Here is a 115,343-nt window from a genome sequence, read left to right as displayed (position 1 = left end):
TTTTTAGAGGTGATTGAAGGTGAAAAACTAGTGTTCACCGATACCTATACGGAAGATTGGAAACCTGCTGAAAATCCATTTATGACTGCAATTCTGTTGCTTGAAGATGCAGGTAGCGGAGCAACCAGATATACCGCAATTGCCAGACACCGTAGTGCTGAAACCCGCCAACAACACGAAGACATGGGTTTCTTTGAAGGTTGGGGAACCGTGATTGATCAACTGGTTGAGTATGCTAAAGGACTAAAAGCCTAATCTATTATTTACACATCAAAAACACCTCAAAGCCCAATCATTTACGCGCTTTGAGGTATTTTTTATTGCTCCAATCAAATTCGCCCAACTTCTAAATACGGAATCAAGTTCTTATCAAAGTTGGGACGTGGATCACCCAGAAAACTAATAAACCCATGCATGCCTGTTAATCGTTCACCCTTATAAAACTGATTCAGCTGAAAACGTGGATCTTGATGCGATAAGGTAAAGCTGACAATTCCTACACCTCGTTGCTTAGAGAGTTTCTGCGCATCTTCAAGCATTAAATGATGCAGTGCCAACTGCTGTGGATGGCACAACAAGCTGTGTAACACATGATATTTTAAGGAATCACCAAGTTTAGGTAATGGCATGCCTTTAGTGACTTTGGTCAGTAAATTATAGATCGGGCGCAGTACACCTATTACTGAACTATAATGCAAAATTTTAGTTTGTTTAAGCGCATGCTGATCCCATAATCCAAACATGCCAACCAATTTTCCATCTTGAAAATAAAGCTGAAAGTCCGAGAGTTGTAGACCTGTAAAATAATGATGTCCTGCCAACAATTCTTCAAAATTATAGGCAGGGATAAAATTATAATGCTGCGACATTTCAGCAATAAATCGGGTCATTACCTTAATATGTTCAGCGCGCGCCACACAGGACTTAATCTCGCTAATCTCTGTTTTAGCTTGAATTCTTTGGGTTAAAAAAGCCTTAATTTTTCTTTTAGCCCCCAAATGTGTCAGGGTCAAGGTTTCAATTAATCCCTCATCATAATAATCAGGAATGCCTGTTTTACCCGTTTGTATTGCTGCTCGTGCGGCATGATTATCATCAAAGATGATCATTTGGCTAAAATTAGGATCATGCATGGTTTGTTTGACATGGACACCTAAAGCCTTGACCAAAGATTTGCCGCGATAGTTTGGATCGACACGTAAATCACTGGCATAACGCACATTCTGTATTGTTTTATCGACATAACACGGGCGATGGCCATTGCTATAACAAGCCACATTTTTTTGACTTTCAGTATCTTCAATCACTACATGTAGCTTATGTCGATACAAAATATCTGAAGCTTTAAAATAACTCGGTTCACGCTGAAAGCTGATTTTCACCCCTTTGGTGGTCATTGGTACCGCAATCAATTCACGTAAGGCTTGATCATCAGTTAAGGTTGCTTCACGGGTAAGCAACGGATTGCTTTGAGTATTTGGTGGATTTGTTTTCATTAATTATTCACCTGTTGCATATTTTGTGTGGACACCAAATCATTGAGGTGCCCCATTTGATCTAAAAGCTGATAAACAAACACGATTTCATCCTGCTCATTCACCGTTTTCTGAGTTTGCACATCTAATAGCTTTTGTTCTGTATTGAGCAAGTCAAAAGTTGTTTTGGTCCCCAATTCAAATTCTTTACGGGTATAGACAAAGGCAATCGATGCTGCATCAATTGCGTTTTGCAGTGCCTCTTTATTTTGGCGAATGGTTTGCAATTGAGCATAAGTCGTCCGTGCACGTTGATTCAGATCCAACTCAAGAGTACGAATCTTTTGATTAGCCAAATCAACATCTGCCTGTGCTTTTCGAATATTGGCGCGGTTTAAACCATCGTCATAGAGCGGCACATTCAGTTGAACCCCCACCATATAGTTGTTACTTTCTGAACCAATATAACTGGCCTCATGCTGAGCACCTGCACGACTGGTCAACATCACTGTGGGCCAAAGCTCTCGCTTGGTTAAAGCGTATTGTTTCTCAGAAGCTTGTTTCTCATATTTGGCACGCAGTAATGCCGGATGATTCTTGGTTTTGACCAAGATCTCATCAAGATTATTGGAAATCTCTGGTAGACGGTTAACAGCTGTTAGATTATCTGCGGTTAAACCCGTGATTTGAGAAAACTGAGCTTCGCTCACCGTAAGATTCGATTGCGCTTGCGTGATATCGGCCTGACCCTGAGCAACCTGAGCCAGCACTTGTGCCAAATCTGCGCGGGTAATCATCCCCACATCAAAACGTCGCTGCGACTCATACAAGGAACGTTGAAGATTGGACATGGTTTTCTTTCGGAGTTCTAAAATCGCTTTCTTCTTTAACACATCGGTATAGACCATCACCGTATTTAAAATTGTTTCCGAGCGTTGATCCGACAAGCCTTGCGACTGTGCAGAAAGCTGGTTCTTGGCGACATCGATTCCTAGGCGATGTCGCCCTGATGTATAGATAGGGTAATCCATTTGTAATTGCAAACTACGACCTTTTCGGTTTCCTTCAGTCGGAAACATAACATTGGTCGGTGTTTCAACTCTTTCATAATCAAGTTGTCCAACCAAGTTCACTTTGAGTCCGTCACGTTGTTTTGCCTGTTCCAGCATCGCTGTTGATTGATTCACACTTAAACGGCTCACCTCCAATTGGCTTTCATGCCTTAAACTTGCTGACAAAGCATCGTCTAAAGTCATGGCAGCAATTGTATTTGAAACCAATAACAATCCCGTACATAGTGCAATATGCGAGAGCTTAGAAACTCGATGGTTAAATTGCGTCATCCCTTTCTTCATAGTTGTTCCAAACTATTCAGGGTGATTTTCTTTAACGGCTCAGGCTTAATATTACCTTCGATAATGCCGTCAAACATCACCAACTTTTTATAAGCATTCCAACCGTTATTGGCTTGACGAATCTGAGGTTGATCCAATTGTCCAAGATTACGTGCCAGCTCATAATGAAAGTTTTGACGCAAAATTTGATCAATATAATCATCATTAATACTGTGATGAATCTCACCCTCAAACAAAACACAATAGAATGGCTTAACTTGTTGCTCAGTATCAATCGCCAACAACGAGATTGCTTTAGAGTCGGTTTCATTCAGTTGTGAAAGCAACTGTTGTGCCGTTTCTGGGGCAAGCTTCTCTCCGACTAAATCCACCCCAAAACGGCGGCCTTGAAACTCAAAACACGGTACTTGTTCCAGAAAACTGGTCACCCTTAAGCAGTCATCAAGGCAATAACGTAATAAACCATTGCCTGATGTGATAATTGGACTGACCACATCCCCAATCTTCAGCTTCCAAGATGGAATGATTTGTCCCGTTTTTTCACCTTCTAAATATTCAAATTCATAGAAATGACTTTGATAGGCCAATGGATAATAGTCATTATAAGGAATAGTGACTACGCCTTCGGTTGCCCATAAGCCTTTGCCTTCAAACTGTACTGATGGCAGACGTTGTTTTAGTTTTTCTGCCCAAGCTTTGGAACCTGCAGTATCCCAACTCGATACCAAACTTAATTTAGGCCATAAGGTGTTAAAATCGATGTGTTCGCCATTTGAGCTGTCAACCAAACACTTTGCACTTTCTGGACTGAATGGCACTTTGACTTCTTTTAATGAAGCTTGACGCGCTCCCCATCGACCTGTTTCTAAAACTTCAATGACTTCTTGTTGCATTGCCTCTAAACGATCTAAAAGTTGCAAAGCAAAGGTTGGACTCCATACTGAAATCATGGCCAGATTGCGGTTGGCAACCAGATAACAAATTGTCGCAAATAACGCATCATCGGCATTGGCAGCAAAAGCCACATTGCTCGGCACCGCTTGGGTAAATTTAGATAATATACGCTTACCAATACCCAGTAATGCACTGTCATCATTCAGATTTTTATCTTTGAGTACTTCACGCTGGCTTTCTGGTAACCATGAAACAGACCAATAATGAGTACCTGAACGTAGCTGTGGGCATTTACGATAGAGGCTCGCCATCCATGGTGCAATTGCGTGATCTAGTTCATCTAAAAACAGTTTGGTGTAAGGGATAAATTTGATTTGCTCACTTGAGCCACTGGTTGGCTGGAAACGAACTAGTTTACTGCTTGAGAGTTGTAATTCTTGGTTTCGATAACGCTGAATATTCTCACGCCATGCAGCGTAACGTGAAGCAGGAAACGCATTCACAAATTGTGCATAATCATGAACCCTCTGTTCTTTTGCAAAATGAGAGCTTTGCAAGATTGAACTCAGGATTTGACGTTGAGTTTCTTCTAGACGATTAGATTGCTTTTTAAAATCTCGGTCAGAGACATCACACCATTGTTTTAAAATCAGGTGTGATCCCGAGGTCAACCATTCATTATGTTTCATTGGAAGACCTCACGATGATTCACTGATTTTTTTAATACTGCTTCACAACGCCCCTTGCTGGCAGGCTTAGTCATTAATTTAACGGGGAACCGTGCAAGATCTTTCCAACCTAAACGGCCAATACAAGGTAGCTCTGTGCCGACAGTCCATGTTGGATTCTTTTGTTCAAAGAAATGAATATTCGGGTTTTTCTCTCTCATTTCCTCAGTAATCGGAGCCACTTCACCTTTGAGTGGTTGATAGTCATTTCCAAAATTTAATAAACCAGCTTCTTTATCATAATATTCACCAAAGAAGTTTTCACAGTAATGTTCAATCACACTAGAAAGGTGCTGGTTCTCGTCATTGATATTTGGGTAATACACATAATAGTTATTGGCGAGTAGTAAATAGGTTTTATAACCTTTGGAAATCAATAACCAATACAGTTCGTTAAAGGGGTATTTGACACGTAATTTAATCATCAGCTTGAGCATGGTACTTTGCAATGTACGTGTGCCCCAATATGCTCTAAGGATAACGGTGTCACCACTAAATAGAACCGTGTAGTCCTTACCATTCAGATAAAAATGCTGAACAACCACAGTGGAAAAACCAACAATTTCATCGGTTTCCGAGTTAAAGATTAAGATGGCACCACTTTTCTTTTTGAAATCATCCGCAAAGATGGAAAACTTGGTATTTTCATAATATTGCTCGTAAATCGAATACATGACTTTTAGCCGATCAATATCGATTTGTTCTTTCTCGACATATTGACCATAGGTAGATTCTTTATTGTTGAATCTTGAAATCAGTTTATATGTTGTATTAATCATCTGCTTCAACCTCTAAATTTGGATATACACGTTCCCCTATCTCATAAAGAAATATAAAAACTCATATCGCTGTTCTTTTTATGACGGGGTATGTTGTTGTATACGATGCCCCGATTATTTTTTCGTTATATGAAACAACCCTCTAGCATTAAATATCTACATATCCATTTTCTTCCCCCTATCCATAAAAATGGTTAAGAAAGCCGCCACAAACATGATGATGGCCAACATACGTAATAAATCATTGAAGCTTGACGTGAGTGCTTGGTAGTGAATATCACGGTAAATCACACTGAGCGCGATTTGTTGAGCATTACTCCCAACCTCTTGGTATTGCGCTGTTAATTGGTCTAATCTCTCAATGAAGATCCAGTTCTGTGGGTTCATATATTGATTCAATTGAGTTACGTGTATTGCAGTCAACCAATCTAGCGAGGAGTTGATCAATGCCAATCCAACAGCACCACCAATATTGCGCATCAGGTTATAAATACCACTGGCATCGGCAACTTTGGTTAATGGCAGCGTACTCATTGCCAAATGTGAGACCACGATCAAACAAATCATCAGACCAATGCCACGATAAATTTGTGGCCAGAACATAAAGTCATAATCACTGTGGATACTGAGATGTGAATTAAGCCAGACCCCAAAACCCGCCAAGATCATGCCAACAAATACGGTTTTTCGGGTATCAAAGTTTGGAATTAACCATGCAAGGAAAGGTGCAAAGCAGAACATCACAATCCCTGTCACCATCATGATATGTCCGATTTGACTGCTGTTCATTTCTCGGACTTGCCCAAGAAACACAGGAATCATATAGCCCAAGCCATATAAGGCCATACCAATCACAAACGTAATGATGCAGCTTAAAGTGAAGTTTTTGTTTTTAAATACACTCAAATCTAAGAGTGGTTTGGGTTGGGTAAAACTGCGTGAGAAGAAGATCATGCCACCAATCAGGCAAATGATAAAAGCAACACGGACACCTGTATCAGCGAGCCAATCATGTCGCGCTCCTTCATCCAAGAAATACTCCAAACCACCTAAGAACATGGCCATACCAATCAGGCTGAACCAGTCCATGCTTTTGATGAGTGAATAATTGGCGCGATCTATATTTGGACCAGAGTAAATAATCGTCGCAATCAAAATACCAGGGATGATGTTAATCAGGAACATCCAGTGCCATGAAAAGTTATTGGTCAACCATCCACCTATGGTTGGACCAATGGCAGGACCTAAGGTACTGATCATGCCAAACATCACCAATGGCAAAGCACGTTTTGCTTCAGGGAACAGCAGATATAATGCCGTCATTGAGGTAGGGATCATACCGCCACCCATAAAACCCTGAATTGCGCGGAAAACCAACAGACTTTCTAGATTCCATGCCAAAGCACACAGTAAAGAACTAATGGTGAATCCGATCGCACAAATGGTGTAATAAATTCGAGTCGAGAGCACCCGAGACACAATACTGGACATTGGAATGGCAATAATTTCAGCAATCAAATAAACCGTTTGCACCCATGTCACTTCATAACGGCTAGCACTCATGCCTGCCTGTACTTCATTCAAAGAACTTGCAACAATTTGAATATCCAGAATTGCCATGAAATTACCAAAAATCATGGCAGCAAAAATCAGCCAAGCTGTTTTTGGCGCAAACTTCCACTCATCTTGGTTCGGTTTATTCATTTTCTTATACCCAAAACTTTTCTGATTAAGTTCTTAAATCAACAGTCGCGCTGACGGACATTCCAGGTTTTATAAGATCAATATGTGGACTCGAATCAATTGCAATCCGCACAGGGATACGTTGCACCACTTTATTAAAATTCCCTGTCGCATTATCGGGTGGCATCAAGGAAAAAGTTGCACCAGATGCAGGAGAAAAGCTTTCAATTTTCCCTGTGTAGGTCAGACTTGGATAAGCATCTATTTTTAATTTAACTTCTTGTCCAATATGCATTTTTTCGATTTGGGTTTCTTTGAAGTTTGCTTGTATATACAAACTTTTCTCAGGAATAATCGCCATTAAACGTGTTTGCGGTGAAACACGTGAACCTTTCTGAATCGAAAGACTGCCGACTTTTCCTGTAACAGGACTAATCACTTTTGAGGACGAAAGATCAATTTGATACAGGTCTAAAGTCGCATTGGCATTCTGAATATCTGCCAGTAATTGCGCACGGCTGGCTTGTAAGCTACCCAATTGAGCTTCAGCAGCATTCACCGTTGCCTGTGCTTTACTCAGCTGTGCCTGAGCCGTTAAATATTGGGATTGTATGCCTTCAAAATTTTGTCGGGTAATCACCCCGTCTTTAAGCAAATCTTGATAACGATTGAAATCTTTTTTCAAGCGAGATAAATCTGCTTGGGCAGCAACCACACCACTATTAGCTTCACTAATCGATGATTTTGCGGACTTTTCATTCTGTTGCTGCACAGCAAGCGCAGCTTGTTTTAAGGTGACAACTGATTTCGCCTGATCATAACGTGCCTGATAATCACGATGATCTAAAATAGCCAAAGCCTCTCCTTTTTTCACAAACTGATTGTCATTAATAATCAATTCAACGACTTCACCTGAGATTTTTGGCATCACCCAAGTGACATCAGCTTGAACATAGGCATTATCGGTAGATTGATAGAATCTATAGACCAAAAAATAATACGCGATGCCTAAGATCAGAAATAAGATGAGTACACTAAACACAACCCAAGTTATTTTTTTTCGACTTTGGAAATTAGTATCAGTTTCGAGCTGAGCTACGTTATCCATATTTATTCCGCTATTTTGTAATATAGAGTTTTTATTTTGAGCCACGGTTAAATGGTCATCTTTTCACGTAACTTTTCACTTAATTATGTATAAATAAATAGTTACAATGTAATAATTGGCGCAAATTATCATTCTTAATGGAATAATATGTCATTGACCATTTATGCATATCATTTTTCTATTTCTGCCAATTGTTCGAATGGTATAAAGCTTTTATGAAAGATTTGTGAAATTCTAGCACAAGCACAAATGATTCGTGTTTTCATTTGTAAAAAAATAAACCTATGCTATTGTTTAATTTAAATAAATTATTAAATTCAGCTTCACTATTATTTTTACCATTGAGTTTAATTCTTTGGTCATTTTCATCACTACCTGAACATAAAAATGTGGTAATGCTAAAAACTCAAAGCGTTATAGAAATGTAATTTTTGCAAAAAAGTTATTTTTCTCCTATTAATTTTTATATTTTAATTCAATCAAATTGTGCGCTATCGCACAAATAGTTTTTGCAAAAGTGAATAAAGTATTTAAGCTAAAGAAATCATTAGAATTAATAACCTAAATGTGCTAATTCATTCTTTGCATCGTAAAAATTTAAAGTATTGCTAAATACTGCTGTTTATAGGTCTTGTTCAGATGTGAACTATATCAACTTAGATACCGATAAGTTGTAATCTGATCAGACAAAACAACCAGAAAATTGGAAAAATAATATTGATCTAAAAAAGAAGGACTGCTTATGGATTCTGGACTAATCACACTTTTTCTACCTATCGCTTTGGCGATTGTCATGGCTGGGCTAGGTTTGGAGCTCACACTCAAAGACTTTGCACGGGTGAGTAAACATCCCAAAGCGGTGATCATTGCTTTGTTTTGTCAGCTTATTTTATTGGTCGGCATTGCATTTTTAATTTGCAAAATATTGGCTTTACCGCCACTTCTGGCAGTCGGTTTGATGTTACTTGCAGCTTCTCCAGGTGGATCAACCGCAAATCTATTCAGCTATTTATATAAAGGTGATATCGCACTAAATATTACGTTAACCGCAATTAATGCCATTATTGCCGCCATTTTTTTACCGTTTATTGTCAATTTCTCGATCCTGCATTTTATGAATGAAGGCCAACAAGTCGGACTACAATTTGCAAAAGTCCTGCAAGTCTTTGCCATCATTCTGGTCCCTGTTTGTATTGGGATGTTGATCCGTCATTATGCGCCGCATACCGCAGAAAAACTGAACCGCCCTGTGCGTATTTTCGCTGTGGTTTTTCTTCTGATTATTATTTTGGGTGCAATTATCAAAGAACGAAATAATCTGATCGAATATATCGGGCAAATTGGCTTTGCAACTGCCTTATTTTGTGCAATTAGTCTATGTGTTGGTTATTTTGTACCACGACTGTTTGGGATCAGCTCTTATCAAGCTCGTGCATGCGCGTTTGAGATTGGTATTCATAATAGTACGCTGGCCATGACCATTGCACTCACCATTATGGCAAGCACGACCATTGCCATGCCTGCTGCAGTCTATTCAATCTTTATGTATATTTTCGCAACTATTTTTGGAACTTTGATTACGCGATTTGGCGCTCAGGAAACGATAAAAGCTTAACTTTTTCAAATCATCACAGCCATAGTATAAAAGAACATGCTATGGCTTTTTTTAAGCTCCAACTTTATTCACTGCTTCCAACTGATTTCTAAGTGCTTTGGCCGGCCATGCTTTTGGTGTGATTTCAGCTTGTTTAATTAACTCAATCAGCTTTTGATTGATTGGCGCTTTTAAATTTAGTTGCGTTGCTAAACGAACAACCTCTCCATTAATCCAGTCAATTTCCGTTGCTCTCTCCGCCATAAGATCATCTGCCATTGAAGATCGAGCCAGTGGATCAATTGCCAACATTTTCTTGCTCAGCAGATTGAAAATAGAATTTGGCAGTTTTAATACATATGGGACAAATTGTGCTGGTATCGCTGTCAGTTGAGCAGGTTGAATTTTAGCAATTTTAAGAAGACCTAAGGCTTCCATCTGTGCCATTGCCAAACATTGACGATAGGCTCGAATTGAAAGTTGTTGTTTAAGTGGAAACTGAGATAAAGCATTCACTGAGTTATTCAGATTTAGCAATAACTTTGCCCATTGAATCGCCTGCATATCATCTTCAAGTCTCAGTTCAAGCTGAGCACCATTAAATGCGGTAACAAGCTCATTCAAGCCAGCATGTTTTTTTACATACAAGGCCCCTTCTGTACCTTGATGAAAAATTCCATTTCCTAAAGCAGCGACATTAAAAGGGACCATACCTTCAAGAATTGTATGGCCAAACAACACTTGTTTTAGAATACCAACATTACTTAAACCATTCTGAAAACTAATGATGATGGGTTTTTTCTTTAGAATATCTTTTAACTCATGTGCAACTTGTTCGGTTGCGGCAGACTTTACACAGACACAAATGATATCAGCTTGAGCAGCAATGTTTGGATCAATGCTAAGTTGCAGCTTACTTGCTGGAACACTATTTTCTTCACCTAGATAGTCCGAAACAGTCAACCCATACTGTTGCAACTGTTGTTGTATTTTCGGGCGTACAATAAAATCAATATCATACCCTGTTGCTGCTAATCGTCCACCAAGATAACATCCAATATTTCCAGCCCCATAAATACATATTTTCATTGATTTTCCTCGCTGGATTCTATTTCTTAACAACATCACTTTAACCCGAAACATGAAGTTAAGTTGTCACTTGGCTGACAAATTTATTTCTAAGCAAAGAATTTAATATTGAGTCATGCTCATTCAAGAACATCTTCTTTTTCTTTACTTTTTAGTGCCCCATGCCATTCTGCCAATACGTAACCCATTCCGTAAATATTATGGATGAGTTTAGGAAGAAAATTACGGTCAATCTTATTTCTTAAACGACTAATCGCTACTTCAATCATTTTCGTGTCTGCATCGTGGGTTATATCCCATATCTGTGACGCGATTAATGCTCTAGGTAAGACCTCTCCACGTCTACTCATGAATAGCTCAATCAGAGCATATTCTTGAGCCGTAAGATTAATCCGCTGTCCCGCTCGGCTGACACTACGTTTCCATAAATCAAGTTCAAGGTCGGCAACACAAATTCGGTTGATTTCATGATTCCACTGCTCTCTACTCAATAGACCTTTGATCCGTGTGAGAAGCTCGACCAAGGTAAAAGAAAGGCCAAGCCCTTTCATTCGATCTTCTATTTGATCGCGTGCAATCAAAAACAAAATAGGCATAGTTTTTCCATTCTTTCCAACATCATGCAGAATGTTCCAGCCATTTAAACCAGCAAACATGACATCCAATACCACTAAATCATATTCGTTAAACAATACCGCGAGATGCTTACCTGTTATTTCATCTGTGACCCAGTCGATCATATAACCGGCTTCGGATAATGCTTGGTTAAGATAACTCCCTATTTTTTGCTCATCTTCGACTAGTAATATTTTCATCTTAAACCTGTTAAAGCACTGCTTAAGAAGATAATAACGTTGTACAACTTTAAATAGTTTTGAATGACATAAATGTAATTTTGGTGTCATTTCAATGTTCATTTCTGCAAATAACTCAATATGAAAATCCAGCTTTTGGAGCAAAACAGATCCGCAAAAAGATGTTTCAGAACGTTTCACTGAATTTATCAAAAATAAAAGCCCAGCAATTGAGCTAGGCTTTTAGGTATTGCAACAGCAAGATTTATTGAAGATCAGGATCTGCCAATAAAGTTGTCGCGGCGAGTTTTCCAAGATTATTCGAAGCCAGCGGACTATCACCTGTTAATAGTTTACGATCTTGATGAACCTGCCCTGTGATACCTTTATTCAAGATTTCGACCCCAAGTTTTTCAAGATTCTCACCCACCAACCAAGGCAATTGTCCTGGCATATAGCCGATATCAATATTTGCACCTTTGTCTAGGGAGTCAGGAAACACGCAAATCTGATAATCTTTAAAAATATAGTCCTGTGAAGTCTCATCTACAGCTGCTGCAAGCAATGAAGCTGGCCCATGACATAGCGTAATCACATATTTATCATTTTTAATGGCCCACTTTAATAGCTGTTTGACTTCTTTGCTTTCTGGAATCTTAGCAAGGACACCATGCCCACCTGGAATAAAGATACCTGCATAAGGCGAATCTGCACTTAAGGCTTGTTCCAAAATATCTGCCAACTTCAGCGGCGCTTTGAGTTGTTTTTCATATTTTTTAAAAGTATCTAAGACCACTTGTTCTTCATGTGGCATCGCCCACATTTCCAACTTAACTGGATTGCCCGAAAGTGTTGCCACATCAAAGGCAAAGCCCGCATTATCCAAGTGAAACATTGGCAATAACATTTCAACTGGATGATTGCCTGTAGAAAAGAATTTTTCGTTTTGCATCAAGATATAACGTTCATCTGTTGCAATCATTAAAATCTTTTTATCGCCTTTGTATGGGTTTGGATAAGTCGTGCCATCATAGTCAGTTTTTGCCGAGGTGTATTGGCTCAGCGAATATGGCGATGGGAAAAAAGCATTGTCTTCTGCATTGTCTGGACTTGGGTTGCGATCATCAGGATTTGTTGTCATTTTCAGATTCCTCTTCAGGTCGTTATGTTTATATGCATACTGCTTGAGTCACCTGCCACACTCAAGTTTTGAGTATGAACAGGCATGGATTGAACACAATTAGGCAAATTCAGATTTAATTTCGAGTACCACTTTGCCCGTATGTTGACTGCTCTCTAGGCATTGATGCGCCTGAGCCACGTCATCAAATGCAAAGGTTTTATAGATTATTGGCTTACATTGATCCGCTTCAATTAACGGCCAGACAAACTGCTCAAGTTCTTGGGTAATTTGAGCTTTTTCAGCATTGGTTCTGGCACGCATGGTCGAACCAGTCACTACCGCACGTTTTAACATCAATTCTTGTATATCAAAGCCATCGACTTTTCGCCCTCCCATAAAACCGATAATCACCAAACGTCCATCTCGCTTTAACAATCTCAGATTTTGATTAAAGTAAGCAGCGCCGATAATATCCAAAATTACATCTACACCTTGACCATCGGTTTGGGCCAAAACCTCTTTTTCAAAATCCTGTGTTTTGTAGTTAATCACTTGTGATATTGAAGCTAATTTTTCAACTTTGTCATCACTTCCAACCGTAGAGAAGTTTTTAATGCCCATTGCATGACACAAGCTGATTGCTGTGGACCCAATACCACTGGCCCCACCATGAATCAGTACGGTTTCATTCTTTTTCAACTGCCCAATCTGAAATAGATTGGCCCAAACGGTAAAATAGGTTTCAGGGATAGCAGCCGCTTCGATAAAACTCAGATTCTTTGGAATTTTTAAGGTTTGATTGGCAGGTACTGCACAGTATTCCGCATACCCACCACCATTGGTCAGTGCACAGACTTTATCACCGACTTTAAACTGTGTGACGTCATCACCCACTTGACTAATTATTCCTGAAACTTCCAGCCCAGGGATGGGTGTGACCCCTTTAGGCATTGGGTATAATCCTTGGCGCTGTAAAATGTCAGGTCGGTTGATTCCTGTTGCGTAAACTTCAATGAGCACTTCATCTGCTTTAATCTCTGGTCGAGACCCTTGTGTCACTTGTAATACTTCTGGACCACCCGCTTGTGTAATTTCGATATATTTCATTTGTTCTACGCTATTTTGATTCATTTAATCATGACTCCGTTTCAGTATTAAATTCAGCATGTTTGGGTGGAAAACCAAACTGCTTTTTAAATTCTCGGCTAAATTGAGAAGAGCTCTGATATCCAACAGCATAAGCCGCTTGAGCCACACTTTGGTCTGCGTTTTGCAACAATTGTTTTGCCTTATGCAACCGAACCACTTTTAAATATTGCAAAGGAGAATGTTGTGTGACTTGTTTAAAAGCTTTATGGAAGGCAGAAGTACTCATATTGGCTTGCTCTGCGAGCATCTCAACGGTTAATTTCTCGGTAAAATGATGTTGAATATATTCACAAATTTTATAAATCGGTCTGAGATTGCCCTGAGCGACCAGACCTTTTAAGGCATCAGCACCTGAATGTTGAATCACCCGATACAGCAACTCCCGTTTAATTTGATCTCCCAAGATCAATATATCTTGCTCGGAAGTTAGGGTATTTAATAAACGGATGAGGACATTCGATAGCGTTTGATCATACTGAATCACACTCATTCCTGTGGTCAGTGGCTTAAACTGGTAATTTTCAAAATAGGTTTTAGCCAATAGTTCATTCACCATATCCGCTTCCAATTTCATACTGATCGCAATCATCGGTGCTTCTGGACTGGCAATGGTGTCACAATCAAATGGCATTGAAACTGAGACGATCAGACATTCAGCTTGTTGAAAGGAATAGGTTTCCGTGCCGATATAGCCTCGCTTCTGACCTTGTAAAACAAACACCAAGGTTGGTTCTTGTAGTACTGCAATCGGTGGTGTGTTGTGATCAACACGCATCAGGGTAATGCCATCAATGGCTGTAGCAAAAAAGCCCTCTTTTGGGATGAGTTTTAGAAATAAGTTGATGAGTATCTGGTCATTCATCATATGTCATCTGATGATTAGAAATGTGATTTTTATTATTAAATAGCAATGAGATAAAAACTGTTAGTTTTATGCAGAATTAGGCATGGAAAAGAGAGTTTTGAGAAATTTTTTAGAATTACCCTCAAAAAAATCCTTTAATCTATCCTCAATATGTTCAGGTTCCCAAACAGCTGCTCTTTCTAAGCTTTTGCACTCGTCATAGCCTGCACTAATCTCAAGACTGGTTCTTGAATCATAGATAGTGAACTCCTTAGTAAACATATCTTGTTTAAAGAATAAAGGAAAACTTATATGATTCGAATCTAAGTTACGATTGCCTATAATTTCCCATCTACTAGATGTAATTGCATGTTTCATTACCCAAACTTTAAATAAAACATTTTTTCAATAATTTGATCAATATCTAATAAAGGCTGAGATGTATTTAAATTATAAAAAGCGAATAAAAGGTTAGCTAAAACTCGACCATAGCAAAAATAATTATTTGAAAGTTTTATGAGCAAAATATCTCCTTCCTTTCTTTTAATACGTTTATTTATTGCCATAAACTCTTACCTTACTAAGTTAAATAACATATTATTTTTTTATTTAAATCTAAACTAAAATTTATACTGTTAAATACTATCAATGACTATACCAAATATTTGGACTAATAAAACTGACTCGAATCCAGCATTTGTAAGGTAATCTTTTTTACTTCATCACGACTTTGCATAATATGCGCTTCGATTGCATTGATCGCTTGTTCAGTGTGCCGATCGAAAATAAAACCTAAGATTTTTTGATGTTCCTGATAAGTTGCCTCAACTCGATAATCTTTGGAAAAATCCAAACGGCGGATGATACGGATTCGCTCACTCAAATCCCGATGAATCCTCGCCATTTCATTATTGCCCGAAGCTCGGACCAAAGCACAATGAAAATCTTCATCTTGCTGAGAAAGTTGTTTAATGTCTTTTAAATACTCAGAAGGTTGCACTAACCACAGGTCTTTTAACACCGACAACTCAACCGAGTTATGATGATCGATTTGGCAAAGCTTTCGAATCGAATCTTTCTCCAAAACAATACGCACATCATAAAGCTCTTCATAGTAACGAAAATTGAGCGGACGAATCTGCCAACCGCTCCGAAAGCTCACATCAACATAGCCCTCTTGTTGCAAACGATATAAGGCTTGTCGGATGGGGGTACGACTCACATCATAGGCTTTAGCAACTTCAGACTCAGTAAAACGTTCACCTGGCATCAATTTGAAATCAAAGATGTCATTCTTGATGCGTTGGTAAACCAGCTCAGACAAATTGTCTGAGCCTTTGCTTGTGTTGTTTATGTTGATGTTCGCTTCTTTCATTCAAGCTTATTCCATATAGACCAATGGTTCACCACTGTGTACGGTTTGACCTGCTCGGCAAATAATAGCTTTGACGATACCATCTTCTTCCGCATAGACAGGCAACTCCATTTTCATCGCTTCAATAATAGCAACAGTTTCACCTTTTTTAATCTCTTGGCCATGTTCTACAAAGATCTTCCAGATATTTCCAGTCATTGAAGCATTTAAAGAAGAAAGATGGCTGTAATCAACATGATTGGCTTGCTCAACATGTTGTTCAGGTTGTGTAGCAAATTCCTCTTTCCAGCGACTCACCTCAGTGCTAAAAGCTTGTTGTTGCTTGTCTTTAAATGCGGCAATACTTTCCGCTTCATTGTCCAAAAACTGCACATAGTCGGCATAGTCAAACTCAGTTTCTTCAATCTGAATTTGAGCACGACCATTTTCAAAATCTGCACGCCATTCATTCAATTCAGCTTCAGTCACAGGGAAGTATTTAATCTGGTCAAAGAATTGCAAGAACCATTGCTTATCACCAAATTGCTTGTTCTTTTTAAACTTGTTCCAGATCGGCAGCGTTCGCCCAATCAACTGATAACCACCGGGTGAATCCATGCCATAAATACACATGTACATCCCACCAATACCGACAGTGCCTTCCGCTGTAAAGGTACGAGCAGGATTGTACTTAGAACTGAGTAAGCGGTGACGTGGGTCAATCGGTACCGCACATGGTGCTGTCAAATAGACATCGCCCAAACCTAGCACTAAATAGTTGGCATCAAAAATAATATCTTTGACTTCATCACGATGTGCCAGTCCATTAATCCGTTGGATAAAATCAACATTATTCGGTAACCACGGTGCTTTGGCACAGACACTTTCCTGATAACGCTCTACGGCACCTAAAGTGGCACTATCCTCAAAAGCCATTGGTAAATGCACAATACGTGATGGAATTTTCAGTTGGCTTAAATCCCCCATTTGCTCTTCAAGTTTCAGTAATTGATGAATGAGCTCAGTTTGAGGAATTACCAGACCATCATATTTAATTTGTAATGAGCGTACACCCGGCGACAACTCCAAAACACCAGCAAGATTGGCATCACGAATCATTTGAATCAGTTGATGTACACGTAAACGTAGCGCCAAATCTAAAACGTTTTCACCATATTCGAGCAAGATATAGCTATCACCCGCTTGGCGATACAGCGTTTTTGGTGATAGATCAGTTGGTTCACGTTGAGCCAAAATAGTGCTAAACACGTCTTGAGCTGGTTCAATCGTTTCAACAACTTTAGCCGCATCTGCAAAATTCTGGATATTGTCGATTTGCTTCCGTTCTAACGCATTGGCTTGTTCCGCCGTAATTGGATAAAAACGGATTTTATCATCAGCTTTCAATTGCCCAACTTTCCACAGTTCTGCTTTGGCAATCGTGACTGGACAAACAAAGCCACCTAAACTAGGACCATCTTTTGCCAAAATCACTGGGAAATCACCGGTAAAGTTGATTGCGCCAATTGCATATTCACAGTCATGCACATTGGATGGGTGTAGGCCTGCTTCACCACCATTCTCTCTAGCCCAGCTTGGTGTCGGACCTGAAAGTCTGACGCCTAAACGGTTTGAGTTAAAGTGAACCGTCCACTCAGAGGCAAAGAACTCTTCGACATATTCAGGTTTAAAGAAATCAGGCGCACCGTGTGGTCCATACAACACGGCGATTTCCCACTCATTGCTATATTCAGGAATTAAATCTTTCGATAGCGCTTGTGGTGTATCGGTTGCCAGCGGCAATTCTGGACTGGCAAGTTCTGCATCAACCATTTTGATCATGTCGCCAACACGTAAAGTACGTCCTGCATGACCACCAAAATTGCCCAATGCAAAGGTTGAACGGCTACCCAAATATAATGGAACATCCAGTCCATCACGTACGGCTAAGTAAGTACGGCAGCCTGAAGCTACTTGACCAATTTTCAGGGTTTGGCCTGCTTTGACCTTAATCGGTTGCCAAAAAGCAATGCGTTGATCATCTAACAAAGCAGTACAACTTGCACCTGTGAGTGCAATGGTAGTATCGGCATGAAACTTTAAGCTTGGCCCCACTAAAGTAAACTCAAAACCCGCTGCTTTAGCATCATTTCCAACAATTCGATTGGCCAATTGGAAGGCATAATCATCCATTGGACCCGAAGGCGGTACACCGATATCCCAATAGCCAGTACGTCCTGGATAGTCTTGAATTGAACTCAAGGTACCTGCTTGTACTACCTCAATCACTTTTGGTGAATAGCTGAAATCGTCAAGCATCCGAGTCCAAATTTGCATAGACTCAAAACGTTGGTCTGAGACAATGGCGCGGGCATAATCCAGGTTGGTGCTGATACCATTTAAACGCGTTTCCGCTAAAACCACTTTTAATTTTTCAATCGCAGTCGCTCGATCGTCAGCATGCACAATAATCTTGGCAATCATTGGATCAAAATACTGAGAAATTTCGGTGCCTGTTTTCACCCAAGTATCGACGCGAATACCTTCGGGAAAAGAGACTTCAGTGAGCACACCTGGGCTTGGTTGAAAATTTTTAACTGGGTCTTCTGCATAAACTCGGACTTCAATCGCAGCACCTTGCGGTTGGATATTACTGAGATAGTCCCAATCCAAGGCATCACCTGCCGCGACTTTGAGCATACACTCGATTAAGTCGAGACCTGTCACCATTTCCGTCACAGGATGCTCTACCTGTAAACGCGTATTCACCTCAAGGAAATAAAACTCATCTCTTTGCGCATCATAAATAAACTCAACCGTTCCTGCACTGCGATAATTCACAGAGCGCCCTAGTTCAACTGCCGCTTGATGTAGCTTTTTACGGGTTGCTTCAGGTAAGTTCGCCGCTGGCGTTTCTTCAACCACTTTTTGGTTTCGGCGTTGCAATGAACAATCACGCTCACCAAACGCGACCACTTGACCTTGACCATCACCAAAAATCTGTACTTCGACATGACGTGCTTTATCAATAAAGCATTCAATAAAGACCCCTGCATCTTTAAAGAACTGCTCACCGAGGCGTTTCACACTTTCATAGGCATCTGCCAGTGCTTGTGCGGTGTCACAACGGGTAAGGCCAATACCACCACCACCTGCGGTGCTTTTTAGCATGATTGGATAACCAATACGCTCAGCTGCAGCCAATGCTTCTTCTAGACTGTCCAGCAAGCCTGTGCCGGGTGTCATTGGAACATGAGCTGCTGCTGCGAGTTCACGTGCACGGTGCTTTAGACCAAATTCCAGAATCTGCTCTGCTGTTGGCCCCATAAAGGCAATATTATTTTCTTCACACGCACGGGAGAAATCGGCACTCTCAGACAGAAAACCATAGCCTGGAAAAATTGCTTCTGCCCCAGTCTGTTTAGCTGCTTGAATCAGTTTTTCGATACTCAAATACGTATCAGCTGGCTTTAAACCTTCCAGTGCTATTGCAATATCTGCATCCTGTACATGCTGAGCATAACGGTCGCTGTCCGAATAAACCGCGACACTGGTAATGCCTAATTTTTTCAGTGTTCGAATTGCTCTAACAGCAATTTCACCACGGTTTGCAATAAGTACGGTCTTAAACATGATGATGTCCCCCTAAAAATTAATTGGCTGCTTTGGCTGTTTGATTACGATGCTGGATATAGGCTCTCCAGCCGCCAAAATGGCTAATATTCTCCGCATCGCCTAAACCATAAGGTTCGCAAATAAAGCCTTTAACCCAGCGACCATCTTCCAATTCGACATTGCCCATGCCCAACGGCGTTGGGATTTCTGCTACGAACTCACCAAAGCGTGCTGTAGGCACATCCCAAAGCTCGACAATGATGCTTTGCCCTTCTTGCTGACGTGCCAAGCCAGGTTTTGGGGGAACTGTGCCATTCAAGGCATACAGCGCATAATCCTGAGAGGTTTTGGTGGTTTCGACATGCACTGCGCCACGCGTAGTGAGCTGAAAATTCAATGGCATGCCTGTTAAGTGTGCCCCGACAACCGCGACACGGATATGATGAGGAGATAGCAAAGTTGGTGCACTTATCGATGATGTTTTATCTAAAGCTCCGAGTTTTAGTGCTAAATAGTTCTGCCATGCTTTACCAAAATGTACCAAGGCTGCATCATGCCAAGCAGGTGCAATTAAGGTGATACCAAAAGGTAAGTTGTCAGCTCTAAAGCCTGCAGGTAATGCCAAGGCACTTAAATCTGCGAGATTAGTGAAATTGGTATACGTTCCGAAGTGTGCGTTATACTCAATCGGGTGCTGTTGCATTTGCTCAATGGTATAAATCGTCGGTGAAGTTGGCACGATCAAGGCATCAAATTCAGCTAGGCTGTCTTGAATTTTTCGGGTTAAATCCTGTTTTAAATATTCAGCATTGTAGGCATCGACAGCAGAATATTTTTCACCTTGTTGAATAATTTCTAGTACAGTCGGATCAAAATCATCAGCATTGCTTTTGAGTAGATCAGCCGCCGCAGCGGTACGCTCCGCAACCCAAGAGCCTTGATAAAGTTGTGCTGCAAGTTGCTCGAATGCAGAAAAATCAATCGGTGTAATTTCAGCATTTAAGCTTTCCAGTAATTGGATGGTGTGTTGAAACGCTTTTTCAGCCAATTCATCACCAAAGAAGTTCAATTTATTCGGAATAGCAAATTTCAATTTGCTGGAAAAGCGTGCAGGTACGTTTTTAGGATGCTGACGTGAATAGCTATCTAAAGCATCATAAGCTTCGACTTGAGTGGCAACCAACTCAGCGTCAGTCACTGTGAGAGCGAAGATAGAAATACAATCGATACTTTTTACTGCGGGTAATAGCCCACGATTGGAAAAACGTCCTTTGGTTGGTTTTAATCCCACAATATTATTGAAAGCGGCTGGAACACGCCCCGATCCTGCGGTATCAGTTCCGAGAGAAAATGGGACTAAGCCACGTGCCACTACACTGGCTGAACCCGAACTTGAACCACCACTGACATATTCAGGTTTAAAACTATTCGGTACTGCTCCAAATGGTGAACGTGTGCCAACCAAACCTGTGGCAAACTGATCAAGATTGGTTTTGCCAAGTACAATCGCGCCCGCTTGTTTAAGTAAACGAACCGTTTCAGCATCTTGTGCTGCAACACTATTCAGTGCCTTACATGCCGCTGTGGTGACAAAACCAGCCACATCAATATTGTCTTTGACTGCAAACGGCACACCATATAACGGAAATTGTTTTTGCAGGTTGTCGGTATTTTGAGTCAGTAGCTTTAAAGATTGGATCTGTTGTTCAAGCAAATCTGTACTGGCCAGCGAAATCCATGCAACATCGTTTGGATCAATCGCTGCAACCAGTTCTTTTAAAATATCCAGCTGAATCTCTTGTTTTGAATACGCTGTTTGCCACTCAGAAATTGTCCAGCCTAAAGTTTTTATTTCGCTCACTTTATGAATCCTATCTTGTATACAAGTTTGAATAGATAGAAGCAGAAAGCGTGCCAATAATACATTTAATATATAAATCAATAGCTTAATAAAAATAATAAAGTATAAGGCCGTTTGAATGGTTTATTTATAGTGCTAAAAAGATTCGACAAAAATACGTATGTGCTATAACTCAGCAAATTTTTATTGAGAGAGAAAGGATCAAAGCAAATGTGATGAAATACTGTTTAAGTTATTTATATTTATAAAGTTATTTATTTACTTTTAGATAGTTGGCTAGATCTTCAAACTCAGTTGTCACTGCCTGAATTGCTTGCCGTTCCATCGCTCTAAATTTCTTGAGCACCACTTGCCCCAATTCGGTTAGCATTGCACCACCACCATGCGTTCCGCCTGTCTGGGTGTCAACCAAATTAGAATGAAAGCATTGGTTCATGGTATCCACCAGTTGCCATGCACGGCGATAACTCATCTCCATAGACTTTGCTGCTTGGGAAATTGATCCTGTACGATGGATCGCTTCAAGTAGCTCAGCTTTACCTGGACCAAAAGCAATCTGCTCATTAGATAAGATTCGCACATGTAGCTTTAATTGTGCTTTTGACATTTTTTATTACTCAAGATTTGATGATGTATTTCACATCATCAAATCCTATCATTTTTAAATTAGAAATGAATCACGGTACGTATCGACTTACCTTCATGCATTAGGTCAAAGGCATGATTAATATCGTCCAATGGCATAGTATGTGTTACGAATGGTTCAAGTTGGATTTCACCTTTCATGGCATCTTCTACCATTTTAGGCAGTTGTGTACGTCCTTTTACCCCACCAAAGGCAGTTCCCATCCATTTGCGTCCTGTCACCAACTGGAATGGACGCGTTGAGATTTCCTGACCTGCACCTGCAACCCCAATAATCACGGATTGTCCCCAACCACGGTGTGCACATTCCAGCGCCGAACGCATGACATTGGTATTGCCAATACATTCAAAAGAATGGTCAACGCCCCAACCTGTCATTTCAACAATCACTTGTTGAATCGGCTGCTTATACTCTTTTGGATTTAAGAAATCAGTCGCACCGAACTGCTTCGCCAACTCAAATTTATCGGGATTAGTATCAATGACAATAATACGTCCTGCTTTGGCTTGACGAGCGCCTTGTACCACAGCAAGACCAATCCCACCAAGACCAAACACAGCAACGCTATCGCCTTCTTGCACCTTCGCCGTATTGTGTACTGCACCAATCCCAGTGGTCACACCGCAACCCAATAAACAGACTTGTTCATGATTGGCTTCAGGATTGATTTTCGCCAAAGATACTTCTGCAACCACGGTATATTCACTAAAAGTTGAACACCCCATATAGTGATAAATCGGTTGACCATTATAAGAGAAACGTGTTGTACCATCTGGCATCACGCCTTTGCCTTGTGTGGCACGAACTGCCACACATAAATTGGTTTTGCCAGATTTACAGAATAAACATTCCTTACATTCAGCGGTATACAGTGGAATAACATGGTCACCAACAGCAACACTGGTCACCCCCTCACCGACTTGCACCACAACCCCTGCACCTTCATGACCCAACACTGCTGGGAAAACACCTTCAGGATCATCACCCGATAAAGTGAAGGCATCGGTATGACACACACCTGTATGGGTAATTTTAATCAGGACTTCACCCGCTTTAGGTGGTTCAACATCAAGCTCTACGATTTGTAATGGTTCGCCTGCGGCAAAAGCAACGGCTGCACGAGATTTAATCACAATGATACTCCTGAATTTTACTTTAAATAAGATTTAAGAATTTTACTGACTTGAATGAGCTCTTGACTGCGTTGCAACTCAGACGACTCACCGACAACTAAGGTATCTTTAAGGTGAATTTCGAGAAGCTCCGTCATTAAACCATTTAATGCACCACGAACTGCACAGATTTGCTGCAAAATATCAGCACATTCAGTGTCGTTTTCCAAAGCCCGTTCCACACTCTGAACTTGACCTTGGATTCGTCTTACACGTATGAGAATCTTTTTTTTATCCTCTAATTGTTTAGGCATAATGTCGACCACATTAAATCTAAAAATATACTATACACCAGTATAGTAATTTTGCTCAATATTTATTGATCTAGATTCTATTAAGCTGTACTCATTGGAACTTGTTTACATAGAAAATTAAATTATCAAAATGATAACTTATTGATTATATTTACAATTACATTTCAACCTTGGAACGAAATAGAATTTAGATATATAAGAAAATCAATCACCTACTCATTACTGCTGGATCCACACGCTTGATCAATAAAATGATAAAAAATTCATACCATTTTAAGATAACGACACTTGTTATCATGTTAGGAATTGGTGGTTGTTCTTTGCCGCCCAATCAGAACCATGATCGGAGTAACTCCTTGCATACGAAAACAAAATGGATGAATGATCCACAAGCCGATCTTAATATTGAAAAAGGTTTAACTGCTTTTTTAGCTTTGGATGATGCTTTCTTAAGTATTGCCTCTCGTATTCATTTAATTCGAAATGCCAAGCATCAACTTGATTTACAATATTATATTTGGAATGACGATGCCATAGGCAACATGATGTTGCATGAGCTGTTAAAAGCAGCTGATCGCGGGGTAAAAGTCCGCCTATTGATTGATGATCAGAATGGCATAAAACTGGATAAAACCCTAAAAGCCCTCGCCCAGCATCCAAATTTTGAAATCCGTATTTTCAATCCATATAAGTTTAGACATTTACGCGTTATTGATTATGTATTTAGACTCAAACAAATTAATCATCGTATGCATAACAAACTTACTATTGCCGATCATTCGATTGCAGTAACAGGTGGCCGCAATATCAGCAGTGAATATTTTGAAGCCAGTGACCAGTTTCAGTTTAGCGACATGGACATTTTATTCTACGGAAAAGCCGTCGATCGAGCGAAGCAGGTTTTCGATGAGTTTTGGGCTGATAAACTCAGCTATTCAACTGAGCAGTTAATTGGCTCTGGCACACCTCAACAACTGGAAAGTTTAAGACATAGTTATAAAGCTTTAGATCAGGTTGATACACCCACCGAAGATAAACTTGAAGCTGCACAAGATTATTTAAAATTACGCCTACAAAACTACCCCATCCAATGGGCAAAGGCGCATTTTGTCGCTGATCATCCCAATAAAGCCTTAGGACAAGCCAAAGATCAGGAACTTTTATATGCTCAAGTTCTGGAAATTATGGGTAAACCTGAACAACATATGGAGTTGGTATCCGCCTATTTTGTTCCCACCAAGCGAGGCACAGCGTATTTAAACCAACTTTCTAAAGACGGTATTAAGGTTCGTGTACTGACCAATAGTTTGGTGGCCAATGACGTTGCTGTAGTGCATTCTTTTTATAGTCAATACCGAAAACCACTTTTACAAAGTGGTGTACAGCTATATGAATTTAAACCCAATATTGAACGCAAAAAACGGACTTGGTATGAAATTGCCACAGGTAGTGTGATTCCGGTTAAAGGTAAAAATCGTTCAAGTCTGCATGCTAAATTCTTTGATGTGGATGGAAAAGTTTTTATTGGTTCATTTAACTTCGACCCCCGCTCCGCGCATTTAAATACGGAAGTTGGCTTAGTAGTTGAATCTGATCATTTACAAGACCAAATTACTACCATGCTTGATCAGCATTTATTACAAGTGGCTTATCAGCTTAAATTAGATCAAGACGGTAATATTGTTTGGTATGAACATAAGGAAAATGGTGAAGTGGTTGAGCATCATCATGACCCTGAAAGTACCAAATTCCAGCGTTTTACCATGCACTTTGTGTCTTATTTTCCGGTTGAATGGATGATGTAAATCATCCATTCAATAAGATGTAATTTGCTGAATTGACATCTTTTTTTATGATAAAGAGCGATTCTCTTTTAACTGTCCTATGCTAAGTTATTCTTCTAAATAATAAAAAAGGATAAGCATATGATTTCAGAAAAAGATTGGAAGAATATTCAGCAGATATTTGCTGCTGCACAAAAGTCATCTTTGCATGCGTCTATTGCAACAGTAGACCCTTCAGGGCAGCCTACCATCACCCCTATAGGCACAATCTTTTTAAACGATAACCAGACTGCTTATTTCTTTGATACATACACAGAAAAGTTAAGTGAGAACCTTATTCAAAACACCAAAGCTTGTATTCAAGCGATTAATACCAATAGGTGGTTTTGGTTAAAATCCCTCATTAAAGGTCATTTTGATCATCATTTTGGCGTACGCTTATATGTCGAAATTGGTGATTTACGTCCAGCCACGGAACAAGAAAAGCGTGCAGTTGATCAGCGGACTAAACCGCTACAATGGACAAAAGGCAGTCAATTAATTTGGTCTGAATTTACTCACGTCAGAGAATTCAAAATCAATACGTTTAGATGGGTTAAATATCCTCGGATGATGGCGCATTTAACTTAATCTAAAGTCATTTCAAACAAACACAGCCCTTCGATCTCTAACGGCATCTTGATCTGTGTAAAAGATGCCTGTTCAAGTGCATCCAAATGCTCTTGGTTGGTCATATAAAGCTGATCATTTTGCATTGCATGTGCTGCACACAAATGATCACACACTAAATAATAGCCTTGGGGTTTTAATAAGGTTTTTACAGCTTTATGGAAATCGGTTGCATAGCATTTATGTCGAAGCTCATGTAATGCTTGGTGGATAATAATAAAATCATACTTCTGAGAGAATGCATTTTGCCAATCAGCGGCTTTAAAGCTTCCAACAATATAGGTAGCACGCGCTTTTTCAGCGGTATTGAGTTTTTCTTGTGCCAGCTGATGCATCGCTTCTGAAAAATCAAAAGCGGTATACTCAATGTTCGTAAGTTGCGAGAGCAAATGTTGAGCTAAAAAACCTGGTCCAGAACCAAGTTCCAATACATGACATTGCCCAGAAACCTGCTGTCGAATGAGATTGGCATAATATTCAAAGAAATCCTTGCGCCACGGCCTTTTCATATTCGCCGTTTCTTGCCATTCCAAAGCATCAGCGAAATTTCTTAAATCAATTGGGCTTGCAACATCCTGCATTTATTTCCCCTTCATTTATATTTATACCAAGCCAATTTGTTCAAAAAATTGCTTGTAGGCTTCAGCTTTCTTTTCCAGCGCTAAAGGATAGGCTCTCGATGATGACGGTAGTCGGTATAAATTCAGCTCTTGATCAGCAAAATTTACCTGTACTGATTGTCCAATCATAGGCTTAATGGCTTGCTCTGGAAAATGTAGCATCAGCGTATCTGTTGCTTTATCACCTGTGGTCATGATGGTATGGCACAATGGAATTTGTTCAAGTAATTTAGATAAATCTGTAGGCGTGACAATTTCTAAAAATTTATCAGAAGCATTACCTTGCAAACGTTTCACTTGATAGGCTGTGTCAAAGATTCCCACACCAATTTGAGTTAAGAATTCACGGATCAGTTGCTCTTTAAAGTTTTTATTGGGTAAATCTAAAAAATGATCTTTATCTTTAAAAAAGATCAGACCAAAGATCCGCCACATGTCATTTTGATAGTTAGGATAGTAAAAATCCATCTTCCAACGGCTTTGTGGCGGTGGAAAACTGCCCAGCATTAATAGCTTCGTACTGGAAGGTAAAAACGGTTGTAATGTATGTGTTTCTATTTCAATATCAGTCATTTATATAAAGAGCCAAATTTTAAATTGAGCGAAAAGTTTTGTTTATTTTATAGAATATTCCAGTGTTTTGCTTGAGTCTTTTTTGGTTAAAATTTCACCTTCACAAAATTTTCACAAAATATTCGCAATATCTTTTTTTTCTTTGAGCTTTGAGTTTGCAAATCTGACAAAAGCTAATTGATAGAAATAGCTGCTCCAAAGGCGTAAAAAAACCGCTTAAATAAGCGGTTTCAGTAAAAGTCATCAAGTTAAGAAGCCTTCTCTTCATCTAAGCTTTTATAGGAGTCCTCCTGCTCTTTACTGAAAGTCATGGAATCTTGAATCATGCTTTCAGTGATTCGAAAAAGCCTAATCATTTCTTTAAATACGGATTCAGGTACGTTGTAGACCTTGGCCAGATATTCAATGGTTCGCTCTTGCTTATACTGGATTGCATCCAGCATTGCTGCAATATCGGCGACTTGTTCATATGCCAGTGCAAAGCCTTCAGCAACATCACCTGCATCATAGACTTGATTTTGAGCTACTAACTGCGTCATACTGTTCATGTAGTTTATTGCTCCATGCGATGACAACACTAAGCCCTTTGTTTTCCGCCAAGAAATTCGCAAGGGCTTTTTTATTGCCTGAATTATGCATTGTGGTTTCCTAATAGCTTTGAAAGCTTGGTTAATCCTTTTGGTGTCACTCTCACCTGCTCTGTGATCTTTTCTGAGCCATCAGGACGAGTAATCACTTCGGTTTTATGTTCCAGATAATCTGCCTGTAGCTTATCGCTATAACCATGCCATGCGGCATTACCAGGGCGTTTGTAAATCCAGCCATTTAACTGGAGCCATTTGATTAGGTCACTTTGACGCATTTGTAAGTTATTTGCTGTGTCACGCAGGCAAAAGCTCCCATCCGCTTTAGCAATACGATCAAAGGCCTTAACAGTTGGCTGCATCACTTCTACTTGCTGTTCAAGCTCAATGACTTTTTCGGAATACGTGAGTAAGGCACTCCGTAAAGCATGCGGATCAGCAAAAAGCTTTGCAGGGTCTATCGGTTGAATTTGCCCTGTAGCTACAGCATCGAAAGTACGAATAACCTTTAAATTAAATGCCGCACTAATCCACATTGCATATGAATAAACCAATTCTTTTACTACATACGTCCCCTGCTCTAATCCACCACGAACTACACTAATTGGTTGATTTTGTTCCGATAGCGGATTTCCGCTATCGATCAATTCCTGTACAAGGTCTTGAGTCTGTCTATTTTCTAGAAAATATCGAGGTTGGTTTTTCTGCTCCCCGCCACTTGCGTGATGTAAATCATTTAGACAGAAACGACCTTGTGCATCGTTCCTAATTTTTATTCCATCAACTGCTATTGTGATAGGTCTTAATTTCATATTCATATTTTGAACTCTTTAGTTTGGTTAACCATTAACTCAACTGCTTTATTGATTAGATAATTCATTGAGCGTTCTTCTTGCTGAGATTTTTCTTTCAGCTTTTTATGTAATTCACCTTTTAGGCGAAACTTTACATACATAAATTCTTTTGGTTTCATACTTTCTCCACTATCCCCATTTTGGGGTGTTAAATTAATGTACCCATTTTGGGGTTATTGGTCAATCCCCAAAATGGGGTTAACATAAATTTTATTTTTAAAGCCTTTTGCTATGACTGAAGATGACAACAAAGTTGTGACCATGAAAGTACGTGTAACTCCTGAATTTAGAGAGAAACTTGTTACAACGGCAAAGGGAAATAACCGTTCCATGAATGCAGAGATTGTTGATAGGCTCGAAAAAAGTTTTGAAAATAACCAGTCTAGTTATATCGAAGCTTTTACAGCTTCGGGTGTAAAAATCCTTAGCCATGTCATGACATCGCTTAAAGAAAGTGGATTGAGCGATGATCAGATCAAAGAAATTTTTAGTGGCTTCAAACTTAATAAAAATGAATGAAACTGAATCAGCTCCATTTTTGGATAAATAATTTGAGTCCATAAAAAGCCTCATCGTGTTATTTCGATGAGGCTAGTATGGAATTGTTTTTAAATGCTTTGAAGGATATGAAATAGAACTTTAGCTTCCGAAACAGTCAATCTCCAAAATTTTCCGGAAAGTTTTCTATCATTATTTTTCCATTTTTCTAACATCTTCATAAGCTAAATAACTTAAAGCATCAGTAATACTCAGATTGGTAACATTATCAGCCCCATCAAACACAGTTTCTTCTAATATCCTTTTTCTAATAGGCTCTACACTCTTTCTTAAAGTATCCTCACCATACTCTCCTTTTTGATATAAAACTGAACAGATTACCGCATTCGTTATCTTAATATTTTCTGCAAGTTCAAGAATTTTTAAATCCATATATGGTAATAATTTGTATGATGCCCAATTCAACAAATCCTTCTTTGATAAAGACTTATTTATATCATTAAATCCAAGCTTCCCCCTAATAACAACCAATATTTTTTTAAATTCTTCTAAAATAACGTGATCAGGATAATAAGGATTTATTGTAATTGGATAATCATATTGACTGACATTGAATCCAAAATGAGAATTCAATAGATCTATTATTGGGTAAGTTGGTTTATCATCTCCTAAAGACTTTAATTTTACTCCGCTATGTTTAAGCATTCTTTGTATACTTTGAAACTCATCTTCATATAATTCATTAACGGGTAAATGCTTACTCATAAAACTGTAATGATCTGAACTAGATATTTCTATATTTATTTTTTCATTATTAGACTTTGTATAATCAACAAAAAGATCTAAACTTAATGGATTAGTTAAATGAGATGATATAGCTAGAGACATTACTTCTTGTTCTTCTACATCTGTTAATTTATCTGAACCAATAAAAAAAGATAAGCCATCTTCTAACAAGATATGTAATAAGAATCTAGATTGTATTAGGAAAAACCACTCAAAAGCAGATAATTTGTCCATGTCAGCATACTTAGTTATGTCGAATATAGGTGGTAAATTATCTGTAGTCTTTATCAGCTTTCTCAAAATTGCCCAGCTCAAGGTTTAGTGTAAATTTAAACTATACCTCAACTTGGGGGTGTTGTGGGGTATGAGAGAAAAGAAAAATTACCATCCTAGTCTTTTGAATGTACTAAATTTATAAGTCCACTTAACAACATCTAAGGAAAGAAGATGGCTCTTATAAACTGTATAGAATGCGGAAAGAAATTTAGTAATCTAGCTGTTGCCTGTCCTAAATGTGCAGCTCCAACAACCTACTCAACTAGTGTTTTGGATTTAAATGATGGTGATGCTGGACAACCACAAAATGAAATTTCTAAACTAAAAAGTAAGCACTCAGCTTTTGATTTATTAGAAGCTGATACTTGTAACAGGATAATGGACTATTACTGGAGTTTGCATCGTGAGATTGAACGGTTAGGGGGAAAACTTCCTGAATACCCCAAGTTTGATGAAGAAGAAATTACAAGGGCTGTAATTTCTAGAATCGTACACTTTAAAAGAATGTTTCTAACTATTAGTCCTGTCGATGGAAAACCTCATATCCAGTTTGTTCCTAGTAACTCTTGGATTATCAACAATGACAATATTGCAAAAATTATTGGTGATTGTGAGGGACCAAAGAAAAACCTTTTACCTGATATTATTCAGGCAGCTGTGAGTCGATTGGCTAAGTAACGTACTTATCTTAAAAAAAGCACCTTAAGGTGCTTTTTTATAATTCTTCACTTCAAATTAGTCTTTTAATAATCTATTTTTTATTTCTTTTATTTCCTCTAGAATACTGCGGCTTAACTCTCTAAATTCGTGCAAATCAAATGCGATACTTTCATTTTTAGTAGAATTAAAATAAGAAATCCAATCATTAATAGATTCGACTGGTATTTCACTTGATTTAACATCGAGTATATCAGAAGAAATTAAGGTGGCTGCCGTTGATAGCCTTTGTTTCAATATATTAAGTTGATGCTTATACAGTTCAAAACCATTTAAATCAGATTCACAATATACATATTTAAATCGACTAACAACAAAATCATTGTAATATTTTAAAGCAGAGCTTCTATTTTTAACCATAATTTCAATACAATTTAAATTAATCTCATAATTACTCTGTATGATTTCTGTTAAATAATTATTGCTAAAAAAAATACCTCTATACTCTGAATTACCAAGATAAAAATTATGATAATTCCTATTTCTTGAAAATTTAAAAACCTTATAATCCCAACTAACTTTCACATAATTATATAGCACGACGAAGCCATCTTCAATATTAACCAAATTTTCTTCTAAATCAGTTAACACCTTATACTTTTCACGATCTCTAAATTCGACTTTCCAATTACTAAATACCCATATTGCAACAATTGGTGCAATAAGGTAAGTTGCCCAAATAAATATATTAATTATATTAGCCGTGCTATCTTCATCCCACTTCCCTCCAGTAAAAGTATAAAATGAAAAGCCAATCAGACAGATAGAAATATAAACACACAACATCATTAAAATCATTTTATATTTATTTATACTATCTTGATCTTTACTTTTAAAATATTCTTTTAATTTTAAATCTATCTCTTTTGCAATATCCATATTTTTTCTAATTTTAACCCAAACTATTAAGAAAAATAAAATCCAAAGCTTATAAAAAGTATTAGCTTCAATTAAAATTTTAAAAAATATTTTTGATATATAAAAAATTATCAGTACCGAATAGCCTCCCACCAGCAAAAAAAGCCCTAAAACCATTATAAGAATAAATACATTAACGACAAAACCAACAATGTGTTTAATGCAATTACTTTTATCTAAAGCCAGTAATTTATATATATATTTCATAAAAATAATTATTTGCGCTTACATAAAAAATTAGCTAGATCGCTTTTACTTGAGCCTTGCACCAACTCAAACCATTTAGTTGGATTTGGTTTGATCGCTTTAACCGAAGTTTCGCTTCCACCGATTTCCCGCATTTTCATAGTAGAGCAATTTGTTTCAGTCTTAGTGTAGTAAGTGTCATATACACCTACACGCTTATGAATCGCAGTAATGACATTTCCATTCCGCTTAAACTCAAGCAAATAGTATTTTCCTTTGTCACCACTAACACTTCTTGGAATTAAGGTTTCTGCAACTGCTGAACCTGATATGAATGCAATGATGAATAACACGATTATTTTTTTCATGAGAATCTCAAAATCTACTAAGTGATCTGTATCAGCTGAAAACTATAAATAAAATGAAAAGAACAACAAAACAAATGATCACTAGATTGACAGCGCTGAAGCTTGTTTTCTCTTGTGATGATTGCTGACTTCCCGTGTTAGCGGCTTTCTTATTCCTTGGTGTATAACTTGAATAAGACAAACCACTGCCCGGTATACCAACTGTAGTTTTAGTTCCCTTCTTCCCCACGTTAACTCGTGTGCCATTCTTACCCACTGAAACACTACTAATGCCTTTTTTAGTAATGTTCAATTTAACCCCAGGCATGATCTTGACGCTTTTTCTGAAATTAAAACCCATAACCTCACCTAACAGCTACAAATTTTCTAGAATCACTAATGGATTCATATCCTTGAATATTAGTTACAAAAGTTAACACTTTATGATTGATAAATCCAGACTTTAAGCAGAATATTCTGTCTAGTGTAGTGTTATTGCTATGTTGATTTACCGATCTTCAATTAATCTGCGTAAATCAAAAACAGTCAGAACTCCATAAATTGCAAACAGTACTAAAAAATTAACAATCAAAAATAACGCCCCACATACATATAAAGCTACGTATGAGTCCATATGGAATACCCGAACAAAAGCATCAATGACTCCTTGATAAAATAGAATAAACAAAATGGCTATACCAGAGATAAAAACCAAACTTGAAATTGAGTTTGTTTTCTCAGCTCTATATTTCTTTTCTTCAATTTTTATAAGCTCTATTTTTCCTGAACTGTCATACTCTTTCACAATCGATTCATCCCAGAACGCAACAATTGGAACAATCACTTCAAAGTTACGAAACTTCTTATGGCGATAGTAGTACTCAACAAGCTCATAATCTACAAGACGGCTTCCACACACGATTTGGGCCAAACTGTTTCTTATCACTCTTTTTTCTTGCTCATCTAGATCATTATTATTTTCTAGCTTTTTGACCTCTTCAAAGAAAGTTAATCGACGCTTTAAACGCTCTTCTGCTTTTATAAACTTATCTTTGCGATTGAGATAAAGTTCAAAGGCCTTCCACAAATGTTCTATCAATTTTTCCCCCATTCACTTAAAAATTATTGATTATTGCTAAATAGCTGATTTGTCAACCAACTTTTATTGCTAAATTTAAATTTTGTCAACTAAATAAGAAAATAGAATGCTCTACCCGTGTTTATGCTGCGGCTACTTAACCAGAGACGAACCAACTAATAAAAATTGTGGTGATGCCAATGATTTTATTTATATTTCTTAATCGCGTAACTTATCTTGCTGAATAAATAGTTTCAGGAAAATACCTGTGTAGATGGCAACTGAAAGGCACCACAAGATGAGATAAAGATTATGATCAAACTTAACCGTATTAATAATAAGTTGGTTTAGAGGGTCACTATCGGTCATGAGTGCACTTAAAAACAAGAATACATAAGTGAAAAAACCAATTCTCAGAACATATGTAATATTCTTCACAAAATACATTATGGTTCCAAGAATAGCGCTTATGATACCGAAGAACCATAAGAGTACGCTTTCATCTTCATTTGATCCTTCCATTTCCCTCAAGTAAACAAACTCACCACCGCCATACGGTACGTAAGTGACAAAACCTTTTGTAAGAGACTCAAAGCAAATAGCCAGAATGCCTGAAATAACTAGAATAAGTGCCAAATAATGTTTTAATGTTAAATTTTTCATAGTCCTGAGTAGCCTTATCAGGTGTCCAATATTTATGTAATGTTTGTGGAATGGCAGTATAAGCAGATAAAAGAATAAAAATACAGGTGCTAATGATCAATGAAACCACTGAGCGCCTGCAGTGATAAATTACTTTTTTAAGAACAGCTCACGCTCTGCAGCACGGCGGCGAACAAGCCCACGTAATACTTTCCCACCACCTCTGTTCCACTTTGGGAACTGATAAGCAGCACCCATAAAATCACCAGCATTCAATTTTTTCAACAAAGTTGAATCCTTAAATGCTTGCTCCCCAATGTTGTAAGTTAGACTAACCAATGCATCAAACTGATTTTGATTGACCACAACTTTTACAGCTTGGTTTATAACAGCTTCAAAGCGCCTCAAATCATGTTGAAAAAAGGACATTGCCTGCGCTTTGGTACAGCTATCACCTCTTTTCACTCTTATTCCATTTGGATAAACCGTGGTACCGTAGCCGATTGTCCACACGCCCACGCCATCATCATATGCATCGAGTCGCAGATCTTCAAAGCTGGTGATTAAGTTGATACCAACTTGGCTGGTTTTCATACCACTGGATTGGTATTCACCCAAAATTTCACTGAATCGATCAACTTGATTTTGTGTAAGCTTGCCGCCTAATAGCTTACGAGCAATATCAAAGAATGGCTTTCTGTCCATTCCACTTTCCTTTAGACAATAAAAAAACCGACCCTTAATGGTCGGTTTCAAGTAGTTTTATTCAACGATTCACTCATCCAAGCAATTTCCAAATGAGTGCTGTAATCGCAGTAATTACTCCAGCAAGGCTACCTAGAACTAAGGAAATACTTTTCCCATAGGCCATAATGATCGCAACCTTCCCTGCATCTTTTGTGCTCATTTTACCCTCTATACGAATATTGGGTTTGGTGTTAACATCATTGTTAGGCAAATTCATTAATAGTTAATACTCCTTAACTGTTAATAAAAACCTCAGTGTTGGCGCACTGGGGTTTTTGCTTTTAAAGAGATATGCCATGTATCTCCTTGATTGGTTATTAATAAAGTTACTATACGAAGTAACGTCATTTCATATAAGGCGGAAAGACTTCCGTTTGTTTTTTCAATTCATTTGCTTAATTTAGGCGGTATGCCAGTTAAAAAGCTTTTAAACTAGTTTAAGAATTACCTTTTAGATCCAATTTCATAGGTAGAAACTTATAATTAGTTAAACCTGAAACGAATCAACTTGAAAAAATCAAGAGGAAACACTTCCACTTATTATTTTGAAGCTAGTAAATTCAGTACTCAATCGACCATATCCTGATTAAGCGTTAATCAGGATTGAATAAAAAACCGCCCGAAGGCGGTCACTTAGATTTAAAAAATTAATTACTGATTTGGGCTGTCTCTATCTTTTTTCTTTTCTTGCTCTGAACTACCGAAGTAGAAACCGCAAGCTGTTGTCATTGCCCCTGCAATAAAACCCAAAGCCGTGTTTATTAAGTTGCTGTTTTCTCGTGGCATATCGACAAAGAATAGAGCGATTACCAGGACAAACATCAATGCAACCAAGGCAAAGGCCAGATAAGCCCGAGTTTGTTCACTTGTCATCAAAATCTCCTTTTAACCGTTCTTTGGTTTGCTCATATTGCTTTTTACGTAATTCGTGGATCTCTTGAGCCCGCTTATCTTCACGGCGTTTGAAGTACAACGTCGTGAAAAAAGAGATCACACCAATAAAAACCGAAAACCAAACGGCCCAATCTACACTTACTGCATAAGCTGCCACTGATGCCCCCGCTGATATATAAGATACTTTTGGCGCTGTTGCTGCGGCTGTACTTGCAGCAGCTTCAACCGCATTTGCTGCTTGCTCTTGCATTTCCTGTCTCCAGAAATGAGAAAAGCCTCCGTAAATAGGAGGCTAATTAATTAGATTAAAATCTATGTTTATGCTTCAGATGTACTTTGAGTAATCTGATTCGAATAGTTCCAGATTGTTTCCTTCCACACGTCTCTCGCTGCAACACGGATATAATATGGCGTTGTTGCTTGTAACCCTCCTATGGTGGTGGTTAGTGCTGTTCCTGTCCAAGACGGCGCTGTTGTGGTTGGATCAAAATCAGCTGTAGCACTTAACCAAACCGCATAATCTTTAAGATCCGGCACATCACTTGGCACCCAATTGATCGTGATTGAATTAGCATTAGATGCTGTATAGATATTACTCAATACAGGTGGTACTGGATTGCTAATACTCAACTCAGCAAATGTACTTAAATTAGAACCTCTTTTACTGGCCACTCGAATTGTATATGCACGTTGAACACCGTCTACCTTAGCTTCTTCAATTGAATAACTGTAATCCGTGTTAGTGGTTTCAACCTCTCGCAACTTCACACCATTGGACCATATCTGAACAATATAACTATTTGCCCCAGCAGTACTCTGCCATTGGACTTTAAAAGAAGTACCCACAAATGGTGATTGAAGCGATAGGCCAATCACACCAGATGGCCGCCCACCGTTTAACGTGTAGCTATAAGCAGTGACTTCATCCAGCGTTTGTTCTTTCTGTTCAAGTCCATTAAAGCTGGTGTACTTCAAATAGATCTGTTTCCCAATAAGATTGGTATTAAAGCTATATTCAAAGATTGCCCTGTCCAGACGTATAAAGCTTTCCCCTGCGTTGTGATTTTGAGCATCATTAAAACGGCCACGCAATACATCACTTAATGTATACAGTCCAGATCCATTCAAAGTGGCTTCTTGATAGTTAAAGTATTCATCGCCCACTTTGCATATTGTTTGATCTGTTTGAGCATCAAGCAAGGTGCCACTGAATAACTGACTGGCTGTATTTAACTGAATCTGCATGGATGTGGCATTATTGGTTATTGGTGCAACCAACTGACCGTATCGAGCTGAACCATACACTGTTCCAATGAGTTCATAAGTGGTGTTATCAAGACTGGCCCATACATTGCAGCCACCCCAATTTAAGCCACCAGACACCGCCATCCATACTTCATTCTTACCATCAGTCATATCTAGTGGCGGTTCAAATATAGCCGGTGCATTTACATTACCTGGCTCTTCATTACCGCCTTGATAACCATTGGATGCCTGCAGATCATATTCAATTGCAGATCTGGAACCCTCTGCCACTTCCTCTGCAGTAATGGTTAACATCCCATCATCATCTTCTTCCACCCGAGTGATACGAACCGCAAACTGATCTAGACCTAATGAAACATCCGTGATAGTCACAATATCCATCGGCTCAAGCAGGCAGTACTTCCACCCCAGTTGAAACTCGTATTCATTACGAACATACAGCAAGCGTTGCAACCGTAGTTGAGCCACGTGTCTGGCAATCTTAGGCTCACAAAAAAACGTTAGCTTTTGTGGCTCTTCCGATCGCAAACCAAACATTTCAATATTGGCCTGATCTTTAGCTTCGACCGTTTCCGTGTTGTACTGGTTGTATCGATTGATGTACTCAATCTGGACGTGATTATAGGCATCTGTGTCACGACTACGGCGAACCTTGACGGGTTCATCTTCACCAAGAAAATCATCGTCTGTTAAATGGTAAACCGGCGTAAGATCTGGCGTGAATGTTACGCCGTGTCCAGTCAATGCGGCATCACCAAACGATTTGATTTTTAACCCATCAGGATTTGGTACCACAGCACAATTTACAGACTCAACGATCTCATTAATAATCTCATGCGCTTCTCGTTGCTCTGTAAATGCGGGTGAAATTAAAAGATTGGCTGCTCGGCAATAGGTCCTAAACTCATTCAAATTTGCGATATTTAAGCTTGGTGCAGCACCATAGCGCGGATTACTGATTAAATCCTCTATCACATCTGCTGGATTGGCATCATGAATAGCTGAAGATAGTGTAATTGTGCTAATCACTTCAAAATTATGATTTGACAGACTGGCACTACCACCCAAGTCATAGTTTGCTGCTGCCACATAACCAAGAAACGGATAATTCAAAGCCTGATTAGGATGAGCACTCGATATATACCCCCACATCGGATTGTTATTTCCATCAAATAACTCGAAACCGAGCTGATCTATAGGCTGTAAAGTTATCCCCTCGTCTTGCTTAGCTACAAGCTGATCTTTATCCACCCATATCATGCCAATATCTTGAATCTGATTTTCACACAGACCAAGCATCAATGAAGCACTATATGTATAGGTAGTATTCTTGGTTTTAGTCTTGCCGCCTTTACCACCAGATTTTGTCGTTGTGGTACGGGCGATTGCTTTAAAATCGCCATACCAGAACATATTCGCGGCCACACGAGTTTTTCCATAAACTAATGGCTGACACAGCCCATAAGCTGATTGTTGGATCCGCATTGAATTAATACGGGTATCTGACATGCTGATTGTGGTACTACCAAACACTCCACTCATTCTTTCAGCCTCTTCATACGAAAAAAGCCCGCACAACGGCGGGCTAAACTTCCTTTTGTGCCATCTTGGAGGATGACGCCTAAATGAATATAGGAGTGGATAATAGTGGGCCACTCCACAACAATTGCACCATGACTGATGCATTTGCCAAAATGATATAATACTAGATCACCCAGTTGAGGTTCTTCCACTTCATAACACACGCTTAAAACATGCTCTAAATAACGCTGTCCCATCTGATGCATGTGCCAATCTGGTGGGTAAGGGCGAGGATCTAAGTGATCCATCAGCCCTACTTTCTCATAAACCTCACAAATCAAAGTACCGCAATCAACACCAATACCTTTGACGCGGCCCTGATGATGATATGGCGTGCCGAGCCAGGTCATCGCTTCTTGAATGACTTTTTCCAATATCATTGATTAGCTTCCAAATATCCAATGATTGGATCTTCATCAATACCGCAGACAACCTCATACTCAGACTCTCCATCCGTGATGATGCATCTTTTTTGAAGTCGCCCTCCGACAGTAAACGGAAACTCATAAATCACTCTGAAATCTTCATAATTCATAACACATTACCTTTTACGAGATAAGAGATTGTCATAGAAGCACCTGTTTGATTTGCAATGTAAATATTCCCATCGGTGTGAGTAGAGAGAATTAGATTACCAGCAGTGCCGTTCGAACCATCTAATGGTCCTGTTGTTACAGAGAAATTCGTGTGCCCACTTATTTTCTGTGTATTTGCGCTCGTACCTACTCTAAACCATGCCTTTCCTGAGATAGATGTGCATGATCGGGATTAAATAGCTTGTGTTCAGGATTAAGGAAAATAGTCTTGATCCACCGCCATAATTCTGGTGCCGGTGCAAAGTTTGGTGTGTCTTGGGCAAAGATCCAGTCAGGTGGATATGGCCGTTGCTAAATTACAAAGCCAACCTCATTCATAAATTTCACACCACCAAGTGGCAGCTCATCTGTTAAATGTATACTTATAATATTTTTAATTTTTTATCTACCAAATAGACAAATGCCAAAATAAAGGCTGCAAGTAAAAAAATAATAAACTTAGTGTGTAATGGTATTTGTGAGTTAATTCCCATTAGATATACATATCCAACATAAACCACAATATATTGTTTATAATTTAGCGGTCTATTTCGATTAAATAGACGCATGCCTATAGCCACCAATGAAACAACTATCGGCATAATTAACAACCCGAAATAATAGAAAATATCCAACTCAAAACCCCCAATAATTAAATATTTGCAACTCAATCTTTAATAAAAACAATCATTTTTTTAATGATAACTAAATACAACAAACGTATAGTTAAAAGTAAATACTTTAGATAAAAATTCTAATTATTCAATGTACTAATTGAAATTCTTTTTAATGTTACCACAAATTCTAATTTAAATCTTTTAGCCTTAGGCAACGGCGTATTTCTTGGCTTTGTTTTGTGTTCTCGTTTTCTAGTGAGCTCGAAATATTTCGCTGTATCCATAATCTCACCCATTAAAAAACCCTCCGAAGAGGGTCTATCTATTCTTTATTTAAAAAGTCTCTTGTCCAAGTGAGAGTCTCTAGAGCTTCTGTATGGGATTGAGGATAATTCTTTATCTCTTTATAACGCTCACCAAGCTCTTTTAGGAACTCTTCTTTAAATCCAGGGTTATGCTTATCTAGAGCTTTTGCGAAACTTGCTGAGATTGATGCAATGATTAAATGTGTTTGGTTTATAGAATTATCTTTAGTCATATCAATTCCTTTTAATAAGAATAAAATTTGATTATGACTAATTTATATCAAACATCAATACAATAACCACGGAAAACTTAAAAGAATGCTCACCACTCCATGATCTTTTATGAATTTGGTGTACTAATTCGAATATATCAATCTAAAAGCTATTTTTTATCCATATTACTCATTAAAGTTTTATAAAGATGATGCTTATCCTTAGATCTAGCCTCTTTTAAGACTGATTTAATTTCTTCATCAGTCCATTTGTTACCTCTTCTAACATAATTTAGAAAAATTGATATAGAGACAAATGGGTGGTCATTTTCTCTCAAATATGGTTTTCCTAAAGATTTAGTTACTTTTGCCATTGCTACAATCAAAAAATTAAAATATACATTAAAATTATACACTTATAATTAGAAAATAAAATATACTTCTTAAGTCTTACTAAAATAAAAAGCCCCGCCAGTAACATGTATGTCAGCAGGGCTTTTATACGCCGTAATCCGTTCGGCGATTGCTTCTACAAAAAATATTAAGAGGAAATTATCACCTGCATTTTCCAGGGCCATAAGAACAGCTCATGTCTTCTGGAGTAAAATTATTCTCCTCCATAAATTCTTTTTCATGTTCGATATAGCTATCTAAATCCATAAACCCTTTTGTTTCATAATCCACAAAAAACATAGGTTTGCCCTTCAAGTCATTTCTTTTAATAAGTAAGGTAAGTTTATTCGAATCAAATAATGCCTTTTTAAAAAAATAATAAGATCCCGAATAGTGAAATGAATCTAACGACAATGAATGCTCCGATCGGTCCCCATCAATTTGTCTTAATGTATTTAGATTATCATTAATCATTATATAGAAGTCACATTGATACCCATTATCATATAAACCATTTGCCTGTAATTCTCTTCTACCTAGACTAGGATTACACCCTATTTTATTTAAATCATGAATATCAATCCACCCAGTTCTAACTTCAAGGTTTGTCTTAATTTTTTTATTTAGCGGGAAAACATCTGCCAATACGAACAGACGTGGAGTTAAATCATAATAATAATCAATATTTTTATTCTTTTTTACTAACTTCCATTTTAATTTATCTAATCTTTTTAATTCCTGCTTCTGCAATTCCTCTTGATTTATTTGGTGTACTCGATAGGCGTATATCCCTCCTAAACATAGGATAATTACAGATATCACTAAAATTTTTATTCCTGTTTTCAACTCACCTACCCCACATCTGAATTTTTTGCAATACTCGTTTTTTAAAATATAAAGCTTTTATCTTCAGGATAAATCCCTTCTAACTGAAGACCCTCAACATCATATTCAATTTTTTTAAGGTGATTGTTACCATCTTTAAATCTCAAAGTCATTTTTTTTGAATCTAATATTTTTCTTATTAGTTTATCTACATTGTCTGTATCAACCCTATTGATATAAAAGGAATTTTCATTAGGTGGATAGCTAACAGAAGACCAGTTTAGCTTTAGCTCAAATACCTGTTTATCATCCAAAACAAGATAAACAGGTGAATTTACTTCTGCTATGTCAGCAATAAAACCAATATCCATGAGTGAACCTTCAAATTCAATTTCATATTTATAGAAATTGTAAGGTTCACCATCATCACCTTTTAAAAAATATTTCCCTTTAGGTGCCACACGCGTTATCCAATAATAACCACCTAAATACTCATTTTTAGTGAAATGGAATTTAGGGTTATTTTTTGCTTTAAGCAATTCTTCTTCATAAATTTGTCTAGCTGAAGGTTCCTTTTTCAATATTCTGTCAACTATTCCTTTTGCATCAAACCCTAATTTCTCACCTATAACTTTGGGTTCAACCAGAATAAATAGAAAGAAAATTATGGATACTAAAATTATCCCCGAAATAACTACTTTTGATTTCTTCTTCAAGCTAATCATGCCATTACTTTTAGTGATTAAGTCATCTTTATAGATTGCAAAAAAGCCCGCATAATGCGAGCTTTCAATAAACCACTAATGTGGTATGTAATCAATCTTAGTGGATTACACCCTTTATTTAGTCCAAATAACCAACAATGTGGTATAAGGATTTAGTAAATTAACTATAACTTCATCCACTATAGCAGAAATATGCCATATCACGTCTAGACAGTCAATCAGTCAGTTTGAATTACCCCCTCAAGGTATAGAAATACTATAAATCTCTCAATTATGTTTTGTGCTTCAATCATTTCAAAGCTATTTTTTTCCCTGAGAGTCAGACATAAGCTTCTTGAGATTGTGGACTTTAGAATTGTGACTTTGTCTAATAATTCAGGAAATGATTCCATTACAACTTTATCAATTTTTGCATTTGTGGTTCCTTTTATCAAAACCACCCTATAATCTAACATTTTCTAACCCTGTCTTAGTCTCTTATCATGACCGGCTAAGTAAAATCGTGCGCAGTTGACCATTATAGCTGCTTGTGCTTTTGATTGGTTGGTTTCTTGTGCAACCTTTCCTAATCCTTTATTTTCCACTTTATTTTTTATTAAACAAATCAAGGCGAACTTGGTAGTGAAATCGGTCCTATCTGAATTCAACAAACTTCGTATTAAAGCCTGCACTTGATCCGCTTCATAATCATCAATATCACAACGAATAAAAGATTTACTCTTAGGCATCTCCTTTCCTGCTTCTCGCAGCAACCAGTAAATTTGATTGATATGCAAACCATCTGGTAAATCCCCACCTTTCATGCGCACAGTTTCACACCAAGCACCGAACTGCTCTAACCATCCGTCAATTGTGTACTTTGACCAGTCCATAGTTTTGTTTATGGTGGTTGCATTCATCTGTTCATACCTCTGTAATATCAATGCCGTGAACCGTTTTCATTAAGTGTTTTTTAGTTCTGTAACTCGCTAACTTTCTCGTTGCTGCCGACTTCACATCCTCAACCATGTATTTATGCGCTAAGTAATATGTGAAATCAGCAAAGTATCTAACTGCTGGCTTTGCTCGTTTTTCCCCTTCAAGTTTGGTCTTGGGTGCCAGTTCAAATTTAGTGTGATGTTCTAACCTAGTAATCTCCCCACGTTGCTGTATAGCCTTGAGCTCTATGTACCGCTTATATTCTTTTTTGCTATCAAAGGTCATGCCATCAAACTCAACCTTCTGTGCGTTGAACTTGTTACGTTTAGCAGCCTTAGGCCTATCATTTTGCTTTAAGATTTCACGTCGGTATTGATCGATGCTCATTGAGGTCATTCTTATAAACATCCAAAACATTCAAGCCGATTAATGACTGTGGTCATTTAGACTCCTTCTCATGAACTTCAGCTTTAACAGCTTTTGCCTTCGAATAGTCGTCAAGAGCACATTTTGTTGGTCCTAGCCCTAGAATCACAATCATCCATGATTGATGCTTCCATGCATTCCATCTTTCTTTAATACTTTTCATTTGAACCAACCTTGAGCGCTTGCTCGATTGTTTTATCTAATTGAAGTAGCTCGTTGTAATCAGTGTTTGACAGTCCACTACGATTGTATTTTCCTCGTAATTTGTCACGACGAGCAACTACTTTTGCTAAATCCTTTTTTCGAGCTTCTGTGAGCTTCATGCCGCCCCCTTTTGTTCAAATCCAACTTGGGTTAAATACTCAGCCCACTTTTGGATATTCTTCGGATCTTTGAGCATTGGTTCCAAACGTTTCGCCAACTGCTCATAGCTTTCGTTGCCTACTGAGTATTTAGCGAAGTCAGGTAGTCGAGATAACTTGCTTGCAAAGAATCTGATCTGTTTGTCGCTCAATCCGTTTGATGCACTCAGCGGGACTCGAACCCGAGCCCCTGTTTTCGGAAGATTCGCCTGATCCCGCGTCTCATATTTCGTTTTCGCATTCAGCAACCAGTCTGCAAAGTGATAGACCAAGAGATCATCACAAACATTCTTCGACTCGTTGAATCTTTCGAAAGCATTTCGCTCTCGTTCAAACCAACTGGCTTGAATCAACTCATCCGGATTCTGGTCAGGATTTGCTTGAGCAATTTCATCACTCAATTTTTTTAAACAGAGCCAGTGTTTTTTATTTTTAGATTCTAATGAGAGATTCATTGGGAGGTTCTGTGTCCCAATATTGGTACTGGTTGCAGTACCGTTTTTGGTACTACTGGCAGTTCCCTTATTGGTACTAGTACCGTTTTTGGAACCAGTACCTAAATTGGTACCCGTTCCGTTTTTGGAACTAGTTCCATTTTTGGTACTGGTTGGATCTTCATCTTCTCGGCCAACAATACCAATCAGTTGATAGATTTTCACTCCGTTACCCGTCGTTTTACCTGTAAATTTTATGAATGCAGCTTCTTCTAGTTCATCCAGAACTTTGATGATCGTTTTACGGTTGAGTACCGTATCTTTTTCCAAACGTTTTAGGCTCGGATAGCATTTGTGTTCATCACCTGCACGATCGGCTAAGGCAAGTAAGACTAGTCTTTGGCTTGATGTTTTAACCGCGGCCTTAAATGCCCAAATGGTTGCATCTAAACTCATGATTCACCAACCTTAGGTCGAATGTAGCCTTGAAGACATTCTTGAAGGTGTTAAGCCGCTATTGCAAAAATACGGTGCGACTCTTGTGGTTAGCGATGAAGTACAAGAGATCGGCCCTGTGGTCGTGATTACCGCCAAAGCAGTCTTTACCGATGCCGAAGGTAAACAAACCATGACTACCGCACATGCTGGTGTGGAGATCAATAAAAAAGGAATGGATGTGGCCCAGACTTTTGGTTCATCCAGTTCCTATGCACGTAAATACGCATTGAATGGCCTATTCCTGATTGATGATACCCAAGATGCCGATACTGATGCTTACCACCAACAAACCAATACGCAGACTCGGAACAATCAACAGAATGCCCCTGCTCAGTATCAGCAACGTAACCAGAACCAGCAACCTGCACAACAACGTCAGCAGCAAAACCAAACCGCACCACCCAATGCGGCACAGCAACTGACCAATGATTTTCAGCAAGCATTAAACGCAATTCATCACACCGATAAAGAAGCAGATCTAGGCGTGATCTATAAGCAGTTTAAAGGCACTCGCTATGAAGCTCAGATTGTGCAGGCATGTAAAGCAAAAAAGGACATGGAGGGTTGGAGTGCGTAAAAACCTACATCTTTAAGTATGTGGCCAAGCTTCATGGCAAAGGCAGCTTACGAGGACGTGTAGAGGCTACGACAGCTCTCCAAGCAAAGCAGCAGATATTGCAAGGCAATGAATTGATCAAGGATGTCTCAGTATCGCTATTAACCAATCAAAAGGCTGCGCGCATGCAGTCTTTTGAAAAAATAAATAGCTAATTAAGGTGAAATATTTATGTCTTGCTTAATTCGAGTATCTGAATTCATTAAGCGCGTGTATGGAGACGCTGAAAATGGCGCCACTCCTCCCACTCCCCAAACCATCACCCGTAAATGCCGCATCGGTAAATTGCCTGCTGAATTACATGGCGCAGAAGATGGCAAACGAGGTACCTGGTACATCAACTGGGAAGCTTATGAAAAGCAAACTGGCGATGAGTTAGTAAATAAAGTACTGCAAGGTTAAAAATGTCACGTTCTAGAAATGCAGGCAACAAAGACTTGCCTGCGAATCTCTATAGGGATAATGGTAAATCTTGGCGATATCGCCATCCTGAAACTGGTAAATTTCATTCTATGGGGAGTAACAAGGCAATTGCAGTTCAAGCTGCACGTAAACTTAACTCACTACTGATTCAGGAAGAAGATTATGTTTCTAGCGTAACTGGCAAAGCAGTCTCATTTAAAGATTTTTGCGAACAGTTCCTTGAAGAAAAGAGACGTAAAGATGGTCGCCCTATATCGGACAACACAAAGAAGAATTATCAAATTCAGTTGAACCGAATTTTCAAAGTTTGGGGTAATAAATCTTTAGACTCCATTACTTTAAAAATGGTAAATGATCAATTAGATGAGCTGACACCATCAAACCGTAAGGCGCTTCGAAGCTTGCTTTGTAATATTTTTGATGTAGCGATGAGTAAAGGGATCTGCCCTGATAACCCTGCCCGCATTACTTTGACAAAGCATGTCCAGAGACAACGTAAGCGCCATACAATTGCGGGACTACAACAGATTAGAGCTCATTCTCCATTGTGGCTCCAGAACGCAATTGACCTATCTCTTTTAACCACTCAAAGACGAACGGATATTGTGGCTCTACGTTGGACTGATATTTATGATGGATATATTCATATTGCGCAACAGAAAACCACCACCGATTCATTCGATGAATTTGAGGTGATGGAAGGTGCTGGATATGTTCGAATTAAAATTGATGCAGAACTGCAAAAGGTTTTAGATCGATGCAAATCAGCTAAAGTTGTTACTCCGTTTGTAATTTATCAAATCCCCAAGCGTAAAACTAAGAATGCGAATAAAGAGCACTGGACTCAAATTCTTCCTCAATATTTATCCGAGGAATTTTTGAAGATCGTTAAACTCTCTAAGGCATATCCAGATCTAAAAGGTAGGCAGATTCCGACTTTTCATGAAATACGAGCATTGGCTATTTTTCTGCATAAAAAAGCAGGTCGAAGTGCTCAAGCTTTAGCTGGCCATAGCTCATTAAAAATGACAGAACATTATGAAGCAGGACATGAAATTGTTTGGAATGACGTAGATGTGGGGATTGCCCTGCCATTTGCTTAAATGACAGAAAATCTTTTCACAAATGGGTTTTATAAGTTATTGTTTTCTATGATTTCTATAAGTCCCATTTTTACGTAAAAAAACACTGATTTTTATAGCTATAATCAATATAAATCAATGTTTTAATTTGATTTTACTTCATTACATTTTGATAGTTAGGATAGTAAAAATCCATCTTCCAGCGAGTTTGCGGCGGTGGAAAACTACCCAGCATCAATAGCTTCGCACTGGAAGGTAAAAACGGTTGTAATGGATGTGTTTCTATTTCTATATCAGTCATTTATATAAAGAGCCAAATTTTAAATTGAGAGAGAAACCTTTTAAGCTTGTTATAGTAAATTACATTGTTTATGAATAATCAACTGCTTAGCCACACTTTCTCTTTTATCATAATTATTTTCGCTCAAGTCATTCACTAATTGATTGATTTTATTTTCTATCTCATTTTGTTGTTTACCAAGCAAAAAACCAGCATATACATCGTTGTTGATTTTATAGTGTGTATTCAGATCAATTAAAAATTGATCAACTTTTTTATCTTTTTTTAATTCTTTAATTGTAAATTTAGAAATTTCAAATCCGTGAGCCATAGCTATTACACCTAACCTTTTTGCATTATCATAATTTTTTGCAATATTATTTAATTCTGAACAACTAAAAGCTAATTTTATTAATTCTGATTTCATTAAAAACTCATCTTTAGTAAACTCTTCTTTACCATAACTCGACTGATGAACCATAAATAGAATTAATATCATTAAAGTTAGGAGTTTTGCATTCATCTAATTTGTCCTAAAAAAACTATAATTTTAGTAAATATAACATTTTTAAAATTTAGATTATATGGAATACGTGTTTATACCTAGATAATATTTCCACAGATATTTTTTCCTAGGCTAATTTAATAATATCTTTCTATTTATTTTTTGAATATACACTGAAGTAATCTAAGTCACCTTCATTTGTCAAGTATTTTCTAATTAGTTAAATGAACCTTAAAAACCTTTATTTACTAACGAGTATACCTCATAGTTTTTCTTTATACCTAATAAAATACCAATCTCTACAACTGGAATTTTATTAAATTAATGGTTTACAACAACTTCCTTTTTAAACATTAAATTGTTATTGTGTCATTTCACCTAAATAGCAAATCGAGATCGCAAATAAATTTTCTGGCTGAGTCTTGGGATCATTCTTTTGGATCCACTCGGCGCCAATGGCATTCAACTCATTAAGCTTTGACTTGGAAACTGGTGGTAGATATGTTTCTAAAGGCAGCTGAATACTAAAATTTCTGGTATTGCCATTATTACTCTTATCATTAAAGGTATAAGTAATTAAGTACCAATGATATTTCTGTTCAGACATTTTTTATTCTCAAGTTTAATTATTGAGCTAATTTTATAGCATAAAAAGTAAAGATTCCTACTCAAAATTCATCATTTTTCATATCAATAAAGGACTCACAACAGACTGCAATGGTCTTTGACACATCTAAAGATCATCACAAACCTCATCCAAGAAATTAAAAAATTACAAAAAAATTAAGTTATTAATACCTAATAAATCTAAATTTATTGTTTCTTTTCACCTAGTATCGAAAACATCAATGGTAAATTTTTGCCAAAATGCTCAATCCTGTATTTTTCATTCTCTTGAGTCATATTGCCAAAACAGTTATATGATGAGTAATCATATTCTTTGAATTCGAGAACATTTATTCCATGATTGATTAAACTTGTAAATATTTCACTCAGGCTATGATTCCAAGTGATGGCTTGATAGTTTATTTCTGCTGATTTATCTGCATAAGAACCCGTAGATGTTTCATTTATAGGGTCATTTTTGAAATAGCTATATGTTATATTCTTAATTTCATCATCAAACATCCATATGACTGGATGAAATTCAACAATCAAAAATTTACCCCCAATTTTTAAAAAATTGGATATTACGTTAGCCCATAAATCTAAATTTTCTAACCATCCTATAACACCATAACTCGTAAATACGTAATCATATTTTTTGTCTAAAATACTGGGTAGCTCATAAATATTGGAGCAAATAAAGTCTACATTTAAACCTAGTTCATCGTTAAACTCTTTTGCTTTTTTGATGGCTTCTTCTGAAAAATCTATAGCTGTAACATTAGCGCCAAGTTGAGCCAAAGACATAGAATCTTGTCCGAAATGACATTGTAAGTGAAGTATGGATTTGCCTGAAATATCCCCTAAAATACCCAATTCTACTGGGTTTAATGTATTTCTTCCTTTTAGAAAGGAAATATTGTCATAAAACTCGCTCTTGATATGCGCATTTGTTTTTAAATTCCAAGCATGCTTATTGATACTGATATAGTCACTCATCTTTTATCCTTAATTTCAAATTTTTTTTGCTATATTGACTTCGCTCATTTAGCCCCTTTTACTGCATTCTTTCTTTTAAAAACATTGCTTTTTGCGTCATAGAGGAGTGAGTTTGCCATAGGTGCCTTAGGTTTGAAAAATTTACCATCCCAACTGAATGGCTCCATACTTTGCCATATTTTTTACTTGTGCATAACCATATCGATCATCGGGAATTGTAAAGCCATGGCGTCGTATTTAGGCTTATTCCACCCTGCGACTATGTTTAAGCAGATGCAATTATCACTGAATTTGTTTTACTACTACGATTGGAGGATTCACTACACTATGTAAAGTAGCGAGGATCTAAATATTTTTAGTTTTTGCTGATCCTGCTGTACTTAAATCTCTATAAACTATGTGAAATATAACTTTTATAAGCAAAAGAAATATCCAATGAATAACTCTTTTAGGTTGGAAGAAGCCATCTAATCCTGAATATAAATTAGATTATGTGATTGACAAATATTCAGTAATTCACCTATAAATTAATATAAGTTTCATATATCTATAGATTCAGGAATAAGCACAATGGGACATCAGAATGACCTTCATCCTTTGGTTGCTCCATTAGCAGCGCTTAACTACCTACATGAAGCACATCAATACATCGACAAGAACCTGACAGTGATGCAAGTTTATAACTTAATGACAGGTCATCCCCCCTTTTGGCTACGTATCGCTTTTAAGATCAGGGATTTTTTAAGTTCGAAGTTTGGAGGTGTTCAACCGATCAAAGGCTTTGATTCGGTTAAACCAGAAAATGTTCAGATCAATGAAAAGTTGGATTTTTTTGATGTGGTGAAAATTACGGACAAGGAATTATATTTACAGTCTACAGATAAACATCTCAGTGTATTAGTCGCATTACAGCTTCAGGAACATGATGAGCTTGAGAATGAATTAACGGTCACAACCAGTGTCATCACTTATAATTTTTTCGGAAAGATTTATATGCTTCCTGTCTCTTTGGTGCATGATCTAATCGTCAAAAATTCATTAAAAAAATTAAATCAATCGCGTTAAGTGACGACCACTGAAAGCGCTTATTGGGATTTTCTTTCAGTGGCCAGATTTATACCTTATATCTTCATAGTTACGCCAAGCTGAAAACCACGCCCTGGCAATGGTGCAATGTATTTCAGTGGGGAGTTATGCGGTCTCGCTTCCTCATTCAGCAGATTTGAGCCATTCAAGAACACGTCAATATCAGAATTCTTTAATTTTAGATGCTTACTAATCTGCATATCGACCATATTGAAGGCTGGTAAAGGCTCTTCCTCCGAAACATTCTTGCCTAGATATTTAGGTTTATCATAATAAATACTTGAGAGGCGTGCAGCCCAATCCCCTTTACTCCACTCTACGCTTGCACCATAACGGCTTGTTGGCATGTTTGGTAAATAATTGCCATCATTAAACAAGCTCGTTCGATTCGGATTTAAATTCTTATTTTTTACAAAATCCGACAATGCGCCAAGCGTAAAAATGCCAAATTGCTGAGTATTGATTTTCTGCTTAAGGTCAACTTCAAAGCCTGTGATTTCTGTATCTGTTTGAGTCCAGTATTTGAGTGGTAAGCGGTTCGCCGTTTGCATTCCAGAATGAGTGAGATAGAGATAGTTTTCAAATTTCATCTTATATACAGTAGCCTCAAGATTAAAATCTTGATAATTGAATAAAGCTGTCAGCTCTGTATTTTTAGATTTTTCAGGCTCTAATTTTTGATTTCCTTGCTCATTAATCATAATAGAATAATGGTTGCCACTCGCATAAAGCTCATTCAGCTCTGGTGCACGCTCCGATACTGAATATCTAAGCTTCATACCTAGATAGTCATTCATTTTGAAATATGAACCAAAGCTATAGCTTTCTAAATCGAAATTGGTATCTTGCAACTTAGTATTCGGCGAGTTACGAGATACTTTAAAGTCACTGTCTTTGATCGAGTGATCAATGCTTTCTTGGCGATAGCCTGCATCAAAAGAGAGTCGATCCAAATCAATCTTCTCTTGAATAAAAATGGCTTGAGTTTTGGTGTTGACATTGGGAAGATAACGTAGCTTGCCCTGTCCTTCGACGCTACGGTCACTCTGGCTCAGCCCTAATAAACCATTCACGTAGCGAATAGGCTGATGTCTCAATACAATTTCGGCTTGTTTAGTATCAAAGCGGTAATCATTAGCGAGTTGCGGACCTAAATACTCACCCGAACGATTGATGAGCTGATTCGCTTTGATATCAATGCCCTTTAAAAAGGGGATATCAAAATTAAACTGACTATCTAGGCTATATTTCCTTTGATCGGTTTTTACACCAACTGGCAAACCATCCTCATAGGAGGATTGAAATGACTTATTTTCTAAAGAAAAACCTGGAACCCCATAGGCATTTTTCTTCGAATCCGCGCTCAGGCCAATATAACCATTTTCCAGAAAATAAGTACTGCCAATCGCATAATGCTGATTTTCTAAATAACTGTTGCCTAATTTTCGCTTGTAATTTGGGGTCACATCTTGATTAATCTTGTTTTCTTTAAACTTAGGTGTATCAGGCTTATATTCAGGATTAGCTGGGTTGGTATAAGTCTTACCACTCCAAACAGATGTCGGTTTATCGGTATAAAATGAAAACTGTCCATCCGCCCAATCTGGATTTTCAGTCATAAATTGATCGATATATTTTTGTGACGCGATGTTATAGATCTGCTGTATACGTGCATCCTTTTGGCACGCATCTGCCAAGGCTGAATTCACCCCACCCGTCGCAGGAAAAATTCCACTATTACATTGTTCAGCTTTGCTATTCCCCGGAATTTTATAAGATGAAATGTCTTGTTTAGAAAATAAAAAATTGGTTGAAAAGTTGCTTTGATTATTTAAATTCAGCTTAAAGCCATGTGCATCGGTACTGTTCCAGCCTTTTCGCACAGCCAGCTCTAAATTATGATCTTTCTTAGGAATTTCTTTGCTAATCAGACCATTCTCTACATTTACACTACCACCGATGGCATTTCCACCGTATCTCACACTATCCGATGACTTATTTACCTGAATAGATTGATTAAATAAAGGATCAAATGGAATGGCAATATTGCCACTGACAGCATTCATGCCATAAATCGACTGCCCGTCTTCAAGAATCTGTACACGATTCCCGCTTAAACTTCGAATCACAGGTGCGCCTGCGTTGGGACCAAAAGAACTGCTTTGTATGCCTGAAACCTGCTTAAGTGCATCCCCTAAAGTTTGATGTTGTGAATTGCGATTCCCTACAATGGTATTGTTCCCGATTGAAAGATCTGTTTCTGCTTTTAAACTGATGTTTGGCAAAATTACAGGACTGTCCTGCTCATTTGCAGATGCTTGCTGATGAATGAATAGAATGGCTATTGCCAAGGCTTTGTAACGCACATTGAACTCCTTATTTTCAATTGTTATGTTATAACATAACAATTGAGTGTTCAAACAAAACCTAAGCTTCATTTTTCATACTTAATGTGTGTGAAAAAGACATCGCTCAAATCCTTTTGAGCAATTAAGTATTTTATGATCGATTAAAGTAATTCAGAGGTAACTTTAAGTAGCGGATTCCATTAGTCTCAGGTTCAGGTAATCTGCCTGCATCCATATTAATTTGAATTGCGGGCAGAATAAGCTTTGGCATTGACAATGTTGCATCACGGCTTTGACGCATCCGTACAAAGTCCTGTTTAAGCGTTTTCATGTTGATATGAATATTATGCTGCTTTTGTGCGCAAATGCTGGTTTCATACACATACTCATCTCGACCTTCTGGCTTGTAGTCATGGCATAAGAAAACACGCGTTTGATCAGGAAGTTGATAAAGTTTTTGTACAGAATCAAATAATAGATCAGCACTTCCTTTGGGAAAATCACAGCGCGCCGTGCCATAATCTGGCATGAATAAGGTGTCGCCAACAAAAATAGCATCACCAATGATATAACTTAAGCACGCAGGGGTATGTCCTGGCGTTGGTATATTATATGCGTCTAGGTTTCCGATACTGAAGTGTTCATGGTCTTTAAACAGATAATCAAACACTTGATGCGTATTAAAATATTGAAGATCAATATGATAAATTGCACTAAAGGTATCCTGAACAATCGCAATTTTCTCACTCATGGCAATCTTGCCACCAAGCTTGGATTTCAGATATTGCGATGCGGTTAAATGATCTGCATGAACATGCGTTTCCAATATCCATTCAACTATGAGCGCTTGAGATTCAATATAAGCAATGATCTCATCTGCATGTTGTGTGGAAGTCGAAGCTGAGGCAGCATCATAATCCAAAACACTATCAATAATCGCGCAATGCTTTGTTTCAGGGTCATGTACAACATAACTAAAGGTATTGCTCTGTTCATCAAAAAAGGCTTTGACTGTTGGATGTTGCATTGCATTTCTCCTACTGTTTGGCCCAAAGACGATGGATCAACATGCCGAGTAGCATTGCGCCTATAAAATACCAAACCTCAAAATAACCCAAGCCGATCAAGGTAATTGCGGGTGCCGGGCAAATCCCTGCAATGCCCCAACCCATACCAAATAATATCGCACCCGTGATCAACTTCTTATCAATTTGATTATTGTTTGGTAAAGCAATCACCTCACCTGATAATGTTTTGGGATTGCGTAAGGCTCTTTGAAATGGGATAAATGCAACCGCAATTGCACCAATCATCACAAACATTAAACTAATATCCCAGGCGCCAAAAATATCTAGAAAGCTCAATACTTTCTCAGGATTTGACATACCTGAAATCAATAGACCCAATGCAAATACACTGCCAAAGATAAACGCAAATAGATTTTTCATTACGCGGCTCCCAAAATATGACGTACGACATACACCGTAACAAAGCCAGCGAACATAAATGTGATTGTGGCAACCATCGAACGTGGCGATAAACGGCTAATCCCGCAGATCCCATGCCCACTGGTACAACCTGAACCTAAACGAGTTCCAAAGCCCACTAACAGCCCAGCAATGATCAAAGCGAGTGGAGATGACTGCATAATAATTTCAGGCTTTACAAAAATTTGATAAATAAAGGGTGTAATAATCAGACCCAATAAAAACCAAAAAGCCGAACTACTCAAAAATGTTTTGGGCTGTAATAATTGGGCAATCAAACCACTCACACCCGCTATACGCCCATTGACGTATAAATAACCTACAGCCGCTAATCCAATTAGTGCACCACCAATCAAAGCTAAAAGAATACTAGTCATCATCCTCTCACTAATCAATATATGTTTTTATAATATATTACTTCAGATAATATTTGAATAAACTTATTCAATATTAGCGCTTAATGGCTAATTTTCATGAAATTTGGCATATATTGGTAAATATTTTTAAAAATTAAGTATTTTAATTTGAATAATAAGCATACAAAATGGTGATCAAACAGCGTTAAAGTCCTTAAATGAGCCAACGCTCCAAAGGCGGACAGTACTCTTTCTATACATCAAATCGAAAACACTATTACGTACGCTAGAGAGATTTTAGTCGATCAACCTGATCTATTTCTGCTAAAAATCTGCTTTCTCACCACTTGAAGAATTATCAACTTTAAATGCTTAATGGCCTGCATCAACAGGTTGCTACTGTGTTCGTAACGATCATGAAATTTATGATGATTGATATTCATTAATAAAAACAAGCAGCTATATTTCAAAAGATATAGCTGCTTAGTCAGTTTATGAAATAATATCGACCACAACTTTAATTGAAGCAGAGCCACTTTCTAGGTAATCATGAGCTTCAAGCGCATTTTCTAGAGTAAAAGTACGTGGATCAACAATCGGTTTGATTGTTCCTGATTCAACATACTGGGTTAATTCTCGCAAAATATCACCATGATGAGCCCGTCCTTGACCCGATAACATCGGTAATAACACAAACACACCTGAAATGGTTGCGGCACGTAAAGAAGATGGTGCTAAATTGATTTCACCAAAGGCATAACAACTTGCAATATGTCCATAGGGTTTTATCGCTGATAATGATGCGGCAAGCGTATCACCACCTACTGTGTCATAAATAATATCAAACCCCTGACCTCCAGTATATTTTTGCACATAATCTTCAACACTTTCTGCCCCATAATCAATTGCTGTCACACCCAGCCCCTCAATCATTTTCTGACGCTTTGCTGAACCAGTCGCATAGACATGTGCACCTTTCGCTTTCGCAAGTTGGGCAACCATATGACCAACACCACCAGTACCCTGTACTAAAACCGTATCACCTTCTTTTATTCGAGCTTGATCAACCAAGCCTTCCCAAGCTGTTAAGAAAACTAATGGTAAAGCTGCGGCTTCACGCATAGATAAACTTTTAGGCTTAATGGCAAGTAAATCGGCATCTACAGCAATATATTCTGCTAGCGTTCCTTGTAATCCACGGACTCCACCTGCTAGACCATAGACTTCATCCCCGACCTTAAAAGCTGTAACGTTGTTCCCAACTTCGACAATTTCACCCGCCAGATCTGTTCCTAATACTGCTGGCAAGACTGGATCTGCATAAGGTGCAGCACCTTCACGGATTTTATAATCAATCGGATTAACACCGCTGCTATGAATTTTTACTAAAACTTCATTTGCATTAATCTCAGGAATTGGAATTTCAATAAGATTAAATTCTTTAACATCATAACTTTTCAGGATTTGTGCTTTCATCTAATTTACCTCTATGCATAAATAAGTTGCCGAACAATCAGGGCTGATGATGAAATGTACTGAAAAATTCAATCAAAAAAAATGATAGAATATGGATTTCTTAATTCCACAATTTGGAATAATCTATGAATAACTATTTCGAATTGATTAAAATTTTCTGCACAGTTGCAAACGCAGAAAATTTCAAAAAAGCGGCGATACAGTTAGGGAAATCCCCACAATCAATTACACGTGCGATTCAGGAGTTGGAAGATCAGAAGGGTGAGATTCTTTTTTATCGAAGTACACGAGGTCATAAAATCACCCGTGAAGGTGAAGAACTATTAAAACAGGCCCAACCCTTAATTAACAAAATTAATGAGTTAGTCAAGAACGGTGCTAATGAAGCGATTGAAGATGTCTCTGGTCATATCCGTCTGACCATGCCAACCACATTTGGTCGGCATATCGTTATCCCATTAATTTCAAAGTTCCAAATTGATTATCCAGAGATAAAAATTAGCTGTATGCTGGCTGATGAACACAGCAATGTCATTACTAATCAAATAGACATTGGTATTCGTATTGGTTTTTTAAATGACAATCGCTTTGTATCTCGTAAAATCATGAATATGGGGTTCCGTGTAGTCGGTGCTCCATCACTGATAAAAACAGTTGGACAGCCACAACAGATTGAGGATCTGAATCATTTTCCAATCATTGCATTCGAAAACTTATCTTCAAATCAATATTGGTTCTGGGGATTTGAATATGATCAGACTTTTATGCCCAATTTACCTCTCTTTTCAACTAATGATCTTGATGCTTATTGCCAGGCATTGATTGATGGGATTGGTTTTGGTCATATTCCCGACTTTCTAGCTTTACCCATGATTAAACAAGGTACCGTTGTTGAGGTGATGCAAAATATTAAATCATCTCCTTGGGGCTTATATTTATATCGTCCACAACTAGGACCAACACCAAAACGAATAAAATTACTTTATAACTATCTCATTGAAAATTTGTTAAAAAAAGAATAATTGCTGTTTGCAGACTACAAATTCATCGTCTCTTTGAATAGTAAGTTTATAAAAAATCTAATTTTTAAAGACCAACAGACTTGTTGATTAAGTTTTTTCTTTTTGGGGCTAAAAAGCCAACATGAATACATCTAGTAGAACTTCTTGATAGGTCTTTAAATTCAACGTTCAGATTGCATTTAACGCTTTTTCAAGTTCAGCTGCATCTAAATACACCCGAATATGCTGAGGCGATAAATATTATTATTTAATGATACTTTTTTCCAGAACCATTCAGCCCTGCAAACATGCTAATTCTAGCTTTAGGCTGTTGTATTGACTAATACAACAGCCTACATTTTATATCATCCGCGTTGCTGTAATAGCAGTATAAGCAACTGATTTTACTTATACCTTTAACTAGCATAAATGCTAATTTTGTCTATTTTTACAGCAGTGAGTTTAACGAACGAGATCTTCAATACCGATTAGTTTTGGTAATTTATCAATTACTTTATTCAACTCAGCATTTGCTGGAGAAATACATCCTGTGTAATGGCTCAGTTTTGTTACAGTACCATCTGGCTTTTTCCACGAAAAATAAGCACTTGGTTGGTCAGTTGCTGTTTCTTTGCAACCAGTTGTTTTTACATTCGCACCTGTTGCAGGACGATAGGTCTTTAGCTCTTGCTGTAATTTCTTATAAACAGAAGGATCAACGGTTAAATCCTGAGTACCTGTTACTTTGGTGTATTGTTTACCATCGAAATGAACAGCACCTTCAGGTGTAATCTCAACAGAATAGATTGGGCATGCACCAAAACATGGACTAGATGAGTAGCGAATTGTTTCTAGCGTCGTATCTTGAGGTTGTTGAGGTGTTGTGGCACAGCCAACGAGAGAAAAAGTAAAAAGACCCGCAATGAATAATTTTTTCATTTGTTGTTCCGTTATAAAGTATGTTATTCAAATTTAACAAATCATAGAAATTTTGTCATTTAGATTGATGTAAAAAAAATGGAAAAATCACTTAAATCTACTTAGGCTATTTTGAGTTAAAAAAAATAAGAGCCATTCTTAGGCTAATTAAGTATGGTCTTGAGATTGAAGAATAAAACGAGCAAGCTCTAAATCGTCTGTATAAGTGATTTTGATATTGTCAGAACGCCCTTGCACCACATGCACAGGCTCGTTCACATATTCCAAAGCACTTGCTTCATCAGTGATCACAATGTGATTGGCTAAAGCCTTTTCAATCGCATTTTTAAGAACACCGAGTTTCGCCATTTGTGGCGTTTGTGCTTGCCACAACAACTCACGGCTCACGGTTTTCTCGATTTTGTTTTGGCTTACGACATGTTTAAGCGTATCACGTACTGGAATAGCAAGAATTGCACTTTGATTTGAATGCTGTGCTGATTTAACCAAACGGGTTAAGCAATCAGAAGTAACACATGGACGTGCTGCATCATGAACCAATACCCAATCATCTTCATGAGCAATGCCAGATAAATAGATCAAAGCATTTAAAACAGAATGTACTCGCTCTGAGCCACCCAAACAAAAATGCAGTTTATCTACATGCTGAAAAGACAGGCTTTTTGCAAAATTATCTTGTGCACCAATGGCAAGTACGCAACCCGCTAAATCTAACGAATTCAGTCGATTGACGGTGTGTTCAAGTACAGTATGCTCTTGAATATACTGGTATTGTTTTAATTCAGTTTTTGAAAAACGACTGCCCGAACCCGCTGCTGGTACAACCGCCCACAGCTTAGTCTGGGTTTTCATTGGTTGCAGTGTCTTCTTTTGCGTTTGGATCGATATAAATTGGTTTGTAATGGGTACTGATGGTACTCATTTGTACGAAGGTTTCATTCGGCTTGACCAAACCTAAATCTAAACGTGCATGTTCTTCAATGGCTTCACTGCCACTTTTTAAATCAAAAACCTCTGCAGCTAAAATACGATTTCGCTCTTTGAGCTCAGTATTAATTTCTGCTTGCTGCGTAATTTGTTGAGTTAAAGCTAGGTGAGGAAAATAACCACCCTCACCTAGCCAAAATTGATACTGTAGGCTTGCCACCAGAGCGATAACAAGCACTAGAATCAATTTACTCGAGGTCGATCGAAACATCTCTATCATGAAAAATTCCCTACATCCTTCTTACAAGGAAGATCATCTGCAAATTCTATAGGATTATGAATTTGCAGAGTTTCTGTCTTTTGTAAAGAAAGATGATCAGAAGTATTCAACATAGATAAATTGACCTTAGTTTAGACCTTTGAATTCAGCTTTACCGCGGTAAGCTGCGTTCGTTAATTCTTCAATACGAAGCAATTGGTTATATTTCGCTACACGGTCAGAACGGCATAGTGAACCGGTCTTGATTTGACCCGCTGCAGTACCTACTGCCAAGTCAGCAATAGTTGAATCTTCAGTTTCACCTGAGCGGTGTGAGATTACAGTGCTATAACCGTTTGCTTTTGCAAGGTAGATTGCATCTAGAGTTTCAGTCAATGTACCAATCTGATTATATTTGATCAGAATAGAGTTACCGACTTTCTCATTAATACCGCGTTGTAAAATCTTAGGATTAGTTACGAATAAATCGTCACCAACCAATTGGATTTTGTCACCAAGGATTGAGGTTAAGTAGCTCCAACCTTCCCAGTCAGATTCATCTAAACCATCTTCAATCGAAATGATTGGGTATTGGTTTACAAGACCAGCTAAATAGTCAGAGAACTGGTTGCTTGTGAATGCTTTATTACCTTCACCAGCAAGGATATATTGACCATTCTTGTAGAATTCTGAAGAAGCACAGTCAAGTGCCAACATGATATCAGAACCAGCTTTGTAACCCGTTTGACCAATCGCTTCAAGAATAACAGTGATTGCTTCTTCGTTTGAACGCAAGTTTGGTGCAAAACCACCTTCGTCACCTACAGCAGTGTTTAAACCTTTTTTGTTTAAAACTGATTTTAGTGAGTGGAAGATTTCTGCACCTGCACGCAATGCTTCAGCAAATGATGTAAAGCCTACAGGCTCAATCATGAACTCTTGAATATCAACATTGTTGTCGGCATGCGAACCACCATTGATGATATTCATCATTGGTACTGGCATAGTCAAGATCGTTTGACCACGAAGATCTGCGATATATTGGAAAAGAGGAATTTTCTTTTCATCTGCAGCAGCACGAGCAGCAGCCAATGAAACAGCTAAAGTTGCGTTAGCACCTAATTTTTCTTTGTTTTCAGTACCATCAAGTTCGATCATCGTATTATCGATGTCTTTTTGTTCAAATACTGATTTGCCCACTAAAGCATCACGGATAATCGTATTTACGTTATTAACCGCAGTTTTAACACCTTTACCCAAATAACGTGCTTTATCGCCATCACGAAGTTCTAAAGCTTCACGAGAACCAGTTGAAGCACCAGATGGTGCACATGCACGACCAACAACCCCAGATTCTAAAATAACGTCTGCTTCGATGGTTGGGTTACCACGAGAGTCCAAAATTTCACGTGCGCGGATGTCAACGATTTGGCTCATGAACAATTCCTCTGTTGAATGAAAAACAAGATGCAAGTTATTGCATCAATGGGTGTCTAACTTTTTGAATCCTTTAACTAAAGTATCCAATTCTTTTAATTGCGCCAAGAATGGCTCAAGCTGAGATAAACGCAATGCACATGGTCCATCACATTTTGCAATTTCTGGCTCAGGATGCGCTTCCAAGAACAGACCAGCTAAACCTGTTGCCATACCCGCACGCGCTAAAGTCGTAATTTGGGCACGGCGACCACCAGCAGAATCAGCACGTCCGCCAGGTGTTTGTAATGCATGTGTCACGTCAAAGAATACAGGCACATTCATTTCTTTCATGGTGTCAAAACCAAGCATATCTACAACTAAGTTGTTATAGCCAAATGCTGAACCACGTTCACAAAGAATGAGTTTATCGTTTCCAGCTTCCAAACACTTATGCAAAATATGGCGCATTTCGTGTGGCGCAAGAAACTGTGCTTTTTTGATATTGATAATGGCTTGGGTTTTTGCCATTGCTTCAACAAGATCAGTCTGACGACTTAAGAAGGCAGGAAGTTGAATAATGTCGGCAACTTCAGCAACTGGCGCTGCTTGGTATGGCTCATGAACGTCAGTGATAATGGGCACATTAAAATGCTTTTTAATGTCAGCAAGCCATTCGATACCCTTTTCCAAACCTGGTCCTCGGTATGAGTTCAGGCTTGAACGGTTTGCTTTATCAAAGCTCGCCTTAAATACATAAGGAATATCTAAGCGCTTGCAAATATCGACATAAGTTTCAGCAATTTCAAATGCCAAATCTTTTGACTCTAATACGTTCATTCCGCCAAATAATACAAATGGCAAATGATTTGCCATTTGTATATCGCCTAAACGTACAACTTCTTGTGGTTTTAATTGTGACATTTAAACTTCCCAGTTTATTTAAAACTCAGTACTTACTTTTGGTGCTGATTTTTAGCAGCCCCGATAAAACTAGCAAATAATGGGTGTCCATCACGTGGTGAACTTGTAAATTCTGGGTGGAATTGTACAGCAATAAACCAAGGATGTTCAGGAATTTCCACAGTTTCAACTAAATGTTGTACTGATGAATAACCTGAAATTTTCATACCCGCTTCTTCAAGCGCTGGAATAAAACGATCATTCATTTCATAACGATGGCGGTGACGCTCAGTAATTTCAGCTTTGCCGTAAACTTCGCGTGTTTTAGTGCCTTCAACCAGTTCAGATTTCTGTGCACCCAAACGCATCGTACCACCGAGGTCAGACTCAAGGCTACGTTGCTGTAATTCACCACGTCCATCTAACCATTCAGTGATTAAACCAATGAGTGGATATTTGGTTGAGCGGTTAAATTCTGTTGAGCTTGCTTCAGGCATTGCTGCAACATTACGTGCATATTCAATGACTGCCAATTGCATGCCTAAACAAATACCAAGGAATGGAATTTTGTTTTCACGTGCATATTGAATGGCTTTCATTTTGCCTTCAGTACCGCGCTCACCAAAACCACCTGGAACTAAAATCGCGTCAGCAGTACTTAAAATACTAATATCTTGCTGTTCAAGCTCTTCAGCATTGACATAATCAATCTGAACTTTGACACGGTTTTGAATGCCGGCATGTAGAAGCGCTTCATTGACAGATTTATAAGCATCTGGAAGTTCTACATATTTACCTACCATCGCCACACGTACTGTGTATTCTGGGTTGAGTAATGCTTCTACCACATTGTCCCAATCTTCAAGATTTGCTTCTGGAAGATCGTTGTAACCAAAACGTTCACAAATTAAATCATCAACATTTTGTTCGTAGAATGTACGTGGAATTTGATAAATCGTTTTCGCATCTTTACAGACCACAACGGCGCGTGCTTCCACATTGGTGAACAATGCAATTTTACGTTTAGTATCAACATCGACATCATATTCAGTACGACAGATTAAAATATCTGGCTGAATACCAATTGAAAGAAGCTCTTTCACAGAGTGTTGAGTTGGCTTAGTTTTGAGCTCAGCCGCAGATTTGATATATGGCAATAAGGTCAAATGCATGAGCATGGTACGTTTATGACCAAGCTCTACCATCAACTGACGTACTGATTCCATGAATGGAAGTGATTCGATATCACCAACCGTACCGCCAATCTCAACGATCGCAACGTCGTAGCCTTCACCTGCGCGAAGTACACGTTCTTTAATGTTGTCTGTAATATGTGGAATAACTTGAACCGTACCACCTAAGTAGTCACCACGACGTTCTTTATTTAAAACGTCTTGATATACACGACCACTGGTAAAGTTGTTCAGTTTGGTCATTTTCGCACGACGTAAGAAACGTTCGTAATATCCCAAATCTAAGTCAGTTTCAGCACCATCCTCTGTGACGAAAACTTCACCGTGCTGAAATGGGCTCATGGTACCTGGATCGACATTAATGTATGGATCCATTTTTACCATAGTGACTTTTAAGCCACGAGCTTCCAAAAGTGCAGCAACAGAAGCAGCAGAAATACCTTTACCTAGTGATGAAACCACACCACCAGTGACAAAAATAAAATGGGTCATTGAGTTTCTCGTACAATCGAGCCGAAATCGGCCTACAATGTTGGGCAATTTTACTGTACTCTGCCCCTATAAAGCAAAGTCAAACCGCATCAATTCAAAGAACTATAAACAACTGGTTATTCTATCAGCATTTTCGATAAAAATTTACGGGTTTTGTGGATTTTTCATCCATAAATTACATTTAACAGGCCAAAATCACTTAAAGCTATGCCTAAAATCTTGCATTCATCACTTTTAAATTCCTTGCTGCTCGTCTGTTTAATTGCAAGCATTTATAAAATATAAACAAACTCAACAATTCACAGGGATTTCTTCACATAGATTTACTGTTATAATTGCTGCTGTCCTTATTTAATATGTTGTTTTAGCAATGGCGAATAAAAAACTTTTAATTTGTGCAGCACTTGCGACTGGTCTTTTATTAACTGCTTGTGTGAAAAAAGAAGAACCAAAAAACGAAGAGCAGCAAGAACAGACCGCAACTGAGACTCAAACCCAGCCTGAGCCTGAAAAAATCCAAGAGTTCGAGTCTTTAGAAAGTGTCGATAAACACGAAGCTCCAGCGCCTGTTATAGAAACAACGCGTGAAGAAACACCAAACACAACGACTGAGATTCGTCGTGAGACTCATCCAGCTCAAACAGAAACGCCTGCTGCAACTGAAGCTCCGCGCGCGGAAGAACCAAAACCTGTAAAAGCTGAACAGAAACCAGCAAAGACTGAACAGCCTAAAGCTGAACAACCAGTTAAAACTGCAAAACCATCTACACCAGCTCAAAGTGAAGATGACGCTGTCGCTGCTGCAATCGCTGCCGCAACACCTGCTTTAAATAACTAATTCATTCGTGAATAGTAAAAAGCCAGTTCTTGCAACTGGCTTTTTTGTGTCTATAAATTAGTAATTTTTAAAAAAGTCCGCCATCAAACGTGAGGCCCAAGATTTCACCGTTAAACTTTCATAAAAACCACAATGGCTTCCTTTTTTGGTCGTTACCACTGCAATATTGTCCATTTGCTGAATAGCATCTTTATAAGGTTCTAAGTTTTTAATTGAACAGACTGGATCATCTTCTGCATTGAGAATCATCAATGGAATTTTGACATTTTCGAAGACATAGATTGGATTAATCGCTTGGCAATAACTCTGGTAATCCTGAAATCCTGCCATTTCAAAATATTCTTTTTCAAACTCTTCCAAGCTTGTTGTCGTTAGCACTTTTTCTACAGATGCAATTTGATTCCATGTATTCTGATAAGGGTAAATGAAGTATTTAAATAACTTCTTGGTCATCATTTTGCTATAAAAAGGATGCACATTTTTAAAACCGATTTCAGTGTTATAGCCGGGACACATTGCAAAAGCAGCTTTGAATGGCGTATCTACCCCTTGCTCGCCTAAATAACGTACCAAGAGCCCCGTACCTGCTGAGGAACCAACTGCATATAAATCAGATTGTGGAAACAGGTTTTGAATATGAGCAAGCTGTTCTTTCAGATCACTGGTTGAACCAAAGAGTGAAATACGAGGCACGGGCATTGGCAATCCTGCATGGCCACGGCGCAAACACAGTGCAATTCGCCAACCATTATATTCATGAAGATCTTTCACCAGTTCACGCATACTTTCAGGTGTCCCTGTAATCGTATGCATAATCACAACGGTTGGTGTTTCTACAGGTAGCTCATAACCATACCACGCAACGGCAGTAATCCCTCCATCCTGCATGATCAAACGATCAACGCGATCATATTCAAGTTTAATGGTTTTCTTACGAATCACATCAAAATACAATAAATGTAGATGTGTATTACTCAGCCAAGGCGTAGGACGATATTTTTGCTTTAACTGTGGTAATTTTTCCAAAACATCTTTAATTTTCCCTTTCGGGTCATAATACATTTTGGGTTGCTCAGCACCGAGTACTGAATCAAGGAACTCTGAGCCTAACACTTTGATTTTATCTAAAGCAGATATACCCATATTCAATAACCGCCTCTATCTAAGCATGAGTAAATGTTTGTCGCACCAAAGTTGCGACCTGTTGTCCCCAGATGGCATAGATTTCTTTGCTTGGATGAAAACCATCACTTGCCATCGGCAAATCCATTGCGTGAAAAGCTTCAATATCATATTGAATAAATCGAAATTGAGATTGTGGTGCCAACCATTGCTGTAATGCCTGATTCATTTGTTTTGCATATTTTCCAAACAGCCAAGCCAAAGGATTAGGTAAAGCTGGAAAATGCTGCATTGGTGGCACACCCGATACAATAATGAGTTTAGGCTGAAACTGATTCTGTATATAAGTGAATAGCTGTTTTTGTTGTTTAAGCCAAGATTTTGCAGAGGTCAGTTTAGTCACATCATTCACACCAATTGAAGTGATAACAACATCATAGCACTGCTGATCTAACTGTTGTACTGCTTGAAAAACCTGTTGGGTGGTATCGCCCGTTTTAGCATGCAATTTCCATTGCAACTGATATTCATGTTGCAGCTCAGCAATAATCGCTCCCGATAAAGCCTGTTGTTGGGTTTCAACACCAACACCCGCCGCAGCCGAATCGCCAAGAATAAGTAAAGAAAGTGGCTGACCGTGACCAACGATACCGTGACGGTCGCCACTTGCTTCTGAAAGACGTGGTGTATTATTACGAACTTTCATACCCTGTATGACTAATACAGGTAGTAATGCAAAAGTTGAAATTTTTAACCACATTTTAATTCTCTTAATATTACTTAGGCTATTTTGTAGACATCAATTCGGTTGATACTTGGCAAATCGTGCACCCATTTTTTCTGCCAATGCTGCTAAACCACTCATCGGGCGAATCATCACCTCAAAATCAATGATTTTGCCTTGTTCATTAAAGCGAATCATATCAATCCCTTTAAGTGACTTTCCGCTGACATTGGCACTAAATTCCAACACAACATTCTCACCATCTTCGGTATAAAACTCCCGATGATAAGTAAAGTTTTCAAATACCTGAATCACATTGGTCAAGATAAAGAAAACCACGTGTTTCCCTTCATAAGGGTTGTAGGCAACTGGTGAACGAAACACCACATCATCAGCCAGCAATTCATTTAAGTTTGATAGGTCACCTGTTTTAATCATCTGATGCCAGTTTTCTAAAGCTTGTTTTGTGGTTTCCAATGTCATTGTTATTCTCCCTTGAGATTTAATGGATAAGTCGGGAGCATTTCCTCAGTAGAAAATACTCCCTAGCATGTTTACAATGTTGCTGCTAACTCAGCACCTTGGCGAATTGCACGTTTTGCATCTAACTCGCCCGCCTCTTTGGCTCCACCAATTAAGTGAACACTTTTACCGTCCGCTTTAAGCTGATCAAACATGGCTGTATAAGATTCCTGACCCGCACAAATCACCACATTGTCTACATCAAGCACACGACTTTGACCATCAACGGTAATATGCAAACCTTGATCATCCACCTTGTCGTAGCTTGCTCCAGCAATCATTTTTACATCACGATGTTTTAAACCTGTGCGATGAATCCAGCCTGTGGTTTTACCCAGACCAGCACCAACAGATGCACTCTTACGTTGCAATAAGTAAATCTCACGTTCAGACTTTTCTAATTCAGCTGCTTTTAAACCACCCACATGTGCATAAGAGGTATCAATGCCCCATTCTGCATAGAACTTTTCAGGATTTAAGCTGCCACTATCACCTTCATGAGTTAAATATTCAGCTGTATCAAAACCAATACCACCCGCACCAATAATGGCAATACGCTTACCTACAGGCACACGCTCTTTCAACACTTGGATGTAGCTCAATACTTTTGGATGATCAATCCCTTCAAATTGCAATTGACGCGGTGTTACCCCTGTTGCAACCACGATATCATCATAGTCTGCTTGGCTAAGTTCTTCATAAGTGGCTGTATGGTTCAGCACCAGCTCAATATTCGGCTGTAATTCAATTTGACGTTTGAAGTAGCGTAAGGTTTCGTAAAATTCTTCTTTACCTGGAATGGTCTTCGCAATATTGAACTGACCACCAATTTGATTGCTTGCATCGAAGACTTTAACTTTGTGCCCACGACTTGCGGCATAGACGGCAAAACTTAGACCTGCTGGTCCTGCGCCGATCACAGCAATGTTTTTAACGGTATTCGCTTCTTTAAAAATAAGCTCAGTTTCGTAACAAGCACGTGGATTGACTAAGCAAGTGGCAATTTTCATTGAGAAAATATGATCTAAACAGGCTTGGTTACAACCGATACAAGTGTTGATTTCATCGCTACGACCTTCACTGGCTTTTAATACAAACTCAGGATCGGCCAGCATTGGGCGCGCCATAGACACCATATCGGCATGACCAGAAGCCAATACATGTTCTGCCATTTCAGGGGTATTAATACGGTTCGAAGTAATCAGTGGAACTGAAACTTGACCTTTTAGTTTTTCAGTCACCCATGTAAATGCAGCGCGTGGTACTTTGGTTGCAATGGTTGGAATACGTGCTTCATGCCAACCAATCCCTGTATTGATAATGGTAGCACCCGCTTTTTCAATTGCTTTCGCCAGTTGAATGACTTCTTCTAAGCTTGAACCACCTTCAACCAAATCCAGCATCGATAAGCGATAGATAATAATAAAATTTTCACCGACTAAATCACGGGTACGCTTTACGATTTCAATCGGGAAACGGATACGGTTCTCGTAGCTACCGCCCCATTCATCATCACGGTGATTGGTCCGTGCTGCAATAAACTCATTAATCAGATAACCTTCCGAGCCCATGATCTCGACACCATCATAGCCCGCATATTGTGCCAGCTTGGCACAGTTGGCAAAGTCATCAATAGTTTGCTGTACTTCAGCTGAACTTAATGCTTTTGGTTTAATTGGGTTAATTGGTGCCTGAATCGCAGAAGGTGCAACAATCTCAGGCTGATAAGAATAGCGCCCTGTATGTAAAATCTGCATCGCGATTTTACCACCCGCATCATGTACCGCTTGGGTGATCACTTTATGTTTTTCTGCTTCTGCAATGCTATCTAGTTTAGATGCGTGGGCAAAGGTAAGACCTGCATCGTTTGGAGAAATACCACCTGTGACGATTAATCCAACATCACCTTTGGCACGCTCTGCATAAAATGCAGCCATACGTTCGTAACCTTGGGGTGCTTCTTCTAAACCAACATGCATAGACCCCATGAGGACACGGTTTTTTAAGGTGGTAAAGCCTAAATCAAGTGGCTTTAATAAATGTGGATAAGCTGACATGGTTTCTCCTTTGGCTCGCACTCTGCTAGCTAATGCAACTTGTTGCATAAAGTTATAAACAAGATTTGATTTTTATGCAACATATTGCATAATTCTGATGAGTCATTTTTTTATTATGGAACATCATGTCACTCGCCCATGTTTTATTGACCAGCTTATTGGAAAAACCAAGTACAGGTTTTGACTTGGCTCGTCGCTTTGACCGTTCAATGGGCTTCTTTTGGAATGCGACTCATCAGCAAATCTATCGTGAACTCAACGGGATGCTGAAAAAAGGATGGATTTCGACATTAGAAGAACAAGCTGCCAACAGCCGTAAAAAAACTTATCAAGTTGAACAACTTGGAAGAATACAACTGGCTTCATGGATTGAACAACAAAGTGAACCCGCTCAACTACGTGATGACCTCATGGTCAGATTAAGAGCGGAAGCTCAACTCGGTGGCAATAATATTTTGCCTGAATTAGAACGTCATTTGTCATTACATAAGGAAAAATTAAGCCTTTATCAAGCTATTCATGATAAAGATTTTAAAGACAACCAACCAACCAATCGCGTTTTGTTTATCCATAAGATGATTCTGGAGCTCGGTATCATTAAGGAAAATGAATGGATAAAATGGTTAGAACAAATGATTCCTGAACTGCAAAAGTTTGAAGAAACCAACAATAGTGGAGAATAATAATGCCGTCTTATAGCATGCCCGATCAAGAAAAATTATTTGTGCGACGTGTTGGTGAAGGCGAACCCGTGCTCGTCTTATCTGGACTGGGCATGCAAAGCTGGCAATGGCTCCCTTTCTTATTTGCCAACCGCAAACAATATGAATTTATCATTCCCGACTGGCGTGGTTTTGGTGGTTCAAAAAATTGTGCGATTCCAAAGCTCGATGCAATCTCAAGTCATTGGAATGATGTAGACTCACTGATCCAACAATTAAAACTCGATCAATTCATCTTAATGGGTTATTCCATGGGTGCAACCACAGCCATGCATGGCATGAAGCATGGTGGTTTAGCTGAAAAACTTAAGGCCTATCTGCATATTGATCAAACGCCTAAAATTGCGGTTGATGATTCTTGGCAATACGGGTTATTTGGTCCAAAGCACCCTCAATTTAAAAAACTGTTAATTGATATCCAAACCTTATTGCTCGATTATAAAAACGCACAAACATTAGAGGATCTACCCAATGATGTTCGCTACAACCTTGTGAGCTTATGGGGTGATTTTATTGAACTGCAAGGTAGCAATAACTACACGCCTAAAATCGTTAAACTTGCTTTGCATCGCCCATTCTTACAAAAATACTTACTGCCAATTCAGCGTTTAGACTATCTACTTTGGTATGTCGAAAATTATCTCAATCATGATGAAGACTACCGTGAAGCCATCAGTCAGCTGAATTGCCCAACCACCTTCTTTATTGGTCGTGAATCTTCACTTTACCCAGAAACAGGACAAACCCTGATTGCAAATGGCTTGAGCAATGCAAAAGCAATTTATTTTGAACGTTCTGGACATACACCATTGATTACTGAACCAAGAAAGTTTAGTCAGGAAATTGGTAAGTTTTTGCAAGAAGCTTAATATTTCTTAGGCTATTTTAGGGCAAATTGTATTTGCCCTACAATGATTCAATTTGGATTATTCCATCCAAATTATTTCAACCTATACTTATTCTAAATTTTTCCATAAATTTCTATTTCTTCATACTTAGACGCTGAACTTTTTAATATAGTGATTTACTCAGCTTGTTTAGGCTAAGTGCAGACTTGATAAAATCTTTAGCCTTGTACCCAAATGCCATATTCACCGACAAAATAAGTATGGGTATTCTCAATTTTCAGATTATAAACCGTCGTGGTTACATAACCCTCCCCCTCATCCCATTGGATAGTTTCTGGATTTACCCAATCACCCTGACTAAAACCATGAAAATGGGCATTGACTCGGTCTTCTTCTGGAAGCTGCTCAAGTAAGTCTTCTTTCCAGAGTGTATTTTTATTATATAATTTCCTTAAACTCGGATTATCTTTAATCACCTCATTCCAAGAAATGATATTACCCGTAAATAAATCAACAGCAAATCCATAAAAACTGGATTCTGAACCGTAATTCGGTACCATGCCTATATTTTTATCAGAAGCTGTATAAATCTCAGCATGTGGTTTTGTATCATAACCATCAAAATTTAGACTATATTTATTTCCATTTTTATCTACAGCTACATCCTGATTAGTAATTTGATGAGCAGCAACCCATCCTTTCCCTTCTACCCAAAATGGATGTTCAGGAGTAACAGTAAATTGTAGTGATGGTAATGCAATACCACTAAGATTAAATTTTTTTCTGACTTCTTTATCCAACTTTATTTTTTCAAATAATGAAAGGTCTGGATCAATCCAGTAATCAAACTCCATAAAGATTACAGGCTGCTTTTCTGTTTTTATGACTTTCATTACAACTTGATAACTTTGCTGTCCTGTCACAGTATCAGCACTGAGTACACGATCTCCGATTTGAATATCTTGTATTTGAACTAACCCACTCTCTGTATGCACCAATGTACCGCCAACGAAACCAACTGCATCCTTTTTCATTTTTCCCCCATTTTATAAAAACTTTATCAATGATTACGCGAAGTAATGCTATATCTCATATTACAGCAACAAATTTTCAATATGGCTTCATTTCTTCATATTGACTTTTAATAATTGGTTATTTTTGGCAAAAAATTATATGTTAATACAGAGAAAAATCAAATAGCTCTAATAAAAAACCCATGTAAATCATGGGTTTTTTATTGTCTTAGCGTGTAATCAATTTCTCATCTGTTCAGCAACATCCAATAAGACTTGAGATGTTTTATCCCAACCTAGGCAACCATCCGTAACCGATTGGCCATAAGTCATATCACAAGAAATTTTTTGATTGCCATCAACTAAATGACTTTCAATCATTACACCACGTACTTTCGATTCAGCGCGCTCTGCAATAATTTGCTGTAAAACCTGTGGTTGCAGTAGTGGATCTTTACCGCTGTTACCATGACTACAATCAATCACCAATGCCGGCAATTGCTTATGCTTGAAATGCATCGCTTGAATCGAAGCCAAATCATAGTTGGTACCCTGATTTGAGCCACGTAAAATTAAATGTGGTAATGGATTACCTTCACTATGCAAAATTGCAGGTAGACCTTGTTGAGTCATCCCCAAGAATTGATGGCCATGCAGTGCTGATTGAATTGCATCCAACGCAATTTGAATCGACCCATCGGTGCCGTTTTTGAAGCCAATACTGTATGGCATATGGCTGGCAATTTCACGATGAATTTGAGACTCACTGGTACGCGCACCAATTGCGCCCCAAGCCAATAGGTCATCAAAATAACCTGTCGCCATTGGGCTTAAAATTTCGCTTGCGATTGGCAAACCTTTCTCGATGAGCTGCAAGTAAAGCTGACGAGATTTTTCTAAGCCGAGTTGTAAATCTGATGATCCATCTAAATTTGGATCATATAAGAAACCTTTCCACCCCACGGTAGTACGTGGTTTTTCAATATATGCACGCATAACAAGGAAAATCTGATCTTTAACCTGTTCTTGTAATTGTTGGAGGCGATCAGCATATTCGAGTACTGCGATAGGATCATGAATCGAGCAAGGACCTGTAATCACCATTAAGCGATGATCATGTCCAGATAAAATATTCTGAATCGTTTGACGATGTTTTGAAATTTGCTGCGCTAAAGTTGCAGACAAGGGATACTGCGCTTTGAGTTGTGATGGCAAGCTAAGCATTGATTCTTTTGTATGTGATTGTGGTTGTGTCAAAGCAGTATTTAAAGCATTCATTTTCAATTCCTTTGGACTGGCCTTCTTCGCAGTCCTATCATTTATTTGAGCAAGTGTGATCTAAGCGATGTTGATTTTTTTGCAAAGTAAAACCAAGAAATCTTGCTAAAATATGAATAATTAAATGTATACATGGTATTTCTCCTAAAATCATGATTGTTAAAGCATAAAAAAACCTGATCGGTGTTGCCGATCAGGTATTAACTGGTTGGGCAACCTTTTTGCTGCCCGAAACGCATCAGGCAACGATCAATATTGCCAAAAGTAAAAGTATGCGTTGGTGTTTACAGTATGCTTTAACATATTTATTTCAAATATCTAAAAAACGGTGTCTAACTATTAAATTACGCACTATTTCAGCATTTGACAAGCACTTTTTATGTTTTTTTTAATCATCTCTTCAAAATCTTAGGGTTTGACCTTTCTCCACTTCCCCCATAGAATAGTGTAAAAATAAACCAATTTGAGATCACGCCAATGAAGTAAGTTCTATTTCCATCATCAAAGTTCATTTTTCTTTTTGATGTGCAAAATAGACTTGGCTATCGTTTAGCGCTTCTTAATTCTAAAACTTATCTCGATCTCTCTATTTTGCATATCCTGTTTATGAGGTTTATATGACTCAACAGGCATGTATTGTTTCCAACTTATCCCTTGAATTCGCACAGCTCATACACTTTGACTCACTTTGCTTTCAACTTCCATTACATCAATTCACAGGATTGATTGGATGCAATGGTCAAGGGAAATCGCTATTGATGTCTCTTCTGCATGAGCAGACAAAATCCAAGCTACCCTATTCAGGCCAAATCTCATGGCAGTGTCCGCATCAATATCTAGCTCAGCTTCAGCGTGTGCAAGCAGATACAATCGCTCAAGCTTTGCATATTGAGGATTTAAACGGTTCCTTTGAACGTATCCGACAAGGCACTGCATCTTTTGCCGATTATGATCAAGTCGAACATCTGTGGCATTTACCCACAGAATGGCAACAGCTTTTACAAAGTGCGGATTTACCCATAGATCTTGATACGCCCACTCAGCATTTAAGTGAAGGCCAAAAAACCAAACTTGCACTGTGTCGCCTATTTCTACTCAAAGATCATTATCTATTACTGGATGAACCCAGTAATCACTTAGATACACAGGGTCGTGAATGGTTGATCCAGCAAATGTCTCAACATCCAACGGGTGGGCTCATCATTAGCCACGATCGGCAACTACTGTCTCACGTACAGGGGATTTTTTCATTAAACCAGTTAGGACTACATTATTACGGTGGCAATTATGCGCTTTATCAGCAGCAACATCAGTTACATGTCGACGCATTATCACACGCAGTGCAGCAAGAAAAACGTGAATTAAAACAGTTGAAAGAGCAGCAACATCAAAGTCAGATGAAAGCCCAAAAACGTCAAAAAGCAGGTGAAAAGTTAAGGGCCTCTGCTTCACAAGCTCCCATTTTACTGGATGCTAAGAAAGAGCAATCAGAACAATCTCTCTCGCATCTTCGCAAACAACAGAGTAAACAGCTTGCAGATGCAAAAGATGAACTGCAACTGAAGCAAATCCAACTGGAACATCTCAAATCACAATATTTCGAATTTGCACATACAGCCAGAAAGTCAGGAGAAATCTTACGTTGTCACCAATTACAACTCGCTTATGCGAAGACAAGACCAATTGATCTTGCAATTATGGCTGGAAAAAAATTGCATTTAAGTGGTGCAAATGGAACTGGCAAATCAAGCTTATTGAAAACCCTTCAAGGTTTAATTCCACCACTTGCAGGTGAAGTTTATTGCAAAGTAACTTCTACTTATCTTGACCAGAGGCTTTCGCTACTTGATGACACTATTTCAGCACTTGAATATTTACAGCATATTGATCCCGAACTAACGGAACAACAAGGACGAACCTTATTAGGCAATCTTCGAATTAGAAGAGATAAAGCACTTATGCCCATCTCCACTCTCAGTGGCGGTGAACGCTTAAAAGTGGCTTTGCTTGCGTTAAAGCAACAAGCGGTTGAACTGTTATTTTTAGATGAACCCGAAAACCATCTCGATATCGAATCTCGTGAATTACTGGCTCAAGCAATTCATTCTTTTAACGGTGCTGTGATACTGGTGTCGCATGATAAGAATTTTGTTGAAGAATGCGGAATCACCACATCCTATAACTTGACATAGTTTTTTATTTTCAAATTCAGGCATAACATAACCATGTTCATGCCTGAATGAAACAGTCACTTCAAGCGACCTGATTGTTTTACGATTTAAATAGCATCATCAAAATTTATAATTAAGGGTTGCCATAAAGTTACGTAGCTCCCCCCAAGTATTGATTGCCGTTCTTTTATAAACTGTATTTCCGACATTATCAACATTGACCGCAATACTAAGATCTGAATTGATCTGATATCTCCCCATTAGGTTTAATAGAACATAGTCATCTTGTCGATTAAACTGAGTTGCTACGCCGCGTGCACGAGTATCAAAAATTTCACTTTGCCAATTCACCCCAGCCCCTAATGTCAATTTATCCCATTGATAATTAGTGAACAATTTCAGCGTCTGCCGTGGAAGTGAACTTCCCGTAGCTGTTGTTAAGGTTTTTCCATCCCGATCTTTTGCATCTGTGTAAGTATATCCACCAGAAATATGCCAATAAGGACTCAATTCACCAGCAACCGATAACTCTATGCCCTTTACCTTAGCGCCATTAACGGCAATATAAGCAAATTCACCATCGGTGGTAAACTTTTCACCATCCCTAACAGCAAAATTATCTTGCTTGGTTTCGAAGTAAGCAAGGTTGGTATTTAAGCGTTGATTAAAGAATTCTGCTTTTAAGCCTATTTCCGCACTATTTCCCTCTTCTGGGTCTAAGAATTGACCTGTAACATTTTTTCGAGTAGATGGATTAAAAATAGAGGTATAACTTGCATATGCAGAGATCTGATCATTCATATCTATAATCAAACCCAAATAAGGGGTATAGATATTACTTTGTTTTTGTTCAGTACCTGTATTCTTGCGCTCCCAAGTACTCAAGCGTGAGCCTAAAATCAGTTTTACTGGATCTGCTAACTGTAGTTTGGCCGAGGCAAATCCACCAATCTGATATTCATCAGTTATCGTCCGCCCAATAGGCGTCAAGTTGATATAGTCTCCTACATCACCATGGTAGTTTTGGATAGGTCTAGATGAAAATTGCCAAACTTTATATGCAGGATCATTGGCATTTACTTTGTATCCATTGATCCCAAAACTTAATTCATGCTCGCGACCCAGTGCTTGAAACTGCCCTGAAACAAAACTATCAATTGCATGAACTTCTGGTGTACTTATAAACTTACTTCCATGAACACTCATTTCCCCTGGCTTTAAGATAATCAGGTTACCCTCCCAGTCAGTACCATTGGCGATACCCTTTTCATCTTGATAATTTAAAGTATAGCCTGCTATGTTTCTAATTTGATCACTGTCAGTTTTGGCATAACTATAGTTAATCACGCCTTTCCAATTTGAATTAAATTGATGCTCTACACCCAGTAATGCATATAAATTATTTACCGCAAGATTTGAGTTGTTAGTTGCCGGATTATCTCTTGGTCCAAAGGTCGTCTGCTTCAAACCATCTCCACTCACAAATGGAAAACCATGTTGTGCAGCATTGCGGATTTTATTTTGTTGTAAACTTAGTGCGGTTGTTAATGTCGTCTGATCACTGAGATCATAATCTACCGTACCATAGAGTAAGGTTGAATCTTTATGATAACGATCTTGCTGATTGCCTCCTGATGAATGTGCCGCAATCAATCGCCCTTTCAACGTTTTATCTGTATTCAATCCACCTGATACATCAAACTGACTACGATATCGATCCCAACTTCCCGCCTGAACTTTAATGGAGCCTAGTGTATCTTCAGTCGCACGTTTACGAACATAATTAATGCTTGCACTCGGATTACCTGAACCCCCAAGTAAACCCGATGCACCTTTTAAAATTTCGATACGGTCATAAATGGCCGTGTCTTCCATACCAATGTTATAAGTTCCACCAAAGGATGCAGCACTGGTTGGAATACCATCTCGCATAAAATTATTAATCTTGAAACCACGAGCATAATAATCTGAAAAGCCAGCACCTTCTTGTCCATGCTGACTTTTACTTACCCCAGGTGTTTCCTCTAAAACTCTGCTGATATCTGTTAAATTTTGATCCTCTATTTGCTGTTGAGTAAACACTGTTAAGCTCTGTGGAGTATCTTTTAAATTTAAATCGAGTTTGGTGGAGCTTCGACTTGATTGAACAGTATAACGATCACGATTGTCTTCAGCTTTAACCGTTATTGTAGGTAATGAACTAACAGTTTCTGCTGCCAGTACATCTGAACCAATAATCAAGGAGATCGCTGATACTAAAATTCTGGGAGAAAATACATTTCTGTTGGAAACTAAGGATTCCATGAACACACTCGATTGTAACAATGAAAATAAAAATCATTATCAATCGTAGCAGTATTCTGTCGGTCTGATTTTCATAACAGGCCGTAAAAGTAACCTCTTTGTGCCTAAATTCAGGCTTATCATGGTTTCGCTTATTTAACCGGAATAATAAGCATAACCTAGTGCTTTTATGTTGCTTTACTTTTCTTATTCAAAAATTAAGCATGGTATATACCATGCTTAATGAAACTAACGAACTAAGCCTTGCGGCTGCAAAATGATTAAGCCCGCCCCACACAAAACCACAAGACCACCTAGAATGTCCCACCGTGTTAGCATCACTTGATCGACATAACGCAGCCACAATAAAGCAGTAAAAATATAGATCCCACCATAAGCCGCATAAATACGACCTGATGCTGCAGGGTGCAAAGTCAGCAACCAAACAAAAACCGCTAAGCTTAAAGCAGTCGGAATCCACAACCAATGTGATTTTCCTTGATTCAAAATAAGATAAGGAAAATAACAACCAAGAATTTCAGCAATTGCTGTGACGAAAAATAACCCAAATACTTTAAGTACTTGGGTTATTGAAAAAGACAATTCAAACATTAAGCAGGTTCAGCACTCGGGTTAATATGATCTTCAAAGACTTCCAACTTCAAGCCAACATCTTTGCCATTCTCTGTTTTCACAGAAACTGCAACATTACCACCATGCTCAGCAAGCTCACCAAACAGAATCATCTCAGCTAATGGCTTTTTCAAATGCTCTTGGATCAGGCGTTGCATAGGACGAGCACCCATGAGACGGTCATAACCATTGGCTGACAACCAGTCACGAGCACTTTGATCAACATCAAGTACCACTTGTTTCTCATCGAGTTGTGCTTGCAACTCGGTTAAGAATTTGTCTACCACTGAATCGATGATTGTCGTCGGAAGTGCTTTAAATTGAATCACACCATCCAAACGGTTACGGAATTCAGGAGAGAATGCACGTTTCATTGCATCTTGGTTATCTGCGCTGTGATCTTGTTCGGTGAAACCAATACTTGCACGGACAATACTTTCTGCACCAATATTGGTGGTGAGCACAATAATCACATTTCTGAAATCAGATTTACGACCATTATTGTCAGTCAAAGCACCATGATCCATGACTTGTAATAACAAGTTGAATACATCTGGGTGCGCTTTTTCAATCTCATCCAGCAACAATACACAATGCGGATTTTTATGAATCGCATCGGTTAGCAAACCGCCTTGATCATAACCAACATAACCTGGAGGCGCACCAATCAGGCGAGAAACCGCATGACGCTCCATATATTCAGACATATCGAAACGAACCAGCTCTACGCCTAGCAATTTAGCCAGTTGCTTAGTGACTTCGGTTTTACCCACACCTGTTGGACCAGCGAAAACAAAACTACCCACTGGTTTATCTGGTGCTTTTAAGCCTGCACGAGATAATTTGATCGCGGATGCAAGTGCTGTAATCGCTTCATCTTGACCAAATACCACACGTTTAAGATCACGTTCCAGATTCTCAAGTACAGACTTGTCATCTTTAGAAACAGTTTTCGGTGGAATACGCGCAATCTTAGAAACGATATCTTCGATATTCTCAACCGAAATCGTTGTACCATCCACTTCTGCTTTCAAGCGGCGTTGCGCACCCGCCTCATCAATCACATCAATCGCTTTGTCTGGCAAGAAACGATCATTGATAAATTTAGCTGACAACTCAACAGCAGCAACCAATGCTTTATCATCATATTCAACATGATGGAAATCTTCGAACTTGTTTTTCAAGCCACGTAAAATTTCAATTGTTTCATTGATACTTGGCTCATTCACGTCAATTTTCTGGAAGCGACGAGACAAAGCATGATCTTTTTCAAAGACCTGACGATACTCTTGGAAAGTTGTTGAACCAATACAACGTAGGCTGCCATTTGCCAAAGCAGGTTTGATTAAATTCGATGCATCCATGGTACTGCCCATGCTTGAGCCTGCACCAATGATCATATGAATTTCATCAATGAATAAGATCGCATTTGGATTCTTTTTCAAAGCATTTAACAATTGTTTTAAACGCTTCTCAAAGTCACCACGATATTTAGTCCCTGCAACCAAAGCACCAATGTCTAAGCTATAGACTTCAGCATTGGCAAGTGGTTTAGGTGCTTTACCATTGACGATTAACCATGCCAAACCTTCTGCAATCGACGTTTTACCCACACCTGGGTCACCCACTAAAAGTGGATTGTTTTTACGACGACGGCATAAAATCTGAGCCGCACGCTCAATTTCTTTTTCACGGCCAATTAAAGGATCTGTTTTACCCTTTTGTGCTTCGATATTTAAGTTCAGTGTATATTGCTCAAGTGGTCCAGCATTTGCTGAAGCAGCACTTTCACCTTCAATATCTTCAACCTCTTCCTCAACTTGAATCTCATCTTTACGTGTGCCATGAGACAGGTATTGAGTCAAAGTTAAACGATTAATTTGATGACGTTTAAGCAAATAAACCGCGAATGAATCTCGCTCTGAATACATTGCAACTAGAACATCTGCACCTTCAACCGTACGGTCACCACCGCTCGATTGAACATGGAAAATTGCACGTTGCAAAATTCGATCAAAGCTCTCAGTTGGATGAGGGGCCTGTTCACTATTATCACCAAGTTTTGGGGTATGTTGCTCTACATATTCCTCTAATTCTTTACGCAAAGTAACGATGTCTGCACCACATGCTTTTAATGCATTTACGGCAGAATCGTTATCAAGCAAGGCAAGCAACAAATGTTCAACTGTCAGAAACTCATGTCTCTTTTGACGAGCCATGCTAACAGCCAAACGTAACGATACTTCTAATTGACGACTGAGCATGTAACCCCCTTATATCTTGGGCTCTATCAAAAAAAGAAAATCTTTTAATGAAAAAGCTAATTATTGACTTGATCCGCTGAGCTTCTGTAATCGTGATTAAATGTACGTCTACAAGTCTCTTTGCTTCATAATCTACTGTTAGCATTAGTTGACTATCTTGGTCAAGATTCAAAACAAAGTATTGTTGTAAAAATTCAATTACAAAGAGAATAAGACTTATCTAATCGTTCAAAAAGACAGCGAACTTGTTATTCATTTATGAAACAATATCAAACCTATGAAAAATTGTAATACTGCATGATCTTGCTTAAAGCCTAACAAATCATCCATAAGTTTAATATATTGACGCTCAGTATATTGTTTCATGTTTTTAGCACAAAACAAGATATGTATTCATCCATCGATTCGAAAAGCTTTACTTTATGCTTTCAGCAACACTTACACCATTTCACTCATAACATATAAGTCTAAGTCATACGATGGTGCAAGGTCTTGCCGATGAGGAATATATTCCGCAAGGGCGTTGCTTTTCTTAACGCTTTCACTCGCAACATATGAGCCATATCATGGCGCAAGGTCTTGCGCATGAGGAATGAAGTTCCTCAAAAGCGTTGCTTTTCTTACCCTTTTCACTCACAGCATAGCTGTTCGTCTTGCGCAGCTAAAAAGCGTTGCTTTTCTTAACGCTGCTCAGGTTCGATCTGGCACAACAAAGGATGACCTTGAGCTCTTGCATAGTTATTCACTTGATTTGCTTTTGTTTCAGCAATATCTCGTGGATAAATACCTGCTGTTCCCTTACCTTCATAATGAACTGTTAACATCACCTGACTGGCCTGATCGAAGTCCAACCCAAAATAGCTTTGTAGCACTTCAATGACAAAATCCATCGGTGTGTAATCATCATTCATGAGCACGACCGCATATAAAGGTGGCCGTTTTAACTCTGGTGGGGCAGTTTGTACAACCACCTCACCCTCATGATCCTCTTGCGAATCACTTAAACGTGGATTCAAGTGCCAATCGACAAACCCAGATTGATGAAAAGAATTTTTCACCTCACTTAAATTCATTTGACGTTTATATCTTCGCATATTGAGTTCTTAATCTAAAAAATTATTGGGCATTTGCTTCAGCTTGAGGAATTTCTGACACGAAAGCAGAACCTACATCTACAGGCTTACCTCGTTGCCAACTAAAACGCTTGATTACAGGCGTGCCAGAACCAGTTAAACGAACTTCAATGAATTGAGGTGTAAAGCCTTTAGGCATTGTCCAACGCCCTGTTAGACGCTCAAAATCATCAAAATTAAAGTTCTTATCTTCTAAAGGTACAACTAAAATTTCAGTATCTTTAATTAAACGTAATTCAACCGAACCAGAAGCACGGCGTTTATTTGGACTGACTTGAACAAGATCAATCTGATATTCAAAAGCATTTTCTGGTAAAGATTTAATAGCCATATTTTGAATTGTTAAGCTTACACCACCACGTTGTCTCAAAATATCACGATAAATCGCATTCATGCCTTCAAATTGGGTCTTATCCGCATTGGCTTGATTCACTGCTTTGAATAAGTCATCCGCATTACCCACAGCCATATCACGCTCTTGAACAGCAGCATTCAAACTCTTGCTGACTGAATCCAATGCAGTCTTTTGTTTCTGAACCACATCTACCAATTGCTCAGCGTCTGCATCATAACCAACCACAGTTAAACCTTGACGGTGGCCAACAGTATAACCAAGCAAAAAACTGCTACCGATAAGAACAGTAGCACCAATAATCAAAGGTAAATTCGTTTTTAAGAATTTATTTTTTTCAACGGAACTGTCTGGTGAAGTAGTCGGTTCAACGTTTTCCATCATCATCTCTATCGTTATGATCTGTATCAAAGCACACATTAAAATCGAAATTTAAATGTGTGTGAAGTAAAAAAGCGTTTTTTATGGTAATAAACCAATACCTTCCAAGCCTGCAGCCTCATCAAAACCAAACATTAAGTTCATATTTTGAATCGCCTGACCTGCAGCGCCTTTGACTAGGTTGTCTTGAGCAACCAAGATAATCAATTTATTGGCTTGTGGGCGGTAGAGTGCAATTCTGAGCTCATTCGCACCGCGAACACTACGTGTTTCTGGGGAACTATTTGTAGGCATAACATCAACAAAGCGTTCATCTTTATAGAAATCTTCGTAAAGTGCTTGTAAGTCAAGTTGCTGACCTTGTTCGGTTAAGTCAACATAAATCGTACTCAGCATGCCACGAATCATTGGCACGAGATGCGGCACAAAAATAAGCTGATCGAACTGTCCTTTTTGCCCCGAAATATTTTCAAGTGCTTCAACAATCTCTGGATGATGACGATGCCCAGCGACGCCATAAGCCTTAAAATTATCAGCATTTTCACTGTATATCATACCGAGACTTGCTTTACGCCCCGCTCCAGACACCCCAGACTTCGCATCTACAATAATACTTTGTGTTTGAATCAGTTGGTCTGCATTTTTAAGTAATGGAGCTAAACCTAATTGCACAGTCGTTGGGTAACAACCAGGATTGCCAATCACTTGTGCTTGCTTGATCTTCTCACGATTTAACTCAGTTAAACCATAAACAGAATCTTTTAAGATGGTAGGACAACTATGTTGCATCCCATACCATTTTTCAAACTGAACCAAATCTTGCAAACGAAAATCAGCTGCAAGATCAATTACTTTTGTACCTGTTGCAATCAATTTTTCAACATGTTGCATCGCTACACCATGAGGCGTTGCAAAAAACACAACATCACATTGTGCTAATTGATCTAAATCCAGATCAGAAAACTCAAGTGTTGTATGCCCGCGTAGACTTGGGAATATATCTGCAACACGCTTTCCTGCTTCTGTACGAGAAGTGAGAATACGAACCTGAACTTGTGAATGTCTTAATAAAAGACGTAATAGCTCAACCCCAGTGTATCCAGTTCCACCAACAATACCAACAGAAATCACGTATGACACCTCAAGCGTTCAATTAGATAAACAGTATGGCAGTTTGACCCATTTTACACAATCTTCAAGTATCTAACATTTAAGAAAATAACAGAACTGTTATTCCTCCATATAGTCAAAAGTCTAAAATTGGATACAAATAAATAGATTAAATTTGGATTGATTCTACCATTGGTCAAGAAATGCTATTGAATCATTTCACTATTCGAATAGAATAAAAAAATTGCGGTAATAATAAATTTCATGGATGCAAATTTTTTTTGGAGAGCTGGAATGCCTTCTTTGATGTCAAAACAAAGATTACATCATCATATTTGCTTAGGACTAAGTACTCTTCTACTCAGCTCTGCATTAATTGGCTGTGGAAGCGGTGAAAGTAAAGCAAACATAGAAACCACCCCAACTGTTTCTATCCCAAAACCTAAAGATTTCAATATCAAAACACCTATTGAAATGCGAAACATTATCATTCGAATTTTCGATAATTTTGATAATACCCTGATCTTTGAACAAACTGAAAATACAACAACAAATCTCAATATCTCGCTTCCTAAAATTTTGGACAAAGATCATTTATATCGCATTGAGCTATCAACAACCCCTAATTCTCTTATCTATAATTTTCAAAATGGGCAATATGAAAATATATCCATTCTTTTAAGAAGTTTGATTGAAGTCGATACTAGTAATCTTACTCAATCTATCTATATCAATCCGAGCTCTGAAGCAATTTTTCAACGGGCTATCATTCGTTCGGGGTTATTGCCAACTGATACGAACAACAGTCCCACCAATATTAGTGCCTTACACTTAAAACTTGCTACAAATGATATAAATATGGCATTAACCGATGCTTTTTATCAGCTAGATATTACCAACCTTAATCCCAACACTTTATTCAATGTTTTTTCACCACAAAACGTTTCCATCCAATCTAATTCCTATACCAATACATATGTTAGTTTTGGGCTCCTACAACAATGGTCAAATATTTATCCTAAGAATGCATTTGCAGAGTTTACTAACAATTTATCCATAGACTTAAGAGATGGGTATCTCGATGCCAAAAAAATACGGAACGATCAAAGTGCCTTGACTTCCTTAATCACCTCCGCACCAGATAATATCGATTCTACAAAAAATACTTTATTCGATATTACAATGAACCAAAAATCCACTAGAGAAGCATTCGCTAATTCGTTAAAACAAGCTGTTCTACAACTGGCTGATCATTATCAACAACCCTCATTTAATCCCCAAAGCTATATCTTATTAAAACAAAGAACGTATTCAGGGACACAACCAACTCAAAACTCGGATACTAGTTTTCGAATAGCAGGTGCTGGTGACTATCGCCGCGCGGTAGGATTTTCAGATACGACTAAAACATGTAATGGTTCTCTTTATCCATGTAAACAAGGGATTACAGGAATAAATATTGTTAATTCAGGCTTACCTTCAATTGAATATTTAATCGGCAGCTACAAAGACTCATCTGGTAATTGCCAGTTAAATGTACGTGGTGATGGTTGGTTAGAGCTCATCAAAGATGGACAAACTTTTAGCTCGAAACTGGATGGAGATAGTACTGATAATTTATTACAAGTAGATAAGGCGAATGCTGAATACTTACTGAATAGCAGCTCAACAGAACCCAACAACAGCACACTGCAATATAATTTTATTCAAGTCAAAATAAAGGTAAATCAGGTAGTAAGTGCAAGTGCTGGCTTAGACAGTCGCAAAGCACCTGATCAGTTACAAACGACTCAATTGCAATGCAATTTCTCATAGTTAAAGCTAAATTAAAACATTGATGCTTAGCCAAAACTTAATGTCCAAATCCAAAATAATCGTGCCGATTCCAATAAAACAGCAGCTTTAATTAAGCTGTTGTTTTATTTTAAATCTGTTATTTCAATCTTAGCTTTGTTCTTCGGCTGATATACTGCCTTAATAAACTCATTGATCTTATTTTTAATGCCTCTTAAGTATCAAATCCCTACACTTCTTGTTTATTCCAGATTGCTGCTCGGCTTTCTCATTGTCATTGTGACCCTACTACAACCCCAATTCTTTCCTATTTATACCGTAGTATTTTTAACGCTAGGACTAATGAGTGATATCTTTGATGGCATCATTGCAAGACATTTAGGCGTATCAGATGAAAAATTACGTCGCTTAGACTCCAATATTGATCAAATCTTCTTTATTTGTGCAATCACATCAATTTACTTACAACAACCTGTTTTTTTTAAACAATACATTTGGCCAATTCTGGTTCTAATTTTATTTGAAGTGGCGATTTACATGGTTAGCTTTATTAAGTTCCGTAAAGAAGTGGCCACCCATAGTCTTGGTGCAAAAATTTGGACCTTATTTCTCTTTGCCTTGTTGGTACAAGTGACACTCACAGGCCAAAGTCAAATTTTATTCTGGATTGTTTTTTGGCTAGGCCTGCTGACGCGGACTGAGATCATTGCCATTATTTTGGTACTCAAACAATGGCAAAATGATGTACCTAGTCTAAAACAAGCATTCCGTATTCGCAAAGGCTTACCCATCCAACAAAATCGTCTCTTTAATGGCTAGACGATTCTATTTTTTATAATACCAATTGGGCAATTGCGTCTGTTTCAATTGCTTTCGATGCTCAAGGTAATTGGTATCATGCTTTTCCACTTCACTCCAAAATGCAGCACTATGATCAAAGTGTTTGGTATGTACTAACTCATGTACACAAACTGATCGCACAATATGTTCTGGCATCAGCACCAATGCGGCATTTAACATGATGTCATGTTTGGAGCTACAACTGCCCCAGCGTGTTTTAGGTTTGCGGATACTACATTGCTGATACACTAAGCTGATTTGTTGACTCACTTGAGCCAAATATTCAGGCAAAAACTGCTTTGCATAGGCCAAAACTGCTGCTTGCAAAGCTTGTTCTGACTGTTCATTTCTCACCCAGATAATGTACTGATCAAAATCAAACTTAAAAATATGTCGTTGCTGTTGTTGAATAATCTTAAAAGGCTGCACATGATGAAACAATGTCAACGATTCAGGAAATACCGTAATTTGATTAAATTGCTGTTGTTGTTTAGCCCAAGTCTCGATCAACCATTGTTCTGATTGATGCAGAAACTGCTGAATCTGTCTTTTACTGCAAAACAATGGAACGGTGAGGCGAATACCTGTCGGCTCGACACGCAAGCGCAAATTTCTTGCCCTTGCATGTCGAACAACCTTAATTTCAGGTAACAGCGTTTCTAATGAAACTGATGGCATTATTGTGCTGTACGCTCTTCGATACCATTGTCAGTTGCAACAACAGCAATCGTTGCTGCATTTAATGCAAAGATACCATTGGTCACAACACCAGGAATATCATTAATGGTCTTTTCCAACTCAATCGCATTTAGAATATTCAGATTAAATACGTCTAAAATCACATTGCCATTATCGGTTACAACACCTTCACGATAAACAGGATCACCACCTAGCGCAACAATTTTACGAGCCACTGCAGAACGCGCCATTGGAATCACTTCAATAGGAAGTGGGAAATCACGTCCTAATTGATCCACCCATTTTGAATCATCTACGATACAGACAAATTTCTTTGCAATTGATGCCACAATTTTTTCTCGGGTTAATGCTGCACCACCACCTTTGATCATATGCATATGACGGTCAATTTCATCAGCACCATCCACATAAGCATCTAAACCACCGACAGAATTCATATCAACAACTTCAATGCCTAGTTTTTTTAGGCGTTCAGCTGTCGCCGTTGAACTTGCCACTGCCGCTTCTAATTGCAATTCAGGCAATAAATCAATTAAAAAATTAACGGTACTTCCTGTTCCTACGCCCAAAATGCCGCCTTTAGGCAAATGTTTCAAAGCTGCTTTGGCCGCAGCTTGTTTTTTTTCATCTTGGGTTGCATATAGACTCATGACTTCACTCAACTATTTTGACATTTGCTTTAAGAAAACAGCGCAAATGCACAGGGGTTTGCTACAATGATTGCCTATTTTAAACTGTTATAGGGAAGATGAACATGCTGTCTCGTGTGGTACGACAAATTTTACAAGCAACGGTTTATGATGTTGCGATTGAAACACCGCTTGAAGCAGCTCCACGAATTAGTCAGAAAATTAATAATAACATTCGATTTAAACGTGAAGATTTACAGCCTGTCTTCTCTTTCAAGTTACGCGGTGCTTACAACCGAATTAGCCAATTACCAAAAGATCAGCTTGATCGTGGTGTTATTTGTGCATCTGCAGGTAATCATGCTCAGGGTGTCGCACTATCAGGAAAAAAATTAGGGATTCATGCCATCATTGTCATGCCAAGTACGACACCTGACATTAAGGTTCAGGCAGTTAAGCGTTTAGGTGGTCAAGTTGTGTTACATGGCGACAGTTTTGATGTTGCCAATAAATACGCAAAACAACGTGCTGAAGATGAAGGCTTGGTTTTTATTCCGCCTTATGATGATGAACTGGTGATTGCGGGCCAAGGAACTATTGCCAATGAGTTATTGCGTCAATGGCGTGATGTAGAATACGTTTTTGTTGCTGTCGGTGGTGGTGGTTTAATCGCTGGGGTTGCAGCCTACCTAGGTGAAGTTGCACCACATGTCAGAATCATTGGTGTTGAATACGAAGAATCCGCGTGCTTAAAAGCTGCACTTGAAACCAATGAACGTGTGATCTTACCTCATGTTGGTCTATTTGCTGATGGCACAGCTGTTGCACAAATCGGTGAGTTACCTTTCGACATTATTCGTCTTCGTAAATCAGATAATTCAGGTCCAATCGTAGAACCAGATATTGTCACCGTAGATACAGATGAAATTTGTGCTGCAATCAAAGACACTTATGATGAGAATCGCAGTATTGTTGAACCTTCGGGCGCAATGGCCTTGGCTGGGATTAAAAAATATGTCGCAGAGCACCAACTGACTGGCAAAAATATGGTGTCAATTGTTTGTGGTGCCAACATGAACTTTGACCGATTACGCTATATTGCCGAACGTACTGAGTTGGGTGAACGTCGTGAAGCGATCTATGCTGTGACGATTCCTGAGCAAAAAGGAGCCTTCCTGCATTTTTGCCGTGCCCTACAAGGTCGTAATATCACCGAGTTTAACTACCGTGCCAGTGATAGTAATCTCGCTCAAGTCTTTGTCGGCATTAGCCTCAAAGGTGGTGAAACCGAGCGTCATGAAATTCATGAGATGTTAAAACAACAGTATGAAGTAGATGACCTGTCTGATGATGAGGTTGCTAAACTGCATATTCGTTATTTGATTGGCGGCCACGCCAATATTGAACATGAGCGTTTGTTCCGTGTCGAATTCCCAGAACGTCCTGGTGCGTTATTAACCTTCCTAGAACGCTTAGGCCCAACCCATAACATTACCTTATTCCATTACCGCAACCACGGCGCAGCTGAAGGTCGTGTGTTGGTTGGCTTACAAGCAACTGATGCCAAACAAAACCCTGATGGCTTAGTCGAAACATTGGAAAAAATCACTTATCCATATGCTGAAATTAGCAACAATATTGGTTATCAGCGCTTCCTTAAATAAGCAACTTAATAACTTAAAGCCGGCATGATGTCGGCTTTATTTTTATTCGATGTTTTGCTTATAGATGTGCATCGCAAACAAAATCATTACAAATAGAAAGTTATTCCATCTTAAAATGAATAAAAAGACATTTTTATCATTTAGTTAAGGACAGTTATGGCACAGTTTGCAGTCATTGGTTTAGGGAGTTTTGGAGCAACTGTTGCATTAGAGCTAACTAAACTGAATCATGATATCATTGGCATTGATACCATCAAACGTAATGTCGAAAGCCTTGCAGATCGCATTACGCATGCCGTGATTGCCGATGCCACCGACGAGCACGTCCTAGAAGAGCTGAATATCCAAAATTGCGATGCTGTCGTTGTTGCGATTGGTGAAGATATTGAAGCCAGTATTCTCTGTGTTTTAAATCTCAAGAATCTTGGTGTTGAGAAAATTCTAGTCAAGGCTAAAACTAAAGCACATCACACCATTCTCTCCCATTTAAATGTCAGTAAAATTATCCATCCTGAAGAAGATATGGGTGTTCGGGTCGCTCAGGCATTAAATTACCCAATGGTGAGCCGTTATATGGCGCTTGACCATGATCATTACATTGTTAAAGTTCCTGTGCATGAAAAGCTCAACAACGTAAATTTATCTGGCATTTTAAAACAAGAACCGCATATCAAACTTTTATTGTTAAAACGAGATCAAGAAATTCTCTATGAAACAGATGGCAACTTCACCTTAAAAACAGGTGATGTCCTCATTCTAGAAGGTTTACTCATCCATCTCCGAAAACTTTCAGGATGTTTCGCATAACATGGCATTCAAAATAAACTCCCAGAAAATTTTCAATCTGAGCCCACCTTCTTTGCTGGCGATTGGATTCCTTAGTTTTATTATCATTGGCACAATTTTGCTAAAAATGCCGATTGCCAATAAAGGTAATGTGAGCTGGATGGATGCCTTATTTACAGCAACTTCGGCTGTAACCATTACAGGTTTATCAGTCGTAAACCTGAATGATTCATTCAATCATCTTGGGCAGTTTATTATTCTGTTGTTGATTCAATCAGGTGGTTTAGGTTTTATGACCTTTGCGATATTGGCTGCATTAAGTCTCGCTCCTAAACTCGGCTTAAAGCAACAAATGATGGCGCAGGACAGTTTGGGTCAAACCAGCCTTTCCAAAGTCACCTTTGTTGCCAAAGGTGTAGTACTGTATACCCTGTTGTTTGAATTGATTGGCGTCATTATCCTAACAGCCTCCTTTGCACCCATGTATGGTTTTGATCGTGGGCTGTATTATGCGGTTTTCTATAGTGTCTCAGCTTTTAACAATGCAGGTTTTTCCTTGTTTGATAACAGTCTGATTAACTTTCAAAGCCACTATCTGATTTGCCTCACCATCAGTATGTTATATACCTTAGGTGGAATTGGCTTCTTGGTTCTGATTGATGTTAAACAAAATAAACGCTGGAGCAAGTTGAGCCCGAACAGCAAATTGATCCTCAGTACGATTGCAATTTTAAATCTTGTTGCATTTGTCTTAATTTGGTTATTAGAGTCAAATAATCCGCTTACCCTTGGCTCGATGAGTTTAGGTGAACAAGCCATGAATGCATGGTTTCAAGCCACCGTGCCACGCTCTTCGGGCTTTAATACCATTGACACAGGTTCGATGGAACACAGTACAGCCTTACTCACCATGTTACTCATGTTTATTGGTGGGGGTTCTCTCAGTACGGCTGGCGGTATTAAAGTCGGTACTTTTGTGATTTTACTGCTCTGTGTGATTTCTTTTTTACGACGTAATGAAGAAATCCGTATTTTTAACCATTCAGTGTCACAAGAAACCACCTATAAAGCACTTGCTGTAACCGCGATTACGGGCATGTTGGTTTTCGTCGGATGCTTTATTATTTTCCTACTTGAACCAAAATTAGATGTGCTCGACTTAATGTTTGAAGTGGTCTCTGCGGCATGCACTGTAGGACTGTCGCGAGGTGCAACTGGTCAGTTGCATGATGGGAGTTTGTTCGTGCTGAGTTTGTTGATGTTTACGGGACGATTAGGGCCGTTAACACTGGCTTATTTAATCGCGACGCCAAAGAAGAGCCGCTTAAAACATGCCAATGCCAATATTCAGATTGGATGATGATCTAAAGGCTGTTCAATCAAAATCACTTGTCGACAAATTTCATCATTTTGACGTTGCTGTTCAAACACTATTTTAGACATCACGTCAAAATGATCACAGAAACTAACCTCTTGTTCATCAATTGAATAAATCAAGGATTGGTTCCCTATACCCTGTAATGTGTCATAAAACACAATCACGAAGTGGCCTTGTTCATAAGCTCGCTGAATCTCTGAATAAGTTAAAGCAGCCTGAATGGGAATCTGAAGACGCTGCGCATCAAGATAACTTTGCTTTTCCTTTTCATCAATATTAGGGTCAGGCGCCGTATAGAACGATACCTCAAACCCTAATTTTTTCAGTGCCACAGCCAAAGCGATGGTGAATGTTCCATCTTCTCGGTCATGACCAGACAAGCGAATCAGGTCCGCAATATCAATATGGGTATGATATTGCTTCACGATTAACCAGAGTGCAAAGACGCCACAATTTGCTTCAAGCTGCAATAAGGACTCTGGAATATTTAAACTCATTTAGTACCAGTTCATTAAAGATACACCTAAGCCGACATAGGTCGCTCGGTGATTATAATCAATCAAGCTCTCGCCATAGCCATCAAATATTTGAAAATGACCGCGTAATTTATCTTTAATTGGGAAAGCCCAGTCAAACTGAACCGCACCATGTGAGCGATCACCACCTTTTAATGAATGACGTAACATCAAAGAAAAATCATTATTGCCCTTACGGTAAAATGCGGTTAAATCACCACGACCAATATAATCCTTGATGTCTGGGTTATTATCATCTTTGGCATCTTCTTCAACACGGTACCAAGGACGCAACATCAGTGCGAAGTTGTCTTTTTCAAAACCAAGATTAAAAATCACACGGTTCCAACTACGTGATAACGGATCTGAACGACCATTGGATTGGTGGTTCAAGGTGACCCCAAGCAAACGTGCATTTAGACCTAAAATTTCATAATTGGTTCTAAACATCAAACTCGCTTCAGGCTCATAATTGGTCTCACGGAATGGTCTTGATTCCTCTGAGTTATAAACTTGCCAACGTGAAGATTGCGTGTAACCCAACCAGAGATCACCATTATTACCAAAGATGTTTTCCCAAGCTTTGGTCTTAAATGAAAGTTGGAACTTTGCTTCGCTCGAGGTTAACTCTTGCTTATCTTTGACTGTATTTTCAGGGTTTGGACTGCTTGGAAATTCATTTTTATCACTCGTCCAGAACACTGGTAACAGATAAACCGGTTGATAAGCACGAATATTCCATACCCCCAGTTTACTTTCTTCTGACAATTCCCAACGGCGATCGAGTAATGAAACGTTTGGATCAAATTTTGGTGCAGCACCTAATATATGCAAGTCACTAACCTTTTGAACCACCTTATCTTTCAAAGACTCTGGTTTGGCTGGTTCACTCGACTCAGCCACAGGCATAGCGGCTGCAACCATAGGCGCTGCATCGGTCTGAACTTGTGTTGGAATAATGGTCGGCGCTTTAAAAAGGCGGTCATAACAAGCCAGACGCTCAGCATTTGCGGCCAAGGCCACACAGGCATCAACGGTTGCAGGGCTTGCAGGTGCTGTTGATTCAGCATGTGACAACGATGTCGCTAAAGAGCCAAGTATCGCAAGGATACTCAGCTCCAAATGACTACGTTCAAAAGATTTGAACGCCATAGATTTCTCCGATTTTTATTTTATTAATTAACTTGCTGGATACTAAATCCAAGTTTCTGCAATTCTTCACGTTTCGCAAATGGCGCAACCACAGCTTTCACTGGTTTTTGAGCCAATAGATATTGCTTCGCAACACGCTGTAAATCATCCAAGTCCACGTTAAGTAAACGTTCTCGTAAGATTTTACGGAATTTTGGCGTACGTGCATGCAATAAGGCATAACATGCCGTAATTGCTTCCCCAGCCGGTGAGCCTGGTTTATCCATACCAGCCACTAAACCTAGAATTGCTTCTTCGAGTTGATATGGTTTTTGTTCGGTATTCAGTAACCATTGCACACTGGCTTCAAAATCATTAAACGTTTCCGCTAGACGTGGATCACGATAGCTATAAAAACGGAATGAACACGCATTGCCATCATAGCTTGCACCACCACCATATGCACCGCCTTTTTCGCGAATGGCGCTATGCAAGAAACCATTACGTAAATAAGCTGCCAATACCATTAAAGGTGCTGCATCAGGATGTGCGACATCGACTGCTTGATAAGCAGATGAACAGAACTGAACATTCGCTTGAATTAACCATGCTTCATCATCTGAAGTATTGACCTGTTCTACTTGCGTTAAAGTGACAGGTGTTTTATCAACAACCAGCTTATCCCAAACGTTTTGAACCTCTTCAACCAAACGATCAGATTGATGTTCTTCACATACCAACAAGAATTGTTTAGGTGCTTGCAACAACTTACGATGAATCGACTGTAATTCAGTAATCAATGCTTGATAAGCGCTATCATCTTGATCAATTTTCGCAACCAAGTCACTGAGCCAGTTTAATGCGCCTAAACCGGTATTATGATAATCACGGCGAGCCAATGCACTCATTTGACGTGAGGCCGCTTGCATTGCATAACTATGACCAGAGCCAGACAAACGGGATTGCCAACGCGTTTTACGTTGCTGCAATAACTCGATGATGCGGTCTTTTTCATCAAAACGAAGTTGCTCAAATGCCAATTTTAATAATTGAATTGCATCCAGTTTTTGCGTCAGTGATTTTGTCGTCAGCGTGAGCCATGCGCTGATACGGTCTTTATCATCGACCTTACTTCGCAATGATGCCCCCATACCTAAACCACCACTTACTGCGGTTTGGATTTGCTGGAACTCCAAATACTCGTACTCACCCGCGCCAACCTCTCCCATTAAAATAGAGAGTAAATTGAAGTATGGTGATTGTACGATTTCATCAGGAATCTGAATCAACACTTGTTGGTAGTAAATACCATTGGTTCCTGCATGATATAAATTCAACGGCGTATCTAAGCCATTGCAAATAATTTCACGTAGTTGACCTTGCACAATTTGCAATTCAGCAGGCACATCTTCCAAACCAACTTTTGGTAACAATTCAAGATCATCTGGTGTGTCTTGACGTTGCTTTAATGCAGCCGTTTTTTCCTGAATTTCAACTTTCTGCGCATCAGTTAACTGTGCAGTAATCTCAGCCAAACGCGCTTGTTCGGCTTGCTGCTCTTTCACAGACTTGGTTGCATCAGGAATTAAGGTCATTTGCACACGATGTGGATTATCCAATAAATGGGTTTGAATCAAATTCGATAACCACATTGGATCTTTGAGCTCTTCTTTGACTTGCTCGATCGCAGAGTCTACATCCCAGACATGAATTGGATCGCTATGATGAATCGCACTACCTAGTCCATTCAGAATCAGACTTAGACCATACGGTGTACCATCACCATTGATTTCACGTTGATGTAATTCAATTTGATGAAGAATGGCATCGACAAAATCAGTATCTACTGGCTTGGAAGCAACCTCTTTTAGAATATCGAGAATACCATTTTTAAATGTTTCTGCATGTTCAGCATTAGAGCCTTGAACACCACAATAGAAGGTCATTTCAAAGTTGCTATCATCCACACCCATGAGTGGACCTGTTGATTGTGCATAACCACAAGTTTCCAAATAATGACGTAAAGGTGAAGCCGAATTTTCTAATAGAATTCCCTCAACCAAACGCATACCTAGACGTAATTTAGTATCACTGGTTTCAGGCAATAACCACGACATCACATGGTAAGTCTTGTCATTTAGATCTTCACTATCGACGGCATAGCTTTCAGTCACTTCGACAGGGGCAGTTAAACGTTTCTCTGGTTTTGAGTATAAAGTTGTCCCTTGAGCAAACTTATGCAAAGCTAGTTTCTCAAATTGTTCTTGCAGATCATACGCACTTTGATTGCCAAAGGTCATGAACACGGCATTACTTGGGTGATAGTGAGTTTTATAGAAATCCACCAACTGCTCATAGCTGAGGTCAGGAATATCTTTAGGATCACCACCAGAGTTGTAGTGATAGGTCGTTTCTGGGAATAAATGATGTGCAAGCTGATGATATAGCTGATCTGAAGGAGAGCTCATTGCGCCTTTCATTTCATTAAATACCACACCTTTATAAACGGCTTGATCATTTTCCAGCTCAATACGAATGCCTTCTTGAGCAAAATCCAAAGGATTTAAATTCGCGGCAAAGGCAGCATCTAAATACACAGACAATAAATTTTGAAAGTCTTTTTTGTTCTGTGTTGCAAAAGGATACGCTGTCCAATCCGCTGCTGTGAATGCATTCATAAATGTGTTCAATGAACGGCGGATCATCAAAAAGAACGGATCACGTACAGGGAATTTTTCAGAACCACAGAGTGCTGTATGCTCTAAAATATGTGCAGCGCCTTTGGAATCCATCGGCTGCGTTCTAAATGCCACCAAGAACACATTTTCATCATGCGTTGTGGCCAAATGGTAGTGAACTGCACCAGTCACTTTGTGCTTATATTCTGAAACTTGAATATCGAGTGCTTCTACATGGTGTTGACGTAATAGCTGAAACGCGGGATGTGTCGTTTGAGTAATGCTTTCAGTAACATCTACAGTCATGTGATCTCCAATTTATCTGTATTAAATTCATTACAATTGATTATAGAGAGTCTACCGAAGAATACGTATCGATATCCATGTAAATTACTCTATTTTTGTAGAAAAATGCAGCGCCTAATCCAAAACGGCGTTTCATAAAATCTTGTAAAAATTGCGATGTGCTGACGCGATAGATTGATATCCCCGACTTTGATAAAAGTGAGCCGCTTGTGCTGTATCAGTAAATAAATCAAGCCGCTCAAAATAAGTCTTTGCGTATTGTTCAATATGCATCAAAAAATAAGTACCGATTTTTTTATCACGATAATCTGGATGGATATAGAAACGACGTAAGCGCCCAACGCTCTTCGATTCGGCAAAAGGGTCTTGATTCAGTCCACCTACGGCAATCAAACTATCATGTTGATCAAACACAACAAAAAGTGCTTCTCCGATCTGATCAAAACAATTCGTACCTGATTTAAAATCTTGTTTTAATCTATTTAAGAAACGAAAGCCCTCACGTTCTGAATATTGGATCAAAACATCGATTTGTGCAGGCAATTTCAGGCTTCTTTCAACTCTAAAGTGATCTGTCCTCATCTTCTTTCCTTCATTTCACTGTGACCCTATACTTTGCTGAATTTTCTTCAACAAACTACTGTAATCCGTAGCATTCGTGTAAACTTTGCTTTTTGATTTTTACTGTGATGATAAACATGGCAACTGTTGATCTTTTTGCAATTGGTAATGCACTCATTGACCAAGAATTTAAGGTTTCAAATGAGTTTCTAACGCAACAGGGATTGCCAAAAGGCACAATGCATTTGGCCGATGGTGAAACACAGGCAAATTTATATCAAAAATTACAAGATACTCAAAGCTACAAGGGCCAAGCCAGTGGTGGTTCAGCAGCAAATACAACCGTTGCATTTAGCGCCTTAGGTGGTACTGCATTTTATGGCTGTCGTGTAGGCAATGATGAGCTTGGTCGCATTTACCTCGATGGCTTAAACGAAGCTGGTATTACAACCACAACACAATCAATCAGTGAAGGTGTAACAGGGACCTGTATGGTTCTGATCAGCCCAGATTCAGAACGTACCATGCAAACTTACCTCGGGATTACCGCTGAATTATCGACTGAGCAAATCGACCTTGAACCACTGAAAACAGCGAAATGGCTGTATATCGAAGGTTACTTATCAACCAGCGATACCGCTCGTGTTGCAGTTAAACAGGCACGTGAGCTGGCTAAAGCACACGACGTTAAAATTGCATTATCACTCTCCGATCCTGCAATGGTGCAATATGCACGTCAGGGTTTAGTCGAACTCCTAGATGATGGTGTTGATCTGTTATTCTGTAATGAACAAGAAGCGCTTATGTTTACCGAAACAGACAATCTTGATGCTGCAATTGAAAGCCTAAAATTAAAAAATCAACATATTGTGATCACACAAGGCGCTAAAGGTGCTGTAATTGTTGACCAAGCACATCATTTCCATGTTAATGGTCGTGCGGTTGAAGCTGTGGATACCAATGGCGCTGGTGATGCATTCTCAGGCGCATTTTTATATGCAATCAATGCCGGTTTAAGCTTGGAAGCTGCAGCACAACTTGCTATTTTGATCTCAAGTGAAGTGGTTGCCCAATATGGACCACGTTTAAGCGTAGAAAATTACGCTAAACTTTTTGAACAATTCCAAAAAGCTCAACAGGAATGTGCATAACATGGAAAAGATTTGCATGACCGAGGAAGTCCCTGAACGTGAGTCTCGTGCATACGACACCATGAAAGGAACCACGATTTTTATTACTCAAAAAGATGGCAGCTTCTATGCCTATCAAAACGTTTGCCCACACTTGCAAACAGAACTTGAATATTTAGAAAATCAGTTCTTGGATCAAGATAAAGAATATATTCAGTGTTCTACGCACGGTGCATTGTTTTCAGTCGAAACGGGTGAATGTATTTCAGGCCCATGTCTAGGTGAATTCCTTGAGAAAGTAAATTTGGAAGTCCACTCAGATGGTGGTATCTATATTGATTAAGCCCTAGATCATGAATGCTGCGATGACTGAGTTTTTCCTCAATTACTATCTGATGCCATTTCATATGAGTGTCGTGGCTTTAATTGTGCTCAGCATTGCAGAAACCATCGGGATTGTAATTGGCTTACGACCGAGTCAATTGGTTCAAAAGCTCACCCCGGATTGGTTACTGAATTCGCCTCTACTCGACGTGAAATTTTCCAAATATCTGATCTTTGTTTTTTTATTGATTAATTTTAGTTTTGCTGGCTATTTTCTGGAACTGTCGTTCTTTGCTTTGCAGCACTACTTCATTTCACCTTACTATTTATTTGTTCCAGCACTGATCATCGATATTTTCTTTACCGTATTTATGATTCATTGCCTAGACCAAGTGATTAAACCCAAAGTCACTCATACACATACTAATTTGGTTGGTCGTTTAGCCACAATCTCAACTGGAAATGCACGCCCTGGTTTTTCAGCTCAGGCCCGTGTGCGTGATGAGTTTGGTCAACTCTATTATGTACAAGTTGAACCTGAGTACGGTGAATTAGAATTACAGTCACAAGTGTTGTTAATTAGCCAAAAATCAAACTCACACTATCTTGCGAAAAAAATATCGCTCTCAAATAACTTATTCGCAACAGACTAATTTTTGTCTCAAAATTGCGCTTGAGTAGAAAAAAATAGTAATTTTTACATTTTATTACAAATATATCCTTCAAAAGTTTTGAATTTAGCTCTTCCCTTCATGTTGTTTTCATGATCTCACTGGCACAAAAAATACAACAGTGATACCTATCACATTTTTTAGAATAATCTCTACCTATACACTAGGTTTTGTAGAGATTTCATTGTAAGAATTATTTAATTATGTAATTAAAACGATAAGTCACTGTATATATTATTAATTTTATATTCATACTATTTTAGTTGGTTTAATATTTATTTAATTCAGTATAAACCCTATCTTTTTAATCAGATTTAAAAATATAAATACAACCGTTTTAATCAGGTTTTAAAATTAATTCATATTATTTTAGTTGGTTAAAACAACTATTTTAAATATTTCAATAAAAACAACTTATCATATTGATTTAAAACAACTATTTAATTTTAAATTATTTAAAAACCCCAAAGGTTTATTTTTAATGAATTTTATTTAATAATGTTTTACATCTTCTTTAAATATGAGGCTGGGTTCAATGAACACGAGTTCTCAAGATCCAAATCGGCGGCTCATCAGAGAAATTACGATTATTCTTATTATTAAAGTTGTCCTTCTCTTGGTGATTAAACACATCTGGTTTGATGCGCCAACGATTCCAAAAGATTTTAACAATGAAGTTGCCGAGCGTATTGCTGGTGACATGTCCAAAACTCAGGAGACACGTTGATGATTTCTGAAAGCGTGGTCGATCTTTCGCGGTTCCAATTTGCAATGACCGCAATGTATCACTTTCTTTTCGTCCCTCTAACTTTAGGTCTGGCTTTTATTCTTGCCATTATGGAAACCACGTATGTGATTTCAGGTAAAGAAATTTATAAAGACATGACCAAGTTCTGGGGCAAACTCTTCGGGATTAACTTTGCCTTAGGGGTAACTACTGGTCTGACTATGGAATTCCAGTTTGGTACCAACTGGGCGTATTATTCTCACTATGTAGGCGATATTTTCGGGGCACCGCTTGCAATTGAAGGCTTAATGGCTTTCTTCCTTGAATCAACCTTTATTGGTTTGTTCTTCTTTGGTTGGGATCGTCTCTCTAAAGTACAGCACTTAGGTGTAACTTGGTTAGTAGCGATTGGCTCGAATATGTCAGCCTTGTGGATTCTGATTGCCAATGGTTGGATGCAAAACCCAGTCGGTGCTGCATTTAACTACGAAACCATGCGTATGGAATTGGTCGATTTTGGCGCGCTGATTTTTAACCCAGTGGCGCAAGTAAAATTTGTACACACAGTTTCTGCAGGTTATGTCACTGGTGCAATCTTTGTACTCGCCATCTCAAGCTATTACTTATTAAAGAAACGTGATTTACCTTTTGCACGTCGCTCATTCGCCATCGCTGCAATCTTCGGTTTAGCATCAACTTTATCTGTGATTCTACTTGGTGATGAATCTGGTTATGAACTCGGTGATGTTCAAAAAACCAAACTTGCTGCGATCGAAGCAGAATGGCATACCGAACCTGCGCCTGCTGCATTCACCTTATTTGGCCTCCCAAATCAGCAGGAAATGCGTACCGACTATGCAATTAAAATTCCATATGTCATGGGCATTATTGCAACACGTTCTACCGATAAAGAAGTAACGGGTTTACGTGACTTGATGAAAGAACATGAAGTCCGTATCCGTAACGGTATGGTGGCCTACAGCGAGTTAGAGAAACTTCGTGCTGGTGACCGCTCTCCAGAATTGTTGGCGTCATTTGAGAAAAATCAAAAAGACTTGGGTTATGGTCTGTTATTGAAAAAATATTCTCCAAATGTAGTTGATGCCACTGAAGCGCATATCCAAGCTGCAACTAAAGATACGATTCCAAACGTTGCTGCACTGTTCTTCTCTTTCCGTGCCATGGTTGCTTCTGGCTTCCTCATGCTGTTGTTATTCCTATTCGCGACTTGGGCTGTAGCAAAACGCAATGCCGAAGATAAACCTTGGTTACTCAAATTTGCTTTGTTTGCTCTCCCGCTCCCATGGATTGCAGCTCAAACAGGTTGGTATGTGGCTGAAGGTGGTCGTCAACCGTGGTCAATCGGTGAAATTCTACCAACACATCTGTCTGCTTCAAGCGTAAGTACTGGCGATGTCTGGGGCTCGATTATTGCGCTTGCAGCGTTCTATACAGTACTACTCATTATTGAAATGTACTTAATGATCAAATTTGCTCGTTTAGGTCCAAGTTCTTTGCACACTGGTAAATACCATTTTGAAAAACTAGATGCAAAAACTGGGGAGGCTCAATCATGATCGAATATGAACTCCTAAAAATTATCTGGTGGGTGCTCGTTGGTGTACTACTGATTGGCTTTGCGCTTACAGATGGTTTCGATATGGGCTCAATGGCACTGATGCCATTTGTAGGTAAAACTGACTCTGAACGCCGTGCTGCAATCAACACGATTGCACCACATTGGGACGGTAACCAAGTCTGGTTTATTACAGCCGGTGGTGCACTTTTTGCTGCTTGGCCAATGGTCTATGCCGTTGCCTTCTCTGGCATGTACTGGGCCTTACTGCTGGTTCTATTTGCCCTATTCCTGCGACCTGTCGGTTTCGACTATCGCTCTAAGTTAGAGAATACCCAATGGCGTACCTCTTGGGATTGGGGCTTATGTATCGGTGGCGCTGTTCCTGCGCTGGTGTTTGGCGTAGCCTTTGGGAACTTGTTCCTCGGTGTACCCTTTAGCTTAGATGACACCTTACGTTCACAATATACAGGTAGCTTCTTTGCGCTATTGAATCCATTTGCACTGATTTGCGGTATTGTCAGCCTATCAATGTTATGTGCGCATGGTGGTGCTTGGTTGATGCTACGTACTGATGGCAATTTGCATAACCGTTCTGCCAAAGCAACACAAATCATGGCAATCGTATTCCTTGTGTGCTTCTTGGCTGCGGGTGCATGGTTATTATTTGGCAATATCTCTGGTTATAGCTATGCAACTGCGGTCAATACCAATGCTGCTCTGAATCCGCTTGCGAAAGATGTGGTGACCAATGCCAATCATGGTTGGTTAAACAACTATGTAACCTATCCAATCACTATGGCTGCGCCAATCGCTGCAATCTTAGGTGCGTTATTGGTGATTGTCAGCGCAGCAAAACATAAAGCAGCGGTGAGTTTTACAGGTACAAGTTTAATGATTGTCGGCGCAATTCTTACTGCTGGTTTTGCCTTGTTCCCATTCTTATTACCATCAAGCATTGATCCAACATCAAGCTTAACCATGTGGGATGCTGTTTCTAGTCATAAAACCCTTGGTGTAATGACCGTTGCTGCATGTATCTTTGTTCCGCTCATTTTGATCTATACCTCTTGGTCGTATTACAAAATGTGGGGTGTCATCACCAACAAACATATCGAAGAAAATTCACATAGTTTGTATTAATGAGGAGATATGACATGTGGTATTTTGCATGGATTCTAGGTGTTTTGATGGCATGTTTCGCAGGTGTACTCAGTGCGCTGTATATCGAGCATCATCAAGATTTAGATGAGGAATAATAGAATGGCTGAAGCAATGACAACACCGAAGAATAGTAAAGCGCAAGTACTTGCAATGACCATTTCGTTTTTGTTGGCATTGCCGCTTGCTGCTATTTTACTGGTACATCCATCACTGATGTTGGATGCCAACGGACATTATAATCATAGCTTGCTAATGCTGGTGATGATTGGAATTTCTGGTGGTTTCGTGCATGGGGTCGGATTTATACCAAGATTCTGGTTATGGAAATGGTTATTCAGTCCTTATATCGCTTGGCCTTTAATGGTGTTGGGCTATTTTATTTGGATTGGAAATTAATTTCTGATGAAACTAAAAAAGAGGAAGCAAAATTGCTTCCTCTTTTTTATATAACCATTAAAACTTAAAGGATACAGAACCCGTTACGCTACGCGGTGCGCCATATGTTTGATTCGATGTATTTAAACGATACGTTTTATCCGTAATATTATTGAGATTTAAACCCACGGTTAACACTGGACTAAGCTCATACTTCGCCATTGCATCAACCAATGTAAAAGCTTTTTGACCATTGGTATCACGTGCAAAGCCATCCATGTCATAGCTACTATAAATTTTATTCTGCCACGTCACTCCAGCTCCAACACTCAGCTTCTCCAAATCACCAGAAAACTTATAAGTAGCAAAGAGCTTAAACTGATCTTTTGGAATATCGGTATTGATACGATCGCCTTTTTCCTTGGTCTCTGAATAAGTATATCCACCATTCAGATTCAGATTTGGTAGCACTTCTCCTGAAATCGCAGCCTCAAAGCCTTTAGTCTTCGCACCTTTTGCAGAACGGTAATAAGATGTTCCAGCAACCGCCCCTGGTACTTCTTCACTGGTCGCATATTTACCAGCTTCCACAGCGACATTATCCATATTCGATTGGAATAAAGCCAAACTGGTGTTCACACGACCTGCCAAAAGCTCGCCTTTAACCCCTAGCTCATAGCTATCACCTTCTTTAGGATCCAGCAATTTCATTTGATAATCTTTATTCGCTTGTGGCGAGAAAATACTGGTATAGCTAGCATAAACTGCCCATTCAGGTGTGACATCAAAAACGATCCCTGCATAAGGCGTAAATTGATCATCAATTTTAATTTTTGTTCCATTATTTTTATTACCAGACTCGGCATAATAATCAATGCTCGAAGCACGCCCACCTAATATGACTTTCAAATGGTCAAGAAGATTTAAGCGAGTTGCCAAATAGCCGCCATATTGTCTAAATTGCAGTACAGAATTTCCTACAGTTGCCGCAGTATATAGACCAGCGGGCTGTGCAGTATAACCATTCCAGCTTTTGATATTAATTGCCCCAGTTTCACCCATTACACGATTGTAATAAGGATCATTTTGGTCTACATCCTGAAAGTTTGCACCGAGCATCAATTCATGTTCACGGCCAAATAACTGATATGGTCCAGTCACACCTAAATCAACAGAATGTTCAACAGGCTTAGTATGTTGATAACCCGCTGTCACAGTTGATGTATTTTTTTCATAATCCGTATAATAAACTGGCTTTCCATCAGCACCGATGACTTGTACACGCTTCCCATCTTGCATCTTATAAACGCCTGATGTGTTTGACCCAATTACCCCATAAATGCTTTCTGTATCGGTTGTTGCAAAATTATAATTCGCATTCAACTTCCAACGGTTTTCAAACTCATGTTGCAACTGAGCAAATGCATTGAGACTATCAGTATGGGTATAAGCCCAACGTGGAGCTGAATTGTCTTTACGCCCCATTGGAGAAAGAATATTTTTCGCATCGAAATTTGCGTAAGCATGGATACTTTGCCCATCACTTTCATTACGACTTAACGATGTACCAATACTTAAAACTGTTTTATCACTTAAATCGGCATCGACTACACCGTATAAGATGGTTGAGGCAGCATCTCCCCATTTCTGCCAGCTATCACCTTGTTGATGTGCTGCAACGACACGACCACGAATACTTCCTGATTCATTCAATGCTTGAGAGGCATCAATTTCACTACGCCACGTATTCCATGAGCCATAGCTCACTTTAGCCGTTGATTGTGCATTGGGTATGGCGTGTTTGCGGTTAAAATTGACACTGGCACTTGGCAAACCGCTGCCATTTAATAAGCCAGTTGCACCTTTTACAACGGTAATATTCTCAAAAATAGCGGTATCAATATTACTTAATGCCGTGTTGCTACGACCTTCTATCGCAGGACTCGACAACAATCCGTCAATCTGAAAATTAATAATTTTCGAGCCACGCGAATAATAAGAGGTATATTCACCGCCAGTTCCCCAAGCAGACGTCGCACCATAACTTTGACGATAAACCCCAGGAATCTGATCAAGAACTCCAGATACACTTGTTAAATTCTGATCTTTCATTTGTTGTTCAGTGATCACACTCACTGACTGTGGCGTTTCTTTTAAAGACAAATCTAATTTTGTAGCTGCCTTAGATTTTTTTACGGTATATGTTGGCGTATCTTGATCAGCTTTAAGATGAATAATCGGTAAAACATCCGATTTTTTTGAATTTTCTGACTGATCTTCTGCCCAAGCTATCGTTGTTGATGTGCCAATCAGGCTTAACATCATCGCTTTATATAAATTATGATGCTTCATTGCTCCCCCGAGATGAAATATTTTTTTACATAATACATAAATGATAACAATTATCAATAGCATTTGAATCATCATGTTCCGACCGAATCAATTAAGTTTTGAATATATGCTTTAATTTTTATTGAATTTAAATAATAATTATTATCATTAATGTTAACAGACTCTCAACATGACTTTAAAACTCTTAGGGATCATGGTTTCACTACTCGCTTGTATGAGTGTTTATCTCAGCCATCCCAATCAAATTTTCCTCAACAAGCAACTGCCTCGACCATTTTTTTACATGGCACTGGTGAGCTTCATATTTGGGTTAAGTATCTTGATTTATTGTTTACCGCTTTTAGTTGCCATTTTGATCTGGCTTGCAATTGCCACCCTCGTTTGGTCATTTGCCCCCTTCATTATGCTCATGAAAAGGTCTGCTTAAATGAATATGCTTAAGCAAAAACTCCAACCAGACTGGTGGACCAAAACATTTGTTGGTGCTGTTCTCGGCCTAAGCTTTGCAATCGCCATGGGGGCAATCATTCTTTTACTCAGTAAATCCAATGCTGATACTTCGATTGCACCGCAGTTAGGCATGTGGTCCATTCCATGGATTTGGCTCTGCGTGTTCTTTATTGCTTATTTCATACCTAAAGGTTGGCAAAGTTTTTTAATTTATAGCATTGCCAATATCCTCGCTTATGCCCTGTTATTTTGGATAAGAGCTTAAAATGAAAATTCGTGCGGATATTATTAAAACTGGCAAAAACCTCCATACATGGGTTGGCATAAGTGCAGGTATTCTATTATTTATCTGTTTTTTTGCTGGTGGTTTAACCATGTTCCAGCATCACCTCAGCCAATGGGCTACGCCTCCCCAACAAAAATTAGCTGCAATTCAGCCTAATCAATATAATCAACTGGTTGAGCAAGTACAGGCCAAATTCCCTGAAACACAAAAGGCATTCACTTTAAGCTTTAGCTCGCCAGAAGGACATAATGCACCGATCCAATGGGAAGCTGCCCATGCTGAGGCTGAAGATCATCATGGCATTGATATTACCCAAACAAGCATGATGGCAACTCTGGATCAAAATGGACAACTGATTGCCAAACAAGAAAATGTGTCAAAACTCGGTTGGCTAATTGAACAACTGCATGAAACAGCAGGTATCCCGGGTATGATGGGGCACCATACCGCAGGTGTAATGGTGATGGGGGTTGTGGCAGTTCTATACTTCCTCGCCATTATGTCGGGTTTAATTGTGTTATTACCCACCCTGATCAGCGACTATTTTGCCGTACGCAAAGGTAAAAACAAAAAAAGGTTTTGGTTAGATACACATAATGTCATTGGCATTACCAGCTTACCCTTTCATATCATTATTAGTGTAAGTGTGGTGGTTTTTGCTTTTCATGATATTTTCTATGGCGCATTGACCCAACTGGTATCGAAAGATAAGCCACTATTTGAACGTGCACCAGCGGTTAAAATTGTTGAGCCAAACCCGCAGCTAGATGTAGAAAAGGTTTTTCTCAACATTCAAAAAGTAGCACCTGATTATCGTATAGATGGTATTCGTTTTAACCAACTGGATAATCCTGAACGTGCATCTGCCTTTGTTGCTTTATATCATCCTGATCGTATGCTTCGTGGTGATACCTTTGACTATATGTCATTCAATCCGTATCAAAGCACACCTTACCCAACCAAAACCCTGTCCACTGAAGAAAGTTCAGCAGCGTCTCTGATCCGTTCAATGTTTGCCTTACACTTTGGTAATTATGGGGGTGAGCCAATTCGCTGGATTTATTTGATCTTCGGCTTAGGTGGCGCATATCTATTCTATTCAGGCAATATTCTATGGATTGAAACGCGCTTGCGTAAGCAAAAGAATCCGAACTTACCAGCACCGCAACAACGCAAGGACGTAATGTTTATTGCCAATCTGACCATCGGCGCTTGTCTGGGTTGTATGCTGGCGATATTTACCAGTATGTTGATTGGTCGATGGGCTTATGTCATTCCATTGCAATTACAAAGTCATAACCATGTGTTTATGTATAGCTACTATTTTGTATTTATTGCGTGTATTACATACAGTTTCATTATTGGCGCAGCAAAAGCTTTAACTCAGTTGTTCTTAGCAATTGCAGTGGTTTTATTGCTCATTCCTGCAACGTCTGTACTTGCCCATTTATTCCCGATCCAAGGACTTTGGTATTCAACAGGTCGTTTGATTTGGATTGATATCACTGCTTTGATATTTGCTTTAATATTTATACGTTTTTATCAACAAGCCAGAAACCGTGCTCAAGCTGCACCAGTTGGTTCAATATGGTCTACGCAAAAAGTTGACCAAGCACCATCTCTTACTTAAAACCAAGAATAACCTCCTGTTCTTAGAGCCATGATTGTTCCAATTTATCATGGCTCTTTTTATGCCTTAAAAGAGATTTTTTCATTTCAATGAGTTGAATAGGGATAAGAGGTTGCCCTACTTCAGCCTCTATTGGATATTCACTTTTTCGCCCCGTTATTTGGTAGCCACGGCGCTGATAATAGGCCAACAGTTCAGTTCGAACATCTAGAACATGCATGACTAAATCACGAACCCTTGGATAATTTTGACTAATATATAACTCAGCATAATTGAGTAATTCACGCCCATAGCCTTGATTCTGTACGCATGGATCAATCGCAAAAGTACCTATCTCAATACAATCATCATTCAAACTTAGCCCTATGCAGGCAACAATCTCATCATTGTCTAGCTCACCCACCAATAATTCGAAATTTGGTTGCTGTAATTCTTTTTCTAATTGAACTTTACCAATGCGATCACCTTGCACATACGCTTTTTCAGTTGTCCAACTACGTTCTGATTGTTCTCTATAAGCAATATTAATCAGCTTAACCAATTGCTCCAAATCACTATTCTTTACTTTTCTAATCTTTAAAGACATTTTATTTTACCCCCACACATAAGAAAGCCGATGATAACATCGGCTTTCTTATTAAATTTTAGATTAGTTGGTTTGACCAGCTAACCAAGCCATAAATTTTTGGCGCTCTGCTTTAGACGCTTTCTGCCATAATTCTACCAATTGTTGATCTGTAGTTTTTGCTGTACCGACTGTTGCTGCCGTTGTTACTGCTACAGGTGCGGTTGCAGCTATTTGTGATGTTGTTCCTGCATAAACAGGTGCAGGTTGATTCGCAGCATTATTTTTATTCTTTTGCGTTAAATCCAAAGTACGGCTTAATAAATTACTGCCAGTAAACCATGGCTGTGCTTCATTATTTGCACCCGTTTGCTGTACTACCAGTTTTTTATTTTGATCATATAAAGCAACGGTAGGTTGATCTGCATATTTCTTTGCAGCATCAAAGTTTTTAGGTGGATTGACCAAACCTAGACTATAAGACTGATTGTCTTGTAAATCTTGTGCTTGAATGGTTACAACACCTGATTTAACGATGTCATGTTCACCATTTAAATGCTCAAAATATTCACGATAGCGAACATTAACAGTTAAATTGCCTGGATCTACTTGATAGTTATTCTTTTTTGATGGAATTAATCCAGTATTTACTTCTTGACCATTTACAGCAAGAATCACGATTTCTTCAGGTGCAGTGATTGTGACTGCTGAAAAAACTGAACTACTTAATAATAACCCGAAAGCAGCAACACCAACTCTTAAAGACATTAGACTCTTCTCGATATAAACAATTTATGAAATCGTATGCACTATGCAATGCGATTGTGACTATTTTATGACAGAAAACAAAACTGTCTATTCCATCAATTCGGCTTATTTAAGATATATACATCATATATATGGCAAAAGAAAATGGCTTTATCTAACATTTTGTTTTGTAAAATAAATATATCATTAAGAATTGTCTTGCTGCAAAATTTCTGCAAAACTCTGACAAAACTAAATTTTACCATCCCCTTCTTATTGGATTTTCTGACAGTTCCAAGAATGTTTGATAACTCAAAAGTTTATCTATTTTGGAAACAAAAATAGATACGCTTAAATTTCTGGAATTGAAGGATGCGAATAATTTTATGAAAAGTCTTAGTATGAAGATCATCTAGATTGGCAGGACCGCACCTTAGACTAGTGAAAAAGTGTTAATTGTGGAGAGCTGTACTATCATTTCAAATGGATAAAATAAGTATGTAAAGTTTATATACAGTTCATTAAACCAATGAATTTATTATAATTAATTTCTTACAAACTGAAATACAATTCCATAATTTAATTGTATAGAATAAAAGCAGATATTCTATTTTTGTAGGTGTGATTTTTTGAACATTGAAACCGTTGTTCTTCAGGATGAAGATCAAAAATTGTATAAACTCAAAAAAGTTAAAGATTCGGTCTACGATTCAGCAAAAAAACAAAAAGTCTCAAATTGGCTTTGGATCTATGCTGAAACTGCTGAGTTCTTTAATTTTGAGGTCTGGAATGAGTTAGATAATGCCTATCTCTATAAAATAATTCATTATAAAAACAAGCTATTTAAAGTTATTGCAATTAACTCTAATCCTAAAATCAGATACTCATAAATTGGTAAATTTGCAGCATTCTGATTTCTCACAGTTAGCTCAAACGTTAACAACTGAATCTAACTTACATTTTCAAATATATGGGTGAATTCCACGGTGATTTAGCCCCACTCTTTTACGAACGTTAGTCTGATTTTCTTTCAACAACGCTTCAAGCAAACCATTTAGATTCTGATCATTCAAGACTGAAGGTGTGAACTCTTCACAACCCAAATTATTAAAGAAAATATCTACTTTAGAACTTTTTTGAACGTATTTCATAGACCAGTTTTTAAAACTATATTTTTGAATTTTCTTAATTTCAAATTCAATAATACTGTTATGTCTAACATCTTTTTTAATACTTTCAAATAAAGGTAAAACAATAAAATCTTCCCCTTCTAGGCATTGGAAAAATGCATTATTTGCATAATACAAAACCCCAAATACAACATTCTTAGAGTTATAGTCTCTTGCTACTGTCAAGATATTGCTTAGATCGTCAATCAGATCATCTGTAGCACCTTGCCGTGAGCTTGCATAGCACAATTGAATCTTCATTTTCTTCTCTTATGTACAATGCATGTTTAAAGCCAGATACTATTCATTTACTTCAAAAACATATGGCTCAGTTGCATATTCTGAGGCTAGAAGGTCTATGAATGTAGGAATTGAGTCTGTTGTAAGTAAAAACGGGTTAAAATCGTCTCTATGATTTTCTAAGAAAAAATCTCCCAGCCTTTTATTAATTGGAGCAAATTTCATGTTCCAATGTTTAAAAAGACCAAAATCGCATTTTTCATAAAATAAAATTTCACAATTTTTATGACGATCATCTTTTAAGATTTTTTCATAGAAAAGCTCATCGATTTTACTTTTTCGTCCTTCTAAACATTGGACAAAGTAACCATGCCCGTAGTAAAGGACTCCAGTGATGTCGTTTCGAGAATTGAAGTCGACAGCTGTTTCAAGAATATTTAATAAATCTTGTTTAAGGTCTGGATAGATATTTTTAGCCTTACTTGCGTATAAAACTCTAACGAATTCCATTTTGGATCTACACCTCATAGAAAATTTACATAGAGATAAGGACAAATCATTTGCTTAAATAATAAGCTTCTTGATTTAACCCATTGAGAAAAGCTCGCCTTACACGATACAGACTTATGTTTTTGAATGCTATTTTTTATTTTCTATTGCCTTTTGTTCGCCTTACACACCACTTCTGTTAAAAAATATTAATAGCTTTAGTCAATTGAATTTCAAATTAAAACTAAATCATTGTTATATATAATCATTTACTATTATTTTAATTTTTATATTGTGTATTATTTAACCAAATGTAAGAAATTTCTTATAACCATGTAAGCCAAAGCTTATACCCTCATATTTTTGAATAACTATAATTTTTTCATACACCTGCATTTCAATAATCCATTATTTATTATTGAGTTTAAAATATTAGCCATGATAATTTTAGACTATAAAAATAATATAAAGGCTTGCTTTAGATAATGGTGTAAACAACAATTCCCACCTTTGAGATGAGGCCCTTAAAGGTGGGGATTTTCTTTTAGACTTAAATTTAGAGGAAAAACAATGAATATCATCAAGAATTTTTTTATTTTTGCTCTTTCAGTAATAGTTATTTCCTTAATTATAATTATCTTTGATAAGATTGGGATGAATAAAAATTTCAATTTATTCTTTTCTTCATTCTTGTATTCTGTTTTCATCGTCCTGTATTTTAAGAATATTATTACTACTTTTTTATGTTTTTTTGCATTTTACTCTATGCTTTTTTTACTGAGCAGCTCTCTTGAAGTTGTTTTGATGTTAATAACCTCGCTGTCAACACTCGTTCTAATAGAGGTTCTTATGCCTAAGCTTAAAAAAGATGTAGTCATTTCGATATATAAAACTGATACTTTGTAATTTTATACTGCATTTCATTAAAATTTAGTGCTTAAGTACGATTAAGCACTAAAATGTATCTCAATAAGAATTTTAAAATGAGTTCATTATGTGTGCCAACTATGAACCAATAGCCCGAAGCCATGTTATTTAAAAGCTAACGTTGCTTTTCTGTGCTCTAGAATAAAACAAAAAGCCCACCTTCCGATGAGCTTTAGCCATTAACTATCTTACTCCCCAATTGGAATTGAGAATTTAAGTTGATTATTTCTCTGATCTAACGGCACTGAGTTATGTTTTGCAATTCTTTGCTGATAATCTTTTTCAGAAATTAGACCTCTATTCTTCGCCTTCAAAATTGAGTTGAACTGTTGCTCATGGTCTTGTGCATTCAATGCATCGAAATGTCTATGTTCCAAATAGTACTGCGACCTATCATGAGGACTCATATTCGATGTATGCTGTTGTGCTACATGCGCTTGCTCTAATTCATAATTACGTTGATTGAGACGATCTTGTTCTTGTTGCTTCATCGACTCAAAGAAATCAAACTGTTCACTACTTTTGATCTCTTTATGAGGCTCTTCATTATTTAGAATTAAAAGTGATTTATCTTTGCTGAAGATATCATCTGCACTATACACCGAACCACAAATTACCGTACTTATAAGAAGAATTACTATTTTTTTCACAAAAAAACTCAACACAAAACAAATAAAGACAAGTGTATATTTTATTATCCATTCAAATTAATTTCAAATTAAATATTAAAAACAAAAACTTATGATTATTACAAAAAATCATAACCCTTTACCAACGATTCTAGATGATGTGATTTTTATAATTTTTTTACTTCACAAGTGAAATAAATTTCCCATAAAAAGCCTCCCGAAGGAGGTTTTTTATTTCTTGATTCAATTAAAGATCAGTTCCAATAAACACACTCGAAATAAAGAATTCTGCATCTTCATCATCAGTCGAATCAAACTCTACCTCAAGGTGAATGACTTCAGCACCAGTTTTGTCTTTGAATTCTGCAAATTTCTTCTCAAGGAAATCTGAAATCTCATTTTCTAATGTTGCTCGTTCTTGGCGATATTGTTCTATTGCTTCTTTCATGATGAGTTCCTATTAAATAGAACCACCATAAAAGCAAACTATTATGAAAATAACAAGACAACAAAAAAGCACTTTAAAGTGCTTTTTTAAAAGTAATATTTAAAACAACTTAAACAATAGTATTATTCATTCTCAACATCTCTTGTTTGCAAATCCTTTGCACTATCTAAACCGGATACTTTAGCTTGTAAGTTTGCTTTAGCTTGCTGAACTAATTTGAGTTTTTCATAGGCTTGTTGAATTACAAGCAATTCAGGCTTATCATTAAATAATTTATAATTTTTAAATTAAATCAAATATTTAAACCAATTTATCTTTAGTAATTCTTTTTCTACCATCCTCTAACTCAGCATTCTGAATTACCAGTTCTCGAAAAGTATTTACAAAGCTGCCCATTTCGGCAGTGTGACTTGAAATTCCATTAATAGAAATAAAAAAAAGAGCACTATACAGTGCTCTTTTTCGCCACTCGTTTTAACTTAGTTAAAAGTTTTGAAACGTGCAGAATCATCCATATATGTTTTCTCACCTGCTGCTGCTTCGATTGAACCGAATACAAGCTGAGCACGTAATTTCCAGTTTGCTGGAATATCAAAAGTTTCAGCAACTTCTGCATCAATAATTGGATTGTAATGCTGTAATGATGCACCTACACCGATTTCTGACAATGCAGTCCAAGTAGCAAACTGTGCAATTGCACTTGAGTGCTCAGACCAAACTGGGAAGTTATCTGCATATAATGCAAATTGCTCTTGTAGACCTTTTACAACATCTTGATCTTCATAAAATAACGCTGTACCAAAACCAGCAGCAAAGCTATCAATTTTTGCACTTGTATTTGCAAAAGCTTCTGCAGGAATCATTTTACGTAAAGTTTCACGTACGATTTCCCAAAATTTAACATGAGAGTTGCCATACAAAGTCACAACACGTGAAGTCTGTGAATTGAATGATGATGGGCTTTGTTTTACCGCTTCACGGATGGTCTCTTCAATTTTAGTTTGGTCAACTGTAAGGTTTTTGCCAATCGCATAAATGGTACGGCGTGATTTAATGCTATTTAAGAAGTTGCTCATGTTGTTATTCCTACCTATGTGCCCTTTGGGGCGTTATCTTGGATTGAATGTAGTGTATAACGACGTATTTTTTAGGAATAGTCTAAAAAACATGACAGATCGTTTTATTTTTGAAACAGTCTTATTTTTTATTTGAAATAAAAAACTCCACATGTCGTGGAGTCTTTTTTAACACAATTTAATTACTTATCGGTTTCAAATAATGCAGCAACGAATGATTTAGCTGAGAAAGGACGTAAATCATCAATCTTCTCACCCACACCGATATAACGAATCGGGACATGGGTACGACTTGCAATATTAAATAACACGCCGCCTTTTGCTGTACCATCAAGCTTGGTAATGGTAATCCCTGTTAAGCCAACCGCCTCATCAAAAAGCTGAACTTGGTTAATTGCATTTTGACCCGTGCCAGCATCAACAATAAGCATAATTTCATGCGGTGCAGTTGCATCAATTTTTTGCATCACACGCTTCACTTTTTTCAGCTCTTCCATCAAGTTGGCTTTGTTTTGCAAACGTCCAGCCGTATCCGCGATCAATACATCGATGCCTTTGGCACGTGCGCTTTCAAATGCATCAAAAATAACCGAAGCACTGTCTGCACCATGCCCTTGAGCAACCACGGGGATGTCATTACGTTCACCCCAAATTTGCAGTTGTTCAGTCGCTGCCGCACGGAAAGTATCACCTGCAGCAAGCATGACTTTCTTGCCTTCGCCTTGTAAACGTTTCGCCAATTTACCGATGGTTGTGGTTTTACCCACACCATTTACACCGACCATGAGAATCACATAAGGCGATTTGTTAGGATCGATATGCAGAGGTTTTACACGCGGTGCAAGTAAAGCGACTAATTCTTCTTGTAGTGCTTTGTACAACGCATGCGAATAGATCAAATCACCACGAGCCGTTCTTTCAGTCAAATTGGCAATAATGGTTTTGGTTGCATCTACACCAATATCAGCAACCAACATTTGCTCTTCAACTTCTTCTAATAACTCGTCATCAATCTCTTTACCACCGATCAAGATATTGACCATACCATCGGTGAAACTACGACGTGTTTTAGTCAAACCATCTTTCATGCGGCCAAAGAATCCCGTAGCTTGGGTTTCTTCTTCAACAACAGGTGCTGTTGCTGCAATTGTTACAGGTGCTGGGGTTTCAACTGTAGTTTTTACAACTGGCTCATCAATAATGGGAACATCGACAGCAGGTAAATTCGGTAATGTGACATCATCATCACCAATGTCAGCATCTATCAAGAATTTATTTTGCATATTCGATTGCTGTTGCATGTCGATTCCTTGAGAATAAAGCAGCTTTTAAAAAAGACCGCTAGTCTAGCATAAATTGATTTCTTTTTTCCGACAGAGGCAAACCATTCATTTATAAATAGAAATGAATCGTTTAAAACTCACTCATCTTCTTTTGCCATTGCCGGATATTGTTTAATACGATTCGATTCAAATTGGTAAGCATTTAAAAGCTTTAGATAATCTACACGTCGAACTTTAGCCTGTTCCAAAATATCCTCGGCCAAATGCTGTGTTCTTGGATGGCTCGCTTGGTGTGCATACTGAACAACTTTTTGATACTGCACTGTATTAATTGGGCGTTGTAAAGCGTTATACGCAAGTATAAAAATAGACAAAATAATAATACCGACCAAAACATTATAAGTTTGGTCCAACTTAAATCCTAATTTGGATTGCATAACCTTATGTTTAAAAATTATAGACAACATAATCTACCTCGAATTAGAGGTAGTGTAAGTCTCTGATTCGCTAAGGACAAGCACAACGTTCAATAAGTCACAATTCCACAACTTATTGAACGCACACTACTTTAGCAATGATTAACTTACTAATGTACGAACAAAGGAAAAGTACAAAATAAATGCAATGATGACCAAGGTAATAAAAATGGCAAACATCCCTACACCACTTTCAGCATCTGCAGGATGCAAGTCATCATCATCGGCAATATTTTTCAACTCTCCATCGTAGATCCGATAAAACTGATCTTTTTGTTCAGGACTTAAATGACTGGCAAAGTCATACACACGTTTACGTTGTGCCAAGCAGTAATCACCCAAGTGAATTTCCTGATGGAAAATGGCTTCATCAAGTAATTGACGATGATGATGAGCTAAAGCAATAATTTGACTTTCTAATGGTGGGACATCCACAGTTACGCCATCAATGACATTGGACATGTTATTCTCCTTTTCTATTATTCTCACTTTGATTTTACTTAAAATTATTTGCGACATATGTTTAATCGTGTAAGATTTTATTTACGTAATGACACCGAATATATTTGACAATTCAATCAATTTTGTCATAATAATTTAACAAATCTAAGTTAAAGTAGCTTAAATTCAAAGTAGAGTAACTTTGAATAGAATTTGCGGTAATCATAATTAAAATAAGGAGTTATATATGATTCAACAATTTACACACCATGAACTAGAGCATGTATATGCAAATGCGGTAAATACAATTCAATCGCAAAAGAACTTCCAAGATGCAGTGAAAGAGCTTGAAGAAGTAGCTAAAGCAGGTCACGGTAAAGCGGCATTATTTTTAGCAGAGTTGTATTATCAAGGCTTCCGAGTAGAACGTGATTCCTTGAAAGCACAGTATTGGCAGAAGATGGCAACGCTACAAGCATAATGGAACGTCACTTAGGTGGCGTTTTTTAATACCT

General features: G+C 38.3%; 123 protein-coding genes and 3 pseudogenes (1 of these 126 running past the window's edge). 34 read left to right on the top strand and 92 right to left on the bottom strand.

Annotated features, from left to right (window positions below):
- A protein-coding gene (locus A7P55_RS15480; RefSeq protein ID WP_171552783.1) for an SRPBCC family protein crosses the window boundary here: on the top strand, window positions 1-255 show its 3' portion. The gene continues 216 nt to the left of window position 1, outside the view; the window shows 255 of its 471 coding nt (coding positions 217-471); the start codon falls outside the window, past its left edge; the stop codon is at window positions 253-255.
- A gap of 74 nt (window positions 256-329) precedes the next feature.
- On the opposite strand, the gene A7P55_RS15475 is transcribed toward A7P55_RS15480, so the two are convergent.
- The 6 genes from A7P55_RS15475 to A7P55_RS15450 form a co-directional block, all read right to left on the bottom strand.
- Window positions 330-1,496: a hypothetical protein gene (locus A7P55_RS15475; protein WP_171552782.1), complete on the bottom strand. Its 1,167-nt coding sequence runs from the start codon at window positions 1,494-1,496 to the stop codon at window positions 330-332.
- The gene (locus A7P55_RS15470) at window positions 1,496-2,830 is read right to left on the bottom strand and encodes a TolC family protein (protein ID WP_216078068.1); all 1,335 of its coding nucleotides are present in this window, start codon (window positions 2,828-2,830) and stop codon (window positions 1,496-1,498) included. The genes A7P55_RS15475 and A7P55_RS15470 overlap by 1 nt, the downstream gene beginning before the upstream one ends.
- Entirely contained in the window at window positions 2,827-4,413 is a 1,587-nt protein-coding gene (locus tag A7P55_RS15465; protein WP_171552781.1) for a GH3 auxin-responsive promoter family protein, read from the bottom strand. Before A7P55_RS15465 ends, A7P55_RS15470 begins: the two co-directional genes overlap by 4 nt.
- Window positions 4,410-5,231, bottom strand: a complete 822-nt coding sequence (locus tag A7P55_RS15460; protein WP_171552780.1) for a hypothetical protein — start codon at window positions 5,229-5,231, stop codon at window positions 4,410-4,412. The genes A7P55_RS15465 and A7P55_RS15460 overlap by 4 nt, the downstream gene beginning before the upstream one ends.
- Window positions 5,232-5,387: 156 nt before the next feature.
- Window positions 5,388-6,935 carry a DHA2 family efflux MFS transporter permease subunit gene (locus tag A7P55_RS15455; protein WP_023269721.1) on the bottom strand — a complete coding sequence of 516 codons (1,548 nt, stop codon included), beginning with the start codon at window positions 6,933-6,935 and terminating at the stop codon, window positions 5,388-5,390.
- A gap of 25 nt (window positions 6,936-6,960) precedes the next feature.
- A complete protein-coding gene (locus tag A7P55_RS15450; RefSeq protein WP_171552779.1) occupies window positions 6,961-8,022 on the bottom strand; it encodes an HlyD family secretion protein in 1,062 nt (353 codons plus the stop codon).
- A gap of 742 nt (window positions 8,023-8,764) precedes the next feature.
- Here A7P55_RS15450 and A7P55_RS15445 point away from each other — a divergent pair.
- On the top strand, window positions 8,765-9,637 hold the full coding sequence (locus A7P55_RS15445; protein WP_004806888.1) for a bile acid:sodium symporter family protein: 873 nt from the start codon (window positions 8,765-8,767) through the stop codon (window positions 9,635-9,637).
- A 51-nt stretch (window positions 9,638-9,688) separates the two neighbouring features.
- On the opposite strand, the gene A7P55_RS15440 is transcribed toward A7P55_RS15445, so the two are convergent.
- The 13 genes from A7P55_RS15440 to A7P55_RS15380 form a co-directional block, all read right to left on the bottom strand.
- Entirely contained in the window at window positions 9,689-10,705 is a 1,017-nt protein-coding gene (locus A7P55_RS15440) for a 2-dehydropantoate 2-reductase (RefSeq protein WP_171552778.1), read from the bottom strand.
- 119 nt (window positions 10,706-10,824) lie between these two features.
- On the bottom strand, window positions 10,825-11,520 hold the full coding sequence (locus A7P55_RS15435; RefSeq protein WP_171553264.1) for a winged helix-turn-helix domain-containing protein: 696 nt from the start codon (window positions 11,518-11,520) through the stop codon (window positions 10,825-10,827).
- 244 nt (window positions 11,521-11,764) lie between these two features.
- Window positions 11,765-12,640, bottom strand: a complete 876-nt coding sequence (gene hchA, locus A7P55_RS15430; RefSeq protein WP_171552777.1) for a glyoxalase III HchA — start codon at window positions 12,638-12,640, stop codon at window positions 11,765-11,767.
- 99 nt (window positions 12,641-12,739) lie between these two features.
- Window positions 12,740-13,753 (bottom strand): NAD(P)H-quinone oxidoreductase, encoded by a 1,014-nt coding sequence (locus A7P55_RS15425; protein ID WP_171552776.1) that lies wholly within the window; start codon window positions 13,751-13,753, stop codon window positions 12,740-12,742.
- 4 nt (window positions 13,754-13,757) lie between these two features.
- Entirely contained in the window at window positions 13,758-14,636 is an 879-nt protein-coding gene (locus A7P55_RS15420) for an AraC family transcriptional regulator (RefSeq protein ID WP_171552775.1), read from the bottom strand.
- A gap of 66 nt (window positions 14,637-14,702) precedes the next feature.
- Window positions 14,703-14,993 (bottom strand): hypothetical protein, encoded by a 291-nt coding sequence (locus tag A7P55_RS15415; RefSeq protein WP_171552774.1) that lies wholly within the window; start codon window positions 14,991-14,993, stop codon window positions 14,703-14,705.
- Window positions 14,993-15,181 (bottom strand): Imm26 family immunity protein, encoded by a 189-nt coding sequence (locus tag A7P55_RS15410; protein ID WP_171552773.1) that lies wholly within the window; start codon window positions 15,179-15,181, stop codon window positions 14,993-14,995. The genes A7P55_RS15415 and A7P55_RS15410 overlap by 1 nt, the downstream gene beginning before the upstream one ends.
- A 104-nt stretch (window positions 15,182-15,285) precedes the next feature.
- Entirely contained in the window at window positions 15,286-15,990 is a 705-nt protein-coding gene (locus tag A7P55_RS15405; RefSeq protein ID WP_171552772.1) for a GntR family transcriptional regulator, read from the bottom strand.
- A gap of 6 nt (window positions 15,991-15,996) precedes the next feature.
- Window positions 15,997-19,602 (bottom strand): urea carboxylase, encoded by a 3,606-nt coding sequence (gene uca / locus A7P55_RS15400; protein ID WP_171552771.1) that lies wholly within the window; start codon window positions 19,600-19,602, stop codon window positions 15,997-15,999.
- 19 nt (window positions 19,603-19,621) lie between these two features.
- Entirely contained in the window at window positions 19,622-21,445 is a 1,824-nt protein-coding gene (gene atzF, locus A7P55_RS15395; RefSeq protein WP_171552770.1) for an allophanate hydrolase, read from the bottom strand.
- Window positions 21,446-21,695: 250 nt separating this feature from the next.
- On the bottom strand, window positions 21,696-22,052 hold the full coding sequence (locus A7P55_RS15390; RefSeq protein WP_171552769.1) for a LysR family transcriptional regulator: 357 nt from the start codon (window positions 22,050-22,052) through the stop codon (window positions 21,696-21,698).
- 59 nt (window positions 22,053-22,111) lie between these two features.
- Entirely contained in the window at window positions 22,112-23,221 is a 1,110-nt protein-coding gene (locus A7P55_RS15385; RefSeq protein WP_171553263.1) for an S-(hydroxymethyl)glutathione dehydrogenase/class III alcohol dehydrogenase, read from the bottom strand.
- 20 nt (window positions 23,222-23,241) lie between these two features.
- Window positions 23,242-23,517: a metal/formaldehyde-sensitive transcriptional repressor gene (locus A7P55_RS15380; RefSeq protein WP_171552768.1), complete on the bottom strand. Its 276-nt coding sequence runs from the start codon at window positions 23,515-23,517 to the stop codon at window positions 23,242-23,244.
- A 296-nt stretch (window positions 23,518-23,813) separates the two neighbouring features.
- Here A7P55_RS15380 and A7P55_RS15375 point away from each other — a divergent pair, with 296 nt between their 5' ends.
- Together A7P55_RS15375 and A7P55_RS15370 are read left to right on the top strand one after the other, a co-directional pair.
- On the top strand, window positions 23,814-25,322 hold the full coding sequence (locus A7P55_RS15375; protein WP_171552767.1) for a phospholipase D family protein: 1,509 nt from the start codon (window positions 23,814-23,816) through the stop codon (window positions 25,320-25,322).
- A 120-nt stretch (window positions 25,323-25,442) separates the two neighbouring features.
- Window positions 25,443-25,931 carry a pyridoxamine 5'-phosphate oxidase family protein gene (locus A7P55_RS15370; protein ID WP_171552766.1) on the top strand — a complete coding sequence of 163 codons (489 nt, stop codon included), beginning with the start codon at window positions 25,443-25,445 and terminating at the stop codon, window positions 25,929-25,931.
- Here the strand turns inward: A7P55_RS15370 and A7P55_RS15365 are convergent.
- The 5 genes from A7P55_RS15365 to A7P55_RS15345 all read right to left on the bottom strand — a co-directional run bounded on the left by A7P55_RS15365 (window position 25,928) and on the right by A7P55_RS15345 (window position 28,720).
- Window positions 25,928-26,551: a class I SAM-dependent methyltransferase gene (locus A7P55_RS15365; RefSeq protein WP_171552765.1), complete on the bottom strand. Its 624-nt coding sequence runs from the start codon at window positions 26,549-26,551 to the stop codon at window positions 25,928-25,930. The two genes, A7P55_RS15370 and A7P55_RS15365, sit on opposite strands and share 4 nt — an antisense overlap.
- 21 nt (window positions 26,552-26,572) lie before the next feature.
- On the bottom strand, window positions 26,573-27,163 hold the full coding sequence (locus tag A7P55_RS15360) for a uracil-DNA glycosylase family protein (protein WP_171552764.1): 591 nt from the start codon (window positions 27,161-27,163) through the stop codon (window positions 26,573-26,575).
- A 248-nt stretch (window positions 27,164-27,411) separates the two neighbouring features.
- On the bottom strand, window positions 27,412-27,711 hold the full coding sequence (locus tag A7P55_RS15355) for a hypothetical protein (RefSeq protein ID WP_171552763.1): 300 nt from the start codon (window positions 27,709-27,711) through the stop codon (window positions 27,412-27,414).
- Between the two features lie 83 nt (window positions 27,712-27,794).
- Window positions 27,795-28,559, bottom strand: a complete 765-nt coding sequence (locus A7P55_RS15350) for a phage antirepressor KilAC domain-containing protein (RefSeq protein WP_171553262.1) — start codon at window positions 28,557-28,559, stop codon at window positions 27,795-27,797.
- Between the two features lie 2 nt (window positions 28,560-28,561).
- Complete coding sequence (locus A7P55_RS15345; protein ID WP_171552761.1) at window positions 28,562-28,720, bottom strand: toxin-antitoxin system HicB family antitoxin; 159 nt, start codon at window positions 28,718-28,720, stop codon at window positions 28,562-28,564.
- A 112-nt stretch (window positions 28,721-28,832) separates the two neighbouring features.
- On the opposite strand from A7P55_RS15345, the gene A7P55_RS15340 reads away from it, so the two are divergent.
- Window positions 28,833-29,120, top strand: coding sequence for an Arc family DNA-binding protein (locus tag A7P55_RS15340; protein WP_171552760.1), 288 nt, complete (start codon window positions 28,833-28,835; stop codon window positions 29,118-29,120).
- A gap of 171 nt (window positions 29,121-29,291) precedes the next feature.
- On the opposite strand, the gene A7P55_RS15335 is transcribed toward A7P55_RS15340, so the two are convergent.
- Window positions 29,292-30,185, bottom strand: a complete 894-nt coding sequence (locus A7P55_RS15335; protein ID WP_289847051.1) for a DUF6387 family protein — start codon at window positions 30,183-30,185, stop codon at window positions 29,292-29,294.
- A gap of 147 nt (window positions 30,186-30,332) precedes the next feature.
- On the opposite strand from A7P55_RS15335, the gene A7P55_RS15330 reads away from it, so the two are divergent.
- Window positions 30,333-30,839, top strand: a complete 507-nt coding sequence (locus A7P55_RS15330; RefSeq protein WP_171552757.1) for a hypothetical protein — start codon at window positions 30,333-30,335, stop codon at window positions 30,837-30,839.
- A gap of 57 nt (window positions 30,840-30,896) precedes the next feature.
- Here the strand turns inward: A7P55_RS15330 and A7P55_RS15325 are convergent, their stop codons facing one another.
- From A7P55_RS15325 to A7P55_RS15225, 22 genes and pseudogenes are all read right to left on the bottom strand, one after another.
- Window positions 30,897-32,003 carry a hypothetical protein gene (locus A7P55_RS15325; protein WP_171552755.1) on the bottom strand — a complete coding sequence of 369 codons (1,107 nt, stop codon included), beginning with the start codon at window positions 32,001-32,003 and terminating at the stop codon, window positions 30,897-30,899.
- Window positions 32,004-32,011: 8 nt separating this feature from the next.
- Window positions 32,012-32,350 (bottom strand): hypothetical protein, encoded by a 339-nt coding sequence (locus tag A7P55_RS15320; RefSeq protein WP_171552754.1) that lies wholly within the window; start codon window positions 32,348-32,350, stop codon window positions 32,012-32,014.
- Between the two features lie 31 nt (window positions 32,351-32,381).
- Window positions 32,382-32,690, bottom strand: a complete 309-nt coding sequence (locus A7P55_RS15315; protein WP_171552752.1) for a DUF4236 domain-containing protein — start codon at window positions 32,688-32,690, stop codon at window positions 32,382-32,384.
- A gap of 147 nt (window positions 32,691-32,837) precedes the next feature.
- The gene (locus A7P55_RS15310; RefSeq protein WP_171552751.1) at window positions 32,838-33,428 is read right to left on the bottom strand and encodes a hypothetical protein; all 591 of its coding nucleotides are present in this window, start codon (window positions 33,426-33,428) and stop codon (window positions 32,838-32,840) included.
- Between the two features lie 198 nt (window positions 33,429-33,626).
- Complete coding sequence (locus A7P55_RS15305) at window positions 33,627-34,070, bottom strand: hypothetical protein (protein WP_171552750.1); 444 nt, start codon at window positions 34,068-34,070, stop codon at window positions 33,627-33,629.
- Window positions 34,071-34,199: 129 nt separating this feature from the next.
- Entirely contained in the window at window positions 34,200-34,754 is a 555-nt protein-coding gene (locus tag A7P55_RS15300) for a lysozyme (protein ID WP_171552749.1), read from the bottom strand.
- A gap of 73 nt (window positions 34,755-34,827) precedes the next feature.
- Window positions 34,828-35,013, bottom strand: coding sequence for a hypothetical protein (locus A7P55_RS15295; RefSeq protein ID WP_171518968.1), 186 nt, complete (start codon window positions 35,011-35,013; stop codon window positions 34,828-34,830).
- A gap of 434 nt (window positions 35,014-35,447) precedes the next feature.
- On the bottom strand, window positions 35,448-35,669 hold the full coding sequence (locus A7P55_RS15290; protein WP_171552748.1) for a hypothetical protein: 222 nt from the start codon (window positions 35,667-35,669) through the stop codon (window positions 35,448-35,450).
- Window positions 35,659-35,940 carry a holin gene (locus A7P55_RS15285; protein WP_171552747.1) on the bottom strand — a complete coding sequence of 94 codons (282 nt, stop codon included), beginning with the start codon at window positions 35,938-35,940 and terminating at the stop codon, window positions 35,659-35,661. The genes A7P55_RS15290 and A7P55_RS15285 overlap by 11 nt, the downstream gene beginning before the upstream one ends.
- Window positions 35,941-36,008: 68 nt before the next feature.
- Window positions 36,009-38,498: a phage tail protein gene (locus tag A7P55_RS15280; protein WP_171552745.1), complete on the bottom strand. Its 2,490-nt coding sequence runs from the start codon at window positions 38,496-38,498 to the stop codon at window positions 36,009-36,011.
- Window positions 38,495-38,917, bottom strand: a complete 423-nt coding sequence (locus A7P55_RS15275; RefSeq protein ID WP_171552744.1) for an NlpC/P60 family protein — start codon at window positions 38,915-38,917, stop codon at window positions 38,495-38,497. The genes A7P55_RS15280 and A7P55_RS15275 overlap by 4 nt, the downstream gene beginning before the upstream one ends.
- A complete protein-coding gene (locus A7P55_RS15270; RefSeq protein WP_171552743.1) occupies window positions 38,914-39,072 on the bottom strand; it encodes a hypothetical protein in 159 nt (52 codons plus the stop codon). The genes A7P55_RS15275 and A7P55_RS15270 overlap by 4 nt, the downstream gene beginning before the upstream one ends.
- A 214-nt stretch (window positions 39,073-39,286) precedes the next feature.
- Window positions 39,287-39,451, bottom strand: a pseudogene (locus A7P55_RS22660) (putative metallopeptidase); the annotation flags it as partial.
- A gap of 600 nt (window positions 39,452-40,051) precedes the next feature.
- Entirely contained in the window at window positions 40,052-40,267 is a 216-nt protein-coding gene (locus A7P55_RS15265; protein WP_171552742.1) for a hypothetical protein, read from the bottom strand.
- 149 nt (window positions 40,268-40,416) lie between these two features.
- Entirely contained in the window at window positions 40,417-40,620 is a 204-nt protein-coding gene (locus tag A7P55_RS15260) for a hypothetical protein (RefSeq protein WP_216078066.1), read from the bottom strand.
- A 181-nt stretch (window positions 40,621-40,801) separates the two neighbouring features.
- On the bottom strand, window positions 40,802-41,485 hold the full coding sequence (locus A7P55_RS15255) for a hypothetical protein (protein WP_171552741.1): 684 nt from the start codon (window positions 41,483-41,485) through the stop codon (window positions 40,802-40,804).
- A 41-nt stretch (window positions 41,486-41,526) separates the two neighbouring features.
- A complete protein-coding gene (locus tag A7P55_RS15250; protein ID WP_171552739.1) occupies window positions 41,527-42,180 on the bottom strand; it encodes a hypothetical protein in 654 nt (217 codons plus the stop codon).
- A gap of 227 nt (window positions 42,181-42,407) precedes the next feature.
- Complete coding sequence (locus A7P55_RS15245; RefSeq protein WP_171552737.1) at window positions 42,408-42,644, bottom strand: hypothetical protein; 237 nt, start codon at window positions 42,642-42,644, stop codon at window positions 42,408-42,410.
- Between the two features lie 3 nt (window positions 42,645-42,647).
- Window positions 42,648-43,088, bottom strand: coding sequence for a hypothetical protein (locus A7P55_RS15240; protein ID WP_171552736.1), 441 nt, complete (start codon window positions 43,086-43,088; stop codon window positions 42,648-42,650).
- Between the two features lie 4 nt (window positions 43,089-43,092).
- Window positions 43,093-43,503, bottom strand: a complete 411-nt coding sequence (locus tag A7P55_RS15235; protein ID WP_171552735.1) for a DUF1064 domain-containing protein — start codon at window positions 43,501-43,503, stop codon at window positions 43,093-43,095.
- 179 nt (window positions 43,504-43,682) lie between these two features.
- Window positions 43,683-43,856: a hypothetical protein gene (locus tag A7P55_RS15230; RefSeq protein ID WP_171552734.1), complete on the bottom strand. Its 174-nt coding sequence runs from the start codon at window positions 43,854-43,856 to the stop codon at window positions 43,683-43,685.
- On the bottom strand, window positions 43,853-44,785 hold the full coding sequence (locus A7P55_RS15225) for a helix-turn-helix domain-containing protein (protein ID WP_171552733.1): 933 nt from the start codon (window positions 44,783-44,785) through the stop codon (window positions 43,853-43,855). Before A7P55_RS15225 ends, A7P55_RS15230 begins: the two co-directional genes overlap by 4 nt.
- Before the next feature lie 25 nt (window positions 44,786-44,810).
- Here A7P55_RS15225 and A7P55_RS15220 point away from each other — a divergent pair.
- From A7P55_RS15220 to A7P55_RS15210, 4 genes and pseudogenes are all read left to right on the top strand, one after another.
- Window positions 44,811-45,404, top strand: a pseudogene (locus tag A7P55_RS15220) (ERF family protein); the annotation flags it as partial.
- Entirely contained in the window at window positions 45,392-45,598 is a 207-nt protein-coding gene (locus A7P55_RS22485) for a hypothetical protein (RefSeq protein ID WP_216078065.1), read from the top strand. The pseudogene A7P55_RS15220 and the gene A7P55_RS22485, both read left to right, overlap by 13 nt.
- A 16-nt stretch (window positions 45,599-45,614) precedes the next feature.
- Complete coding sequence (locus tag A7P55_RS15215; RefSeq protein WP_004653695.1) at window positions 45,615-45,845, top strand: hypothetical protein; 231 nt, start codon at window positions 45,615-45,617, stop codon at window positions 45,843-45,845.
- Window positions 45,846-45,847: 2 nt separating this feature from the next.
- Window positions 45,848-46,969: a phage integrase Arm DNA-binding domain-containing protein gene (locus A7P55_RS15210; protein ID WP_171552732.1), complete on the top strand. Its 1,122-nt coding sequence runs from the start codon at window positions 45,848-45,850 to the stop codon at window positions 46,967-46,969.
- Between the two features lie 136 nt (window positions 46,970-47,105).
- Here the strand turns inward: A7P55_RS15210 and A7P55_RS15205 are convergent.
- From A7P55_RS15205 to A7P55_RS15190, 4 genes and pseudogenes are all read right to left on the bottom strand, one after another.
- Window positions 47,106-47,249: pseudogene (locus A7P55_RS15205) on the bottom strand (G:T/U mismatch-specific uracil/thymine DNA-glycosylase); the annotation flags it as partial.
- Between the two features lie 49 nt (window positions 47,250-47,298).
- Complete coding sequence (locus tag A7P55_RS15200) at window positions 47,299-47,751, bottom strand: hypothetical protein (protein WP_171552730.1); 453 nt, start codon at window positions 47,749-47,751, stop codon at window positions 47,299-47,301.
- 343 nt (window positions 47,752-48,094) lie between these two features.
- The gene (locus tag A7P55_RS15195; RefSeq protein ID WP_171552729.1) at window positions 48,095-48,340 is read right to left on the bottom strand and encodes a hypothetical protein; all 246 of its coding nucleotides are present in this window, start codon (window positions 48,338-48,340) and stop codon (window positions 48,095-48,097) included.
- 206 nt (window positions 48,341-48,546) lie between these two features.
- Entirely contained in the window at window positions 48,547-49,338 is a 792-nt protein-coding gene (locus A7P55_RS15190) for a class I SAM-dependent methyltransferase (RefSeq protein WP_171552728.1), read from the bottom strand.
- 570 nt (window positions 49,339-49,908) lie between these two features.
- Here A7P55_RS15190 and A7P55_RS15185 point away from each other — a divergent pair.
- A complete protein-coding gene (locus A7P55_RS15185; RefSeq protein WP_171552727.1) occupies window positions 49,909-50,403 on the top strand; it encodes a DUF2867 domain-containing protein in 495 nt (164 codons plus the stop codon).
- Between the two features lie 56 nt (window positions 50,404-50,459).
- Here the strand turns inward: A7P55_RS15185 and A7P55_RS15180 are convergent, their stop codons facing one another.
- From A7P55_RS15180 to A7P55_RS15160, 5 genes are all read right to left on the bottom strand, one after another.
- Window positions 50,460-52,790, bottom strand: a complete 2,331-nt coding sequence (locus A7P55_RS15180; protein ID WP_171552726.1) for a TonB-dependent receptor — start codon at window positions 52,788-52,790, stop codon at window positions 50,460-50,462.
- Window positions 52,791-52,923: 133 nt separating this feature from the next.
- The gene (locus A7P55_RS15175) at window positions 52,924-53,799 is read right to left on the bottom strand and encodes an MBL fold metallo-hydrolase (RefSeq protein WP_171552725.1); all 876 of its coding nucleotides are present in this window, start codon (window positions 53,797-53,799) and stop codon (window positions 52,924-52,926) included.
- A gap of 10 nt (window positions 53,800-53,809) precedes the next feature.
- Window positions 53,810-54,220 carry a DUF6691 family protein gene (locus tag A7P55_RS15170; protein ID WP_171552724.1) on the bottom strand — a complete coding sequence of 137 codons (411 nt, stop codon included), beginning with the start codon at window positions 54,218-54,220 and terminating at the stop codon, window positions 53,810-53,812.
- Window positions 54,220-54,636, bottom strand: a complete 417-nt coding sequence (locus tag A7P55_RS15165) for a YeeE/YedE thiosulfate transporter family protein (protein WP_016652371.1) — start codon at window positions 54,634-54,636, stop codon at window positions 54,220-54,222. The genes A7P55_RS15170 and A7P55_RS15165 overlap by 1 nt, the downstream gene beginning before the upstream one ends.
- Before the next feature lie 471 nt (window positions 54,637-55,107).
- Complete coding sequence (locus tag A7P55_RS15160; RefSeq protein ID WP_171552723.1) at window positions 55,108-56,091, bottom strand: zinc-dependent alcohol dehydrogenase family protein; 984 nt, start codon at window positions 56,089-56,091, stop codon at window positions 55,108-55,110.
- 125 nt (window positions 56,092-56,216) lie between these two features.
- Here A7P55_RS15160 and A7P55_RS15155 point away from each other — a divergent pair, with 125 nt between their 5' ends.
- A complete protein-coding gene (locus A7P55_RS15155) occupies window positions 56,217-57,113 on the top strand; it encodes a LysR family transcriptional regulator (RefSeq protein WP_171552722.1) in 897 nt (298 codons plus the stop codon).
- A 441-nt stretch (window positions 57,114-57,554) separates the two neighbouring features.
- On the opposite strand, the gene A7P55_RS15150 is transcribed toward A7P55_RS15155, so the two are convergent.
- The 6 genes from A7P55_RS15150 to A7P55_RS15125 all read right to left on the bottom strand — a co-directional run bounded on the left by A7P55_RS15150 (window position 57,555) and on the right by A7P55_RS15125 (window position 63,221).
- On the bottom strand, window positions 57,555-58,031 hold the full coding sequence (locus A7P55_RS15150) for a DUF6438 domain-containing protein (protein ID WP_171552721.1): 477 nt from the start codon (window positions 58,029-58,031) through the stop codon (window positions 57,555-57,557).
- 147 nt (window positions 58,032-58,178) lie between these two features.
- Window positions 58,179-58,883, bottom strand: a complete 705-nt coding sequence (ispD, locus tag A7P55_RS15145) for a 2-C-methyl-D-erythritol 4-phosphate cytidylyltransferase (protein ID WP_171552720.1) — start codon at window positions 58,881-58,883, stop codon at window positions 58,179-58,181.
- A complete protein-coding gene (gene ftsB / locus A7P55_RS15140) occupies window positions 58,867-59,238 on the bottom strand; it encodes a cell division protein FtsB (protein WP_171552719.1) in 372 nt (123 codons plus the stop codon). Before ftsB ends, ispD begins: the two co-directional genes overlap by 17 nt.
- Window positions 59,239-59,364: 126 nt before the next feature.
- Window positions 59,365-60,654, bottom strand: coding sequence for a phosphopyruvate hydratase (gene eno, locus A7P55_RS15135; protein WP_171552718.1), 1,290 nt, complete (start codon window positions 60,652-60,654; stop codon window positions 59,365-59,367).
- 45 nt (window positions 60,655-60,699) lie between these two features.
- Window positions 60,700-61,557: a 3-deoxy-8-phosphooctulonate synthase gene (gene kdsA / locus A7P55_RS15130; protein WP_005153309.1), complete on the bottom strand. Its 858-nt coding sequence runs from the start codon at window positions 61,555-61,557 to the stop codon at window positions 60,700-60,702.
- Window positions 61,558-61,589: 32 nt separating this feature from the next.
- On the bottom strand, window positions 61,590-63,221 hold the full coding sequence (locus tag A7P55_RS15125; protein WP_171552717.1) for a CTP synthase: 1,632 nt from the start codon (window positions 63,219-63,221) through the stop codon (window positions 61,590-61,592).
- A gap of 370 nt (window positions 63,222-63,591) precedes the next feature.
- On the opposite strand from A7P55_RS15125, the gene A7P55_RS15120 reads away from it, so the two are divergent.
- On the top strand, window positions 63,592-64,059 hold the full coding sequence (locus A7P55_RS15120) for an internalin (protein ID WP_171552716.1): 468 nt from the start codon (window positions 63,592-63,594) through the stop codon (window positions 64,057-64,059).
- 57 nt (window positions 64,060-64,116) lie between these two features.
- On the opposite strand, the gene A7P55_RS15115 is transcribed toward A7P55_RS15120, so the two are convergent.
- The 4 genes from A7P55_RS15115 to A7P55_RS15100 all read right to left on the bottom strand — a co-directional run bounded on the left by A7P55_RS15115 (window position 64,117) and on the right by A7P55_RS15100 (window position 68,484).
- Window positions 64,117-65,202: an alpha/beta fold hydrolase gene (locus tag A7P55_RS15115; RefSeq protein WP_171552715.1), complete on the bottom strand. Its 1,086-nt coding sequence runs from the start codon at window positions 65,200-65,202 to the stop codon at window positions 64,117-64,119.
- Between the two features lie 19 nt (window positions 65,203-65,221).
- Window positions 65,222-65,941 carry an SGNH/GDSL hydrolase family protein gene (locus A7P55_RS15110; RefSeq protein ID WP_171552714.1) on the bottom strand — a complete coding sequence of 240 codons (720 nt, stop codon included), beginning with the start codon at window positions 65,939-65,941 and terminating at the stop codon, window positions 65,222-65,224.
- Window positions 65,942-65,980: 39 nt separating this feature from the next.
- Complete coding sequence (locus tag A7P55_RS15105; protein WP_171552713.1) at window positions 65,981-66,388, bottom strand: nuclear transport factor 2 family protein; 408 nt, start codon at window positions 66,386-66,388, stop codon at window positions 65,981-65,983.
- A gap of 71 nt (window positions 66,389-66,459) precedes the next feature.
- The gene (locus A7P55_RS15100; RefSeq protein ID WP_216078064.1) at window positions 66,460-68,484 is read right to left on the bottom strand and encodes an NADPH-dependent 2,4-dienoyl-CoA reductase; all 2,025 of its coding nucleotides are present in this window, start codon (window positions 68,482-68,484) and stop codon (window positions 66,460-66,462) included.
- A gap of 125 nt (window positions 68,485-68,609) precedes the next feature.
- Between A7P55_RS15100 and A7P55_RS15095 the strand changes: the two genes are divergently transcribed.
- Both A7P55_RS15095 and A7P55_RS15090 read left to right on the top strand, forming a co-directional pair.
- Entirely contained in the window at window positions 68,610-69,167 is a 558-nt protein-coding gene (locus A7P55_RS15095; RefSeq protein ID WP_171552711.1) for a PadR family transcriptional regulator, read from the top strand.
- A 2-nt stretch (window positions 69,168-69,169) separates the two neighbouring features.
- Window positions 69,170-70,075 (top strand): alpha/beta hydrolase, encoded by a 906-nt coding sequence (locus A7P55_RS15090; RefSeq protein ID WP_171552710.1) that lies wholly within the window; start codon window positions 69,170-69,172, stop codon window positions 70,073-70,075.
- A gap of 197 nt (window positions 70,076-70,272) precedes the next feature.
- On the opposite strand, the gene A7P55_RS22655 is transcribed toward A7P55_RS15090, so the two are convergent.
- A complete protein-coding gene (locus tag A7P55_RS22655) occupies window positions 70,273-71,088 on the bottom strand; it encodes a hypothetical protein (protein ID WP_171552470.1) in 816 nt (271 codons plus the stop codon).
- A 219-nt stretch (window positions 71,089-71,307) separates the two neighbouring features.
- A complete protein-coding gene (locus A7P55_RS15080) occupies window positions 71,308-72,345 on the bottom strand; it encodes a 3-deoxy-7-phosphoheptulonate synthase (RefSeq protein WP_171552709.1) in 1,038 nt (345 codons plus the stop codon).
- A gap of 617 nt (window positions 72,346-72,962) precedes the next feature.
- On the opposite strand from A7P55_RS15080, the gene A7P55_RS15075 reads away from it, so the two are divergent.
- On the top strand, window positions 72,963-74,537 hold the full coding sequence (locus A7P55_RS15075; RefSeq protein WP_171552708.1) for an ATP-binding cassette domain-containing protein: 1,575 nt from the start codon (window positions 72,963-72,965) through the stop codon (window positions 74,535-74,537).
- A gap of 99 nt (window positions 74,538-74,636) precedes the next feature.
- Here the strand turns inward: A7P55_RS15075 and A7P55_RS15070 are convergent, their stop codons facing one another.
- The 6 genes from A7P55_RS15070 to argC all read right to left on the bottom strand — a co-directional run bounded on the left by A7P55_RS15070 (window position 74,637) and on the right by argC (window position 82,693).
- Window positions 74,637-76,820: a TonB-dependent siderophore receptor gene (locus tag A7P55_RS15070; RefSeq protein ID WP_171552707.1), complete on the bottom strand. Its 2,184-nt coding sequence runs from the start codon at window positions 76,818-76,820 to the stop codon at window positions 74,637-74,639.
- 228 nt (window positions 76,821-77,048) lie between these two features.
- Window positions 77,049-77,411, bottom strand: coding sequence for a YnfA family protein (locus A7P55_RS15065; RefSeq protein WP_005204046.1), 363 nt, complete (start codon window positions 77,409-77,411; stop codon window positions 77,049-77,051).
- Complete coding sequence (gene clpA, locus A7P55_RS15060) at window positions 77,411-79,696, bottom strand: ATP-dependent Clp protease ATP-binding subunit ClpA (protein ID WP_004806787.1); 2,286 nt, start codon at window positions 79,694-79,696, stop codon at window positions 77,411-77,413. The genes A7P55_RS15065 and clpA overlap by 1 nt, the downstream gene beginning before the upstream one ends.
- A 680-nt stretch (window positions 79,697-80,376) precedes the next feature.
- A complete protein-coding gene (gene clpS, locus A7P55_RS15050) occupies window positions 80,377-80,790 on the bottom strand; it encodes an ATP-dependent Clp protease adapter ClpS (RefSeq protein ID WP_004806784.1) in 414 nt (137 codons plus the stop codon).
- A gap of 22 nt (window positions 80,791-80,812) precedes the next feature.
- Window positions 80,813-81,568 carry a DUF6776 family protein gene (locus tag A7P55_RS15045; RefSeq protein WP_171066040.1) on the bottom strand — a complete coding sequence of 252 codons (756 nt, stop codon included), beginning with the start codon at window positions 81,566-81,568 and terminating at the stop codon, window positions 80,813-80,815.
- Window positions 81,569-81,643: 75 nt separating this feature from the next.
- On the bottom strand, window positions 81,644-82,693 hold the full coding sequence (gene argC / locus A7P55_RS15040) for an N-acetyl-gamma-glutamyl-phosphate reductase (protein WP_171552706.1): 1,050 nt from the start codon (window positions 82,691-82,693) through the stop codon (window positions 81,644-81,646).
- A 273-nt stretch (window positions 82,694-82,966) separates the two neighbouring features.
- Here argC and A7P55_RS15035 point away from each other — a divergent pair, with 273 nt between their 5' ends.
- Window positions 82,967-84,487 (top strand): hypothetical protein, encoded by a 1,521-nt coding sequence (locus A7P55_RS15035; protein WP_171552705.1) that lies wholly within the window; start codon window positions 82,967-82,969, stop codon window positions 84,485-84,487.
- A gap of 186 nt (window positions 84,488-84,673) precedes the next feature.
- Window positions 84,674-85,285, top strand: coding sequence for a CDP-alcohol phosphatidyltransferase family protein (locus tag A7P55_RS15030; RefSeq protein WP_171552704.1), 612 nt, complete (start codon window positions 84,674-84,676; stop codon window positions 85,283-85,285).
- 6 nt (window positions 85,286-85,291) lie between these two features.
- Here the strand turns inward: A7P55_RS15030 and A7P55_RS15025 are convergent, their stop codons facing one another.
- Window positions 85,292-85,984: a SprT family zinc-dependent metalloprotease gene (locus tag A7P55_RS15025; RefSeq protein ID WP_171552703.1), complete on the bottom strand. Its 693-nt coding sequence runs from the start codon at window positions 85,982-85,984 to the stop codon at window positions 85,292-85,294.
- Window positions 85,984-86,655: a ribose-5-phosphate isomerase RpiA gene (rpiA, locus tag A7P55_RS15020; protein ID WP_171552702.1), complete on the bottom strand. Its 672-nt coding sequence runs from the start codon at window positions 86,653-86,655 to the stop codon at window positions 85,984-85,986. The genes A7P55_RS15025 and rpiA overlap by 1 nt, the downstream gene beginning before the upstream one ends.
- Before the next feature lie 98 nt (window positions 86,656-86,753).
- Between rpiA and ilvA the strand changes: the two genes are divergently transcribed.
- The 3 genes from ilvA to A7P55_RS15005 all read left to right on the top strand — a co-directional run bounded on the left by ilvA (window position 86,754) and on the right by A7P55_RS15005 (window position 90,444).
- A complete protein-coding gene (gene ilvA, locus A7P55_RS15015) occupies window positions 86,754-88,298 on the top strand; it encodes a threonine ammonia-lyase, biosynthetic (protein WP_171552701.1) in 1,545 nt (514 codons plus the stop codon).
- Between the two features lie 156 nt (window positions 88,299-88,454).
- The gene (locus A7P55_RS15010; RefSeq protein ID WP_171552700.1) at window positions 88,455-89,105 is read left to right on the top strand and encodes a TrkA family potassium uptake protein; all 651 of its coding nucleotides are present in this window, start codon (window positions 88,455-88,457) and stop codon (window positions 89,103-89,105) included.
- A 1-nt stretch (window position 89,106) separates the two neighbouring features.
- Window positions 89,107-90,444, top strand: coding sequence for a TrkH family potassium uptake protein (locus A7P55_RS15005; protein WP_171552699.1), 1,338 nt, complete (start codon window positions 89,107-89,109; stop codon window positions 90,442-90,444).
- Here the strand turns inward: A7P55_RS15005 and A7P55_RS15000 are convergent.
- The 4 genes from A7P55_RS15000 to A7P55_RS14985 all read right to left on the bottom strand — a co-directional run bounded on the left by A7P55_RS15000 (window position 90,432) and on the right by A7P55_RS14985 (window position 95,674).
- The gene (locus A7P55_RS15000; RefSeq protein ID WP_171552698.1) at window positions 90,432-90,959 is read right to left on the bottom strand and encodes a cysteine peptidase family C39 domain-containing protein; all 528 of its coding nucleotides are present in this window, start codon (window positions 90,957-90,959) and stop codon (window positions 90,432-90,434) included. The genes A7P55_RS15005 and A7P55_RS15000 overlap by 13 nt on opposite strands.
- Window positions 90,960-92,129, bottom strand: a complete 1,170-nt coding sequence (locus tag A7P55_RS14995) for a phospholipase A (protein WP_171552697.1) — start codon at window positions 92,127-92,129, stop codon at window positions 90,960-90,962.
- Window positions 92,130-92,152: 23 nt separating this feature from the next.
- Window positions 92,153-95,092: an insulinase family protein gene (locus tag A7P55_RS14990; protein WP_171552696.1), complete on the bottom strand. Its 2,940-nt coding sequence runs from the start codon at window positions 95,090-95,092 to the stop codon at window positions 92,153-92,155.
- A 132-nt stretch (window positions 95,093-95,224) separates the two neighbouring features.
- Window positions 95,225-95,674: a GNAT family N-acetyltransferase gene (locus tag A7P55_RS14985; RefSeq protein ID WP_171552695.1), complete on the bottom strand. Its 450-nt coding sequence runs from the start codon at window positions 95,672-95,674 to the stop codon at window positions 95,225-95,227.
- 116 nt (window positions 95,675-95,790) lie between these two features.
- On the opposite strand from A7P55_RS14985, the gene A7P55_RS14980 reads away from it, so the two are divergent.
- The 8 genes from A7P55_RS14980 to A7P55_RS14945 all read left to right on the top strand — a co-directional run bounded on the left by A7P55_RS14980 (window position 95,791) and on the right by A7P55_RS14945 (window position 101,641).
- Window positions 95,791-96,804, top strand: coding sequence for an adenosine kinase (locus tag A7P55_RS14980; protein WP_171552694.1), 1,014 nt, complete (start codon window positions 95,791-95,793; stop codon window positions 96,802-96,804).
- Window positions 96,805-96,820: 16 nt separating this feature from the next.
- Window positions 96,821-97,126 carry a Rieske (2Fe-2S) protein gene (locus A7P55_RS14975; RefSeq protein WP_017402009.1) on the top strand — a complete coding sequence of 102 codons (306 nt, stop codon included), beginning with the start codon at window positions 96,821-96,823 and terminating at the stop codon, window positions 97,124-97,126.
- Window positions 97,127-97,148: 22 nt separating this feature from the next.
- The gene (locus A7P55_RS14970) at window positions 97,149-97,760 is read left to right on the top strand and encodes an OB-fold-containig protein (RefSeq protein WP_171552693.1); all 612 of its coding nucleotides are present in this window, start codon (window positions 97,149-97,151) and stop codon (window positions 97,758-97,760) included.
- Window positions 97,761-98,313: 553 nt separating this feature from the next.
- Window positions 98,314-98,505, top strand: coding sequence for a cytochrome oxidase putative small subunit CydP (gene cydP, locus A7P55_RS14965; protein ID WP_004806751.1), 192 nt, complete (start codon window positions 98,314-98,316; stop codon window positions 98,503-98,505).
- On the top strand, window positions 98,505-100,082 hold the full coding sequence (locus tag A7P55_RS14960; RefSeq protein WP_171552692.1) for a cytochrome ubiquinol oxidase subunit I: 1,578 nt from the start codon (window positions 98,505-98,507) through the stop codon (window positions 100,080-100,082). The genes cydP and A7P55_RS14960 overlap by 1 nt, the downstream gene beginning before the upstream one ends.
- On the top strand, window positions 100,079-101,224 hold the full coding sequence (cydB, locus tag A7P55_RS14955; RefSeq protein WP_171552691.1) for a cytochrome d ubiquinol oxidase subunit II: 1,146 nt from the start codon (window positions 100,079-100,081) through the stop codon (window positions 101,222-101,224). Before A7P55_RS14960 ends, cydB begins: the two co-directional genes overlap by 4 nt.
- A 14-nt stretch (window positions 101,225-101,238) precedes the next feature.
- Window positions 101,239-101,340 (top strand): cytochrome bd-I oxidase subunit CydX, encoded by a 102-nt coding sequence (cydX, locus tag A7P55_RS14950; RefSeq protein WP_004653762.1) that lies wholly within the window; start codon window positions 101,239-101,241, stop codon window positions 101,338-101,340.
- Window positions 101,341-101,344: 4 nt separating this feature from the next.
- A complete protein-coding gene (locus A7P55_RS14945; RefSeq protein ID WP_004806745.1) occupies window positions 101,345-101,641 on the top strand; it encodes a cyd operon YbgE family protein in 297 nt (98 codons plus the stop codon).
- Between the two features lie 57 nt (window positions 101,642-101,698).
- Here A7P55_RS14945 and A7P55_RS14940 read toward each other — a convergent pair whose 3' ends face one another.
- The gene (locus A7P55_RS14940; protein ID WP_171552690.1) at window positions 101,699-103,972 is read right to left on the bottom strand and encodes a TonB-dependent siderophore receptor; all 2,274 of its coding nucleotides are present in this window, start codon (window positions 103,970-103,972) and stop codon (window positions 101,699-101,701) included.
- 427 nt (window positions 103,973-104,399) lie between these two features.
- On the opposite strand from A7P55_RS14940, the gene A7P55_RS14935 reads away from it, so the two are divergent.
- Both A7P55_RS14935 and A7P55_RS14930 read left to right on the top strand, forming a co-directional pair.
- Window positions 104,400-104,687, top strand: coding sequence for a hypothetical protein (locus A7P55_RS14935; protein ID WP_171552689.1), 288 nt, complete (start codon window positions 104,400-104,402; stop codon window positions 104,685-104,687).
- 1 nt (window position 104,688) lies between these two features.
- The gene (locus A7P55_RS14930; RefSeq protein WP_171552688.1) at window positions 104,689-106,338 is read left to right on the top strand and encodes a PepSY domain-containing protein; all 1,650 of its coding nucleotides are present in this window, start codon (window positions 104,689-104,691) and stop codon (window positions 106,336-106,338) included.
- Window positions 106,339-106,360: 22 nt separating this feature from the next.
- Here A7P55_RS14930 and A7P55_RS14925 read toward each other — a convergent pair whose 3' ends face one another.
- Window positions 106,361-106,924: a GNAT family N-acetyltransferase gene (locus tag A7P55_RS14925; protein WP_171552687.1), complete on the bottom strand. Its 564-nt coding sequence runs from the start codon at window positions 106,922-106,924 to the stop codon at window positions 106,361-106,363.
- Between the two features lie 63 nt (window positions 106,925-106,987).
- Entirely contained in the window at window positions 106,988-107,671 is a 684-nt protein-coding gene (locus tag A7P55_RS14920; protein ID WP_171552686.1) for a DUF2057 domain-containing protein, read from the bottom strand.
- 608 nt (window positions 107,672-108,279) lie between these two features.
- Between A7P55_RS14920 and A7P55_RS14915 the strand changes: the two genes are divergently transcribed.
- The gene (locus A7P55_RS14915; RefSeq protein WP_171552685.1) at window positions 108,280-108,540 is read left to right on the top strand and encodes a hypothetical protein; all 261 of its coding nucleotides are present in this window, start codon (window positions 108,280-108,282) and stop codon (window positions 108,538-108,540) included.
- 72 nt (window positions 108,541-108,612) lie between these two features.
- Here the strand turns inward: A7P55_RS14915 and A7P55_RS14910 are convergent, their stop codons facing one another.
- Together A7P55_RS14910 and A7P55_RS14905 are read right to left on the bottom strand one after the other, a co-directional pair.
- Window positions 108,613-109,080, bottom strand: coding sequence for a BLUF domain-containing protein (locus A7P55_RS14910; RefSeq protein WP_171552684.1), 468 nt, complete (start codon window positions 109,078-109,080; stop codon window positions 108,613-108,615).
- Window positions 109,081-109,119: 39 nt separating this feature from the next.
- Window positions 109,120-109,569 (bottom strand): BLUF domain-containing protein, encoded by a 450-nt coding sequence (locus A7P55_RS14905; protein ID WP_171552683.1) that lies wholly within the window; start codon window positions 109,567-109,569, stop codon window positions 109,120-109,122.
- 549 nt (window positions 109,570-110,118) lie between these two features.
- Between A7P55_RS14905 and A7P55_RS22650 the strand changes: the two genes are divergently transcribed.
- Entirely contained in the window at window positions 110,119-110,454 is a 336-nt protein-coding gene (locus A7P55_RS22650) for a hypothetical protein (protein ID WP_252727871.1), read from the top strand.
- A 209-nt stretch (window positions 110,455-110,663) separates the two neighbouring features.
- On the opposite strand, the gene A7P55_RS14900 is transcribed toward A7P55_RS22650, so the two are convergent.
- The 7 genes from A7P55_RS14900 to A7P55_RS14875 form a co-directional block, all read right to left on the bottom strand.
- A complete protein-coding gene (locus A7P55_RS14900) occupies window positions 110,664-111,125 on the bottom strand; it encodes a hypothetical protein (protein WP_171552682.1) in 462 nt (153 codons plus the stop codon).
- Between the two features lie 226 nt (window positions 111,126-111,351).
- Window positions 111,352-111,552 carry a hypothetical protein gene (locus A7P55_RS14895; RefSeq protein ID WP_005189164.1) on the bottom strand — a complete coding sequence of 67 codons (201 nt, stop codon included), beginning with the start codon at window positions 111,550-111,552 and terminating at the stop codon, window positions 111,352-111,354.
- A gap of 122 nt (window positions 111,553-111,674) precedes the next feature.
- Window positions 111,675-111,803: a hypothetical protein gene (locus A7P55_RS22820; RefSeq protein ID WP_289847045.1), complete on the bottom strand. Its 129-nt coding sequence runs from the start codon at window positions 111,801-111,803 to the stop codon at window positions 111,675-111,677.
- Between the two features lie 228 nt (window positions 111,804-112,031).
- Window positions 112,032-112,628 (bottom strand): nitroreductase family protein, encoded by a 597-nt coding sequence (locus tag A7P55_RS14890; RefSeq protein ID WP_016163859.1) that lies wholly within the window; start codon window positions 112,626-112,628, stop codon window positions 112,032-112,034.
- 182 nt (window positions 112,629-112,810) lie between these two features.
- Window positions 112,811-113,929, bottom strand: coding sequence for a signal recognition particle-docking protein FtsY (gene ftsY / locus A7P55_RS14885; RefSeq protein WP_005212624.1), 1,119 nt, complete (start codon window positions 113,927-113,929; stop codon window positions 112,811-112,813).
- Window positions 113,930-114,048: 119 nt separating this feature from the next.
- Window positions 114,049-114,378: a hypothetical protein gene (locus A7P55_RS14880; protein ID WP_171552681.1), complete on the bottom strand. Its 330-nt coding sequence runs from the start codon at window positions 114,376-114,378 to the stop codon at window positions 114,049-114,051.
- Between the two features lie 111 nt (window positions 114,379-114,489).
- On the bottom strand, window positions 114,490-114,849 hold the full coding sequence (locus A7P55_RS14875; protein WP_004806721.1) for a hypothetical protein: 360 nt from the start codon (window positions 114,847-114,849) through the stop codon (window positions 114,490-114,492).
- Between the two features lie 226 nt (window positions 114,850-115,075).
- On the opposite strand from A7P55_RS14875, the gene A7P55_RS14870 reads away from it, so the two are divergent.
- Window positions 115,076-115,309 carry a hypothetical protein gene (locus A7P55_RS14870; protein WP_004653777.1) on the top strand — a complete coding sequence of 78 codons (234 nt, stop codon included), beginning with the start codon at window positions 115,076-115,078 and terminating at the stop codon, window positions 115,307-115,309.
- Window positions 115,310-115,343: the final 34 nt, after the last annotated feature.

This window comes from Acinetobacter sp. Ac_5812, from assembly GCF_013072695.1.
Lineage (GTDB): Bacteria > Pseudomonadota > Gammaproteobacteria > Pseudomonadales > Moraxellaceae > Acinetobacter.
Note: the sequence above shows the minus strand (reverse complement) of the source record. Positions and strands in the feature narration are given on the sequence as shown.

Coding starts and splice junctions, on each gene's coding strand:
- A7P55_RS14910 (WP_171552684.1), bottom strand. CDS start 109,080: ATGAAGATTCAATTGTGCTATGCAAGCTCACGGCAAGGTGCTACAGAT.
- A7P55_RS14980 (WP_171552694.1), top strand. CDS start 95,791: ATGGCAACTGTTGATCTTTTTGCAATTGGTAATGCACTCATTGACCAA.
- A7P55_RS15075 (WP_171552708.1), top strand. CDS start 72,963: ATGACTCAACAGGCATGTATTGTTTCCAACTTATCCCTTGAATTCGCA.
- A7P55_RS15025 (WP_171552703.1), bottom strand. CDS start 85,984: ATGCCATCAGTTTCATTAGAAACGCTGTTACCTGAAATTAAGGTTGTT.
- A7P55_RS14930 (WP_171552688.1), top strand. CDS start 104,689: ATGAAAATTCGTGCGGATATTATTAAAACTGGCAAAAACCTCCATACA.
- A7P55_RS14875 (WP_004806721.1), bottom strand. CDS start 114,849: ATGTCCAATGTCATTGATGGCGTAACTGTGGATGTCCCACCATTAGAA.
- A7P55_RS15440 (WP_171552778.1), bottom strand. CDS start 10,705: ATGAAAATATGTATTTATGGGGCTGGAAATATTGGATGTTATCTTGGT.
- A7P55_RS15100 (WP_216078064.1), bottom strand. CDS start 68,484: ATGTCAGCTTATCCACATTTATTAAAGCCACTTGATTTAGGCTTTACC.
- A7P55_RS15235 (WP_171552735.1), bottom strand. CDS start 43,503: ATGACCTCAATGAGCATCGATCAATACCGACGTGAAATCTTAAAGCAA.
- A7P55_RS15320 (WP_171552754.1), bottom strand. CDS start 32,350: ATGAAAAAAATAATCGTGTTATTCATCATTGCATTCATATCAGGTTCA.
- A7P55_RS15090 (WP_171552710.1), top strand. CDS start 69,170: ATGCCGTCTTATAGCATGCCCGATCAAGAAAAATTATTTGTGCGACGT.
- A7P55_RS15230 (WP_171552734.1), bottom strand. CDS start 43,856: ATGAAGCTCACAGAAGCTCGAAAAAAGGATTTAGCAAAAGTAGTTGCT.
- A7P55_RS14890 (WP_016163859.1), bottom strand. CDS start 112,628: ATGAGCAACTTCTTAAATAGCATTAAATCACGCCGTACCATTTATGCG.
- A7P55_RS15285 (WP_171552747.1), bottom strand. CDS start 35,940: ATGCAAGAGCAAGCAGCAAATGCGGTTGAAGCTGCTGCAAGTACAGCC.
- cydX (WP_004653762.1), top strand. CDS start 101,239: ATGTGGTATTTTGCATGGATTCTAGGTGTTTTGATGGCATGTTTCGCA.
- A7P55_RS15120 (WP_171552716.1), top strand. CDS start 63,592: ATGGCGAATAAAAAACTTTTAATTTGTGCAGCACTTGCGACTGGTCTT.
- A7P55_RS14935 (WP_171552689.1), top strand. CDS start 104,400: ATGAATATGCTTAAGCAAAAACTCCAACCAGACTGGTGGACCAAAACA.
- A7P55_RS22655 (WP_171552470.1), bottom strand. CDS start 71,088: ATGAAAAAGGATGCAGTTGGTTTCGTTGGCGGTACATTGGTGCATACA.
- A7P55_RS15455 (WP_023269721.1), bottom strand. CDS start 6,935: ATGAATAAACCGAACCAAGATGAGTGGAAGTTTGCGCCAAAAACAGCT.
- A7P55_RS14960 (WP_171552692.1), top strand. CDS start 98,505: ATGATTTCTGAAAGCGTGGTCGATCTTTCGCGGTTCCAATTTGCAATG.
- A7P55_RS15035 (WP_171552705.1), top strand. CDS start 82,967: ATGCCTTCTTTGATGTCAAAACAAAGATTACATCATCATATTTGCTTA.
- A7P55_RS15275 (WP_171552744.1), bottom strand. CDS start 38,917: ATGATATTGGAAAAAGTCATTCAAGAAGCGATGACCTGGCTCGGCACG.
- A7P55_RS15195 (WP_171552729.1), bottom strand. CDS start 48,340: ATGTCTGAACAGAAATATCATTGGTACTTAATTACTTATACCTTTAAT.
- A7P55_RS15110 (WP_171552714.1), bottom strand. CDS start 65,941: ATGTGGTTAAAAATTTCAACTTTTGCATTACTACCTGTATTAGTCATA.
- A7P55_RS15465 (WP_171552781.1), bottom strand. CDS start 4,413: ATGAAACATAATGAATGGTTGACCTCGGGATCACACCTGATTTTAAAA.
- A7P55_RS15150 (WP_171552721.1), bottom strand. CDS start 58,031: ATGAAAAAATTATTCATTGCGGGTCTTTTTACTTTTTCTCTCGTTGGC.
- A7P55_RS15070 (WP_171552707.1), bottom strand. CDS start 76,820: ATGGAATCCTTAGTTTCCAACAGAAATGTATTTTCTCCCAGAATTTTA.
- A7P55_RS15315 (WP_171552752.1), bottom strand. CDS start 32,690: ATGGGTTTTAATTTCAGAAAAAGCGTCAAGATCATGCCTGGGGTTAAA.
- ftsB (WP_171552719.1), bottom strand. CDS start 59,238: ATGATAGAGATGTTTCGATCGACCTCGAGTAAATTGATTCTAGTGCTT.
- A7P55_RS15350 (WP_171553262.1), bottom strand. CDS start 28,559: ATGAAATTAAGACCTATCACAATAGCAGTTGATGGAATAAAAATTAGG.
- A7P55_RS15160 (WP_171552723.1), bottom strand. CDS start 56,091: ATGAAAGCACAAATCCTGAAAAGTTATGATGTTAAAGAATTTAATCTT.
- A7P55_RS15175 (WP_171552725.1), bottom strand. CDS start 53,799: ATGCAACATCCAACAGTCAAAGCCTTTTTTGATGAACAGAGCAATACC.
- A7P55_RS15095 (WP_171552711.1), top strand. CDS start 68,610: ATGTCACTCGCCCATGTTTTATTGACCAGCTTATTGGAAAAACCAAGT.
- A7P55_RS14870 (WP_004653777.1), top strand. CDS start 115,076: ATGATTCAACAATTTACACACCATGAACTAGAGCATGTATATGCAAAT.
- A7P55_RS15170 (WP_171552724.1), bottom strand. CDS start 54,220: ATGAAAAATCTATTTGCGTTTATCTTTGGCAGTGTATTTGCATTGGGT.
- A7P55_RS15405 (WP_171552772.1), bottom strand. CDS start 15,990: ATGAAAGAAGCGAACATCAACATAAACAACACAAGCAAAGGCTCAGAC.
- clpS (WP_004806784.1), bottom strand. CDS start 80,790: ATGCGAAGATATAAACGTCAAATGAATTTAAGTGAGGTGAAAAATTCT.
- A7P55_RS15340 (WP_171552760.1), top strand. CDS start 28,833: ATGACTGAAGATGACAACAAAGTTGTGACCATGAAAGTACGTGTAACT.
- A7P55_RS15155 (WP_171552722.1), top strand. CDS start 56,217: ATGAATAACTATTTCGAATTGATTAAAATTTTCTGCACAGTTGCAAAC.
- A7P55_RS15355 (WP_171552763.1), bottom strand. CDS start 27,711: ATGAACAGTATGACGCAGTTAGTAGCTCAAAATCAAGTCTATGATGCA.
- A7P55_RS14995 (WP_171552697.1), bottom strand. CDS start 92,129: ATGGCGTTCAAATCTTTTGAACGTAGTCATTTGGAGCTGAGTATCCTT.
- A7P55_RS15470 (WP_216078068.1), bottom strand. CDS start 2,830: ATGAAGAAAGGGATGACGCAATTTAACCATCGAGTTTCTAAGCTCTCG.
- A7P55_RS15375 (WP_171552767.1), top strand. CDS start 23,814: ATGTTAGGAATTGGTGGTTGTTCTTTGCCGCCCAATCAGAACCATGAT.
- A7P55_RS15445 (WP_004806888.1), top strand. CDS start 8,765: ATGGATTCTGGACTAATCACACTTTTTCTACCTATCGCTTTGGCGATT.
- A7P55_RS15245 (WP_171552737.1), bottom strand. CDS start 42,644: ATGTTAGATTATAGGGTGGTTTTGATAAAAGGAACCACAAATGCAAAA.
- A7P55_RS15185 (WP_171552727.1), top strand. CDS start 49,909: ATGGGACATCAGAATGACCTTCATCCTTTGGTTGCTCCATTAGCAGCG.
- A7P55_RS15065 (WP_005204046.1), bottom strand. CDS start 77,411: ATGTTTGAATTGTCTTTTTCAATAACCCAAGTACTTAAAGTATTTGGG.
- A7P55_RS14895 (WP_005189164.1), bottom strand. CDS start 111,552: ATGAAAGAAGCAATAGAACAATATCGCCAAGAACGAGCAACATTAGAA.
- A7P55_RS15300 (WP_171552749.1), bottom strand. CDS start 34,754: ATGGACAGAAAGCCATTCTTTGATATTGCTCGTAAGCTATTAGGCGGC.
- A7P55_RS15475 (WP_171552782.1), bottom strand. CDS start 1,496: ATGAAAACAAATCCACCAAATACTCAAAGCAATCCGTTGCTTACCCGT.
- A7P55_RS15190 (WP_171552728.1), bottom strand. CDS start 49,338: ATGAGTGACTATATCAGTATCAATAAGCATGCTTGGAATTTAAAAACA.
- A7P55_RS14925 (WP_171552687.1), bottom strand. CDS start 106,924: ATGTCTTTAAAGATTAGAAAAGTAAAGAATAGTGATTTGGAGCAATTG.
- A7P55_RS15450 (WP_171552779.1), bottom strand. CDS start 8,022: ATGGATAACGTAGCTCAGCTCGAAACTGATACTAATTTCCAAAGTCGA.
- A7P55_RS15305 (WP_171552750.1), bottom strand. CDS start 34,070: ATGAAAAATTTAACATTAAAACATTATTTGGCACTTATTCTAGTTATT.
- A7P55_RS15215 (WP_004653695.1), top strand. CDS start 45,615: ATGTCTTGCTTAATTCGAGTATCTGAATTCATTAAGCGCGTGTATGGA.
- A7P55_RS15415 (WP_171552774.1), bottom strand. CDS start 14,993: ATGAAACATGCAATTACATCTAGTAGATGGGAAATTATAGGCAATCGT.
- A7P55_RS15010 (WP_171552700.1), top strand. CDS start 88,455: ATGGCACAGTTTGCAGTCATTGGTTTAGGGAGTTTTGGAGCAACTGTT.
- A7P55_RS15265 (WP_171552742.1), bottom strand. CDS start 40,267: ATGACTAAAGATAATTCTATAAACCAAACACATTTAATCATTGCATCA.
- A7P55_RS15290 (WP_171552748.1), bottom strand. CDS start 35,669: ATGACAAGTGAACAAACTCGGGCTTATCTGGCCTTTGCCTTGGTTGCA.
- uca (WP_171552771.1), bottom strand. CDS start 19,602: ATGTTTAAGACCGTACTTATTGCAAACCGTGGTGAAATTGCTGTTAGA.
- A7P55_RS15280 (WP_171552745.1), bottom strand. CDS start 38,498: ATGAGTGGAGTGTTTGGTAGTACCACAATCAGCATGTCAGATACCCGT.
- A7P55_RS15360 (WP_171552764.1), bottom strand. CDS start 27,163: ATGACTGATATTGAAATAGAAACACATACATTACAACCGTTTTTACCT.
- A7P55_RS15345 (WP_171552761.1), bottom strand. CDS start 28,720: ATGAAACCAAAAGAATTTATGTATGTAAAGTTTCGCCTAAAAGGTGAA.
- A7P55_RS15420 (WP_171552775.1), bottom strand. CDS start 14,636: ATGATGAATGACCAGATACTCATCAACTTATTTCTAAAACTCATCCCA.
- A7P55_RS15165 (WP_016652371.1), bottom strand. CDS start 54,636: ATGACTAGTATTCTTTTAGCTTTGATTGGTGGTGCACTAATTGGATTA.
- eno (WP_171552718.1), bottom strand. CDS start 60,654: ATGAGCCAAATCGTTGACATCCGCGCACGTGAAATTTTGGACTCTCGT.
- A7P55_RS15390 (WP_171552769.1), bottom strand. CDS start 22,052: ATGTCAAAAGCACAATTAAAGCTACATGTGCGAATCTTATCTAATGAG.
- A7P55_RS15410 (WP_171552773.1), bottom strand. CDS start 15,181: ATGGCAATAAATAAACGTATTAAAAGAAAGGAAGGAGATATTTTGCTC.
- A7P55_RS15080 (WP_171552709.1), bottom strand. CDS start 72,345: ATGAATGCTTTAAATACTGCTTTGACACAACCACAATCACATACAAAA.
- A7P55_RS15435 (WP_171553264.1), bottom strand. CDS start 11,520: ATGAAAATATTACTAGTCGAAGATGAGCAAAAAATAGGGAGTTATCTT.
- kdsA (WP_005153309.1), bottom strand. CDS start 61,557: ATGTCACAATTAAAACCACAAGAAGTTGTACGTTTAGGCGATATACAA.
- A7P55_RS15000 (WP_171552698.1), bottom strand. CDS start 90,959: ATGAGTTTAAATATTCCAGAGTCCTTATTGCAGCTTGAAGCAAATTGT.
- A7P55_RS15425 (WP_171552776.1), bottom strand. CDS start 13,753: ATGAATCAAAATAGCGTAGAACAAATGAAATATATCGAAATTACACAA.
- clpA (WP_004806787.1), bottom strand. CDS start 79,696: ATGCTCAGTCGTCAATTAGAAGTATCGTTACGTTTGGCTGTTAGCATG.
- A7P55_RS14975 (WP_017402009.1), top strand. CDS start 96,821: ATGACCGAGGAAGTCCCTGAACGTGAGTCTCGTGCATACGACACCATG.
- A7P55_RS15460 (WP_171552780.1), bottom strand. CDS start 5,231: ATGATTAATACAACATATAAACTGATTTCAAGATTCAACAATAAAGAA.
- A7P55_RS15240 (WP_171552736.1), bottom strand. CDS start 43,088: ATGAATGCAACCACCATAAACAAAACTATGGACTGGTCAAAGTACACA.
- A7P55_RS15260 (WP_216078066.1), bottom strand. CDS start 40,620: ATGGCAAAAGTAACTAAATCTTTAGGAAAACCATATTTGAGAGAAAAT.
- A7P55_RS14945 (WP_004806745.1), top strand. CDS start 101,345: ATGGCTGAAGCAATGACAACACCGAAGAATAGTAAAGCGCAAGTACTT.
- A7P55_RS14880 (WP_171552681.1), bottom strand. CDS start 114,378: ATGTTGTCTATAATTTTTAAACATAAGGTTATGCAATCCAAATTAGGA.
- ispD (WP_171552720.1), bottom strand. CDS start 58,883: ATGAAAACCCAGACTAAGCTGTGGGCGGTTGTACCAGCAGCGGGTTCG.
- ilvA (WP_171552701.1), top strand. CDS start 86,754: ATGAACATGCTGTCTCGTGTGGTACGACAAATTTTACAAGCAACGGTT.
- rpiA (WP_171552702.1), bottom strand. CDS start 86,655: ATGAGTCTATATGCAACCCAAGATGAAAAAAAACAAGCTGCGGCCAAA.
- A7P55_RS22650 (WP_252727871.1), top strand. CDS start 110,119: ATGAATATCATCAAGAATTTTTTTATTTTTGCTCTTTCAGTAATAGTT.
- ftsY (WP_005212624.1), bottom strand. CDS start 113,929: ATGCAACAGCAATCGAATATGCAAAATAAATTCTTGATAGATGCTGAC.
- hchA (WP_171552777.1), bottom strand. CDS start 12,640: ATGACAACAAATCCTGATGATCGCAACCCAAGTCCAGACAATGCAGAA.
- A7P55_RS15045 (WP_171066040.1), bottom strand. CDS start 81,568: ATGATGATGGAAAACGTTGAACCGACTACTTCACCAGACAGTTCCGTT.
- A7P55_RS15370 (WP_171552766.1), top strand. CDS start 25,443: ATGATTTCAGAAAAAGATTGGAAGAATATTCAGCAGATATTTGCTGCT.
- cydP (WP_004806751.1), top strand. CDS start 98,314: ATGAACACGAGTTCTCAAGATCCAAATCGGCGGCTCATCAGAGAAATT.
- A7P55_RS14940 (WP_171552690.1), bottom strand. CDS start 103,972: ATGAAGCATCATAATTTATATAAAGCGATGATGTTAAGCCTGATTGGC.
- A7P55_RS15125 (WP_171552717.1), bottom strand. CDS start 63,221: ATGACCCATTTTATTTTTGTCACTGGTGGTGTGGTTTCATCACTAGGT.
- A7P55_RS14905 (WP_171552683.1), bottom strand. CDS start 109,569: ATGGAATTCGTTAGAGTTTTATACGCAAGTAAGGCTAAAAATATCTAT.
- A7P55_RS15115 (WP_171552715.1), bottom strand. CDS start 65,202: ATGGGTATATCTGCTTTAGATAAAATCAAAGTGTTAGGCTCAGAGTTC.
- A7P55_RS15005 (WP_171552699.1), top strand. CDS start 89,107: ATGGCATTCAAAATAAACTCCCAGAAAATTTTCAATCTGAGCCCACCT.
- A7P55_RS15225 (WP_171552733.1), bottom strand. CDS start 44,785: ATGAGTTTAGATGCAACCATTTGGGCATTTAAGGCCGCGGTTAAAACA.
- A7P55_RS15295 (WP_171518968.1), bottom strand. CDS start 35,013: ATGAATTTGCCTAACAATGATGTTAACACCAAACCCAATATTCGTATA.
- A7P55_RS15325 (WP_171552755.1), bottom strand. CDS start 32,003: ATGAAATATATATATAAATTACTGGCTTTAGATAAAAGTAATTGCATT.
- A7P55_RS14990 (WP_171552696.1), bottom strand. CDS start 95,092: ATGACTGTAGATGTTACTGAAAGCATTACTCAAACGACACATCCCGCG.
- A7P55_RS15380 (WP_171552768.1), bottom strand. CDS start 23,517: ATGCCTAAACAATTAGAGGATAAAAAAAAGATTCTCATACGTGTAAGA.
- A7P55_RS15105 (WP_171552713.1), bottom strand. CDS start 66,388: ATGACATTGGAAACCACAAAACAAGCTTTAGAAAACTGGCATCAGATG.
- A7P55_RS14985 (WP_171552695.1), bottom strand. CDS start 95,674: ATGAGGACAGATCACTTTAGAGTTGAAAGAAGCCTGAAATTGCCTGCA.
- A7P55_RS15030 (WP_171552704.1), top strand. CDS start 84,674: ATGCCTCTTAAGTATCAAATCCCTACACTTCTTGTTTATTCCAGATTG.
- A7P55_RS15330 (WP_171552757.1), top strand. CDS start 30,333: ATGGCTCTTATAAACTGTATAGAATGCGGAAAGAAATTTAGTAATCTA.
- A7P55_RS15365 (WP_171552765.1), bottom strand. CDS start 26,551: ATGCAGGATGTTGCAAGCCCAATTGATTTAAGAAATTTCGCTGATGCT.
- A7P55_RS15270 (WP_171552743.1), bottom strand. CDS start 39,072: ATGAATTATGAAGATTTCAGAGTGATTTATGAGTTTCCGTTTACTGTC.
- A7P55_RS14920 (WP_171552686.1), bottom strand. CDS start 107,671: ATGTCTTTAAGAGTTGGTGTTGCTGCTTTCGGGTTATTATTAAGTAGT.
- A7P55_RS15200 (WP_171552730.1), bottom strand. CDS start 47,751: ATGAATGCAAAACTCCTAACTTTAATGATATTAATTCTATTTATGGTT.
- A7P55_RS14970 (WP_171552693.1), top strand. CDS start 97,149: ATGACTGAGTTTTTCCTCAATTACTATCTGATGCCATTTCATATGAGT.
- A7P55_RS15210 (WP_171552732.1), top strand. CDS start 45,848: ATGTCACGTTCTAGAAATGCAGGCAACAAAGACTTGCCTGCGAATCTC.
- cydB (WP_171552691.1), top strand. CDS start 100,079: ATGATCGAATATGAACTCCTAAAAATTATCTGGTGGGTGCTCGTTGGT.